Annotated in this window: 97 protein-coding genes, 2 tRNA genes, 2 rRNA genes and 2 pseudogenes (2 of these 103 cut by a window edge); 56 read left to right on the plus strand and 47 right to left on the minus strand. The window is 57.5% G+C overall.

The features are described from left to right. The 5 genes from I9H09_RS02410 to recD all read left to right on the plus strand — a co-directional run. Positions 1-2,533: ribosomal RNA gene (locus I9H09_RS02410) — 23S ribosomal RNA — on the plus strand; it begins 361 nt to the left of the window's first position. A 157-nt stretch (positions 2,534-2,690) separates the two neighbouring features. Beyond that, positions 2,691-2,806: ribosomal RNA gene (gene rrf, locus I9H09_RS02415) — 5S ribosomal RNA — on the plus strand. A gap of 195 nt (positions 2,807-3,001) precedes the next feature. Next, positions 3,002-6,478 (plus strand): exodeoxyribonuclease V subunit gamma, encoded by a 3,477-nt coding sequence (gene recC / locus I9H09_RS02420; protein ID WP_122346498.1) that lies wholly within the window; start codon positions 3,002-3,004, stop codon positions 6,476-6,478. Then, complete coding sequence (gene recB / locus I9H09_RS02425; RefSeq protein WP_236502498.1) at positions 6,475-10,167, plus strand: exodeoxyribonuclease V subunit beta; 3,693 nt, start codon at positions 6,475-6,477, stop codon at positions 10,165-10,167. Before recC ends, recB begins: the two co-directional genes overlap by 4 nt. After that, complete coding sequence (recD, locus tag I9H09_RS02430) at positions 10,164-12,254, plus strand: exodeoxyribonuclease V subunit alpha (RefSeq protein ID WP_122347880.1); 2,091 nt, start codon at positions 10,164-10,166, stop codon at positions 12,252-12,254. Before recB ends, recD begins: the two co-directional genes overlap by 4 nt. Positions 12,255-12,326: 72 nt before the next feature. Here recD and I9H09_RS02435 read toward each other — a convergent pair whose 3' ends face one another. The 5 genes from I9H09_RS02435 to I9H09_RS02455 all read right to left on the minus strand — a co-directional run bounded on the left by I9H09_RS02435 (position 12,327) and on the right by I9H09_RS02455 (position 20,941). Then, positions 12,327-13,220 carry a hypothetical protein gene (locus tag I9H09_RS02435; RefSeq protein ID WP_183142512.1) on the minus strand — a complete coding sequence of 298 codons (894 nt, stop codon included), beginning with the start codon at positions 13,218-13,220 and terminating at the stop codon, positions 12,327-12,329. A gap of 148 nt (positions 13,221-13,368) precedes the next feature. Next, a complete protein-coding gene (locus tag I9H09_RS02440) occupies positions 13,369-17,154 on the minus strand; it encodes a toxin VasX (protein WP_122347879.1) in 3,786 nt (1,261 codons plus the stop codon). Next, positions 17,151-17,708, minus strand: coding sequence for a DUF4123 domain-containing protein (locus I9H09_RS02445; RefSeq protein ID WP_122347878.1), 558 nt, complete (start codon positions 17,706-17,708; stop codon positions 17,151-17,153). The genes I9H09_RS02440 and I9H09_RS02445 overlap by 4 nt, the downstream gene beginning before the upstream one ends. Then, entirely contained in the window at positions 17,705-19,783 is a 2,079-nt protein-coding gene (locus I9H09_RS02450) for a type VI secretion system Vgr family protein (protein WP_122347881.1), read from the minus strand. The genes I9H09_RS02445 and I9H09_RS02450 overlap by 4 nt, the downstream gene beginning before the upstream one ends. Positions 19,784-19,993: 210 nt before the next feature. Then, the gene (locus I9H09_RS02455) at positions 19,994-20,941 is read right to left on the minus strand and encodes a LysR family transcriptional regulator (RefSeq protein ID WP_005895180.1); all 948 of its coding nucleotides are present in this window, start codon (positions 20,939-20,941) and stop codon (positions 19,994-19,996) included. Between the two features lie 157 nt (positions 20,942-21,098). Here I9H09_RS02455 and I9H09_RS02460 point away from each other — a divergent pair, with 157 nt between their 5' ends. The 3 genes from I9H09_RS02460 to ggt all read left to right on the plus strand — a co-directional run bounded on the left by I9H09_RS02460 (position 21,099) and on the right by ggt (position 25,481). Beyond that, positions 21,099-22,625: a CoA-acylating methylmalonate-semialdehyde dehydrogenase gene (locus tag I9H09_RS02460; RefSeq protein WP_122347877.1), complete on the plus strand. Its 1,527-nt coding sequence runs from the start codon at positions 21,099-21,101 to the stop codon at positions 22,623-22,625. A 34-nt stretch (positions 22,626-22,659) separates the two neighbouring features. Next, positions 22,660-23,547: a 3-hydroxyisobutyrate dehydrogenase gene (gene mmsB / locus I9H09_RS02465; RefSeq protein ID WP_122347876.1), complete on the plus strand. Its 888-nt coding sequence runs from the start codon at positions 22,660-22,662 to the stop codon at positions 23,545-23,547. 206 nt (positions 23,548-23,753) lie between these two features. Then, complete coding sequence (gene ggt, locus I9H09_RS02470) at positions 23,754-25,481, plus strand: gamma-glutamyltransferase (RefSeq protein ID WP_122347875.1); 1,728 nt, start codon at positions 23,754-23,756, stop codon at positions 25,479-25,481. 68 nt (positions 25,482-25,549) lie between these two features. Here the strand turns inward: ggt and phnE are convergent, their stop codons facing one another. The 4 genes from phnE to I9H09_RS02490 are packed head-to-tail and all read right to left on the minus strand — an operon-like array spanning position 25,550 to position 28,780. Beyond that, positions 25,550-26,317 carry a phosphonate ABC transporter, permease protein PhnE gene (phnE, locus tag I9H09_RS02475; protein ID WP_122312391.1) on the minus strand — a complete coding sequence of 256 codons (768 nt, stop codon included), beginning with the start codon at positions 26,315-26,317 and terminating at the stop codon, positions 25,550-25,552. Further along, the gene (locus I9H09_RS02480; RefSeq protein ID WP_122323606.1) at positions 26,314-27,141 is read right to left on the minus strand and encodes a PhnE/PtxC family ABC transporter permease; all 828 of its coding nucleotides are present in this window, start codon (positions 27,139-27,141) and stop codon (positions 26,314-26,316) included. Before I9H09_RS02480 ends, phnE begins: the two co-directional genes overlap by 4 nt. Further along, positions 27,135-27,932, minus strand: a complete 798-nt coding sequence (locus I9H09_RS02485; protein ID WP_024690554.1) for a phosphonate ABC transporter ATP-binding protein — start codon at positions 27,930-27,932, stop codon at positions 27,135-27,137. Before I9H09_RS02485 ends, I9H09_RS02480 begins: the two co-directional genes overlap by 7 nt. Then, positions 27,929-28,780, minus strand: a complete 852-nt coding sequence (locus I9H09_RS02490; protein ID WP_005895201.1) for a putative selenate ABC transporter substrate-binding protein — start codon at positions 28,778-28,780, stop codon at positions 27,929-27,931. Before I9H09_RS02490 ends, I9H09_RS02485 begins: the two co-directional genes overlap by 4 nt. 232 nt (positions 28,781-29,012) lie before the next feature. On the opposite strand from I9H09_RS02490, the gene selD reads away from it, so the two are divergent. From selD to I9H09_RS02505, 3 genes are read left to right on the plus strand one after another with little or no spacing between them, the layout of a single operon-like run. Further along, a complete protein-coding gene (gene selD / locus I9H09_RS02495) occupies positions 29,013-30,047 on the plus strand; it encodes a selenide, water dikinase SelD (RefSeq protein ID WP_122312393.1) in 1,035 nt (344 codons plus the stop codon). Further along, on the plus strand, positions 30,047-31,147 hold the full coding sequence (mnmH, locus tag I9H09_RS02500) for a tRNA 2-selenouridine(34) synthase MnmH (protein ID WP_005895208.1): 1,101 nt from the start codon (positions 30,047-30,049) through the stop codon (positions 31,145-31,147). Before selD ends, mnmH begins: the two co-directional genes overlap by 1 nt. A gap of 34 nt (positions 31,148-31,181) precedes the next feature. Beyond that, on the plus strand, positions 31,182-31,946 hold the full coding sequence (locus tag I9H09_RS02505) for a sulfite exporter TauE/SafE family protein (protein ID WP_024690553.1): 765 nt from the start codon (positions 31,182-31,184) through the stop codon (positions 31,944-31,946). A gap of 90 nt (positions 31,947-32,036) precedes the next feature. On the opposite strand, the gene I9H09_RS02510 is transcribed toward I9H09_RS02505, so the two are convergent. Next, positions 32,037-33,005, minus strand: coding sequence for a polyprenyl synthetase family protein (locus tag I9H09_RS02510; RefSeq protein ID WP_054997003.1), 969 nt, complete (start codon positions 33,003-33,005; stop codon positions 32,037-32,039). A gap of 240 nt (positions 33,006-33,245) precedes the next feature. Here I9H09_RS02510 and rplU point away from each other — a divergent pair, with 240 nt between their 5' ends. The 5 genes from rplU (at position 33,246) to I9H09_RS02535 (ending at position 37,010) form a co-directional block, all read left to right on the plus strand. Then, complete coding sequence (rplU, locus tag I9H09_RS02515) at positions 33,246-33,557, plus strand: 50S ribosomal protein L21 (protein WP_002551971.1); 312 nt, start codon at positions 33,246-33,248, stop codon at positions 33,555-33,557. Between the two features lie 32 nt (positions 33,558-33,589). Next, the gene (rpmA, locus tag I9H09_RS02520) at positions 33,590-33,865 is read left to right on the plus strand and encodes a 50S ribosomal protein L27 (RefSeq protein WP_002551972.1); all 276 of its coding nucleotides are present in this window, start codon (positions 33,590-33,592) and stop codon (positions 33,863-33,865) included. A gap of 216 nt (positions 33,866-34,081) precedes the next feature. Further along, positions 34,082-35,305: an Obg family GTPase CgtA gene (gene cgtA, locus I9H09_RS02525; protein WP_122323607.1), complete on the plus strand. Its 1,224-nt coding sequence runs from the start codon at positions 34,082-34,084 to the stop codon at positions 35,303-35,305. Positions 35,306-35,395: 90 nt separating this feature from the next. Beyond that, positions 35,396-36,514, plus strand: coding sequence for a glutamate 5-kinase (gene proB, locus I9H09_RS02530; protein WP_122347874.1), 1,119 nt, complete (start codon positions 35,396-35,398; stop codon positions 36,512-36,514). 25 nt (positions 36,515-36,539) lie between these two features. Further along, a complete protein-coding gene (locus I9H09_RS02535) occupies positions 36,540-37,010 on the plus strand; it encodes a CreA family protein (RefSeq protein WP_005895223.1) in 471 nt (156 codons plus the stop codon). Between the two features lie 293 nt (positions 37,011-37,303). Here the strand turns inward: I9H09_RS02535 and rpsT are convergent, their stop codons facing one another. Continuing rightward, on the minus strand, positions 37,304-37,582 hold the full coding sequence (rpsT, locus tag I9H09_RS02540) for a 30S ribosomal protein S20 (RefSeq protein ID WP_005895230.1): 279 nt from the start codon (positions 37,580-37,582) through the stop codon (positions 37,304-37,306). A gap of 249 nt (positions 37,583-37,831) precedes the next feature. Here rpsT and murJ point away from each other — a divergent pair, with 249 nt between their 5' ends. The 6 genes from murJ (at position 37,832) to ispH (ending at position 45,255) form a co-directional block, all read left to right on the plus strand. Beyond that, positions 37,832-39,370, plus strand: a complete 1,539-nt coding sequence (gene murJ, locus I9H09_RS02545) for a murein biosynthesis integral membrane protein MurJ (protein ID WP_024669798.1) — start codon at positions 37,832-37,834, stop codon at positions 39,368-39,370. Between the two features lie 132 nt (positions 39,371-39,502). Continuing rightward, complete coding sequence (ribF, locus tag I9H09_RS02550) at positions 39,503-40,453, plus strand: bifunctional riboflavin kinase/FAD synthetase (RefSeq protein WP_005895236.1); 951 nt, start codon at positions 39,503-39,505, stop codon at positions 40,451-40,453. Beyond that, the gene (ileS, locus tag I9H09_RS02555; RefSeq protein ID WP_122312095.1) at positions 40,450-43,281 is read left to right on the plus strand and encodes an isoleucine--tRNA ligase; all 2,832 of its coding nucleotides are present in this window, start codon (positions 40,450-40,452) and stop codon (positions 43,279-43,281) included. The genes ribF and ileS overlap by 4 nt, the downstream gene beginning before the upstream one ends. Further along, positions 43,274-43,780, plus strand: a complete 507-nt coding sequence (gene lspA / locus I9H09_RS02560; protein WP_005895243.1) for a signal peptidase II — start codon at positions 43,274-43,276, stop codon at positions 43,778-43,780. Before ileS ends, lspA begins: the two co-directional genes overlap by 8 nt. Beyond that, entirely contained in the window at positions 43,773-44,249 is a 477-nt protein-coding gene (locus I9H09_RS02565; RefSeq protein ID WP_005895247.1) for an FKBP-type peptidyl-prolyl cis-trans isomerase, read from the plus strand. The genes lspA and I9H09_RS02565 overlap by 8 nt, the downstream gene beginning before the upstream one ends. A gap of 58 nt (positions 44,250-44,307) precedes the next feature. Next, entirely contained in the window at positions 44,308-45,255 is a 948-nt protein-coding gene (ispH, locus tag I9H09_RS02570; protein WP_005895250.1) for a 4-hydroxy-3-methylbut-2-enyl diphosphate reductase, read from the plus strand. Between the two features lie 6 nt (positions 45,256-45,261). Here the strand turns inward: ispH and I9H09_RS02575 are convergent, their stop codons facing one another. Then, the gene (locus I9H09_RS02575) at positions 45,262-45,762 is read right to left on the minus strand and encodes a GspH/FimT family pseudopilin (protein ID WP_024669796.1); all 501 of its coding nucleotides are present in this window, start codon (positions 45,760-45,762) and stop codon (positions 45,262-45,264) included. Between the two features lie 132 nt (positions 45,763-45,894). Between I9H09_RS02575 and I9H09_RS02580 the strand changes: the two genes are divergently transcribed. From I9H09_RS02580 to thiO, 7 genes are read left to right on the plus strand one after another with little or no spacing between them, the layout of a single operon-like run. Continuing rightward, positions 45,895-46,377 (plus strand): GspH/FimT family pseudopilin, encoded by a 483-nt coding sequence (locus I9H09_RS02580; protein WP_005895253.1) that lies wholly within the window; start codon positions 45,895-45,897, stop codon positions 46,375-46,377. Continuing rightward, positions 46,367-46,879 (plus strand): type IV pilus modification protein PilV, encoded by a 513-nt coding sequence (gene pilV, locus I9H09_RS02585; protein ID WP_024669794.1) that lies wholly within the window; start codon positions 46,367-46,369, stop codon positions 46,877-46,879. Before I9H09_RS02580 ends, pilV begins: the two co-directional genes overlap by 11 nt. Continuing rightward, entirely contained in the window at positions 46,879-47,583 is a 705-nt protein-coding gene (locus I9H09_RS02590; RefSeq protein ID WP_005895258.1) for a PilW family protein, read from the plus strand. Before pilV ends, I9H09_RS02590 begins: the two co-directional genes overlap by 1 nt. Positions 47,584-47,594: 11 nt before the next feature. After that, positions 47,595-48,092, plus strand: a complete 498-nt coding sequence (locus tag I9H09_RS02595; RefSeq protein WP_122347872.1) for a pilus assembly PilX family protein — start codon at positions 47,595-47,597, stop codon at positions 48,090-48,092. Continuing rightward, on the plus strand, positions 48,079-51,288 hold the full coding sequence (locus I9H09_RS02600; RefSeq protein WP_005895262.1) for a pilus assembly protein: 3,210 nt from the start codon (positions 48,079-48,081) through the stop codon (positions 51,286-51,288). Before I9H09_RS02595 ends, I9H09_RS02600 begins: the two co-directional genes overlap by 14 nt. An 11-nt stretch (positions 51,289-51,299) precedes the next feature. Continuing rightward, a complete protein-coding gene (locus I9H09_RS02605) occupies positions 51,300-51,704 on the plus strand; it encodes a type IV pilin protein (protein ID WP_024669791.1) in 405 nt (134 codons plus the stop codon). A gap of 27 nt (positions 51,705-51,731) precedes the next feature. Next, the gene (thiO, locus tag I9H09_RS02610; protein WP_055002533.1) at positions 51,732-52,835 is read left to right on the plus strand and encodes a glycine oxidase ThiO; all 1,104 of its coding nucleotides are present in this window, start codon (positions 51,732-51,734) and stop codon (positions 52,833-52,835) included. 10 nt (positions 52,836-52,845) lie between these two features. Here the strand turns inward: thiO and I9H09_RS02615 are convergent, their stop codons facing one another. The 7 genes from I9H09_RS02615 to I9H09_RS02645 all read right to left on the minus strand — a co-directional run bounded on the left by I9H09_RS02615 (position 52,846) and on the right by I9H09_RS02645 (position 62,233). Continuing rightward, positions 52,846-55,935, minus strand: coding sequence for an efflux RND transporter permease subunit (locus I9H09_RS02615; protein WP_236502302.1), 3,090 nt, complete (start codon positions 55,933-55,935; stop codon positions 52,846-52,848). Further along, positions 55,932-57,047, minus strand: coding sequence for an efflux RND transporter periplasmic adaptor subunit (locus tag I9H09_RS02620; protein ID WP_122323612.1), 1,116 nt, complete (start codon positions 57,045-57,047; stop codon positions 55,932-55,934). Before I9H09_RS02620 ends, I9H09_RS02615 begins: the two co-directional genes overlap by 4 nt. Positions 57,048-57,128: 81 nt before the next feature. Next, on the minus strand, positions 57,129-57,746 hold the full coding sequence (locus tag I9H09_RS02625; RefSeq protein WP_122347870.1) for a TetR/AcrR family transcriptional regulator: 618 nt from the start codon (positions 57,744-57,746) through the stop codon (positions 57,129-57,131). Between the two features lie 161 nt (positions 57,747-57,907). Continuing rightward, a complete protein-coding gene (locus I9H09_RS02630) occupies positions 57,908-59,248 on the minus strand; it encodes a sigma-54-dependent transcriptional regulator (RefSeq protein WP_122347869.1) in 1,341 nt (446 codons plus the stop codon). A gap of 2 nt (positions 59,249-59,250) precedes the next feature. Beyond that, positions 59,251-60,843, minus strand: a complete 1,593-nt coding sequence (locus I9H09_RS02635; RefSeq protein ID WP_024669785.1) for a two-component system sensor histidine kinase NtrB — start codon at positions 60,841-60,843, stop codon at positions 59,251-59,253. Further along, a complete protein-coding gene (locus I9H09_RS02640; protein WP_054997897.1) occupies positions 60,833-61,072 on the minus strand; it encodes a PP0621 family protein in 240 nt (79 codons plus the stop codon). Before I9H09_RS02640 ends, I9H09_RS02635 begins: the two co-directional genes overlap by 11 nt. A gap of 138 nt (positions 61,073-61,210) precedes the next feature. Next, positions 61,211-62,233, minus strand: coding sequence for an outer membrane protein assembly factor BamD (locus I9H09_RS02645; RefSeq protein WP_005895284.1), 1,023 nt, complete (start codon positions 62,231-62,233; stop codon positions 61,211-61,213). Positions 62,234-62,382: 149 nt separating this feature from the next. Between I9H09_RS02645 and rluD the strand changes: the two genes are divergently transcribed. The 6 genes from rluD (at position 62,383) to I9H09_RS02675 (ending at position 67,647) form a co-directional block, all read left to right on the plus strand. Continuing rightward, positions 62,383-63,345 carry a 23S rRNA pseudouridine(1911/1915/1917) synthase RluD gene (rluD, locus tag I9H09_RS02650; protein WP_005895286.1) on the plus strand — a complete coding sequence of 321 codons (963 nt, stop codon included), beginning with the start codon at positions 62,383-62,385 and terminating at the stop codon, positions 63,343-63,345. Then, positions 63,342-64,070, plus strand: a complete 729-nt coding sequence (pgeF, locus tag I9H09_RS02655; protein ID WP_122323614.1) for a peptidoglycan editing factor PgeF — start codon at positions 63,342-63,344, stop codon at positions 64,068-64,070. The genes rluD and pgeF overlap by 4 nt, the downstream gene beginning before the upstream one ends. A 171-nt stretch (positions 64,071-64,241) precedes the next feature. Next, positions 64,242-66,806 carry an ATP-dependent chaperone ClpB gene (clpB, locus tag I9H09_RS02660; protein ID WP_054997892.1) on the plus strand — a complete coding sequence of 855 codons (2,565 nt, stop codon included), beginning with the start codon at positions 64,242-64,244 and terminating at the stop codon, positions 66,804-66,806. A gap of 296 nt (positions 66,807-67,102) precedes the next feature. After that, a tRNA-Asn gene (locus I9H09_RS02665) sits at positions 67,103-67,178 on the plus strand. Positions 67,179-67,207: 29 nt separating this feature from the next. Continuing rightward, positions 67,208-67,284 (plus strand) — tRNA-Pro (locus tag I9H09_RS02670). A 90-nt stretch (positions 67,285-67,374) separates the two neighbouring features. Further along, positions 67,375-67,647: a hypothetical protein gene (locus tag I9H09_RS02675; protein ID WP_223810539.1), complete on the plus strand. Its 273-nt coding sequence runs from the start codon at positions 67,375-67,377 to the stop codon at positions 67,645-67,647. A gap of 93 nt (positions 67,648-67,740) precedes the next feature. Here I9H09_RS02675 and I9H09_RS02680 read toward each other — a convergent pair whose 3' ends face one another. Both I9H09_RS02680 and I9H09_RS02685 read right to left on the minus strand, forming a co-directional pair. Beyond that, on the minus strand, positions 67,741-68,145 hold the full coding sequence (locus I9H09_RS02680) for a hypothetical protein (protein ID WP_223810536.1): 405 nt from the start codon (positions 68,143-68,145) through the stop codon (positions 67,741-67,743). A 243-nt stretch (positions 68,146-68,388) separates the two neighbouring features. Next, a complete protein-coding gene (locus tag I9H09_RS02685) occupies positions 68,389-68,883 on the minus strand; it encodes a hypothetical protein (protein ID WP_236502301.1) in 495 nt (164 codons plus the stop codon). Positions 68,884-69,889: 1,006 nt separating this feature from the next. Between I9H09_RS02685 and I9H09_RS02690 the strand changes: the two genes are divergently transcribed. After that, complete coding sequence (locus I9H09_RS02690; protein ID WP_183136696.1) at positions 69,890-70,378, plus strand: hypothetical protein; 489 nt, start codon at positions 69,890-69,892, stop codon at positions 70,376-70,378. A gap of 134 nt (positions 70,379-70,512) precedes the next feature. Here I9H09_RS02690 and I9H09_RS02695 read toward each other — a convergent pair whose 3' ends face one another. Beyond that, on the minus strand, positions 70,513-70,638 hold the full coding sequence (locus I9H09_RS02695; RefSeq protein WP_223810538.1) for a type IV pilus biogenesis protein PilM: 126 nt from the start codon (positions 70,636-70,638) through the stop codon (positions 70,513-70,515). A gap of 429 nt (positions 70,639-71,067) precedes the next feature. Between I9H09_RS02695 and I9H09_RS02700 the strand changes: the two genes are divergently transcribed. Further along, a complete protein-coding gene (locus tag I9H09_RS02700) occupies positions 71,068-72,378 on the plus strand; it encodes a hypothetical protein (protein ID WP_235662960.1) in 1,311 nt (436 codons plus the stop codon). Between the two features lie 83 nt (positions 72,379-72,461). Continuing rightward, positions 72,462-72,803 (plus strand): hypothetical protein, encoded by a 342-nt coding sequence (locus I9H09_RS02705; protein WP_122347379.1) that lies wholly within the window; start codon positions 72,462-72,464, stop codon positions 72,801-72,803. Between the two features lie 39 nt (positions 72,804-72,842). Here I9H09_RS02705 and I9H09_RS27040 read toward each other — a convergent pair whose 3' ends face one another. The 3 genes and pseudogenes from I9H09_RS27040 to I9H09_RS02715 all read right to left on the minus strand — a co-directional run bounded on the left by I9H09_RS27040 (position 72,843) and on the right by I9H09_RS02715 (position 75,617). Continuing rightward, positions 72,843-73,718, minus strand: a complete 876-nt coding sequence (locus I9H09_RS27040) for a methyl-accepting chemotaxis protein (protein WP_371903811.1) — start codon at positions 73,716-73,718, stop codon at positions 72,843-72,845. Beyond that, positions 73,704-74,477: pseudogene (locus tag I9H09_RS27045) on the minus strand (MCP four helix bundle domain-containing protein); the annotation flags it as partial. The gene I9H09_RS27040 and the pseudogene I9H09_RS27045, both read right to left, overlap by 15 nt. A gap of 333 nt (positions 74,478-74,810) precedes the next feature. Further along, a complete protein-coding gene (locus I9H09_RS02715) occupies positions 74,811-75,617 on the minus strand; it encodes a cytochrome c (protein WP_122347378.1) in 807 nt (268 codons plus the stop codon). Between the two features lie 211 nt (positions 75,618-75,828). On the opposite strand from I9H09_RS02715, the gene I9H09_RS02720 reads away from it, so the two are divergent. The 5 genes from I9H09_RS02720 to I9H09_RS02740 all read left to right on the plus strand — a co-directional run bounded on the left by I9H09_RS02720 (position 75,829) and on the right by I9H09_RS02740 (position 79,975). After that, positions 75,829-76,542, plus strand: a complete 714-nt coding sequence (locus tag I9H09_RS02720) for a methyltransferase (protein WP_122347377.1) — start codon at positions 75,829-75,831, stop codon at positions 76,540-76,542. Between the two features lie 410 nt (positions 76,543-76,952). Next, entirely contained in the window at positions 76,953-77,813 is an 861-nt protein-coding gene (locus tag I9H09_RS02725) for a GNAT family N-acetyltransferase (RefSeq protein WP_024670899.1), read from the plus strand. Positions 77,814-77,882: 69 nt separating this feature from the next. Beyond that, entirely contained in the window at positions 77,883-79,160 is a 1,278-nt protein-coding gene (locus I9H09_RS02730) for an NAD(P)/FAD-dependent oxidoreductase (RefSeq protein ID WP_005895594.1), read from the plus strand. 191 nt (positions 79,161-79,351) lie between these two features. Continuing rightward, positions 79,352-79,507: a hypothetical protein gene (locus tag I9H09_RS02735; protein WP_005895597.1), complete on the plus strand. Its 156-nt coding sequence runs from the start codon at positions 79,352-79,354 to the stop codon at positions 79,505-79,507. 90 nt (positions 79,508-79,597) lie between these two features. After that, a complete protein-coding gene (locus tag I9H09_RS02740; protein WP_024670900.1) occupies positions 79,598-79,975 on the plus strand; it encodes a hypothetical protein in 378 nt (125 codons plus the stop codon). Positions 79,976-80,086: 111 nt separating this feature from the next. On the opposite strand, the pseudogene I9H09_RS02745 reads toward I9H09_RS02740, so the two are convergent. The 3 genes and pseudogenes from I9H09_RS02745 to I9H09_RS02755 form a co-directional block, all read right to left on the minus strand. Beyond that, positions 80,087-80,242, minus strand: a pseudogene (locus tag I9H09_RS02745) (YetF domain-containing protein); the annotation flags it as partial. A 2-nt stretch (positions 80,243-80,244) separates the two neighbouring features. Continuing rightward, complete coding sequence (locus I9H09_RS02750) at positions 80,245-81,015, minus strand: OBAP family protein (RefSeq protein WP_053481615.1); 771 nt, start codon at positions 81,013-81,015, stop codon at positions 80,245-80,247. A 78-nt stretch (positions 81,016-81,093) separates the two neighbouring features. After that, positions 81,094-81,621 (minus strand): CinA family protein, encoded by a 528-nt coding sequence (locus tag I9H09_RS02755; RefSeq protein WP_024670902.1) that lies wholly within the window; start codon positions 81,619-81,621, stop codon positions 81,094-81,096. 339 nt (positions 81,622-81,960) lie between these two features. On the opposite strand from I9H09_RS02755, the gene I9H09_RS02760 reads away from it, so the two are divergent. The 5 genes from I9H09_RS02760 (at position 81,961) to I9H09_RS02780 (ending at position 90,516) form a co-directional block, all read left to right on the plus strand. Then, the gene (locus tag I9H09_RS02760; RefSeq protein ID WP_236502305.1) at positions 81,961-84,150 is read left to right on the plus strand and encodes an ATP-binding protein; all 2,190 of its coding nucleotides are present in this window, start codon (positions 81,961-81,963) and stop codon (positions 84,148-84,150) included. A 443-nt stretch (positions 84,151-84,593) separates the two neighbouring features. Then, the gene (locus tag I9H09_RS02765) at positions 84,594-86,750 is read left to right on the plus strand and encodes an NUDIX hydrolase (RefSeq protein ID WP_005895613.1); all 2,157 of its coding nucleotides are present in this window, start codon (positions 84,594-84,596) and stop codon (positions 86,748-86,750) included. A 635-nt stretch (positions 86,751-87,385) separates the two neighbouring features. Then, positions 87,386-88,153: a cellulase family glycosylhydrolase gene (locus tag I9H09_RS02770; protein WP_005895615.1), complete on the plus strand. Its 768-nt coding sequence runs from the start codon at positions 87,386-87,388 to the stop codon at positions 88,151-88,153. Positions 88,154-88,318: 165 nt separating this feature from the next. Then, positions 88,319-89,122, plus strand: a complete 804-nt coding sequence (ospF, locus tag I9H09_RS02775; protein ID WP_024670905.1) for a type III secretion system effector phosphothreonine lyase — start codon at positions 88,319-88,321, stop codon at positions 89,120-89,122. Between the two features lie 350 nt (positions 89,123-89,472). Further along, entirely contained in the window at positions 89,473-90,516 is a 1,044-nt protein-coding gene (locus I9H09_RS02780; RefSeq protein WP_236502300.1) for a hypothetical protein, read from the plus strand. Between the two features lie 33 nt (positions 90,517-90,549). On the opposite strand, the gene I9H09_RS02785 is transcribed toward I9H09_RS02780, so the two are convergent. The 17 genes from I9H09_RS02785 to pilB form a co-directional block, all read right to left on the minus strand. After that, positions 90,550-91,626 (minus strand): protein-glutamate methylesterase/protein-glutamine glutaminase, encoded by a 1,077-nt coding sequence (locus I9H09_RS02785; protein WP_005895623.1) that lies wholly within the window; start codon positions 91,624-91,626, stop codon positions 90,550-90,552. Further along, positions 91,589-92,122 (minus strand): chemoreceptor glutamine deamidase CheD, encoded by a 534-nt coding sequence (gene cheD / locus I9H09_RS02790; protein ID WP_005895625.1) that lies wholly within the window; start codon positions 92,120-92,122, stop codon positions 91,589-91,591. Before cheD ends, I9H09_RS02785 begins: the two co-directional genes overlap by 38 nt. After that, the gene (locus tag I9H09_RS02795; protein ID WP_005895627.1) at positions 92,119-92,928 is read right to left on the minus strand and encodes a CheR family methyltransferase; all 810 of its coding nucleotides are present in this window, start codon (positions 92,926-92,928) and stop codon (positions 92,119-92,121) included. The genes cheD and I9H09_RS02795 overlap by 4 nt, the downstream gene beginning before the upstream one ends. Before the next feature lie 9 nt (positions 92,929-92,937). Further along, positions 92,938-93,477, minus strand: a complete 540-nt coding sequence (locus tag I9H09_RS02800) for a chemotaxis protein CheW (RefSeq protein WP_005895629.1) — start codon at positions 93,475-93,477, stop codon at positions 92,938-92,940. 36 nt (positions 93,478-93,513) lie between these two features. Continuing rightward, a complete protein-coding gene (locus tag I9H09_RS02805) occupies positions 93,514-95,169 on the minus strand; it encodes a methyl-accepting chemotaxis protein (protein WP_024670907.1) in 1,656 nt (551 codons plus the stop codon). A 28-nt stretch (positions 95,170-95,197) separates the two neighbouring features. After that, positions 95,198-97,297 (minus strand): chemotaxis protein CheA, encoded by a 2,100-nt coding sequence (locus I9H09_RS02810; RefSeq protein WP_236502299.1) that lies wholly within the window; start codon positions 97,295-97,297, stop codon positions 95,198-95,200. A gap of 47 nt (positions 97,298-97,344) precedes the next feature. Further along, complete coding sequence (locus tag I9H09_RS02815) at positions 97,345-97,635, minus strand: STAS domain-containing protein (protein ID WP_024670909.1); 291 nt, start codon at positions 97,633-97,635, stop codon at positions 97,345-97,347. A 23-nt stretch (positions 97,636-97,658) separates the two neighbouring features. Then, complete coding sequence (locus I9H09_RS02820; protein ID WP_005895634.1) at positions 97,659-98,027, minus strand: response regulator; 369 nt, start codon at positions 98,025-98,027, stop codon at positions 97,659-97,661. Between the two features lie 9 nt (positions 98,028-98,036). Then, on the minus strand, positions 98,037-99,254 hold the full coding sequence (locus I9H09_RS02825; protein WP_428847128.1) for a methyl-accepting chemotaxis protein: 1,218 nt from the start codon (positions 99,252-99,254) through the stop codon (positions 98,037-98,039). A 340-nt stretch (positions 99,255-99,594) separates the two neighbouring features. Further along, the gene (locus tag I9H09_RS02830; RefSeq protein ID WP_236502298.1) at positions 99,595-100,893 is read right to left on the minus strand and encodes an NAD(P)/FAD-dependent oxidoreductase; all 1,299 of its coding nucleotides are present in this window, start codon (positions 100,891-100,893) and stop codon (positions 99,595-99,597) included. Between the two features lie 217 nt (positions 100,894-101,110). Next, positions 101,111-101,644 (minus strand): MOSC domain-containing protein, encoded by a 534-nt coding sequence (locus I9H09_RS02835; protein WP_005895644.1) that lies wholly within the window; start codon positions 101,642-101,644, stop codon positions 101,111-101,113. Then, complete coding sequence (locus I9H09_RS02840) at positions 101,641-102,270, minus strand: DUF1780 domain-containing protein (RefSeq protein WP_005895647.1); 630 nt, start codon at positions 102,268-102,270, stop codon at positions 101,641-101,643. The genes I9H09_RS02835 and I9H09_RS02840 overlap by 4 nt, the downstream gene beginning before the upstream one ends. Before the next feature lie 143 nt (positions 102,271-102,413). Further along, positions 102,414-102,623, minus strand: coding sequence for a DNA gyrase inhibitor YacG (yacG, locus tag I9H09_RS02845; protein WP_005895648.1), 210 nt, complete (start codon positions 102,621-102,623; stop codon positions 102,414-102,416). Beyond that, on the minus strand, positions 102,620-103,243 hold the full coding sequence (gene coaE, locus I9H09_RS02850) for a dephospho-CoA kinase (protein ID WP_005895649.1): 624 nt from the start codon (positions 103,241-103,243) through the stop codon (positions 102,620-102,622). Before coaE ends, yacG begins: the two co-directional genes overlap by 4 nt. Next, a complete protein-coding gene (locus I9H09_RS02855) occupies positions 103,240-104,112 on the minus strand; it encodes a prepilin peptidase (RefSeq protein ID WP_236502297.1) in 873 nt (290 codons plus the stop codon). Before I9H09_RS02855 ends, coaE begins: the two co-directional genes overlap by 4 nt. A gap of 1 nt (position 104,113) precedes the next feature. Continuing rightward, positions 104,114-105,331: a type II secretion system F family protein gene (locus I9H09_RS02860; protein ID WP_024669673.1), complete on the minus strand. Its 1,218-nt coding sequence runs from the start codon at positions 105,329-105,331 to the stop codon at positions 104,114-104,116. Between the two features lie 2 nt (positions 105,332-105,333). Continuing rightward, positions 105,334-107,028, minus strand: a complete 1,695-nt coding sequence (gene pilB / locus I9H09_RS02865) for a type IV-A pilus assembly ATPase PilB (RefSeq protein WP_024669672.1) — start codon at positions 107,026-107,028, stop codon at positions 105,334-105,336. A gap of 226 nt (positions 107,029-107,254) precedes the next feature. Here pilB and I9H09_RS02870 point away from each other — a divergent pair, with 226 nt between their 5' ends. Further along, a complete protein-coding gene (locus I9H09_RS02870; protein WP_024669671.1) occupies positions 107,255-107,689 on the plus strand; it encodes a pilin in 435 nt (144 codons plus the stop codon). Positions 107,690-107,989: 300 nt separating this feature from the next. On the opposite strand, the gene I9H09_RS02875 is transcribed toward I9H09_RS02870, so the two are convergent. After that, on the minus strand, positions 107,990-108,322 hold the full coding sequence (locus I9H09_RS02875; RefSeq protein WP_032618469.1) for a winged helix-turn-helix transcriptional regulator: 333 nt from the start codon (positions 108,320-108,322) through the stop codon (positions 107,990-107,992). A gap of 168 nt (positions 108,323-108,490) precedes the next feature. Here I9H09_RS02875 and gstA point away from each other — a divergent pair, with 168 nt between their 5' ends. Beyond that, a complete protein-coding gene (gene gstA, locus I9H09_RS02880) occupies positions 108,491-109,111 on the plus strand; it encodes a glutathione transferase GstA (RefSeq protein WP_024669669.1) in 621 nt (206 codons plus the stop codon). 98 nt (positions 109,112-109,209) lie between these two features. Here gstA and I9H09_RS02885 read toward each other — a convergent pair whose 3' ends face one another. Beyond that, positions 109,210-109,755 carry a DUF1523 family protein gene (locus tag I9H09_RS02885; protein ID WP_024669668.1) on the minus strand — a complete coding sequence of 182 codons (546 nt, stop codon included), beginning with the start codon at positions 109,753-109,755 and terminating at the stop codon, positions 109,210-109,212. A 119-nt stretch (positions 109,756-109,874) separates the two neighbouring features. Here I9H09_RS02885 and I9H09_RS02890 point away from each other — a divergent pair, with 119 nt between their 5' ends. The 6 genes from I9H09_RS02890 to I9H09_RS02915 all read left to right on the plus strand — a co-directional run. Further along, positions 109,875-110,873, plus strand: a complete 999-nt coding sequence (locus I9H09_RS02890) for an ATP-grasp domain-containing protein (RefSeq protein ID WP_024669667.1) — start codon at positions 109,875-109,877, stop codon at positions 110,871-110,873. Between the two features lie 54 nt (positions 110,874-110,927). Beyond that, positions 110,928-112,076 (plus strand): trypsin-like peptidase domain-containing protein, encoded by a 1,149-nt coding sequence (locus I9H09_RS02895; protein WP_024669666.1) that lies wholly within the window; start codon positions 110,928-110,930, stop codon positions 112,074-112,076. A 65-nt stretch (positions 112,077-112,141) separates the two neighbouring features. After that, positions 112,142-113,275 (plus strand): phosphoribosyltransferase domain-containing protein, encoded by a 1,134-nt coding sequence (locus I9H09_RS02900; RefSeq protein WP_024669665.1) that lies wholly within the window; start codon positions 112,142-112,144, stop codon positions 113,273-113,275. Continuing rightward, complete coding sequence (locus I9H09_RS02905) at positions 113,268-114,026, plus strand: HAD family hydrolase (protein WP_024669664.1); 759 nt, start codon at positions 113,268-113,270, stop codon at positions 114,024-114,026. Before I9H09_RS02900 ends, I9H09_RS02905 begins: the two co-directional genes overlap by 8 nt. Then, positions 114,019-115,119: a cysteine protease StiP family protein gene (locus tag I9H09_RS02910; protein WP_122364265.1), complete on the plus strand. Its 1,101-nt coding sequence runs from the start codon at positions 114,019-114,021 to the stop codon at positions 115,117-115,119. Before I9H09_RS02905 ends, I9H09_RS02910 begins: the two co-directional genes overlap by 8 nt. Next, on the plus strand, positions 115,119-115,343 hold the 5' end (the start) of the coding sequence (locus I9H09_RS02915) for an HpcH/HpaI aldolase/citrate lyase family protein (RefSeq protein WP_024669662.1). The gene runs 726 nt beyond the window's last position; only the first 225 of its 951 coding nucleotides appear in the window; the start codon lies at positions 115,119-115,121; its stop codon lies beyond the right edge, outside the window. The genes I9H09_RS02910 and I9H09_RS02915 overlap by 1 nt, the downstream gene beginning before the upstream one ends.

Raw genomic sequence — 115,343 nt, forward strand, 5'->3', positions numbered from 1 at the left:
AGTAGGACGGGGCACGAGAAACCTTGTCTGAATATGGGGGGACCATCCTCCAAGGCTAAATACTACTGACTGACCGATAGTGAACCAGTACCGTGAGGGAAAGGCGAAAAGAACCGCGGAGAGCGGAGTGAAATAGATCCTGAAACCGTATGCGTACAAGCAGTGGGAGCCCACATTGTTGGGTGACTGCGTACCTTTTGTATAATGGGTCAGCGACTTATTTTCAGTGGCGAGCTTAACCGAATAGGGGAGGCGTAGCGAAAGCGAGTCTTAATAGGGCGTCTAGTCGCTGGGAATAGACCCGAAACCGGGCGATCTATCCATGGGCAGGTTGAAGGTTGGGTAACACTAACTGGAGGACCGAACCGACTACCGTTGAAAAGTTAGCGGATGACCTGTGGATCGGAGTGAAAGGCTAATCAAGCTCGGAGATAGCTGGTTCTCCTCGAAAGCTATTTAGGTAGCGCCTCATGTATCACTGTAGGGGGTAGAGCACTGTTTCGGCTAGGGGGTCATCCCGACTTACCAAACCGATGCAAACTCCGAATACCTACAAGTGCCGAGCATGGGAGACACACGGCGGGTGCTAACGTCCGTCGTGAAAAGGGAAACAACCCAGACCGTCAGCTAAGGTCCCAAAGTCATGGTTAAGTGGGAAACGATGTGGGAAGGCTTAGACAGCTAGGAGGTTGGCTTAGAAGCAGCCACCCTTTAAAGAAAGCGTAATAGCTCACTAGTCGAGTCGGCCTGCGCGGAAGATGTAACGGGGCTCAAACCATGCACCGAAGCTACGGGTATCATCTTTTGATGATGCGGTAGAGGAGCGTTCTGTAAGCCTGTGAAGGTGAGTTGAGAAGCTTGCTGGAGGTATCAGAAGTGCGAATGCTGACATGAGTAACGACAATGGGTGTGAAAAACACCCACGCCGAAAGACCAAGGTTTCCTGCGCAACGTTAATCGACGCAGGGTTAGTCGGTCCCTAAGGCGAGGCTGAAAAGCGTAGTCGATGGAAAACAGGTTAATATTCCTGTACTTCTGGTTATTGCGATGGAGGGACGGAGAAGGCTAGGCCAGCCTGGCGTTGGTTGTCCAGGTTTAAGGTGGTAGGCTGAGATCTTAGGTAAATCCGGGATCTTAAGGCCGAGAGCTGATGACGAGTGTTCTTTTAGAACACGAAGTGGTTGATGCCATGCTTCCAAGAAAAGCTTCTAAGCATCAGGTAACCAGGAACCGTACCCCAAACCGACACAGGTGGTTGGGTAGAGAATACCAAGGCGCTTGAGAGAACTCGGGTGAAGGAACTAGGCAAAATGGCACCGTAACTTCGGGAGAAGGTGCGCCGGTGAGGGTGAAGCATTTACTGCGTAAGCCCACGCCGGTCGAAGATACCAGGCCGCTGCGACTGTTTATTAAAAACACAGCACTCTGCAAACACGAAAGTGGACGTATAGGGTGTGACGCCTGCCCGGTGCCGGAAGGTTAATTGATGGGGTTAGCGCAAGCGAAGCTCTTGATCGAAGCCCCGGTAAACGGCGGCCGTAACTATAACGGTCCTAAGGTAGCGAAATTCCTTGTCGGGTAAGTTCCGACCTGCACGAATGGCGTAACGATGGCGGCGCTGTCTCCACCCGAGACTCAGTGAAATTGAAATCGCTGTGAAGATGCAGTGTATCCGCGGCTAGACGGAAAGACCCCGTGAACCTTTACTATAGCTTTGCACTGGACTTTGAATTTGCTTGTGTAGGATAGGTGGGAGGCTTTGAAGCGTGGACGCCAGTTCGCGTGGAGCCAACCTTGAAATACCACCCTGGCAACTTTGAGGTTCTAACTCAGGTCCGTTATCCGGATCGAGGACAGTGTATGGTGGGTAGTTTGACTGGGGCGGTCTCCTCCTAAAGAGTAACGGAGGAGTACGAAGGTGCGCTCAGACCGGTCGGAAATCGGTCGTAGAGTATAAAGGCAAAAGCGCGCTTGACTGCGAGACAGACACGTCGAGCAGGTACGAAAGTAGGTCTTAGTGATCCGGTGGTTCTGTATGGAAGGGCCATCGCTCAACGGATAAAAGGTACTCCGGGGATAACAGGCTGATACCGCCCAAGAGTTCATATCGACGGCGGTGTTTGGCACCTCGATGTCGGCTCATCACATCCTGGGGCTGAAGCCGGTCCCAAGGGTATGGCTGTTCGCCATTTAAAGTGGTACGCGAGCTGGGTTTAGAACGTCGTGAGACAGTTCGGTCCCTATCTGCCGTGGACGTTTGAGATTTGAGAGGGGCTGCTCCTAGTACGAGAGGACCGGAGTGGACGAACCTCTGGTGTTCCGGTTGTCACGCCAGTGGCATTGCCGGGTAGCTATGTTCGGAAAAGATAACCGCTGAAAGCATCTAAGCGGGAAACTTGCCTCAAGATGAGATCTCACTGGAACCTTGAGTTCCCTGAAGGGCCGTCGAAGACTACGACGTTGATAGGTTGGGTGTGTAAGCGCTGTGAGGCGTTGAGCTAACCAATACTAATTGCCCGTGAGGCTTGACCATATAACACCCAAGCAATTTGCGTCGAATGACCAGATTGCGGTGACTGTGAAGATGACACGAACCGAAAGTTTGCGTCACAAGCGACACCTGAATAACTGACTGTCACATACCCGATTTGCTGAAGCGCGCCGTATGGCACGACTCGGTACCCGAATTTCTTGACGACCATAGAGCATTGGAACCACCTGATCCCATCCCGAACTCAGTAGTGAAACGATGTATCGCCGATGGTAGTGTGGGGTTTCCCCATGTGAGAGTAGGTCATCGTCAAGATTGAATTCCAGAAACCCTCATCGCTTATGCGTTGAGGGTTTTTGTTTTTATGGCGTTCGCCAAACTTCATCCCGTCGCTCAGGCAAGCCTGCCAATACCCGGTAGTCATCCGGATCAACATGCTTATAGCAATCCAGCGCGCTTGCCCTTATGGTTCGGCCTCAGGTTCCAATCGCACCCGCCAAGGAAGCAAGCATGTCCGTAACGACCTCTCTAAGCGCAGGTTTCATGGTGGTTCAAGGTAACCGCCCGGATGAACTGCGCAGTCTGGTCGTGTCCTGGATGCGTCGTTATCCCTTGGCGCCGCTTGAGAACGAGATTGCCCTGGTGCAGAGCAACGGCATCGCCCAGTGGCTCAAGCTCGCATTAGCTGAAGACGCTCAGGATGATGACAATGGCGGCTGCGGCATTGCTGCAGCCATAGATGTTCAGCTACCCGGCAGTTTCATGTGGACGCTGTACCGCACGGTGTTGGGCAGCGATGAAATCCCTTCGGCGTCTTTGCTCGACAAGACTCCGCTGACCTGGCGCCTGATGCGCCTGCTACCCGCACTTATCAATCAGCCGCACTTCGAACCGTTGCAGCGTTTTCTGACAGACGACACGGACCTGCGCAAGCGCTATCAATTGTCCGAGCGCCTTTCCGACCTGTTCGACCAATATCAGGTCTATCGCGCTGACTGGCTGAATGACTGGGCCGCTGGCCATCATCAGCTTCTTGACGCACGGGGGCAGTCCAGACCACTGACAGATGCCAACTGTTGGCAGGCCGAGTTATGGCGTGCCTTGCTGGATGATGTCGGAGCCGAGGGTATGTCGCAGAGCCGCGCTGGCGTGCATCAGCGCTTTATCGAACGCATCGGCAGCATGACCGAAGCGCCACCGGGCTTGCCGGCACGAGTCATCGTTTTCGGTATCTCCTCACTGCCGGCACAGGCGCTCGAAGCATTGGCAGGGCTGGCGAAGTTCAGCCAGGTGCTGCTCTGTGTACATAACCCTTGCCGCCATCACTGGACTGATATCGTTGCCGACAAGGACCTGCTGAGGCACCAGTACAAACGCCAGGCGCGCAAGACCGGCATGCCGATGATCCTTGATCCACAGGCGCTTCATCAACATGCGCATCCGCTGCTCGCCGCTTGGGGCAAGCAGGGCCGTGACTACATCAACCTGCTGGACAGCCATGACGATCCGCGCAGCTATCGTTCGTCCTTCAAGGACGAACGGATCGATTTGTTCAGTGATGCCGAACCCCTCAACTTGCTGAATCAGTTGCAGGACGACATTCTCGAGTTGCGCCCACTGGATGAGACGCGAGAAAAGTGGCCAGCGGTTAATCCTCTGGAAGACCGCTCTGTTCGCTTCCATATCGCCCACAGCGCTCAGCGTGAGGTGGAAGTGCTACACGATCAGCTCTTGGCGCGGTTCAGCAAAGACCCCAACCTGCGCCCTCGTGACGTAATCGTCATGGTTCCTGATATCGACAGCTATGCACCGCATATTCGCGCTGTCTTCGGCCAGATCGAACGGGACGATCGCCGCTTTATCCCGTTTACCCTCGCGGACCAAGGGCAACGTGGTCGTGAGCCGTTGCTGATTGCAGTCGAGCATCTGCTCAAGCTCCCCGATAGTCGTTTCCCTGTCAGTGAAATTCTCGACCTGCTGGATGTTCCTGCGCTGCGAGCGCGCTTCCGGATTCAGGAGCGCGATCTGCCAACCCTGCACCGCTGGATCGAGGGTGCAGGCATCCGCTGGGGGCTAAACGCAGAGCAGCGCGCCGGTCTGGGTTTGCCGAATGCTCTCGAGCAGAACAGCTGGCATTTCGGTTTGCGCCGCATGCTGCTGGGCTATGCCGTGGGGGCCGGTACTGCTTACGATGGCATTGAGCCCTACGATGAAATCGGTGGGCTGGATGCTGCATTGATCGGCCCTCTGGTGGCGCTGATCGATGCGCTTCAGGTCGCCCACACGCAACTGTCACTTCCAGCAACGCCTGACGAATGGGGCGCGCGTTTGCAGGCGCTGTTGCAGTTGTTTTTTCAGGCCGACAGCGAACATGACGACTACCTGCTGGCTCAGCTCGAAACGTTACGTGAAAACTGGCTGGAGACCTGCGCAACGGTAAAGCTTATTGAAGAGTTGCCGCTGACCGTGGTTCGCGAAGCCTGGCTGGCCGGCCTTGATCAAGGCCGTCTGTCCCAGCGTTTTCTCGCCGGTTCTGTGAACTTCTGTACCCTGATGCCCATGCGGGCCATCCCGTTCAAAGTGGTGTGCCTGCTGGGCATGAACGACGGTGATTATCCCCGCGCTCAGCCGCCACTGGATTTCGACCTGATGGGCAGTGATTACCGCCCTGGCGACCGTTCGCGGCGCGAAGATGACCGCTATCTGCTACTCGAAGCGCTGCTTTCGGCCAGGGATCAACTGTACGTCAGCTGGGTTGGCCGCAGCATCCGTGATAACAGCGAGCGTCCCGCTTCGGTGCTGATAGGCCAGTTGCGTGACCATCTTGCCAGCGGCTGGAAACTGGCTGGCGAAAGCGATGCCGAAAGTAGCCTGGACGACGGCGAGCGCTTGCTGAAAGCCCTGACGGTTCACCATCCGCTTCAGCCGTTCAGTGCCAGTTACTTCCATGCAGGCACGGGCTTTTTCAGCTTTGCCCGCGAATGGCGTCTGCTTCACGAGACCGATGCCCAAGCGCCTGTTCCCTTAGAGCTGCCGGCCCATGAACAGGAGGAGCCGCTGTCCATCGCGCAATTGCAGGACTTCCTGAGAAACCCGGTGAAGCACTTTTTCAGTCAGCGCCTGAAAATCTATTTTGAGGTCGCCGAAGCGCCGCTCGCTGATGAAGAGCCGTTCGTGCTGGATGCCCTGGAGCGCTATGGCCTCAGTGAAAGCCTGCTCAGTGCCGCTATGGTTTCCCCCGACAATATCGATGTCGCCCTCAAAACCCAGGCCCTGAAACTGCAAGCCAGCGGTTTGTTGCCTCTTGCCGGGTTCGGTACCAGCATGCAGGACGAGTTGATCGAGCCATTGCCGGACGTACTCAAGCGTTACCACGACCTGCTGACGCTGTGGCCCGAAACCCTGAGCAGTGCATTGCCGATCAGCTTCAGTCACAGCGGTGTGAGGATCGATGGCTGGCTTGGCGGATTACATCGCAACGGCAGCGGCGAGTTACTGCTGGTTACGGCGATCCCCAACAGCATCGGTTCGAAAAAGACCCGCAAATGGCATCGGTTGATTCGTCCGTGGGTGAATCATCTGGTGGCTTGCGCCTGTGAACTGCCGTTGAGCACTGCATTGGTGGCCAGCGATGAAACGCTAATGCTTGAGCCAATGGAAAGAACTGCAGCCGTCAGCACTCTCAATCACCTGTTGATGGCCTGGCTGCACGGCATGCAGCGACCACTGCCGGTAGCCGTCAAGACTGCATTCGCCTGGTTGGGCCAGCCTGCCGACAAAGCGGAAGCCGCAGCCCGCAAAGCGTATGAAGGCGACGGGCAAACCACCGATGGCGAGCGTCGCGAAAGCACCGCACTGGCTCGGCAGTTTCCGGATTTTGACGCTTTAATGGAAAGCGAAGAATTCGCTGGCTGGTGCGAAACGCTCTACAAACCGATTTACGATGCGCCCTGGCAGTCCTTGTCTGGCGGGGAGGGCGGCGCATGAACCAGCAATCGCTCCCTCTGGCGCTGCGTTTTCCGCTGCGCGGCAGTCAGTTGATCGAGGCCAGCGCCGGTACGGGCAAGACTTTCACCATATCCGCGTTGTACGTGCGTCTGGTGTTGGGGCACGGTTCAGAAGAGTCCGGCTTCGGCCGTGAATTGCTGCCGCCGCAGATACTCGTAGTGACCTTTACCGACGCTGCGACCAAGGAGCTGCGCGACCGGATTCGTACGCGGCTGGCCGACGCTGCGCGGTTTTTTCGGGACGAGATAGCAGCGCCGGATGGCCTCATCGCCGAGTTGCGCGAGCAGTTCGAGGTCGAGCAATGGCCAGCCTGTGCCAGCCGCCTGGACATCGCCGCGCAATGGATGGACGAAGCGGCCGTATCGACCATCCACAGCTGGTGTCAGCGCATGCTGCGCGAGCATGCTTTCGACAGCGGCAGCCTGTTCACTCAAACCCTCGAGACCGATCACAGCGACTTGCTCGGCGAGGTGCTGCGCGATTATTGGCGCCGGTTCTGCTACCCCATGAGCGGCGACGCGCTGGCCTGGGTACGGAAAAACTGGAGCGGTCCGGCGGCGCTGTTGCCTCGCGTGCGAGGCTTGTTTGGCCGGGACCGTAGCACTATTGGCCAAGAGCCTGCCGAGCTGATCGAGGCGTCTTTGCAGGAGCGTCGGGCAGCACTCGCGGCCCTTAAAGCCCCTTGGGCTGCATGGGCTGACGAACTGTACGCCCTCTGTCAGGACGCCGTGGCGCGCAAGGTGGTCGACGGTCGCAAGATGCAGGAACGCTTCTTCAAGCCCTGGTTTGAAAAGCTGTCCGCATGGGCCGCAGACGAAAGCCAGGAAGCGCTGGACCTCGGCACGGGCTTCACACGTTTGACGCCGGAGGGTATTGCCGAGGCCTGGAAAAGCGATCCGCCCTCGCACCCGGCGTTCCAGGCCATGGCCGAACTCAAGCCCGCGCTCGACGGCTTGCCCACACCGGATGCCGCCGTGTTGCAGCATGCTGCGCAGTGGGTCAGTGCCCGTTTTGAAGAAGAAAAGCGCCGTCGTGCCGAAATGGGCTTTGATGACATGCTGCTCAGGCTCGACGCCGCATTGCGCGGTGCAGGCGGCGAGCGACTGGCCACCTTGATTCGAGAACAGTTTCCTGTCGCACTGATCGATGAATTCCAAGACACCGACCCGGTGCAATACCGGATATTCGAAAGCATTTACCGCCTCGAAGACAACGATCAGCAAACCGGACTCTTTCTGATCGGCGACCCCAAGCAGGCGATCTATGCCTTTCGTGGCGCCGATATCTACACTTACCTGCGTGCCCGCCAAGCCACCAACGGGCGTTGGCACACGCTGGACACCAACTATCGCTCCAGTCACGCGATGGTCGAGTCGGTCAACCACGTCTTCACCCGCGCCGAGCAACGTGTGGAAGGTCGTGGCGCCTTTCTGTTTCGTGACGATAAGGGCAACCAGGTGCCGTTCTCCGACGCCTTGGCCCAAGGTCGCAAAGAGACGCTGCAAGTCGATGGCAGCCCGTTGACTGCATTGACCGTCTGGCATCTGGAAAGTGAGCAACCGGTGTCCGGCGTCGCCTATCGCCAGCAACTTGCAGCCAGTTGCGCCAGCGAGATCGTGCGCCTGCTCAATGCCGGTCAGCAGGGCAGTGCCGGTTTCGCTTCAGCTGACAAGACACTGCGTGGGCTGCGGCCTGCCGACATCGCGATTCTGGTCCGCGATGGCAAGGAAGCGCAGGCGGTGCGTCAGCAATTGACTGCGCGCGGCGTGCGCAGCGTCTACCTGTCGGACAAGGATTCGGTATTCGCTGCTCAGGAAGCTCATGATCTGCTGTCCTGGCTGAAGGCCTGCGCCGAACCGGATTCCGAACGCACGTTGCGTGCCGCACTGGCGTGTATCACGCTGGACCTGTCGCTGGCCGAGCTGGAGCGTCTGAATCAGGACGAACTGGCGTGGGAGCTGCGCGTCATGCAGTTCCGTGGTTATCGTGCCGTATGGCGCAGTCAGGGTGTGTTGCCGATGCTGCGCCGCCTGCTGCACGACTTCGCACTGCCACAGACATTGATGGCACGCACCGATGGCGAGCGAGTGCTCACCAACCTGCTGCACTTGTCCGAACTGCTGCAGCAGGCCGCCGCCGAGCTGGATGGCGAACAGGCATTGATTCGTCATCTTGGTGATCACCTGGCATTGTCCGGCCAGGCTGGAGAAGAGCAGATCCTGCGCTTGGAAAGCGACGAGCAACTGGTCAAGGTGGTGACAATCCACAAGTCCAAGGGGCTGCAGTATCCATTAGTGTTTCTGCCGTTTATCTGTTCGTCAAAACCCGTCGATGGCAGCCGCCTGCCGCTACAGTTTCACGACGCCGAGGGTCGCCCTCAGATCAGTCTGCAGCCCACTGAAGCGCTGATCCGACAAGCCGACGACGAGCGTCTGGCAGAAGACCTGCGCTTGCTGTATGTCGCGCTCACCCGCTCGGAATACGCTTGCTGGCTGGGCGTCGCTGACCTCAAGCGTGGCAATGCCAACAACTCGATGCTGCACCGTTCGGCGCTGGGTTATCTGCTGGGTGGTGGCACGCCGCTGTCCGATTCGCCTGACCTCAAGGTGTGGCTGCGTGACCTGGCAGAAGGCTGCGGCGCGATTGCCTTGCAGACAGTTCCCGAGCCCACCGACAACAGCTTCAGCGCGCCGCGCAACGACGCCTCGCTGGTCAAACTGCTGGTGCCTAAACGCCGTGCTGCCGAGAACTGGTGGATAGCTTCCTACAGTGCTCTGCGCATTGGCGATACGGTAACCGCTGGTGCCGACCAGTCGCCTGACAGCCCGCAGGCGCAGAAGCTCTTTGATGACGAGCGTCTCGACCCTGAGGCCCCTCGCGATATTCTGCTTGGCGGCGGCGATATCCATCGTTTCCCGCGTGGCCCCAACCCCGGCACCTTTCTGCACGGCCTACTGGAATGGGCGGGTAATGAAGGTTTTGCAAACACCGCGCACGCTCCAGATAAACTGGAAGATGCCGTTGCCCGTCGCTGTAATCGGCGCGGCTGGAAGGGCTGGATCGAGACCCTGCGCGACTGGTTACAGCAGACGCTGACCATGCCGTTGCGTCTTTCGCCCGATGCCTCTCCAGTCGCGCTGGGTGATCTGGATCAGCCTAATCAGTACCGCGTCGAGATGGAGTTCTGGTTCGCCAGCACCAACGTCAATGTGGCGCAAATGGACGCACTCGTGCGCCGCTTTACCCACGACAACGCGCCACGAGCGGCGACCGAAACCGTCTCGCTCAATGGTATGTTCAAAGGTTTTATCGACCTGACCTTCGAGCACGAAGGCCGCTATTACGTCGCCGACTACAAGTCCAACTGGCTGGGCAGCGATGATGACGCCTACACCGAGCTGGCGATGGAGGCTTCGATTCTCGACAATCGCTACGACCTGCAATACGTCCTCTACCTGCTGGCCCTGCATCGACAGCTCAAGGCACGAAGGGCCGACTACGATTACGATCAGCACATGGGCGGCGCGATTTATCTGTTTCTGCGCGGCAGTCGTGCAGCGTCTCAAGGTGCCTGGTTCACCCGCCCGCCACGCGAGCTGATCGAAAGCCTGGACTTGCTGTTTCAGGGCAAGCCGATACCGCATGATCTGCCGGGAGCATTGGCATGAACCGCTCGTTTGACGATCTGTTGCCTGCCACCCTGGACGACGCCGGCCTTGCCGAATTGAGTCCGCTGACTCGTGTGGATGACCTTCTGATGTTGCTGGAACGCTGGGTCGAACGCGGCTGGTTGCGCGCGCTGGACCGGGCGTTCGTCGCGTTCCTCAGTGAGCTTGATCCCCAGTCTGATCCGCTGGTTTTGGTCGCTGCGGCACTCACCAGCCATCAATTGGGCCACGGTCATGTCTGCCTTGATCTATACGAGACCCTGAAAGAGCCTGACTTTGCTCTCTCGCTGCCGCCTGAAGGTGATCAACAAAGCGGAACAATGCTGCCCTCGCAATTGCTCGCAGCGCTGGAGAGAGCGGCCTGGTGCCAGGCGCTCGCCCGCAGCTCGCTGGTGGCCGAGGCAGGGGACTCCAGCGCCGAGGGGCTGCAAAAGCCACTGGTGCTGGCGGAGCGGCGGCTATACCTGCGCCGTTACTGGACCTATGAACGGCGCATTGCTGCAGCCTTGCGCCAGCGTCTCGCGCAAGCCGACGCTCCTCCTGGCGATCTGCCGCAGCGTCTGAACGCATTGTTCAAGCCCGCCAGCCCTGCGTCGGACGCTGTCATCGACTGGCAGAAGCTTGCCTGTGCGCTGGCCACCCGTCGAGCGTTCAGCATCATCACGGGCGGTCCAGGCACTGGCAAGACGACTACCGTGGTGCGTTTGCTGGCGTTGCTTCAAGCTCCCGCCGTGCAGAGCGGCCAGCCATTACGCATTCGCCTGGCAGCACCTACCGGCAAGGCAGCCGCACGTCTGACCGAGTCCATCAGCCAGCAGGTCCAGAGCCTGGACGTCAGCGACGACGTGCGCCAGAAAATCCCCAGCGAAGTCACCACAGTTCACCGCCTCCTCGGCAGTCGCCCGGGCACCCGGCACTTCCGTCATCACGCAGGCAACCTGCTGCCGCTGGATGTATTGGTAGTCGACGAAGCGTCCATGATCGACCTGGAAATGATGGCCAACCTGCTTGACGCACTGCCGCCGCATGCCCGTATGGTACTGCTGGGCGACAAGGATCAGTTGGCTTCCGTCGAGGCAGGCGCCGTGCTGGGCGATTTGTGCCGCGACGCTGAAGAGGGCTTCTACAGCCCCGAAACCCAGGCCTGGCTGGAAGCCGTTGGCGGCGAAGACCTCAGCAAGGGCGCGCTGCGCCAAGGCGATGCACAGCAACATCCGTTGGCCCAGCAAGTGGTCATGTTGCGTCACTCGCGCCGGTTCGGGCAGGGCAGCGGCATTGGTCAACTGGCCCGGCTGGTCAACCAGCAGCAGGATCAACAGGCGAGGGCGTTGCTGTCGGCTGGCAGCCACGCCGACCTGTTCGCGCTGACGCTCAAAGGCGAGCAGGACCTCAAGTTCGAGCGTCTGGTGCTGGAAGGCCTTGGCAAGGGCGAGCAAGGTCCGCAGGGGTATCGGCATTACCTGAGCGTGCTGGCCGCCGAGCGCCCGGTCGATGGCGCTGAACTCGACGACGCGTGCTGGACCCGATGGGCGCGCTCGGTGCTGAACGCGTTCGACTCATTCCAGCTACTCTGCGCTGTCCGCAAAGGCCCTTGGGGCGTGGAAGGCCTGAACCAGCGCATCACTCATGCGCTGTTCAATGCCAGCCTTATCGAAAGCGAGCAGCAATGGTACGAAGGTCGGCCAGTGCTGATGACCCATAACGACTACGGCCTTGGCTTGATGAACGGCGACATCGGCATCACCTTGCGCTTGCCCGAGCGTGACGGCGAGGGCAAACAGGTACTGCGCGTCGCCTTCCCGCGCAATGACGGCAGCGGCGGCGTGCGCTTTGTCCTGCCGAGCCGCCTGAACGAAGTGGAAACCGTCTACGCCATGACCGTACACAAATCCCAAGGCTCGGAATTCGCTCACACTGCTCTGATCTTGCCCGAAGCGCTTAACCCGGTACTGACCAAGGAACTGATCTACACCGGCATCACCCGCGCCAAACACTGGTTCAGCCTGATCGAACCGCGCCAGGGTATCTTCGAAGAAGCCCTGCGCCGCAAAGTAAAACGCCTGAGCGGCTTGATGCTCGGGCTTTGAACCTGCCAGCGTGCATTGCCGACCCGCAGCGTTGCGCGCTATCAGGCTTCGCTGCAGACCAGAAGCCACAGGTCATGAGCTGTAATCCACATACCGCGCCATAAGGTTCGGGCGGCTAAAAGTGTCAATCGCGTACACCCGCTGCCACATGGCGTCGACCTCGGTTTTGAACGTGTCGTCATCCATGTCGATCCAGTAGCGAGGGTTGCGGCCGCGCTGCTGATCGTAGTCGGCAGTGACAGGGTCCAGGTGCCGGTACGGTTCGAACAGCGGAATGTCCGGAATCGGGCCGCTGATGTCCATGTAGTTCTGCAGGAAGTCCCAGAGTGCGCAGGGACGTTGTTGGAAGTCGTCAGCATTCATCAGCATATGAAAATTGATTTTGTGGTCTTCGTAGCGGTGCTGAAGCAGAAGCCCGTACGTAGGGCCGTGACGATTGCTGGTGGTAATCATATAGGCATCGAACTCATAAAACGGCGCGATGAATTTGTCGATTACACCTTCTTTTCGATGGCGTTTATAGTCGAAGATGGTGACCAGGCCGGTTCTGCGGTTGAGTTCCCACTCAGGGCCTTTTGGGGGGCGGAACCATATTCTGGGGAAGTGATTGATAATAATGTGGCCGATTAACCAGAGGAGTAACGGGCCGCCTAAATACAGTAGGTAAGCCCCTGAAAGTAAATCGACGGTCACTGCCTTCCATGGTCTATGGGATACCGATATCAGAGACAGGTGGGCTAATATTACGAAAGGGGAAAGCACGATAAATCCTCCTTTTCCAAGTTGTAATAGCATTAACCAGAACTGTGACCGTAGGGCAAGAGGCGAGAATCTGAATCTCTCATGGTCACGCTTGTTATGAATGTCAACTTCCTCAAAAATTGTCGGTGTATTGGTTCTGCTTCTATGCTTTTCTTTAGCGATTTCCTTCCAGAATCTCATGTTTTCGGGGGTGGATTCCTCCATGAGCTTCATTGACGTTGCCGGCTGGGTTGCCCCCCAAGGAAGGCGTCTCGAGCAAAAGGTGTAAACTCTTGTCCGCAAAGACGGTATTTGCTCCGGAATAGTGTCAGGCCGATAGGCTAGAGACCCGTAGTAGGACCGTCCATTCAAATCAACCATTGGAAAATATCTTATGAGTTTCTTCATCGGCCCAGAAGGGTTGGTTGGTTTTCTTGAAGTTGGGTGTTGCCCAGTCTTGACTGTATTGAGTCGGGTCTTTGACAGGCGGGCCAGGAAAGTAAAGTTTCTCTCCCCCGCGGCTCAGAATGAACTGGGCCCTCACGGCCCACTGGTAATGGTGTCTACTGCTGCCAGTGGGTGAAACCTGATTAACTGGTGTGGCAAAAAACAGTTCCAATGCGTCCAGTTGAAGACGCTGAGCTTGGGGCATTTCAGATCTGTCGGCAATTTCAATTCCTGCGCGATAAGGTACGCCTTGGTTATTCGCTTTTTCGGTAACGCGGCACAGCCTGCAGTCAGCTTGAATGCTTAGGCTGTCGAGACTGCCGATCAGTCCAGGCAACCGACTCTGCAAGCGAATAATTGTGTCCGCGCTACGTATGGCATGGGGTATCTGCGCGTGATAATCAAAGGTGGCATGCGGCTCATAGGCCGGATTTTTTTCTATTGAAATACTGATGCCGGCAAGCAGGCTTGTTAGCCGGTAAAAAGCCTGTGATGGATCCTGTAAATAACTGTCGATTGAATGGCTTTCACCGAACGGACCGTTCGCCAACCATGACTCCAGTAGCGTCGAACTCATTAATATGACCAAGCCTACGCCGACGCCGATCAGCAGTAATGCGGCCCAACCCAATACCGTGAGACCCAGAAGCGTTCCGGCCGCTCCGAACAAGGTTCCCAGCGAGCCTGCTAGCCCACCCAGAGATATCAGCAGATATCCGTACATGGCTTGGTCGTTCCATTGCCATGCGTGCCATGTGTCAATAGCATTTACGACAGAAAGAATTCCTCCGGAAAAGAAAATACCAATCATTCGACCAGTCACTTTCTCAGTTAACTTTTTGGCTAGAGCTTCACCAAAAAAAGTGGCGGCCTTTTTCGAGGAGATATTAAACAGCGTCTTTCTGGCAATAGAGAGTGATGACCGTTGGCCCGCTAGCTTGACGGCCAGAGCTTCGATAGCAATTGCCATGTCCAGATACGCACCTCCAATACCACCAATTGCTCTCGCGTCATTTTTTTCTCGAGCGGTTTGTTCCAGTGCCTCATATTCCGAACTCACATTCCAAACCTCCAGCATCAACACCGCCAGGCAAAACGGCGTCGACCCCAATACCTTGTAAGCCGCCTTGTTCCTCTCCGAATCCAGCCCCTCTATGGCCTCACTCAAGCCGCTCTTCGCCCGGATATGACCGCGTTGCGCCTCACCCACTGCGCCTGCTGCTTCACGAGCGGTTTTAAGTGTTCGGTTCATGTCGCCGACCACCTGCGCGGTCTTGTGTCCGCGAGGAATCACCAGGACCAGATTGTCGCCCTGAGTCAGCCGGGTAGAGGACGGCGGCGGTGGGGCGATATCGCCAAAGGGCGTTCCGTCAGCACGCAGGTATTCGCCATAACGTGTTTTGGGCAGTGACTCTCGACCGGGCAGGTCTTCCAGGCCGAATACATAGTGTTGCGCAGTGACCTTATTACGACGGGTCAGGAAGGCAGCAGCAAAATGCTCGGGCATCATGCTGCGCAGTTGTTGTACGCCCCGGCCTTGGCGTTTGACGTCGATCTTGTGGGTATTGGCACCGAGCCGCTCTTGTATCTTGGCCAGCCGATCGTTTGCCGAGGGGGCATTGGCATGGGTACTTTTTAAACCGCCTTTGGCAGACGCGAGTGCCTGGTTGGCTTTGGCGACGGCGTTCGCGGCGCCGTCCGAGGCGCTTTGCAGGTTTTCAAAGATCCCGATCAGCGCCGCCGTTGTGGCTTTGCCGTTGTTGATGAGAAAAAAGTTCTGCAGGTTGTCTCCCGCCAGCAGGTTGGCGAGGGTGGTGGCATCCAGCGTGACCTGAGTGACAGGGTCAGGCGCTGGCCGGGTCTCGAAACGAGCCAGTTCAGTGGCGCGAAAGCGGCCGTCGCCCATGTTCTTGTCATCGCTAAGCGGCACGACATAGGGCGCGCAAGCAGTCAGCAGATCGCATTCTGGCCAAAGCATAAGATGCAGAGGCGACGTGTCATCGCTGGCGATATGCTCCAGAAACTTCTGCCCCGGGCTCACGGCCTGATCCCAAAGACCAATACCTGTGACTGCATCCACCATATCGCCGCCGGGCGCCAGCGGATCGACAGTGGACGGCAGCAGCGCCAGGGTCGCCAGGGTCCGGCTCAACTCATACATTGCCGCCACGTAGTCGAAACCTTCCAGGCTCAAGTGATCAGCCAGCATTTGTTCCGTGGTGCTTTGTTTCAGACTGTCTATCAGTGCGTCCTGAGCGCTGAGCATGTGCCGCCAGACCACCGCGCGCTGAACCGTGGCCGTGCATTGGTTGATCATTTGCCTGCCAGGCTCATGCAGCTTGGCCATCGTCGTATGCAGCGGGTTTTCCTGGCCGCGAATATTGCGCGGCACCACCAGTTGTTGCACCAACAAAGCGCTGGCATGGTGCGGGTGGCGAATGGCGTGTCGGGCGCAAAGCGCAAACAGTTGCTGGCATGTATCGACACGTTGCCGCAGATGTCGCACTCGATAGCAGGCATCGTCCAGCAGCACCCCGCAGACCTGCCTTTGGCGAGCTTTCTCCAGCACATCGGCGACACTGGTCTGTGCTTCCCAGAGCACACCCGCATCAACGGGCTCTGCGTCGTCCTCGACCGGCAAGCTGGCCAGCAGCGCATCGGCCATCGCTGTCAGTTCCAGGTGCCTGACGTTCTGCACTGTGATGCCTCTGTCAGCTTGGGCGAGAAATGCCCTGGCTTGTCTGAAAGACTCGACCGGAAACTGCCCCGACAGATCGCACAGATACCGCGCTGGATGATCGAGCAGTCTTTCATAACCGGGCTGCCGGGCGCGTTGCGGTGCAGCCAGACTGACCGGAAACACGTTGTGCTGCAGATTCAGCCGGGTTGCTTTGATCGGGGCGAGAAGTGCCTGAGTGAAAGGGTCTTTGGCATCAAAGTCGGAAAACGCATCAAGCATCGCCTTGCCATCGGGCTTGCCCTTGTACAGGTCCGTGAAGTGTTTTTTTGACTGGCTCAGGTCAAGGTTTTTGCAGCGGGTGCTTCTTGATGCAGCGTCTTTTTCCAGACGTTCGAGGCGTGGCGCACTGAGCTGAACTTCCGAGAAACACAGCTGCACAGCCGTTGCTTGCCGGTTGTTCCAGAGCGCCGGCAGCCAGATGTCTTCAAGTGCCGCGCCGCGTGGCTTGCGCTCTCCGGGCAGGAAACCGTCTTGCCTCCGATAACGGGCTACATCGATGTCGTGATAAGTGCTGCCGGTTTCGCTGACTTGAATCTCCAGCTCGCGCCACAGTTTCTCCTGATAAAACACATACACATAACCCGCGCGAGCCAGTACCGGCGTGCCGAGGTCGTATACGGTTCGGGAGCCAGGCAGCGGCACAAACGGCAGCACCGGCACTATCTGGTTGAACTGCGCATCGGCCTGTCGTGGCGTGACCTGCGTTTTGTGCAACAAAGGCAGACGAATAGGCTCGCCATCGATGGTCGCAATCTGCAAGTGAAGGTGCGCGCCGTCGATGTGATCCCAGACTTCCAGGATGCAGCTGTAATGCACGTGATCCAGTTTTTCCGGTCTGGATTGATAAACACGATCATCTTTAGGGCTGATCAACAAAACCTGTTGCCGGTCTGAATGATCCCGGCCCGCGATCTGCACGATCAGCTTGTTCATTTCGCAACAAGGCCCTGCGCTCAGGCTGTCGGTGGTCATTGAGGAGATTCCCTGTTCTGAAGCCGTAAAGCGTCTTCCTGACGCAGGCTCAGGCCTGGCGTGACCAAGGGGTATGGCGGTTTCCAGCGAGACGCGTGCGGATTGTCGATGCTGATCCAGTGTTGATTGCCTTGCGCGATGTCCGCCCAGGTTCCGCCGTACCAGCGAAGTCGAGAAATGGGCCCCAGCCACTGAGTACTGGTTTGCGGTGTCTCGGCGGTAAAGAAATAGCTGGCCGTTACAGGGTGCGAATAGCGCAGAACGCCTCGACGGTTCCCTTCGAATCGGACCAACAGGATGTGTCTGAGGTGAGCGAGTACGACCTCGACCGGCGAAGCGCTTTCGATGATCAGGCCCGGCCAGTCGTCGGGGTTTTCAGAAACGGCTTTCAGTAACGGATGCTGTCCGTCGGCATCCATAAAAACGGGACTTGCCTGTCTGCTGGTGGCCAGCTCGGTCTCGTCAAAGAGCATGCAGGGCTCTGGGGCGGGCAGCAGTCGGTAAAGCTGTTCCAGTAGCGAATCAGTGCGTTCCAGTAGCACATAAAGGCTCATTGCCGACCTCCCGACTGCGATGCTTTCCGGCAGCCGCAATCGACAAGCGGGCAGTCTGCAGGCGTTCCGCCCTTGGGTTTTTGGCAGAGTTCGACGATCGGCCCTGACCCTCTCAGACGCTGCATCAGCAACAGCCCCGGCTTGCTGTCATCGATCGGTTTCACGAGCCCCGGCCGCAGGGGTGTTGCTTCGGTTCCAGCTGTCGGCTGGCCCCCGGAGTTGAGCTTTATTTGTGGCCCGTTCACGGTCACGCCACTGGGGGCGATCTTGATGAATGAGCCGCCCGCAGTGAAGGTGATTTCGAGACCGGCCTCAATCACCACCTTGTCGCCAGCCTTGATATGGATTTCTTCTCCAGCCTCTGCCAGTAACCCATCACCCGTTTTGATGTGCTGCGTGCCGCCCACGGTCAGGTGATCACTGGCTTTGACTTCAGTCAGCCGATCACCCTCAACGGTTCGATGCTCGGCTGCCTTGAACACGCTGTAACTGTTGGCTTCGACATGCTCGTGACGCTCATGACCAACGTGGATTTTCTGATCGTGTCTGATGTGCTGTTCCCAGTCCCGCTGGGCGTGAATGTAGATTTGTTCCTGATCGGCCTGGTCCTCGATGCGCAGCTCGTTCGAACCATTACCACCAGGGCTGCTCATGGTTTTGAACACACTGCGTGTCTGATGCGCGGGCAAGTCGTAGGGCGGGACGTGTTCGGCGTGGTACAGGCAGCCGCTGATCAGTGGGCGGTCGGGGTCGCCCTCGAGAAAGGTCACCAGCACTTCCATGCCGACTCGCGGGATGACCATCCCACCGTAGCGATTGCCAGCCCAACTGGACGACACTCGCAGCCAGCAGCTAGTGCGGTCATTAGCCTGACCTTCGCGATCCCAATGAAACTGCACCTTGACCCGGCCATGCCGGTCGCAGTGTATTTCCTGATCTTTCGGGCCAGTGACCACGGCGGTCTGGCTGCCGGGTATGCGCGGTTTCGGGTGCCGCAAGGGCGTTCGGTACGGGGCTTTCCACGGGGTCACCCGGAAAGTATTGCGATAGCCCTGGCGCAAATTGACGTCGTTTCGTATCGGGTGGGCATGCTCCTCAAGAACTTGCGGCTGACTGCCCTCATGGCGAACGTCCGTCAATAACCAGAGGTCATTCCATGCCTGGTCTGGATGCTCGCTCAACTGCACAAAATGCCCGCTGACCAAACGCGGTTGATCACTTTGACCTTCGCCCTGTCGGTAATCATGACGATGCCGCTCGAGGGCGCGTCTGGCGAGTTGCTCGCCCCGGTCGCGGTGCGCAAAACCGGCAGGGTAATCGTAATCTTCAAGCTCCGGACTGACGTCACCATGAGCAGAGCCTTGCATGGTCAGATGCGGCTTCTCGAAGTGATAGTCTCGGCGGGTGGTGCTGTCGGAGCGGGTTTCGAGGCGTAGCTTGAAGTCCCGGATTACCGGCTCTTTGCCTGCCAGCCCGTTGTCCTGCTTGTAGATCACTGGCTCAAGTTTCGGGAACACCGTCTGGTCATCGCCAAACACCAGATTGTGTGCCGTAAAGCTGTGCTCGAAGTGGTAGTGCAAGCCTTCTTCTTCGCACAGCCGCTGAATGAAGTGCAGATCAGATTCGTTGTATTGCACGCAGTATTCGCGCTCGGGGCAGTTCGTGCCGAGTTCGAACCTGTAGGTGTTGGCGAGCAGATGGTGATCTTCGAGCACCGTGGCGATAATCTGCGGCGCCGTCTGGTGCTGAAAAATACGCTGGTTGGTGCGATGGCCGAGACGGGCCAGACGCGGACGCAGCGTCATTGAATAATGGGTCAGGCGTGGACCTGAATCGCCTTGGGCAATACGATCAATCAGCCCATGAATGCCGCCGCCGTCAGGAGCAAATTGCAGAAAAGCCGGGAGGCCCAACAAGCTTTCCAGATCCAGCGACGTGCGCTCGCTGACCAGCTCCAGCGTGAAGCAGAAAGGCTGGCTGATGGCTTCATGGCCGGTGAATGCCAGAACCTGAAACCCATGTTTGGGGCCCTCGAGGCTCAGACTGAAGCATGGCTGGTTGGCAGAAGCGAACATCCGAATCTCTCCGAAGTAACGGGCAATCGCGCCCATCGAACGGAGGGAGTCATTACAAGAACAGTGCCACCCTGATTTTGTATATATAAATCAGTTGGTTGAGAATAATCTCTGAAAAAATACAGCAAAAATCTGCGCAGAAAATTGCGCGCTTTTACGGCGAGTTGCGCAGCATCAAACGCGTTTCTGAGTGGGCCAAGCGCTTGCGCATCAACCGATAAACCTTGCCGCCGCTGCCTTTCCCAATAAGAACCCCTTGTTCAACTCCGTCACCTCCCGAATGTAATCCCACAACAACGTGATCCGCTTCAGCTTCCTCAAATCCTCGCGGCAGTACATCCAGAACTGCCGGGTAACGTTCACTTCCTCCGCCAGCACCGGTAACAGTCGCGGGTCCTGAGCAGCCAGAAAGCACGGCAGGATCGCCAGTGCGCGGCCTTGCAGCGCAGCGGTGTACTGGGCGATGACACTGGTACTGCGCAGTTGCGCCTGAGCGTTGGGCAGCAGGTTGCTCAGGTAAAGCAGTTCCGAGCTGAATGCCAGGTCGTCGACGTAGCTGATGAAGAGATGCTCGGCCAGATCTGCCTTGCGCTGAATCGGCGGATGGCTGTCGAGGTAATCCTGGGTCGCGTACAGGCGCAAGCTGTAGTCGCAGAGTTTGCAGCACACGTACGGCCCGTGATCCGGGCGCTCAAGGGCGATGACAATATCAGCCTCGCGCTTGGACAGGCTGATGAAGTGTGGCAACGGCAGGATATCCAGCGAAATGCTGGGGTAGCTGTCGAGAAAGTGACTCAGTTGCGGGGTGATGAAGAAGCTGCCGAAGCCTTCGGTGCAGCCCACGCGAACGTGCCCGGACAACGCCACGCTAGAGCCGGAAACCTGCTCGCAGGCCATGTGCAACGTGCTTTCGATGGACTCGGCGTAGCCCAGCAAGCGCTGACCTTCGGCGGTCATGATGAAACCGTTATTGCGTGACTTTTCGAAGAGCAGCGTGCCAAGCGAGGTTTCCAGCGAGTTGATGCGTCGTGACACGGTGGTGTAGTCCACAGCCAGCCGACGGGCAGCGCTGCTGACTTTACGGGTGCGTGCCACTTCAAGGAAAAACTTCAGGTCATCCCAGTTCAACGATCCCAGGGAGGTGATGTTTTTATGCATGTTGACCCTGCTTTTATCTGCGTTCTTGTTAGAAGTTTGCACATCTATACTCCAAAGCGCGGCCCCTGACCAACTCAAAAACAAGACTGTCGGGAGACCATGACGGCCCCTGTAAAAAGGCTCCGGATGCATGGTTTGCTGAAGGAGAACGCTTCGGATGAATGCCTCATTAAGCGACACATCGACCACCGTTGCCCGTGTGAAACTGCTGATCAACGGTGCATGGATCGACTCGCAAAGCAGCGAATGGCAAGACGTCGTCAACCCGGCCACTCAGGAAGTTCTTGCCCAAGTGCCTTTTGCGACGCCCGACGAAGTTGATGCCGCGGTGGCCGCCGGGCAGGCCGCCTTTCGGAGTTGGCGTGACACGCCAATCGGGGCTCGCATGCGCATCATGCTCAGGTTGCAGGCGCTGATCCGCGAGCACTCCAAACGTATCGCCGCGGTACTGAGCGCCGAGCAGGGCAAGACGCTGGCGGACGCCGAGGGCGACATTTTTCGCGGCTTGGAGGTGGTCGAGCACGCGTGTTCGATCGGTACGCTGCAAATGGGCGAGTTCGCCGAAAACGTCGCCAGTGGCGTTGATACCTATACGCTGCGCCAACCCATCGGCGTATGCGCAGGTATTACCCCGTTCAACTTTCCAGCGATGATTCCACTGTGGATGTTTCCGATGGCGATTGCCTGCGGCAACACCTTTGTCCTCAAGCCCTCCGAGCAGGATCCGCTGTCGACCATGCTGCTGGTCGAACTTGCGGTCGAGGCGGGTGTGCCGGCTGGCGTGCTCAATGTGGTGCACGGCGGCAAGGATGTGGTGGACGCGATCTGTATGCACAAGGATATCAAGGCTGTTTCTTTCGTCGGTTCGACTGCCGTCGGCACTCACGTGTATGACTTGGCCGGGCGGCATGGCAAGCGTGTGCAGGCGATGATGGGCGCGAAGAATCATGCGGTCGTGCTCCCTGACGCCAATCGTGAGCAGACCCTGAATGCGTTGGTAGGGGCAGGTTTTGGTGCGGCCGGTCAGCGCTGCATGGCGACGTCCGTAGTGGTGCTGGTCGGTGCGTCGAAGCAATGGCTGCCGGAGCTCAAGGCGTTGGCGCAGAAACTCAAGGTCAATGCCGGTCACGAGCCAGGCACGGACGTTGGCCCGGTGATTTCCCGACGGGCGAAGCAACGCATTCTCGATCTGATCGACAGCGGCGTACGTGAAGGCGCCACGCTTGAGCTGGACGGTCGTGATGTGTCTGTGGCGGGCTATGAAGGCGGTAATTTCGTGGGGCCGACGCTGTTCTCGGGCGTTACCACCGACATGCAGATCTACACGCAGGAAATCTTTGGTCCGGTACTGGTGGTGCTGGAGGTCGACACGCTGGATGAGGCCATTGCGCTGGTCAACGCTAACCCGTTTGGCAACGGCACCGGGTTGTTCACGCAAAGTGGTGCAGCGGCGCGCAAGTTTCAGAGTGAGATCGACGTGGGGCAGGTAGGGATCAACATTCCGATCCCCGTGCCGGTGCCGTTCTTCAGCTTCACCGGCTCGCGAGGTTCCAGGCTGGGCGATCTGGGGCCTTATGGCAAACAGGTGGTGCAGTTCTACACTCAGACCAAGACCGTCACCAGCCGCTGGTTCGACGACAACAGCGTGAATGATGGCGTGAACACCACGATCAATCTGCGCTGAGCGCTGACTGCCGATAAGGCCAGGGAGAACAATAATGAACATTGCATTCATCGGTCTGGGCAACATGGGCGCTCCCATGGCCCGCAACCTCATCAACGCAGGTCACAGCCTGCAACTGTTCGACGTGAACACGGTTGTGCTGAGCGAGTTTGCCGGGCTGGGCGCCAAGGTCAGCGATTCCCCCAAACAGGCGGCTGAAGGCAGTGAGCTGGTTATTACCATGCTGCCCGCAGCTGCGCATGTGCGCAGCGTGTACCTGAATGACGACGGTGTGCTGAAGGGAATTTCGCCCGGCGTCCCGGCTGTTGATTGCAGCACCATTGATCCGCAGACCATCCGCGATATCGCTGGCATTGCTGCGCAGCAGGGCGTCATCCTGGGCGATGCACCTGTGTCAGGCGGAACCGGTGGCGCACAGGCCGGGACGTTGACGTTCATGGTCGGCGGCTCTGTGCAGCATTTTGCCACGCTCAAACCGGTGCTGGCGCTGATGGGCCGCAACATCGTGCATTGCGGCGACGTGGGCACCGGGCAGATCGCCAAGATCTGCAACAACATGCTCTTGGCGATTTCCATGATTGGTGTGTCCGAATCGATGGCGCTGGGCAATGCATTGGGCATCGACACCGAAGTGCTGGCCAGCATCATCAATACCTCGACGGGCCGCTGCTGGAGCTCCGAGGCTTACAACCCCTGGCCTGGCATCGTCGAAACCGCGCCAGCATCACGTGGTTATAGCGGCGGCTTTGGCGCCGAACTGATGCTCAAGGATCTGGGGCTGGCAACCGAAGCAGCACGTTCGGTGCAGCAACCGGTGGTTCTCGGCGCTGTGGCCCAACAGCTTTATCAGGCAATGAGCCTGCGCGGCGATGGCGGCAAGGATTTTTCGGCGATCATCGAGGGGTATCGTAGAAAATCGTGAGTGCCTCGATTGCAGGACGTAGATGTCAGCTTAATGTGTTTCCGGTTTTTGCATTAGGTAAACGCGAAAGAACCGGCTACTTTGGACGTCGTCATACCCGCACAGGGATGCCCGGTACGCTTTGATCAGAAGCACAGCGTCCCTTGCCCCAGGCCTGGCGCTGTACTCATCAAACGTCCCCGACTCAGAAAAAGAAGAGATCGACCATGAAGTTCGAACCCCTCGCCAGGTCGCTGATTGCGACAGCACTGATTGTCGCGTATTCCCCCACATTCGCGGCATCACAAGCCCCGGTTGCCGCTGAAAACGGCATGGTCGTGACCGCCCAGCATCTAGCTACTCACGTAGGTGTCGATGTGCTCAAGGCCGGTGGCAACGCCGTCGATGCCGCGGTTGCAGTCGGGTATGCGCTGGCGGTGGTCTATCCCGCGGCGGGTAACCTAGGTGGCGGCGGCTTCATGACCATCCAGCTGGCTGACGGACGCAAGACCTTCCTCGACTTCCGCGAAAAGGCCCCCCTTGCAGCGACAGCCAATATGTATCTGGACAAGGACGGCAAGATCATCCCTGACCTGAGCGTCAAAGGTCACCTGGCCGTCGGCGTACCAGGCACCGTGTCCGGCATGGAAATGGCCCTGAGCAAATACGGCACGCGCAAGCGCGAAGAAGTCATTGCTCCAGCGATAAAACTGGCTGAAGACGGCTTCGTACTGGGGCAGGGCGATGTGGACATGCTGTCCAGCGCCACCGATGTGTTCAAGGCGGACATGGCCGATTCCGGGTCGATCTTCCTCAACAAGGGCGAACCGATGCAGGTCGGTCAGAAGCTGGTGCAGAAGGACCTCGCCAAAACGCTCAAGGAAGTGTCCGAGAAGGGCAGTGACGGTTTCTATAAAGGCTGGGTCGCCAAGGCGCTGGTCGATTCGAGTCAGGCTGGCAAGGGCATCATCACCCAGGCCGACCTCGACCACTACAAGACCCGCGAGCTGGCACCGGTCGAGTGCGACTACCGTGGCTATCACGTCGTGTCGGCGCCGCCACCGAGTTCCGGCGGCGTAGTCATCTGCCAGATTCTCAACATCCTCGAAGGCTACCCGATGAAAGAGTTGGGCTTTCGCTCGGCGCAGGGGATGCATTATCAGATAGAAGCCATGCGCCATGCCTACGCTGACCGCAACAGCTATCTGGGCGACCCCGATTTCGTCAAGAACCCGCTTGAGCATCTGCTGGACGTCAAGTACGCGGCCAAGCTGCGCGCGGCTATCGACCCGCACAAAGCCGGTGACTCGAACAAGATCAAACCCGGTGTCGCGCCCCACGAAGGCAGCAACACCACCCATTATTCGATTGTCGACAAATGGGGCAACGCGGTATCGGTGACCTACACCCTGAACAACTGGTTCGGCGCGGGCGTCATGGCCAGTAAGACCGGTGTGATTCTCAACGACGAAATGGATGATTTCACTGTCAAGGTCGGCGTGCCCAACATGTATGGGCTGTTGCAGGGCGAAGCCAACGCCATCGCGCCGGGCAAGACGCCGCTGTCGTCGATGAGCCCGACCATCGTCACCAAGGATGGCAAGGCTGTCATGGTCGTCGGTACGCCGGGTGGCAGCCGCATCATTACCGCAACCCTGCTGACCATGCTCAATGTCATCGACTACGGCATGAATATTCAGGAAGCCGTGGACGCGCCGCGTTTCCACCAGCAATGGCAGCCTGAAGAAACCAATATCGATACCTTCGCGGTCAGCCCGGACACGCTGAAGATTCTCGAAAGCTGGGGCCAGAAATTCGCCGGTCCGCAACCACTCAACCACGTGGCAGCGATTCTGGTTGGCGCGCCTTCGCTGGGCGGCAAGCCGGTCGGCAACAATCGGTTCTACGGGGCCAATGACCCGCGACGCAACACCGGGTTGTCACTGGGTTACTGATTCATCTCGCCAAAAACGCCACGACCTTGGGTTTCAGGGGCGTGGCGTTTTTGTTTCTGCGGGTCTGTTCAGTTGCGCACCCAACGCTGCCGGCTCCAGCCGCTTAATGCATCGACGGCAAAGACCAGGATCAGCATGGCGAGAATCACCGAACTGGCCTGCGCCTCCTGGAACAGGCTGAGGCTGACGTAAAGCATCTGTCCCAGACCTCCTGCACCGACGAAGCCCAGCACGCTGGCCATGCGAATATTATTTTCCCAGCGGTACAGCGTGTAGGCCAGCAATTGCGGCCAGAGGTTGGGCAACGTTCCATAACCGAATGCCTGCCAGGCGCTGCCACCTTGCAGGCGAATCGCAGCGGCGGGTTCCGGTGAGGTATTTTCCAGCGCTTCGGCAAACAGGCGGCCGAGTACGCCGGTGGTGTGCAGGGCCAGTGCCAGCGTGCCCGCATTTGGGCCGAGCCCGGCAGCCAGCACCATCAGCACCGCCCAGACCAGCTCAGGGATGGCGCGCAGTGCATTGAGCAGCAAGCGGCTCAGGCTGCGCAGCGGCCAGCCCAGCCGACCGGCAGCGGGCAACGCCAACAGCAAACCGACAACAGCGGCCAGCAATGTACCCAGCGCCGACATGGCCAGTGTTTCCAAAGCGCCCTTGATGATTGCCTGCAAGTGCTCGCTGCTGAGGTCGGGGCTCATGAAGCGCAACGCATAACGGCCCATTTGCGTCAGGTTGTCATGACTGCCCAGCGTGAACAGGTCCAGACCGAGGTACAGGAACGACCCGATCACCGCTGCGAGTATCGCCAGTAGTAGCAGTACGTTGCCCGTGCGCTTCATGTGAACTGCCTGCGCAACAAGCGACTGAGCTGGTCGGCGAGCAGCACCAGCAGCAGGAAGGTCAACAGCATGCTTGCCACCTCGTCACCGGCAAACATGCGCATCGACAGGTCGATCTGTTGGCCGAGGCCGCCCGCGCCGACAAAGCCCATCACCACAGAAGCCCGAACCGCGCACTCCCAGCGGTACACGGTGTAAGAGGTCAGCTCAGCGGCTGCATTGGGCAGAATGCCGTAGGCCAGTGCGGCGAGCCTGCCGCTGCCCGACTGGAGCAGCGCGTGGGCCGGTCGCTGGTCCACGGATTCGAAAATCTCGGCGTAGACCTTACCCAGCATGCCTGCATAGGTAATGGCGATGGCCAATACACCGGCAGTGGGCCCCAGGCCGACTGCGCGCACGAACAGCAGCGCCCAGACGATTTCCGGCACGCTGCGCAAGAAGATCAACAGCCCGCGCACCGGCCAGCGCAGGCATTGGCCAAGCCAGCCGGGCCGCCCGCCGCGAGAGGCTGCCGACAGGGAAAGCGCCTTGCTGGCGAGCAGGCTGGCCGGCACCGCCAACAGCAGCGCGAGGGCGATGCCCGCTGTGGCGATAGCCAGGGTTTGCAGCGTGGCATCCAGCAGCAGGCCGAGGAATTCTGCAGAATGCGCCGGAGGCCAGAACCCGGCGAGAAAGTTGCCCATCGTCCGAGCGTTGTCGGCCTGCAGCAATACAAACGGGTTCAGTTCGGCCAGACGAATTCCCGGCCAGAGCAGTGCCACGGCCAGCAGCGTCAACAGCAGGCGTGGTAACGCCGCCGGGTCGCGCTGGTCCCGACTCAGCATCGCGGTGTCCAGGGCAGGTCGGTGGCGTCGGAGGTGGGTTCAGGGCGCAGTTGTTCATTGGCATATAGCGTGTCGAGATGCTGCCGTTCGACCTCGCTGGCCTTGAGGTCAAAATGGATGCGCCCATCGCGCACACCTATGATCCGCGCAAAGTGCGCCAGCGCCAGCTCTACCGCATGCAGGCTGGCGACCAGCGTGACGTTGTGCTCGAGGGCGTGCTGACACAACAACGCCAGCGTATGATCCGCCAGACGCGGGTCCATTGCCGAGACCGGCTCATCGGCCAGCAACAGTTCTGGCGCCTGATACAGGGCGCGAGCAATACCGACGCGCTGTAACTGACCACCGGATAACTGCTGGCAGCGCTCGAAGAGCTTGTCGGCCAGATCCAGCCTGGCAAGCACTGCGCGCGCGCCGGGTACATCCAGCGGATGCAGCAGGTTCAGCAGGCTTTTGCCCAGCCCCCATTGGCCCAGCTTGCCCGCCGACACCGCGGTTACCACACGTTGACGTGGGGGCAACGGCGGCGCCTGATGAATCAGGGCAATACGGCTGCGCAGGTGCTGGCGTTGTCTGCTGGAGAGTTGCCAGGGATTGGTCCCCAGCACCTCCAGTTGGCCGGCGCTGGGTGGCAGAGCGCTGGCCAACAGGTTTAGCAACGTCGTCTTGCCAGCGCCGGACGGGCCGATAATCGCCACCCGTTCACCACGCGCGACGCTCAGATCCAGATCGCGCAGCGCCCGCGTGCCGTTGCTGTGGCGCAACTCGATGGCGGACAGGCGCAGGGTCATTTCAGCAGGTCGGCAGCGCGTGCGGCTTCTTCGATGCCCTTGTAGTTCTCAGGCTTTGTCTCGATAAAGCGGCTAGCAGCCTGAAGGTCAAGAATTGCCTTCTGCTCAGGGTTGGCCGGGTCCAGGTCAAGGAATGCCTGTTTGATCTTCGCCGCCAGTGCCGGGTCGAGAGTGCCGCGCACGGTCCAGTTGTAGTCGAAGTAAGTCGGCGTGGTCGCGAAGACGTGAACCTTGTTGGTGTCGACCTTGCCGCTGGCAACCAGTTTGTCCCACACACTGGCATTCAGTACGCCTGCATCGACCTTGCCCGCCTGTACCCAGGCAGCGGTTGCGTCATGCGCGCCCGAGTAAGCGACGCGGCTGAAGAACGTCTCCGGCTTGATGTTTTCCTTGAGCATGAAATAACGCGGCATCAGGCTGCCCGACGTCGACGACACCGAGCCAAAGGCGAACGTCTTGCCCTTGAGGTCGGCGAGGGTCTTTACGTTCGGGTCGGAAGTGATGAATTTGCTGGTGAACTGGGCGTCCTGTTCACGCTGTACCAGCGGCAGAGCGTTACCCGTCTTGAGGTTGACCTGGACAAATGTGAAGCCACCCAGCCAGGCCATGTCGAGCCGATCAGTGGCAAGCGCTTCGACCACTGCCGGATAGTCCGCCACTGGCACGAACTCTACTTTCATGCCCAGACGCTGCTCCAGATAAGCGCCCAGCGGTTTGAACTTGCGCAGCAGTTCGGTAGGCGCTTCATCCGGAATGGCCGAAACACGCAGGGTGTCAGCCGCGTGACTGGTCAGCGCGGAGAAGGACAGGGCAAGGCCGGCGGCGAGCGCCAGGGTACGCTTGAGCATGGAAGTTCTCCGGTTCAATAGCGGAAAAAAGGGGAAAACGCCGCCTGAGTGAACAGGCAGCGTTTTGCAGGATTCGGCAACAGTGCGCGGGGATTATAAGAGGCATGGCGAGAAAGGCCAGTTTCACAGGCTGACTGTCGGCGGGGACAACCGGCGGGCGAAGCGGTTTGCGCTGAGGCCGGCACAGCCCCTAGACTCCGCAGCCTGTTTCCCCGTTACCGAGAGTGCCGCGATGAATGAGCCAATCCGCCTGACCCAGTACAGTCACGGAGCAGGGTGTGGCTGCAAGATTTCCCCCAAGGTGCTGGACGTTATCCTCGCCGGCAGCGGCGCTCAGAACCTGGACCCTAAATTGTGGGTAGGCAACACCTCTCGTGACGACGCAGCGGTCTATGCGCTAGACGACGAGCGTGGAGTGGTGTCGACCACCGACTTCTTCATGCCCATCGTCGATGATCCGTTCGATTTCGGCCGCATCGCAGCGACCAACGCGATCAGCGATATCTATGCGATGGGCGGCGACCCGCTGATGGCCATCGCGATTCTCGGCTGGCCGGTTAATCTGCTGCCGCCCGAGGTGGCCCGAGAGGTCATCCGGGGCGGTCGCGCAGTGTGCGACGCTGCCGGTATCCCGCTGGCTGGCGGTCACTCCATTGATGCGCCGGAACCGATCTTCGGCCTGGCCGTCACGGGTGTGGTGCAGAAAAAGCACATGAAACGCAACGACACTGCCCAGGCCGGTTGCACGCTGTACCTGACCAAGCCGCTGGGCATCGGCATTCTGACCACCGCCGAAAAGAAATCGAAACTGCGCGAAGAGGATGTCGGCCTGGCGCGCGACTGGATGTGTACCCTGAACAAACCGGGCAGTCGCTTCGGCAAGCTGGCCGGCGTGGCGGCGATGACCGATGTCACCGGCTTCGGTCTGCTCGGGCATCTGGTGGAAATGGCTGACGGCGCAGGGTTGACCGCTCGTCTTGATTTCGCTGCAGTACCGCGCCTGCCCGGTGTCGATCACTATATTGCCGAGGGCTGCGTGCCCGGCGGCACACTGCGCAATTTCGAAAGCTACGGCGACAAGATCGGTTCGCTGAGCGATGCCCAGCGCGACCTGTTATGCGACCCGCAGACCAGCGGCGGCCTGCTGGTCGCTGTCAGCCCGGAAGGCGAGGCGCAGTTTCTGACGGTGGCTGCCGAACTGGGCCTGCTGCTCACCCCGATCGGCACACTGCTGGAGCGACAGACCCACGCCGTCGAGGTGTTCTGATGGCCGACAACAGCAGCGACTACCGCACGCTTTTCCTCAACGATGTGCCGATGATGGATGCCCGCGCGCCCGTCGAGTTTTCCAAGGGTGCTTTTCCCGGTGTGATCAACCTGCCGCTGATGAACGACATCGAGCGCCAAAAGGTGGGCACCTGCTATAAGCAGCACGGCCAGGAGGCTGCCATTCAGCTCGGGCACCAGTTGGTCTGCGGGCAGGTCAAGGACGCGCGGGTCGAGGCCTGGGTCGCGTTCGCCAGAGCCAACCCCAATGGCTACCTGTACTGCTTTCGCGGTGGGCTGCGGTCGCAGACGGTGCAGCGCTGGCTGAAAGAGGCTGGCATCGAATACCCGCGCATCCTTGGCGGCTACAAGGCGATGCGCACCTTCCTGCTCGACACGCTGCACGAGGCCGTCACCGAATGTGGTCTGGTCGTACTCGGCGGCATGACAGGCACTGGCAAAACCGAGGTGCTGACGCAACTTTCAGACAGTCTGGACCTGGAAGGCATTGCCAACCACCGCGGCTCCAGCTTTGGCAAACGGGCCACCGGGCAGCCGGCGCAGATCGATTTCGAGAACCGGCTGGCCATCGACCTGCTTAAAAAACGTGCGGCCGGCATCGAACGATTCGTGGTGGAAGACGAGAGCCGTCTGGTCGGCAGTTGCAACGTGCCGCTGGAGTTGCACCAGGCCATGCAAAGCTGCCCGATGGTCTGGCTGGAAGACAGCTTCGACAACCGTGTCGAGCGCATTCTGGCTGATTATGTGGTTAACCTTTGCGCAGAGTTCATCAACGTCAAGGGCGAAGAGCTTGGTTTCGGGTTGTTTGCCGATCGCCTGTTGCAGAGCCTGAACAACATACACAAACGTCTGGGTGGCGAGCGCCATCAGCGTTTGCTGGCGTTCATGCAGTCCGCGCTGGAAGAACAGCAGCGTAGCGGCGCGGTCGAGCTGCATCGTGCCTGGATCGAAGGCCTGCTCGGCGAGTACTACGACCCCATGTACGCTTATCAGCGTGAGCACAAGGCCGCGCGGATCGAGTTCGCAGGCAATCAAATGGAAGTGTTGGCTTATCTGAGCGAGCGCGCCTCGCAGCCTTAGCCTGATGAGGCTTCACCAAGCGGACAGGGATGCCATGAGCGCAGTTTTCGATTTTTACCACACTCTCGGCTGGGGCCTTTCGGCACTGGTGATCGGCACTTTTCTGCTGGCGGGTACGGTCAAAGGCGTCATCGGCCTCGGCCTGCCCACCGTGGCAATGGGCTTGCTGGGCCTGGTCATGCTGCCGCCTCAGGCTGCGGCTTTGCTGATCATTCCGTCAGCGTTTACCAACGTCTGGCAACTAGCTACCGGCGGCAGCCTGCGACCACTGCTCAAACGCCTTTGGCCGATGCTGATCATGATATTCATTGGCACCTGCGTCGGTGCGTTCTGGCTGGGCATGAGTGGCAGTCATTCGATGACCAGGGCCTTGGGTGGAGCGCTTCTGCTTTATGCCTTGAGCGGCCTGTTCCTGCCGACGTTTCAGGTGGCAGCGAGGGCCGAGCGCTGGCTGGGGCCGTTGGGTGGCTTCATCACCGGCGTCATTGCATCGGCCACCGGAGTCTTCGTGATCCCCGTCGTGCCCTATCTACAGGCGCTGGGGCTTGAGCGTGATCAACTGGTGCAGGCCCTCGGGCTATCCTTTACCGTCTCGACTGCCGCATTGGCGGTCGGCTTGTCATGGAATGGCGCGCTGGGCGGTGCGGAGCTTGGCGCATCCCTGATCGCGCTGGCCCCTGCATTATTGGGCATGATGCTCGGCCAGTGGCTGCGACAACGGATCAGCGCGGCATTGTTCAAGCGGGTGTTCTTTATCGGCATGGGCCTGCTGGGGCTGCATCTGCTGATAAAAGGCTGATGAGCCTTATCGTGTGAGCGCTCGCTGACACGCAGATAATAAAAAGCCCGTCACGCTGGACGGGCTTCTCTACGTTGCTTTCAGTGTGTGTCAGTGCGTGCGGGCGACCGCAAATTCACTCAGCTCGACCAACGCATCGCGATACTCGCTCGGCGGCAAGGCGTCCAGGCAGGCGATGGCGCGGGCTGCATAGTCGCGGGCCAGTTGCGCGGTGTAGTCGAGCGCGCCGGCACTTTCCACGGCATTGCGGATGCTTTCGAGGTCTTCCAGGCCACCCTTCTGGATGGCCTGACGAACCAGAGCGGCTTGCTCGGGACTGCCTTCACGCATGGTGTAGATCAGCGGCAGGGTCGGCTTGCCTTCGGCCAGGTCGTCACCGACGTTCTTGCCCAGGGTTTCGGCATCGCCGCGGTAGTCGAGCAGGTCATCGACCAGCTGGAAGGCCACACCCAGATGATCGCCAAAGGTGCGCAGGGCTTCAGTCTGTGCTTCGGACGCCTTGCACAGGGCTGCGGCGCTGTGAGTCGAGGCTTCGAACAGCATGGCTGTCTTGCCGCGGATCACTTCCATGTAGGTTTCTTCGGTGGTGCTGGCGTCGCGGATCTTGGAGAGTTGCAGCACTTCGCCTTCGGCAATGATGCGGGTCGCCTTGGACAGAATCTTCATGACTTCCATCGAGCCCAGTTCAACCATCATTTCGAACGAGCGCGAATAAAGGAAGTCACCCACCAGCACGCTGGGTGCATTGCCCCACAAGGCGTTGGCAGTTGAACGGCCACGGCGCATGCCGGACATGTCGACGACGTCATCGTGCAGCAGGGTGGCGGTGTGAAGGAATTCAATGGTGGCGGCGAGCAGGCGAATATCGTCGCCCTCACGGCCCAGCGCCTTGCCGCACAGCAGTACCAGCAAAGGGCGCAAGCGTTTTCCGCCTGCCGACGTAATGTAGTCGCCGATTTTCGAGACCAGCGGTACGCGCGACGTCAGTTGCTTTTTGATGATAAGGTCAACGGCACTAAAGTCGTCCGCCACCGCGCGATAGAAGGCTTGGGGTTGCATCAGCGACACGTGCTCCGGATAGGTTGCGCCGCATGCTAGGTTGCGAGGTAGAGCGTGTCAAGGTATGACGACCCGCCTCTTGCAACCCGTCATTGCCTTGCGTACAATCGCGCACCCTAACTTTCCTGGGCAGCACCTGCCTTACGCAATTGCAAAAGGGCCGTTCCAGCCCCATGCAGCCATGCCAGCCGATACTCTTCTTATAAAGAGCTGGGTGAGCAGGATTTTCGGAGAAATACCATGTACGCAGTAATTGTTACCGGTGGCAAGCAGTACAAAGTCGCCCCAGGTGAATACCTGAAAATCGAAAAACTGGAAATCGCTACTGGCGAATCCGTTACGTTTGACCGCGTTCTGCTGGTCGGCAATGGCGACGACGTCAATATCGGTGCTCCCGTTGTTGCTGGCGCTACCGTTGTGGCTGAAGTGGTTTCGCAAGGTCGTCACGATAAGGTTCGTATCATCAAGTTCCGTCGTCGTAAGCACCACATGAAGCGTATGGGCCACCGCCAGTGGTACACCGAGATCAAAATTACAGGTATTCAGGCTTAATTCAGCCTAATCCTCAACTGGAGAATTGACTCATGGCTCACAAAAAAGCTGGTGGTAGTACCCGTAACGGGCGCGACTCAGAAGCCAAACGCCTTGGCGTGAAGATGTATGGCGGCCAGGCTATCATCCCTGGCAACATCATCGTGCGTCAGCGCGGCACCCAATTCCACGCTGGCTACGGCGTTGGCATGGGTAAAGATCACACCCTGTTCGCGAAAGTGGAAGGCGTGATCAAGTTTCAGGTTAAAGGCGCCTTCGGTCGCCGCTACGTGAGCATCGTTCCGAAGACTGAAGTCTCCGCAGCGTAATCACGCAGTAGCTTAAAAGCCCTGTCTTGCGACGGGGCTTTTTTGTTTGTAGAGGTAGAGAGGCAGGTGAGTCTCTTGCAAAACTGTTTGTGCGGGCTGTTGTGATGTTGACCTCTGGGGTCGCTGGTTTCTGATCGGTATCGCAACGCTCATTTTTGCAAGAGTCTTATGTAATTTATGTGGTTCTGCTCGTCCCTGTGGCGGGAGGCGTGCGTTATGAAATTTGTAGATGAAGTATCCATTCGAGTAAAAGCCGGCGACGGCGGCAACGGTTGCATGAGCTTCCGTCGCGAGAAATTCATTGAAAACGGTGGCCCGAACGGCGGTGATGGTGGTGATGGCGGTTCGGTCTACATGATCGCCGACGTCAACCTCAACACGCTGGTCGACTATCGCTATACCCGCCACTTCGATGCCGAGCGCGGCTCCAATGGCGGCAGCGCCGATTGCACGGGTCGCAAAGGTGAAGAGCTGGTGCTGCGTGTGCCGGTCGGCACCACCATCATCGACGCGACCACTCAGGAAATCATCGGTGATCTGACCAAGGACGGCCAGCGCCTGATGGTTGCCCAAGGCGGCTGGCACGGTCTGGGTAACACTCGCTTCAAATCCAGTACCAACCGCGCGCCGCGCCAGACCACGCCTGGCAAGCCGGGCGATCAGCGTGACCTCAAGCTGGAACTGAAAGTGCTGGCAGACGTGGGCCTGCTAGGTCTGCCGAATGCTGGCAAAAGTACCTTTATCCGCTCGGTATCGGCTGCCAAGCCTAAAGTCGCCGATTATCCGTTCACCACGCTGGTACCGAACCTGGGTGTGGTCAGCGTCGATCGCTGGAAGAGCTTTGTCGTTGCCGACATCCCTGGTTTGATCGAAGGTGCGTCCGACGGCGCTGGCCTGGGGATTCGCTTCCTCAAGCATCTGGCGCGTACCCGATTGTTGTTGCACCTCGTTGATATGGCTCCGCTGGATGAAACCAGCGCGCCGGACGCTGCTGAAGTCATCGTCAGCGAGCTGGAAAAATTCAGCCCGTCGCTGGCAGAGCGTGATCGCTGGCTGGTGCTGAACAAGTGCGACCAGATCCTTGAAGAAGAGCAGGAAGCACGCAAGCAGGAGATCGTGGATCGCCTGGAGTGGACTGGCCCTGTCTACGTGATCTCCGCGATCGCCAAAGAAGGCACCGAGCAACTGACTCGCGACATCATGCGTTACCTCGAAGAGCGCAGCCTGCGTATCGCCGAGGAGCCTGGCTATGCCGAAGAGCTGGCCGAGCTGGATCAGCGCATCGAAGAGGAAGCGCGCGCGCAGTTGCAGGCGCTGGACGATCAGCGTGCCCTGCGTCGCAGCGGCGTGAAGAGCGTGCATGACATCGGCGACGATGATTGGGACGAAGAAGATGTGGATGATGAAGACGGTCCGGAAATCATTTACGTCCGCGATTGATCGCTTGAAGTAAACTTGAACGCCGCTACGATTGTTAGCGGCGTTTTTGTATCTCGAATTTGAAAACTCTCTGGCTAAGGTTGGAAGACGATGCGCAGCAAAGTGACGGGCGCCCAGCGCTGGGTTGTGAAGATTGGCAGTGCCTTGCTGACGGCAGATGGCAAGGGCCTGGATCGCAACGCCATGGGTGTGTGGGTTGAGCAGATGGTGGCGCTGCATGAAGCAGGCGTCGAGCTGGTGCTGGTTTCTTCCGGGGCTGTGGCTGCCGGCATGAGCCGTCTCGGCTGGACTGCGCGACCCAGTGCGATGCACGAGCTTCAGGCTGCTGCGGCAATCGGTCAGATGGGGCTGGTGCAGGCGTGGGAGTCGAGCTTTGCCGAATATGGCCGGCACACTGCGCAAATCCTCTTGACCCACGACGACCTGTCGGATCGCAAGCGCTACCTGAATGCCCGTAGCACCTTACGTACGTTGGTCGAGCTTGGGGTTGTACCGGTCATCAACGAAAACGACACGGTGGTCACCGACGAAATCCGTTTTGGCGACAACGACACGCTGGCGGCGCTGGTTGCCAATCTGGTCGAGGCTGATCTGCTGGTCATCCTGACCGATCGCGACGGCATGTTCGACGCGGATCCTCGCAACAATCCGGATGCGCAGCTGATTTACGAGGCGCGCGCCGATGATCCTGCGCTGGATGCGGTGGCGGGCGGCACGGGAGGGGCGCTGGGGCGTGGCGGTATGCAGACCAAACTGCGCGCGGCGCGTCTGGCCGCACGGTCCGGAGCTCATACCGTCATCGTCGGCGGGCGTATCGAGCGCGTTCTGGCGCGGCTCAAGGGTGGTGAGCGGCTGGGGACATTGCTCTCTCCAGAGCGCGAAATGCTTGCGGCGCGCAAACAATGGCTGGCTGGCCATCTGCAGACTCGCGGCACGCTGGTGCTGGACGATGGCGCAGTTTCAGCGCTGGCCAAGGATCACAAAAGCTTGCTGCCGGTGGGCGTCAAGCTGGTGCAGGGCAGCTTCCGGCGTGGCGAGATGGTCGTGTGTGTCGCTCCGGACGGGCGTGAGATCGCTCGTGGCCTGAGCAACTACAGCGCTATCGAGGCGCAGAAGATTATCGGTCACTCATCCGAAGCAATTATACGTGAGCTGGGCTATATGGCCGAGCCGGAACTGATCCATCGGGATAATCTGATTCTCGTTTGATCAACGTTATTTAAAGGAAGATTCAATGCGCGTCATCAACGGTTTTCTGGCTGCTTTATTGTTTGTACCTGTGCTGGTCTCGGCCGAAGAGATCGGTCAGGTATCGACGGTGTTCAAAATGGTGGGGCCTAACGACCGGATCGTTGTCGAAGCGTTCGATGATCCCAAGGTCGACGGAGTGACCTGCTACCTGTCGCGCGCCAAGACGGGCGGGGTAAGGGGTGGGTTGGGTCTGGCCGAAGATCGCGCCGAAGCATCCATTGCCTGCCGTCAGGTGGGGCCTATCCGCTTCAAGGAAACCCTCAAGGACGGCGACGAGGTATTCAAGGAGCGTACCTCGCTGGTCTTCAAGACCATGCAGGTGGTGCGTTTCTTCGACAAGAAGCGTAACGCGCTGGTTTACCTGGTCTACAGCGACCGCGTCATCGAAGGCAGTCCGCAAAACGCTGTCACCGCGATCCCGATCCTGCCATGGACAGCCGCGCCCGCACCTTGAGCATTTAGCAAGGTCGGACGCAGAGCGTTCAGAGCGGCATGCCCACGCGGAGCATGGGCGCGATAGTTCTGGGCCGACTCACAGGCCTCACGTTCCAGTGTGGGTAAGATCATTCAGGGCTCTCGAGTCATGGGGCTCTTTCCTTACGCTCTGCGTGGGAATGCCTTTCGTGACGCTCTGCGTCACAAATCTCCGTCGCATTGCGCGCTCACCATTGCATTCGCCATTTGTGCAGCTTTCCTACAGGCAATAAAAAACCGACCCTGAGGTCGGTTTTTTAACAAGCGGATCGCTTAGGCTGCAGCAGCAAGGCTCAGAGCCTTGATGTGACCGTTCAAGCGACCTTTATGGCGAGCAGCTTTGTTCTTGTGGATGATGCCTTTATCGGCCATACGGTCGATAACCGGCACTGCCAGAACATAAGCAGCTTGCGCTTTTTCAGCGTCTTTTGCGTCGATGGCTTTAACTACATTCTTGATGTAGGTACGAACCATGGAACGCATGCTGGCGTTGTGGCTGCGACGCTTCTCAGCCTGTTTTGCACGTTTTTTGGCGGAAGGTGTGTTGGCCACCGTCGAGCTCCTCGAAAGACTTTGTGAAATAGCAAACAAAATAGGCCGCGAATCATGCCGATGAGTTGAAGTCTTGTCAAGGGCAGTTAAGGTGATCCGCTGAGTGGTTGCTACATTTGACCAGAGGATTTATTTCCGGCCTGTGACCTGTAAACTCGCGGCCTTGCTTCGGGCGTTTTTGCGGCGCGAAGTATCGCATAAACGGCTGGCTTAATCGCCCATCCTTTGCCAAGGCGCACAATTCTTTCAATGAACCTACTCAAGTCACTTGCCGCCGTCAGCTCTATCACCATGGTTTCCCGGGTTCTTGGCTTTGTCCGCGACACCATTATCGCGCGCACTTTCGGGGCGGGTATGGCGACGGATGCGTTTTTCATCGCCTTCAAACTGCCCAACCTGCTGCGCCGGATTTTCGCAGAGGGCGCCTTTTCCCAGGCGTTCGTGCCGATCCTGGCTGAATATAAAAGCCAGCAGGGTGAGGAGGCGACGCGTACGTTCGTCGCCTATGTGACCGGATTGCTGACGCTGGCGCTGGCATTGGTGACGCTGCTGGGGGTGATCTTTGCGCCCTGGGTCATCTGGGCCACGGCACCCGGCTTTGTCGATACGCCGGAAAAATTCGCGCTGACCTCCGATCTGCTGCGCGTGACCTTTCCTTATATATTGCTGATCTCCCTGTCATCGATGGCCGGCGCGATCCTCAATACCTGGAACCGCTTCTCGGTGCCTGCGTTCGTACCGACACTGCTCAACGTCAGCATGATTTTCTTTGCGCTGTTCCTGACGCCGTACTTCGACCCGCCGGTGATGGCGCTGGGTTGGGCGGTACTGGTCGGTGGTCTGCTGCAACTGCTTTATCAATTGCCGCACCTGAAAAAGATCGGCATGTTGGTGCTGCCACGACTGAACCTGCGCGACACCGGCGTCTGGCGAGTGATGAAACAGATGCTGCCTGCGATTCTTGGCGTATCGGTCAGTCAGATCTCACTGATCATCAACACGATATTTGCCTCGTTCCTCGTCGCAGGTTCCGTATCGTGGATGTACTACGCCGACCGTCTGATGGAATTGCCTTCCGGTGTGCTGGGCGTTGCGCTGGGTACGATCCTGCTGCCGATCTTGTCTAAAACCTACGCACAGCGTGATCGCCAGGAGTATTCACGGATTCTCGACTGGGGGCTGCGTCTGTGTTTCGTGCTGGTCCTGCCTTGCACGCTGGCGCTGGGGTTGCTCGCCGAGCCGCTGACCGTTTCGCTGTTTCAGTACGGCAAGTTCGATGCGCTGGACTCCGCCATGACCCAGCGCGCACTGGTCGCTTATTCGGTCGGGTTGCTGGGCATCATTCTGATCAAAGTGCTGGCTCCCGGCTTTTATGCTCAACAAAATATCCGCACCCCGGTGAAAATTGCGGTCTTCACCCTCATAGTCACTCAGTTGCTCAACCTCGCGTTCATCGTGCCGTTGCAGCACGCGGGTCTGGCCTTGGCTATCAGTGTGGGGGCGTGCATCAACGCCGGGCTGCTGTTCTGGCAATTGCGCAAGCAGGATTTGTTTCAGCCCCAGCCCGGCTGGACGAAGTTCTTGTTCAAGCTGGTGGTTGCTGTCGCCGTGATGTCGGCTGTCCTGCTGGGGTTGATGCACTGGATGCCGGCATGGGACGAAGGGCAGATGCTTGAGCGCTTTCTGCGTCTGGGGGCGCTGGTAGCGGCGGGTGTCGTGACTTATTTCGCGATGCTTCTGTTGCTGGGCTTTCGCTTGAAGGATTTCGCCCGCAAGGCGGTCATGTAGGCTGCATGACAGGGGTTGGCTGTCGGTTTTTTCCGTAACACATCAAGAACGTTGCCCCGCTCTTGGTGTGTTGCCTGTCGTCCACGGCCGTGTGTGGTTATAATCGGCCACTTTACGAGCAAGAAGTGCGTTATGCAGCTGGTTAGAGGCCTTCACAACCTGCGCCCCGAGCATCGGGGCTGCGTCGCCACGATTGGCAATTTCGACGGCGTTCACCGCGGCCACCAGGCTATCCTGGCGCGTCTGCGCGAACGTGCCGTCGAATTGGGGGTGCCCAGCTGCGTGGTGATTTTCGAGCCGCAGCCGCGTGAGTTTTTTGCGCCTGAGACGGCGCCGGCGCGCCTGGCCCGTCTACGAGACAAGCTCGAGTTGCTGAGTGCCGAAGGCGTTGACCGGGTTCTGTGCCTGTCCTTCAATCAGCGCCTGTGCAAACTCAGCGCGGCGAGTTTCGTTGAAACCGTGCTGATCGACGGTCTTGGTGTTCAGCACCTGGAAGTGGGTGACGACTTTCGTTTCGGTTTCGACCGGGTCGGTGACTTCGCCTTCCTGCAGCAGGCCGGCACGACGTATGGTTTTACCGTAGAAGCGGCGCAGACCGTTGAGATCGATGGCGTCCGGGTCAGCAGCACCAAGGTGCGTAAAGCCCTTGCTGTGGCGGACTTCGCACTTGCCGAGCGCATGCTCGGTCGCCCGTTCCAGATCACCGGACGGGTGTTGCATGGCCAGAAGCTGGCACGTCAGTTGGGTACGCCCACTGCCAACGTGCAGCTCAAGCGTCGTCGCGTGCCGTTGAGCGGGGTATACCTGGTCAGCATGGACATAGACGGCAAGTCCTGGCCGGGTGTCGCCAACATCGGCGTACGTCCGTCGGTGGCAGGTGATGGCAGTGCTCACCTTGAAGTGCATCTTCTGGATTTTGCCGGCGACCTGTATGGTCGGCGTTTGACGGTGGCTTTCCACCACAAGCTGCGTGATGAGCAGCGTTTTGCCTCACTGGAGGCGCTCAAGACGGCGATCAATGCGGACGTCGCTGCCGCCCGTGCCCATTGGCATGGCCAACCGCTAAACAAGAGCCTGAAATGACCGACTACAAATCCACGCTAAACCTTCCGGACACCGCCTTCCCTATGAAGGCCGGCCTGCCCCAGCGCGAGCCGCAAACTCTGCAGCGCTGGGACAGCATTGGCCTGTACCAGAAGCTGCGCGAGATTGGCAAGGATCGTCCCAAGTTCGTCCTGCACGACGGCCCTCCGTACGCCAACGGCAATATTCACATCGGTCATGCGGTCAACAAAATTCTCAAGGACATGATCCTGCGTTCCAAGACCCTGGCGGGCTTCGATGCCCCTTATGTGCCGGGCTGGGACTGTCACGGTCTGCCGATCGAACACAAGGTCGAAGTGACCCACGGCAAGAACCTCTCTGCCGATCGCACGCGCGAGCTGTGCCGTGCCTATGCCGCCGAGCAGATCGAAGGCCAGAAGTCCGAGTTCATCCGTCTGGGTGTGCTGGGCGACTGGAGCAATCCGTACCTGACCATGAACTTCGCCAACGAAGCCGGGGAAATCCGCGCGCTGGCTGAAATGGTCAAGGGCGGCTTCGTCTTCAAGGGCCTGAAGCCGGTCAACTGGTGCTTCGATTGCGGTTCGGCACTGGCCGAAGCCGAAGTCGAGTATCAGGACAAGAAGTCCTCGACCATCGACGTCGCGTTCCCGATTGCCGACGAGGCCAGACTGGCTGCAGCGTTCGGCTTGGCCGCGCTGGGCAAGCCTGCTTCCATCGTGATCTGGACCACCACGCCGTGGACCATTCCCGCCAACCAGGCGCTGAACGTCCACCCGGAGTTCGAGTACTCGCTGGTCGATGTTGGCGACAAGCTGCTGGTGCTGGCCTCCGAGCTGGTCGAAAGCTGTCTGGCCCGCTACAAACTGGAAGGCTCGGTCATCGCGACCACTACAGGTCAGGCGCTGGAACTGATCAACTTCCGTCACCCGTTCTACAACCGTTTGTCGCCAGTCTATCTGGCTGATTACGTAGAGCTGGGCGCGGGCACCGGTATTGTTCATTGCTCGCCTGCCTATGGCGTGGACGACTTCAATATCTGCAAGCAGTACGGCCTGAGCAACGACGACATCATCAGCCCGGTGCAGAGCAACGGTGTGTATGTCGAGTCGCTGGAGTTCTTCGGTGGCCAGTTCATCTTCAAGGCCAACCAGAACATCATCGACAAACTGGTTGAAGTCGGCAGCCTGATGGACACCGAAACCATCAGCCACAGCTACATGCACTGCTGGCGCCACAAGTCGCCATTGATCTACCGCGCCACCGCGCAGTGGTTCGTCGGCATGGACAAGCAGCCTGAAAGCGGCGACACGCTGCGCAAGCGTGCGGTCAAAGCCATTGAAGACACCCAGTTCGTGCCAGCCTGGGGCCAGGCGCGCCTGCACTCGATGATCGCCAACCGCCCTGACTGGTGCATCTCGCGTCAGCGCAACTGGGGTGTGCCGATTCCATTCTTTCTGCACAAAGAAAGCGGCGACCTGCACCCGCGTACCGTCGAGCTGATGGAAGAAGTGGCGCAGCGTGTCGAGAAAGAGGGAATCGAAGCCTGGTTCAAGCTGGACGCCAGCGAACTGTTGGGTGACGAGGCCGGTAAGTACGACAAGATCTCTGACACGCTGGACGTCTGGTTCGACTCTGGCACCACGCACTGGCACGTATTGCGCGGTTCACACCCGATGGGCCATGAAAGCGGTCCGCGTGCCGACCTGTACCTGGAAGGCTCAGACCAGCATCGCGGCTGGTTCCACTCGTCGCTGCTGACCGGTTGCATGCTGGACGACCACGCACCGTATCGCGAACTGCTGACCCACGGGTTTGTGGTCGACGAGAACGGCCGCAAGATGTCCAAGTCGCTGAACAACGTGGTCGCGCCGCAGAAGGTCAACGATTCACTGGGTGCGGACATCATGCGCCTATGGGTATCGGCCACTGATTACTCAGGCGAAATGGCGGTTTCCGACCAGATCCTGCAGCGCAGCGCCGACGCCTATCGGCGTATCCGCAACACTGCACGCTTCCTGCTTTCGAACCTGACCGGTTTCAACCCGGCCACCGACATCCTGCCCGCCGAGGAAATGCTCGCGCTGGACCGTTGGGCGGTGGACCGTACGCTGCTGCTGCAACGCGAACTGCAAGAGCATTACGGCGAATACCGGTTCTGGAACGTGTACTCGAAGATCCACAACTTCTGCGTGCAGGAGCTGGGTGGTTTCTATCTGGACATCATCAAGGATCGTCAATACACCACGGCTGCCGACAGCACTGCGCGGCGCTCCTGCCAGACCGCACTGTTCCACATCTCCGAGGCGCTGGTGCGCTGGATCGCGCCGATCCTGGCGTTCACCGCCGACGAGCTGTGGCAGTTCCTGCCGGGCGAGCGCAATGAATCGGTGATGCTTAATACCTGGTACGAAGGCCTGACCGAAATGCCTGCCGGGTTTGAAATGGACCGCGCCTACTGGGAGCGGATCATGGCGGTGAAAACCTCGGTCAACAAGGAAATGGAAAACTTGCGCGCTGCCAAGGCTATCGGTGGCAACCTGCAGGCCGAAGTGACCCTGTACGCAGAAGATTCGCTGGTTGCTGACCTGACGAAGCTGAGCAACGAGCTGCGTTTCGTGCTGATCACCTCGACGGCCAGTGTGGCCCCGTTCGCATCGGCTCCGGCTGATGCGGTGGTCACCGAGGTTGCAGGTCTGAAGCTGAAAGTGATCAAGTCCAGCCATGCCAAGTGTGCCCGTTGCTGGCATCACCGCGAGGATGTGGGTGTGAACCCCGAACATCCGGAAATCTGCGGCCGTTGTGTGGACAACATCAGCGGTGCAGGCGAGGTGCGTCACTATGCCTAATGCCTCGTTCGGCCGCCTGGCCTGGCTGTGGTTGAGCGTGCTGGTCCTGGTCATTGACCAGGCCAGCAAGTATTACTTCGAGAACGCGCTGACCCTGTATCAACAGATCATCGTGATTCCGGATTACTTCAGCTGGACCCTGGCCTACAACACAGGGGCTGCCTTCAGTTTTCTGGCGGATGGCGCCGGTTGGCAGCGCTGGTTGTTCGCCCTGATTGCGGTGGCGGTCAGTGCTGTGCTTGTGATCTGGCTCAAACGCCTGGGCCGCGATGACACATGGCTGGCTGTCGCGTTGGCGCTGGTGCTGGGTGGCGCGCTGGGTAATCTCTATGACCGCATTGTATTGGGTCATGTGATTGACTTCATTCTGGTCCACTGGCAGAACCGCTGGTACTTCCCTGCGTTCAACGTCGCCGACAGCGCAATCACTGTCGGTGCAATCATGCTGGCTCTGGACATGTTCAAGAGCAAGAAAACCGGAGAAACCGTCAATGGCTGAACAGACGTCGGCTCAAGGCTCGTCTGACGAGTTGCGTATCGGTCAGAACACGCAGGTCACGTTGCATTTTGCCCTGCGCCTGGAAAACGGCGACACCGTCGACAGCACCTTCGAAAAGGCTCCGGCCACGTTCAAGGTTGGCGACGGTAATCTGTTGCCCGGTTTTGAAATGGCGATTTTCGGTTTCAAAGCGGGCGACAGAAAGACCGTACAGATTCCACCAGAAAACGCCTTTGGTCAGCCCAACCCACAAAACGTACAGATCATGCCACGCTCGCAGTTTGCGGGCATGGAACTGTCCGAAGGGTTGCTGGTGATCTTCAATGACGCGGCCAACACCGAGTTGCCTGGCGTGGTGAAAGTATTCGATGACGAGCAGGTCACCATCGACTTCAACCACCCGCTGGCAGGCAAGACTCTGAGCTTTGAAGTGGAAATCTTCGAAGTAAAGGCGATTCTGGCTTCCTGACCTTCGCCGTCAAGCCCGGCTCAGGCCGGGCTGCCCCGTACCAACCATGAGGCACAGCATGCAAATCAAACTCGCCAACCCCCGCGGCTTTTGTGCCGGTGTGGACCGCGCGATCGAAATCGTCAATCGCGCTCTGGAAGTGTTTGGTCCGCCGATCTACGTGCGCCATGAAGTCGTTCACAACAAATTTGTCGTCGAAGACCTGCGCTCGCGCGGGGCTATCTTCGTCGAGGAACTGGACCAGGTGCCGGACGACGTGATCGTCATCTTCAGTGCCCACGGCGTATCCCAGGCCGTGCGTACCGAGGCGTCTGGCCGCGGTCTGAAAGTTTTCGATGCCACCTGCCCATTGGTGACCAAGGTCCACATCGAAGTCGCTCGCTACAGCCGGGATGGTCGTGAGTGCATTCTGATCGGCCACGCTGGCCACCCGGAAGTCGAAGGCACCATGGGCCAGTACGACGCTGCCAACGGTGGCGCGATCTATCTGGTCGAAGACGAGGCAGACGTCGCCAGCCTGCAGGTGCGTAACCCTGAATCGCTGGCGTTCGTGACCCAGACCACCTTGTCGATGGACGATACCAGCAGGGTCATCGACGCCTTGCGCCAGCGTTTCCCGGCCATTGGCGGGCCACGCAAGGACGATATCTGCTACGCCACACAAAACCGTCAGGATGCGGTCAAGCAACTGGCCGACGAATGCGACGTCGTGCTGGTAGTGGGCAGCCCGAACAGCTCCAACTCCAACCGCCTGCGCGAGCTCGCCGAGCGCATGGCCACCCCGGCGTACCTCATTGATGGGGCCGAGGACATGCAGCAGAGCTGGTTCGAAGGCGTCGAGCGTATCGGTATTACTGCCGGTGCGTCCGCGCCCGAAGTGCTGGTGCGTGGCGTGATTCAGCAACTGCAGGCCTGGGGCGCAACCGGTGCGGACGAGCTGGCCGGCCGCGAAGAGAACATCACGTTCTCGATGCCCAAGGAGCTGCGCGTCAAGTCGCTGCTCTAGGCCCCCTCAGCCACACAAGGCTGAAGCCTTCTTGTTATCCTCAAGTCTGACCCTGCCGGTGGCGGCGACTATCACACGATAGTTGCTGACCGGTTGGGCCCTGGCGCATACATGCAGCGTATCGTTGGTTCTGCCTCGCAAACCGCCCAAGCCGTTGAAACTCATCTGCCTGGCGCGCTTGCGGCTGCCTGCAACCCGACTTTTGCCGTCATTGGCACGTTCTACAAGCAACGTATCGTTTTCATCCGGACCTTTGCCATTCGGGTCGAGTATGATCCGCCAGCCATTGCTCCAGTCATCGTCAATGGCGTGAATCGTCACGATCTGATTGCGCGTTATCGCAGCGACCCTTGCCGAGCGAATGCCGCTGGCCAGTTCCTGCGCGGTTGCAAGCCCCCGACTGGAATCGATCAGTTCTTTGAAAGAAGGTGTTGCGATGTTGGCGAGAATGGCGACCAGTGCGACGACGATCAGTAATTCGATCAGTGTGAACCCTGCATGCCTCATGTGCTTTTCCTCCCTGGAAAACGCTGTTTCAGAACCTTGCGGGCGTTCGTCGTCACAAAACAACCGTACGTCCCGCTATGGATTTTCCTGCGGCGTTGCTGCCTTATAGTCATAACGTCTAGGAGACACTCAATGCGTCATATAGCCAAGGGATTCAGCCTCATCGAATTGTTAGTCACTGTGTCCCTGGTGGGTATCCTGGCGGCTATTGCTATCCCGAATTTCACCAGCTCCATCCAGAGCAACAAGGCCGACACCGAAATCAGCGATTTGCAGCGGGCGCTCAACTATGCGCGGCTCGAGGCGATAAACAGGGGAGTGACGGTGCGTATTGCACCGACCAGCGGGACGGCGTGGACTGGTGAATTGCAGGTGTATCTGAAATCTGACGTCGGCACGCCACCCACTGCACTTCGCAAGGTGCCAGCCATGAGTAGCGGCGGCACGCTGGTCACGGAAAATAACGTTGCAGCACTTGAATTCAACAACCTTGGCGGGCTTGCTGCGCCGGCGACAGCGCTGGCCATGACCTACACCCGGGGCAGCATTACCAAAACAATGAATATTTGTCTTACTGGCCGAATCGTCCTCGGTGGGACCTGCAATGCCCAATAGCGCCCTACATCGTCAGACCGGCATGACACTGATCGAGGTGCTGGTTTCGATATTGATCCTGGCCATCGGGCTATTGGGCGCGGCCGCCATTCAGCTCAATGCGCTCAAGTACACCGACAGCTCGACCATGAGCAGCCAGGCCAGCTTCATTGCCTACGACATGATGGACCGCATTCGCGCCAATGTTGATGGCAACGCGAGTGCCAACGGCTCGACCAATGTGTTGGCGACGTATAGTTTGCCGAGTCTGGCGGCGGCCCCGGTTGCGAACCCTAATAATGCGCGTGAGCAGGATCTGTCCGATTTCAGAGACAACATCATTACTTTTGCAGGCGCGAGCGGTACGGGCAGTATCGATGTCACCCAGGCACCTGAAGTCACCATCAACATTGGCTGGAGCGATACGCGAGCTGCAGGTGCAAGCAATCAGGCCATAGGAAGCACGACCGGCAGTCCGACTACCCAGAGCTTCAGCCTGAAGTCCCGGATCGGGGTCAACTAATGAGAAAGCTTTCCAGAGGGTTCGGGCTGGTCGAAATCATGGTGGCGCTGGTCATCGGCTTGGTGGTGAGCCTGGGGATCGTCCAGATATTCAGCGCCTCCCGAGCCACCTATCAGAGCCAGAACTCGGCCGCCCGGATGCAGGAAGATGCCCGGTTTATATTGAGCAAACTGATTCAGGAAATCAGGATGACCGGAATGAATGGTTGCCTGAGGCTCGACGGTTCTTTACCCGTCGCGCCTGCAATCAGCCCGCCGGCTGCGTTTAACAACCAGATACTCTGGGATAACGCGAACCGCAGGTTGACGCTGGTGACCGCTGATATCGGAAACACTGGCAGCGCGCCGACCTGGACGATCATCTCTGATTGCAAAACATCGACCCAGCTATATGTCGGCCCTCGAGCGCCGGCTGTCGGGGAGATCGCGTTTCCTGTGCGGCAACTGGTTTACACCCTCACCGGGACAGACCTGAGCATTCAGTCCACTACGACGGGAAGGCCGGAGCCGTTGCTGCAGAATGTCGTCGGGTTCGAGGTTTTCTTCGGTATGGTTGGTAACCCGATGTCCTACACCCAGACCATTACGCCAGCCAACGCTGGCGATATACGCAGCGTGCGCATCCGCTTGACATTATCGGACCCTGATCGACGGGTTCAGGATCAGCAGTACAACGTCGTCGCTTATCTGCGTAATCGCTTTTGAACGGGCCGAGCATGAACACTAAAAGGCGTTTCAATTACCCGGTTGCACTCCCTGTCAGGCAACGCGGGATGGTGCTGTTGGTCAGTCTGGTATTTCTGCTCCTGCTGACGCTACTGGGTATTTCATCCATGCAGAACGCTACTCTGCAGGAAAAGATGGCGGGCAGCGTCGCGGTTCGAAATATTTCGTTTCAGGCGGCCGAGGCGCAACTGCGCCTCGGCGAGTCGAAAATCAAGGCGGCTGACGTCCCAATTCCTGCCTGCACTCCAAATGCCTGCGCCCCACCTGTCGAGTCGACTACCGTGGTTAATCCGGGGGTGGGTGCTTCTGGCGTGAACTGGATCGGGACAAGCGTGGCCTTGTTCGGCATCCAGAATCTGGGCACAACAGCTACTCCCATAAGACGTCCTGCAAATTGCACAGGCTCGGTCACGATGTATCGGGTCACCGCCATTGCCATTCAAGGCACGTCGCGAACGGTGCTGGAGAGTATCTATGCGAATTGTTAAGGCGCTTCGTGGCGGTCTGAAATATATCTACGGTGCGCTGCTGGCGCTCTATCTGGCCAGCCCGGTTTATGCCTTCACGCCAGCACAAGTGCCCTTGTTGAGCTCCCCGGCAGTGCCGCCCAATCTGATGCTACTCGTGGACAACTCGGGCAGCATGTACAACATCATCTGGGCATCTGGGTTCGACCCGTTGCTGGATCGCCCGAATATCGATTACTTCTCGACGCAATGCATAAGTGGTCTGGTCACTGTGGTGTGCCCCTTCATAAGTACTATTTCTGGCGACGATACGCTGGCACTGGGGGACATCAACGCCCTCAGTATTATCGACCTGTCATTGATGTGCCCTTTCGGCGGGCGTCCAGTTTTTCGTAATGGCAACCAGTACTGCCTCAACCTGCCGGATCCCGCAGGGAATGGCCTAACTCGTTACACAGCTGACTACCTGTCGTACCTCATTGATCTGGTCAATCCTGGTTTCTTTGGTGTTCGCAATTACACCAATGGCGTCATCCCCAACGATTACCGCATGAACGTCGCAAAGAACGTAGCGACCAATCTGGTAACCAACAATACGTCGCTGAGGATCGGGCTTGCGACGTTCAATGATCCAAACAATTTCGATCTGGGGGCGGGAGGCAAGATAGCCAGGATCGTTACAGACCTGTCCCCTGTGACGGCGAATACCTACCAGCCCGTTGGTGTCACCCAGGCGCAGGCCACCGCAAACATCAACGCTCTGAAACAGGCTATTACCAACCTGAACCCGACAGCTAACACCCCTCTGGCGGAGACCTACTACGAAATCACACGATATTTTCGCGGGATGTCACCGTTCTATCAAAGTGGTTCGAACTACGTGAGTCCGATTCAGTACCGCTGCCAAAAAAACTACGGCGTAGTAGTGACTGATGGTTTGCCGACTTACGATCGAACCTTTCCCACCGATGATCCTGATGCTGCTCTGGACCGGACTCGCTCACTGCCCAATTGGGACCTGAACGCAGCCAATGACGGTGCCAACCGGTTTGGTGATAACGAGGGGGATACCCTCTATCTGGACGATCTGGCCAAGTTTGCCTACGACATTGATCTGCGCCGGGATGCCGTGACTTCCGGGGGGGACCTGACCGGCAAAAGCTGGGACGCCGCGGGTTTCGTTAAACAGAACATGAGTACGTATACCATCGGCTTCACTGCGTCTAACCAGATGCTGAGCGATGCCGCCAATGATACTCATGGACATGGCAGATACTTTCAGGCCAATGACAGCGCGGGGCTGACTTCAGCCTTGAATCTGGCGTTGAGCGACATCTATGCGAAAGTCGGCTCTGGCGCAGGGGGCGCGGCCAACTCGTCGACGCTTCAGACAGGTACCCAGTTCTACCAGACGCTTTATGATCCAACGGATTGGCATGGCACCGTCAGAGCCTTCAATCTGGATCAGATTACCGGGACTTTGAGTACGCCGGTATGGACTACGGATACGGCCATTGTCAGTGGCTCTACCCCGCCGGTGTTCGAGTCGTGGAGCACTCTTGCCACGCCGAAGAGGATTACCCTGGATTACGCGAACTTCAGCCCTGCTCAACAGGCAGCACTGAATGCAACGCTGCCAACCAATGTCACCGGTACAGAGCTTATTGCCTGGGCCAAGGGCACTGCCAATGCGAAGTTTCGAACACGCACTCGGCTGCTGGGCGATATTGTCAATTCTTCACTCGGTACTGCATTCCCGTTGCAAAAGACTGCCGCTGACCTGACGGGTGACACTACCTACACCGCGTATCTGGCCACCAAGGCAAGCAGCATGACCCCCAGCATTCTGGCCAACGCCAATGATGGCTTTTTCAATGTAATCAGCACCAGCGATGGTTCGAGACGATACGCCTATATGCCGTCTACGGCTTTAACGTCACTGGCGACCATCGCATCGACCACCTATGGGGCTGGCGTACACAAATTTACCGTAGATGGTCAGGTTGCGGTTTTCGATACACAACTTTCTGCGGGTTCCTCATGGCGCACCGTGGCTTACGGCGGTACCGGCGCGGGGGGCAAGGCATTCTTCGCCATCAAGTTATTCGAGGGTACAAGTAACACTGTCAGCGCGTTGTGGGAGGTCAAAGCGCCCGATACGTCCGACACCAACAATAAATTCAACAATCTTGGCTATACCTATGCGAAACCGGACGTTGCCCGGATGGCGGATGGCACCGGAATTGTGGTGGTCGGGAACGGTTATGGCAGCTTCACCGGCAGGGCGTCGCTTTATGTACTGAATGCCAATACGGGGGCATTCATCACCGAGATCCAGACCCCTGTTCTTAACAGTGAAACAGATAACGGTCTGTCGTCGGTCAAACTGCGCGTCAACGCTCAGAATGTGGTTCAGGCTGCATACGCCGGCGATTTGAAAGGGCGGTTGTGGAAGTTCGATATGACTGGGGCAGCCGCCACCAGTTGGAAAGTGGCTTTTGGCGGCGCGCCTATGTTTACCGCGCCACGTGGGGCCGCTCAGCCCATTACAGTCCAGCCATTTGTGCTGGATCACCCCCTCAACGGCAAGATCGTCTATTTCGGGACCGGCAAGTTCATTGAGGTTGCAGACAAGCAAACTACCGGACTTCAGGACTTCTATGCGATATGGGACGCTGATACCGGGGCGGGCAGCACTGTAGAGGCAAACCTGCAGGCGCAAGCAGTCAATGGCAGTGTCACCAGCAACGGCGCCACTTATTTCACGTCAACCAATAATGATGTCGATTGGTCTGTCAAAAAAGGCTGGTACATGCCGCTCTCGGCTGTGGCGCCGTATCTGGGTGAGCGAATCATCTATCCTGCGCAGACCAGTCGAGACCGGATTATTTTCTCGACCGCATCCGTAAACTCCGCTGACCCTTGTGAAAGCACAGGCACCGGGCGCGTATTTGAACTCAATGCTGCCACCGGCAGCATGCTCAACTATCAGGTGCTCGACACCAACGGCGATAACAGCATCAACAGTTCAGACCTGTATGCCGCCGGGATAGGGTACACGGGTATCCCTGTCGTCTCGGCGATCGTCTCGGGCACGGCAGACGGTAATGAAGTCAAGATCATCAACAATTCCACGGGTGACACGCCTGATCGTCTGAAAGAAAGAGGCGGCAGTGGCAACGTCTTCCAGCGCATCATGTGGCGACAAATTCAATAGGGAAACGAATCATGCGAGCGATATCCAGGGGCTTTACGTTGATCGAACTCATGATCGTCGTGGCAATTGTCGGTATTCTGGCCGCCATTGCGTATCCCAGTTACACCGAATACGTGAAGCGCACTCAGCGTTCGGCTATCGCCAGCCTGCTTTCAGAGCAGGTGCAAGCGCTGGAGCGTTACTATTCGAGAATCAGTCCGTCTACTTACATAGGCGCGGCCGTGAGTGGTGGTAACACGTATTACAAGATTGACTCGGTCCCAACGGCCACTGATTTCACCCTGACCGCCACACCTATCCCAGGCACGATGATGGCTGGCGACAAGTGCGGCAGTTTCGTGATTACCAATACCGGGGCGCGTACTAACCCTGGTTCCGCAGCTGGCGTAACGCCCAAGGACTGCTGGGGCCGCTAGAACCGTTTTCCTTGTCCCGAGACCAAGATGTCCAAGCAAAAAGTAGTCATTGTCGGTGGTGGAGTCATAGGTCTGCTGACCGCTTTCAACCTCGCCTCCGAGCAGATCAATGTCGTATTGCTTGATCGTTCGGCTGTCGGGCAAGAGTCTTCCTGGGCCGGTGGCGGGATTGTCTCGCCGCTTTACCCATGGCGCTACAGCCCGGCTGTTACCGCACTGGCGCACTGGTCGCAGGACTTCTATCCGCATCTCGGCGAGCGTTTGCTGGCACAGACCGGCATCGACCCCGAAGTTCACAAGACTGGCCTGTACTGGCTCGACCTTGATGACGAACAGGCTGCACTCGATTGGGCTGCGCGCGAGAACCGGCCATTGAGCAGTGTCGATATCTCGGCGGTGAATGATGCGGTGCCAGCGCTGGGGGAGGGCTACTCACGGGCGATCTACATGGCCGATGTAGCCAACGTGCGCAACCCGCGGCTGGTCAAGTCGCTCAAGGCCGCGCTGCTGGCGATGCCCAATGTCGAGATTCGCGAGCAATGCGAAGTCAGCGGTTTTGTGCGCGAAGGCAACAGGGTTTCAGGCGTTAGCACATTGGCGGGGACTGTTACCGGTGATCGGGTGATTCTCGCAGCGGGTGCCTGGAGCGGCAAACTGCTCAAGACCCTCGGTCTGGAGTTGCCGGTCGAACCGGTAAAAGGCCAGATGATCCTCTACAAGTGTGCATCGGACTTCCTGTCCAGCATGGTTTTGGCCAAAGGCCGCTACGCTATCCCGCGTCGTGACGGACATATCCTGATCGGCAGCACGCTGGAGCACGAAGGGTTCGACAAGACCACCACGCAGGCCGCGCTGGAAAGTCTCAAGGCCTCGGCCATCGAATTGCTTCCGGAGCTGGCCAATGCCCAACCGGTCTTCCAGTGGGCAGGCTTGCGTCCGGGCTCGCCCGAAGGCATCCCCTTCATTGGACCGCTGGCCGGCTTCGACGGGCTGTGGCTCAACTGCGGCCATTACCGCAACGGCCTGGTGCTGGCGCCTGCCTCGTGCCAGTTGCTCACCGACCTGTTGCTGGGCCGCAAGCCGATCATCGATCCTGCGCCTTACGTAGCGGCAGGCCGGCTGCTTGTCTGACTGACTGTATTCAGGCAGGTTGCCCCGCTATTGGCTGTTTGCTGCTGTCCGGCCTGATTCGGAACCAGATCGAATACATGGCTGGCAGGAACACCAGCGTCAGTACCGTACCGGCGAATGTGCCGCCGATCAGCGTGTAGGCGAGCGTGCCCCAGAACACTGAGTGAGTGAGCGGTATGAACGCCAGAATGGCCGCCAGCGCCGTCAGTATCACGGGGCGCGCACGTTGCACGGTCGCTTCGACCACCGCCTGAAATGGGTCGAGCCCTTCTTGTTCGTTGTGGTGAATCTGGCCAATCAGAATCAACGTGTTGCGCATCAGGATGCCGGACAGTGCGATCAGCCCGACCAGCGCGTTGATGCCGAATGGCTGCTGAAAAAGAAGCAGTGTCGGCACCACGCCGATCAGCCCAAGCGGGCTGGTCAGGAATACCATTACCATGGCCGATATCGAGCGCACCTGCAAAATGATGATGATCAGCGTGACCGCCAGCATGATGGGGAACAGCGGCAGCATTGCGGTCATCGCCTTGCCTGACTCCTCAATCGAACCTGCCTGCTCGATGCGGTAACCGCTGGGCAGCTTATCGATGATGGGCTGGAGTTGATGTGTGATTGCCGTCGACACGTCCGGTGGTTGCAGGCCGTCGGCGATATCACCTCGCACCGTGATGGTCGGCATGCGGTCGCGACGCCGCATCACCGGTTCCTCCATACGCACATCGACGCTACCCACCTGCGACAGCGGGATGCGTTGCCCGTTGGCGCCCGAAAGCGTGAAATCCATGATTTTCGCCGGATCAAGCCGCGTGTCGCCTGCCGAGCGAGCGACCACCTGGACGGTGCGAATGCCTTCGCGCACCTCTGTAACAGGCAGGCCTGTCAGAAGGAATTGCAGTTGCTGCGCGACCTGGCTGGAACTCAGCCCGATGGCCTGCAGGCGATCCTGTTGCAACGTAAAATGCAGTGTCGGGGTGCGAGTGCCCCAGTCCATGTTGACGGTGCGCATCATCGGGCTGGCAATCATGACCGCCTGCACCTGTGCTGCAATGCTGCGCAGGGTATCCGGATCATGGCCAGTCACACGGTAGGCCACAGGGAATGCCGAGTACGGGCCGAAGACCAATTGGGTGACGCGCACCTGCGCTTCCATTGCCAAGCCTTCGGAAATAGCCTGGCGCAATTTGTGTTTCAGTGCCTCGCGCTGCTCCTGGCTATTGGTTCGGACCACGATCTTGGCAAATGACGGGTCGGGTAATTCCGGGCCCATCGCCATGTAAAAACGCGGAGCTCCCTGGCCGATGTAGGCGGTCACGATAGCGGCCTCTGGCTGTTCGGCCAGCCAGTTTTCCACTTTTGTAACGGCGGCGCTGGTCTGGGCGATTGCAGTGCCATAAGGCATTTGCACTTCGACCAGCACTTCAGGGCGGTCGGACACCGGGAAGAACTGTTTCTTGACCAGCCCCATGCCCGCCACGGCCAGCACAAAGAGCCCGATGACCGAGCCGGCGACCAGCCACTTGCCTGCGATGACGCGTGCCAGAATGCGGCGGAACCGGTTATAGCGTGGTGTGTTGTAGAGCGTTTCATGCCCGCCTTCGACAGGCTTCACATCGGGCAATAGTTTGACGCCCAAGTATGGCGTGAAAAATACGGCGACCACCCACGAGGCAATCAGCGCGATGCCGACGATCCAGAACATATTGCTGGTGTATTCGCCAGCGGTGGAGCGCGCGAAACCGTTGGGCATGAAGCCGACAGCGGTTACCAGCGTGCCGGATAACATGGGGGCGGCGGTGTGGCTCCAGGCATAGGCCGAGGCGGCGATGCGGTCGTAACCTTCTTCCATCTTCACTACCATCATTTCGATGGCAATGATCGCGTCGTCGACCAGCAGCCCAAGCGCCAGGATCAGCGAGCCCAGCGTGATGCGGTCGAAATTCTTGCCGCTCATGGCCATGATCACAAAGACCATCGCCAGGGTCAGCGGTACTGCGGCAGCTACCACTACCCCCACGCGCCAGCCCATGCTGATGAAGCACACCAGCATGACGACTAGCAGCGCAACGAAGAACTTGATCATGAACTCATCGACTGCCGAGCTGATATTGACGGCCTGGTCCGTGACTTTATTCAGACTCATGCCCAGCGGCAGCTCGGCGTTGATCGCGCTTGTCTCGTGATCCAGCGCCTGGCCCAGGTCGAGACCGTTCCAGCCATCACGCATGACAATCCCCAGCAGCAATGCCGGCTCGCCGCCGTTGCGAATCATGAACGTTGCCGGATCTTCGTAGCCACGCTTGACCGTGGCAATGTCCGACAGCTTGAGCGTGCGGCCCTGTGCAACAACCGGCGTGTCGCGGATCTTCTGCAGCTCATCGAACGCACCGTCAAGCCGAATGAAAACCTGCGGCCCTCGGGTTTCGACCGACCCTGCTGCAGTCAGCGCATTCTGGTTATTCAGCGCAGTGAATACCTCTTGAGGGCTGATACCCAGTGTTGCCAGCCGTTCGTGAGAGAACTCGACATAAATTCGCTCGGGCTGCTCGCCGACGATATTGACCTTCTTCACGCCCGGCACATGCAGCAGGCGCTGGCGCATGGTTTCGGCTTCACGTACGAGCACGCGCTGCGGTTCGCCCTTGGCCTTGAGCGCGAACAGCGCAAAGGTAACGTCCGAGTACTCGTCATTGACCATTGGCCCGATGACCCCGGACGGAAGGGTCATGGCTTCATCGCTTATTTTCTTGCGCGCCTGATAAAACTCATCCGGTACTTGCGATGGCGGCGTACTGTCGAGCAGCGTCAGGGTGGTGAACGCCAGGCCGGGGCGTGTGTAGGTTTCCGAGCGGTCATACCAACGCAATTCCTGAAGGCGCTTTTCTATTTTTTCTGCCACCTGATCCTGCATCTCCAGGGCGGTCGCTCCGGGCCAGACGGATACCACGGTCATCACCTTGACCGTGAACGCCGGGTCTTCCGCGCGTCCCAGTTTGAAGAGGGCAATGATCCCCGCCAGTGAGATGAGGCAGATCAGGAACAAAGTGATCGAGCGTTCGCGTACAGCCAGCGCGGACAGATTGAAACGACCATTGCTCATGGTCGCGCCCCTTGGGTTTCGGCAATAGTCGGTTGGGCGATCACCCGCACAGCCTGTGCTTCATGCAGAAGATGCGCGCCAAGCGCGACTATTCGCGTACCGGGTGCGAGCTGCGTGCTGATTTGTGCCTGTTCGTCGTCCATCTGCCGAATCAATACCGGCGCCCAGTGCGCCTGTGCCGGCTCGCCTTGAATCACCCAGACACCCGGTCCCTTGCCTGCGTCGTGAAGGGCCCCGACAGGCACTTGCATCCATTCCTGTGCGGAGAGGTCTGCAGGGGGAATCTGCACGGTAATGGTGGTGCCAAGTGGCGCATTAGCCATTTCGCCTTCAAGCACATACCGCGCTTCAAAGGTGCGGGTCTGGCGGTCTGCAACATCCGAGAGCTGACGCAGCCGTGTCGCGGCATTGAGGCCCGGTCTGCCGAACAGAGTGGCTTGGGCGCTGGAATCAAGCGCTGGCCGGAGGTTTTCCGGAAGCTGGATAACCGCCTCACGAGGGCCAGCATGCGCTATGCGCGCCACAACCTGCCCGGCGCTTACGACCTGACCGGGCTCGGCAAGGGTTTCCATGACGATACCGTCGGCATCCGCCAGGAGGTCGGTGTAGCGAGTCGCATTGAAGGCGACCTCTGCCTGTGCCTCGGCAGCACTCAATCGGGCTTTGGCCGAGTCCGCCGCCACTTTGATCTGGTCGTAGTTCGAGGCCGATATGGCACCACTGCTGCGCAAGCTGCTGTAACGCTTCTCTTCGTCCGCCGTCTGCCTGGCCTGTGCTCGCGCTGCTGTCACTGCTTCGCGTTGTGCGAGTGCAGCCAGCTTCAGGTCGGCAGGGTCTATCCGCATCAGCGGTTGACCGGTTTTCACCGTCTGCCCGGTATCGACAAACCGCTCCAACACCTTGCCCGAGACGCGAAAACCAAGATCACTCTGCACTCGCGCTGCAACGGTTCCTGTGAAAGAGCGGGGCGTTGCGCCAGCCTTCTTGAGTACCGTGACCCGCACCAACGGCGACTCGCTGCGCGGGTCTGGTTGCGGTTTTTCGCTGCAAGCGGTCAGGGCAACTGGCAGGACACTGGCGAGAACAAGCAAAGCAAAGCGGTGCCGGAGCATGGAAATCTCAACGTGCAGGAATTGATGCCTGCACTTTGATTCTAGTGACTAAATTAGTCAATGGTCACAGTCGTTGTTTTTTCATGGCGACAGACTGCGCAGCACCAGGCTCGATAACTGGCCGGGGCCTTCTTCGGTGTGATCGAAGCCATGCTGCAGAAGCAGCGGATTGATATAGGGGCGCATCACGAGATAGATCGCCATGACGGTTTCATCGAGCGGTGTCTTGCGTTCGAAGTCGCCGCTTTGCCGTCCCTCCTGAAGAATGTTCTGAAGAATAGCCTTGAGGTGCTCCTCGTAAATCAACGTCGCCTGCCAACGCTCGGTCGCTGCCGATGTGGCGATCTCGTACAGCTTGCGATCCTGTGAAAACAGACGCAGGCTGGCGTCGACGACCGATTTGAACATGCGCCGGAGCTTTTCGGGTGGGCTGACGGCTTCGTTCACCGCTGCCCTGACCTCTGCCTCGATTACGCCCAGGCAGTTGGCACAGATCATTTCACCGATGGCCTGTTTGGACTCGAAGAACTTGTAGATATACGCCTTGGAAAAACCAATGGCCTTGGCAAGATCAGAGACGGTGGTCTTGCCGTAACCGTATTGGCTGAAATGCTCGGTGGCCGCGATCACGATCTGATCACGAATCTCATGATCCACCGGACCACGGCCTGCTGCTGTATTGCCGATGATTTTGTTCATGTGGCGGAGCTTACTGGCATTGGTGTAAGTGAACAATAAGTGACTGTATCGTGCGGTGGTCACGCTTTGCGCTGCCACGTCAGGACAAAAATTGGACGCAGAGCGCTCAGAGCAACGTGCCCACGCTGGAGCGATGGGCACGATATGCGTTCTCCCTTACCTCAATCCAGCCCCAGCTTCTTCAGTCGGTAACGCAGCGACCTGAAAGACAGGCTTAGCCTGTCCGCTGCTGCAGTGCGGTTCCAGCGGGTTTCTTCCAGGGCTTGCAGAATGAGTTTCCGCTCGATGCTTTCCAGGTAGTCTTCAAGGTTGTCGATGTCGGCCAGGCTCGGGCCATTTTGTTCCTGGGAGCTGGCGCATTCGGCCAGACGCAGGTCGCTGGCATGGATTTCAGCGTTTTCACACAAGGTATATGCGCGCTCCAGCATGTTCTCCAGTTCGCGCACGTTACCGGGGAATCGATAGCTTTTCAGCGTTTCCAGCGCCTGCGCGTGCAGGCGCGCAACTGGCTGAGCGCCGTTGCCAGCCAGTCGTCGCAAAACACTGGCTGCCAACTGGTCGATGTCCTCACGTCGCTCGCGCAATGAGGGCACGCGCAGCTCGATCACATTCAATCGGTAATACAGATCCTGACGAAACCTGCCTGCGGCGACCTCTACAGCCAGGTCTTTATGAGTGGCGCACAGGATGCGCACATCCACCACTTGCTCCTGCTGACCGCCGACGCTGCGGATGGCTTTTTCCTGAATCGCCCGCAGCAACTTTACCTGCATGGCCAACGGCAGGTCGGCGACCTCATCAAGAAACAACGTACCGTTATGGGCCGCCTGAAACAGGCCAGGTTTGTCTTCGTGGGCGCCGCTGAAGCTGCCTTTGCGATGACCGAAAAATTCGCTTTCCATCAGTTCTGAAGGAATGGCACCGCAGTTTACCGGGACGAAGGGTTTTTCGTTGCGCGGACCCTGTTCATGGATCAGTCGCGCGACCAGTTCCTTGCCGCTGCCCGATTCGCCACTGATGTAGATCGGTGCCTGACTGCGTGCCAGCTTGCCGATTTGCGTGCGCAGACTGCGCATCGGTGGCGACTCGCCCAACAGGCGGCTGTCGACACTGCGCACCGGTGGCGGGCTGGAAGGCAGGCTCAGGGCGCTGTTGACCAGCTCACGCAGTCGGTTGAGGTCGACAGGTTTGGTAACAAAATCAAAAGCTCCGGCCTTGAGCGCATGGATCGCCGTGTCGAGGTTGCCGTGAGCCGTGATCATTGCCACGGGCACCTGCGGGTAGCCTTGCTGGATATGCTGCACCAGTTCAAGGCCATTGCCGTCAGGCAGGCGCATGTCGGTCAGGCACATGTCGAACGGCTCACGCGCCAGCCATTCGTGCGCTTCGGCAACATTGCGAGCGCTGCGGGTATCGAGTTTCATGCGCCCCAGGGTGATCTCCAGGAGCTCACGAATATCCGGCTCATCGTCGACGATCAGAATCTTTTGCCGTTGGCTCATGCTCAACTCGTTTTGAACGGGTGGGCGAAGGTGATGCGCAAACAACTGCCACCGCTTTGTCGGGAGACGTATTCCAAATGCGCCCGATTGCTTTCGCATAACTCTCGGGAAAGGTATAGACCCAGGCCGGTGCCTTTGCTTTCAGTCGTGAAAAACGGTTCGAAAATCTTGCTCAGGTGCTGCTCACTGACGCCCGGACCATCATCCAGCACTTCCAGAACGGGCAGGGCGCTTTTCGGATCATGGTGCAGCCTCAGCCAGACCTGCGCGTACGCATGATTTTGGCGGCTGTAGCGTAGGCCGTTCTGCACCAGGTTAGTCATGACCTGAGTCAATTGCTCCGCGTCCATGCGGGTGGTCAGCACGCCGGGACCTGTTTCCACGTGGATAGTCTGATCGGGCGGGACAGAGGCGCGAAGGTCGCTGACAAATCTTTCAAGCCAGACGCTGAGGTCCAGCAGGTCCGGTTTCGCCTCGCGTCGTCGGGACAGTTGCAGTACGTTTTCAATCACCCGGTCAATGCGCTGCGACTGGTCGTGAATGATCTGCGCCAGGCGGCGATCCGGCGTGCTGAGCTCTTCCGATTCGTTGAGTAACTGCGCCGCATGGCTGACAGCCCCCAAGGGGTTGCGGATTTCATGGGCAATCCCGGCAGTCAGACGGCCCAGCGCTGCCAGTTTTAGCTGCTGTGCCTGGTGAGCAATCTGCGACAGGTCTTCGAGAAAGATCAGCGTCTGGCGCTGATCGCCACGATTGAGTGCGGCAAAACTCGGCTGCAGCTCCGGGCCGATCGCCGAGACGCTGATACTGCGTGGCACCATGATCGGATTGATCAGCCACTGCCGAAGGCGATCCACCAGCTGCGGCGAATAAGCGTCGATGACCTGACCGACCAGCCGCTCGTGGCCCAGCAGGGTCAGCGCGCCCTGATTGGCCAGCAGCACCTGGCGGCGGGCGTCCAGCACCAGAATGCCGGTGCGCATGCGTTGCAGGATGAGCGCGTTGAGTTCTTCAAGGCTGTCGACATCTGCGGCCCGTTGTTCGGCCAGCCCCTCGCTGACCTGCATGCGTGCCGTCAGCGCCTGCACCAGCAACGCAGCAGCAAAGCACAAAGCGCCCAAGGACCCCGCTTGCACGTAATCATTGGAAACCGAGGGTGTGCCGAAGCTGATATAGAACGTCAGGTAAATGATGCCGATGGCCGATATGGCAGCGATCAGCAGACCGATGCGACCGCGCAACAGCACGTTGCTGATGGCCACCGAAGCAATCAGCAGATTGCCGATACCACTGGAAGGGCCGCCCGCCGCATAGAACAGGCCTGAGAGCATGATTGCGTCGGTCATGGCCAGGCTGAACAGCTGAGCCTGGCGCGTAGGGCGTTCCAGTAGCACCACGACCAGAATGTTGAACACCAGATACAGCCAGCAACCTGCCCGGAACAGGTTCGGGTTTGCCAACTGTAGAAGCTCGGTCTCCATGCTTGTGGAAATGAGCAACACCAGGACGACGCCGATGGTCAGTCGATAAAGGTGATACAGCCGCAGAATCCGTTGCGCCTGTGGGCTGGCAAGGTAAGGCGTATCAGCGGTCACGTGCCGCAGGGCCTTGCAGCCGGTGTGCCTCGCTGCAATACCATTGCTGCCCCTGACTCAACGCGCGGTCTCGTGGGGAGTGAACGCCGCAGTGGGCGCAGCGGACCATCGGCGCTGCGTCGATTTCAGGTGACGCCGGGCGGGTCTTTGGTTTGGGGGGATTGATCAGGCGCTTGACGAACCAGATCACCGCGGCGATCAAAGCGACCCACATTAATAGGCGAATCATGATTACCCGCTTAGTGATTGACGATGGCGCAGTGTAGCCAAGCTGCAGGCGGGCGCACAGTGGCTGTCGTGGATAAATGTGATGCATAAAAAAAGAGGCTCGAAAGCCTCTTTTCAGGTGCGTCATGTTCGACAAGGATCAGTCGAACAGACCCAGGGTCATGTAGCTGAGCCAGGAGCGGCTCTTGGTGCCGTTTTCTTCGGCTTCCTTTTCAGCCTGCTCGTCCAGTTCTGCCTGATTTTCAGGCAGCAACTCTTTCGGGATCGAGTCCTTGGCATCCTGGTACTGCTTTTTCATGTCCTGGTCGGCACGAGTCTGGCCCGGTGGCAGCGGCGCGCTACCGTCAATCAGGCCCAGCGTCGCTTTCGACAGCCACGAGCGGTTATCGGCCTCGGCCTCACGCGGAGTGAACTTGCCGTCAGCCAGTTGCGGGTGGTTCGGGTAGTTGGTCTTCAGGACTTCAAGGCTGGTGGCAGCCAGGTCGTCCAGATGCAGACGCTGATAGGACTCGACCATCACTGCCAGGCCGTCGCCGACCGAAGGCGTTTCCTGGAAGTTTTCCACCACATAGCGACCGCGGTTGGCGGCAGCGACATAGGCCTGACGAGTCAGGTAATAGTCGGCTACGTGAATTTCATAGGACGCCAGCAGGTTGCGCAGGTAGATCATGCGTTGCTTGGCATCGGGCGCGTAGCGGCTGTTCGGAAAGCGGCTGGTGAGCTGGGCGAACTCGTTGAACGAGTCGCGTGCAGCACCCGGGTCACGCTTGGTCTGGTCCAGCGGCAGGAAGCGCGCCAACAGGCCCACGTCCTGGTCGAAGGAGGTCAGCCCCTTCATGTAGTACGCGTAGTCAACGTTCGGGTGCTGCGGATGCAGGCGGATAAAACGCTCGGCAGCGGATTTGGCTGCTTCGGGTTCACCGTTTTTGTAGTTCGAGTAAATGAGCTCGAGCTGGGCCTGATCAGCGTAGCGACCGAACGGATAGCGGGATTCCAGCGCCTTGAGCTTCTCCGTGGCACTGTTATAGCTATTGTTTCCCAGGTCGGCCTGCGCCTGCTGGTACAGCTCGACTTCGCTGAGGTTTTCGTCGATGACTTCCTTCGACGAACAGGCCGCAGTCAATGCGAGGATGGCGATCAGCAGCAGGTGTTTCACTTGCATGGCGGCTTGCGTCCCTATAACGGCCTGCTGTCTTGGGCGGGGCCGTCCTGTTATGATGAGCGCCCCGCGATACCGGCGGGACAAAAGACGCCGTATTTAACCACAAGCGCGCTGCCGAAACCAAAGGCTAGCCGCCACCTAGTCTGGTCATGTCCGAAAATATAGAACTTCGCGCAGAGGTGCCGTCCGAATTGGGCGGTCAACGCCTCGATCAAGTCGCCGCACAATTATTCGCTGAGCACTCGCGCTCGCGCCTTTCCGCCTGGATCAAGGACGGCCGCCTGACTGTGGACGGAGGCGTTCTGCGCCCTCGTGACATCGTGCATGGTGGCGCTGTTCTCGAGCTGATTGCCGAGCAGGAGGCCCAGGGTGAATGGGTCGCTCAGGACATCGAGCTCGACATTATCTATGAAGACGACCAGATCCTCGTCATCAACAAGCCTGCGGGCCTTGTGGTGCATCCGGCTGCCGGTCACGCTGACGGCACGCTGCTCAACGCCTTGCTGCACCACGTGCCGGACATCATCAATGTCCCGCGCGCCGGTATCGTGCATCGACTGGACAAGGACACCACCGGCTTGATGGTGGTCGCCAAGACCATTCAGGCGCAGACACAACTGGTCACTCAATTGCAGAGCCGCAGTGTCAGCCGTATCTACGAGTGCATCGTGATCGGCGTGGTCACCGCGGGTGGCAAGATCGATGCACCAATCGGTCGTCATGGCCAGCAGCGCCAGCGTATGGCAGTGATGGAAGGTGGCAAGCAGGCGGTCAGTCATTACCGCGTGCTGGAGCGTTTCCGTTCGCACACGCACGTGCGGGTCAAGCTTGAAACCGGCCGCACGCACCAGATCCGCGTCCACATGGCGCACATCAACTACCCGTTGGTCGGAGACCCAGCCTACGGCGGCCGTTTCCGTATTCCCCCGGCGGCCAGCCTGACGATGGTCGATTCACTCAAGACCTTCCCGCGTCAGGCGTTGCATGCGCGTTTTCTGGAGCTGGACCATCCAATAACCGGCAAGCGCATGAGCTGGGAATCGCCGTTGCCGGATGATTTCGTCTGGTTGCTGTCGCTGCTCAAGCAGGATCGCGAGGCCTTCATCGGGTGAATGACTGGCTGATACCTGACTGGCCTGTGCCAGCGCAGATCAAGTCGTGCGTCACCACCCGCTCGGGCGGGGCCAGCCTGGCTCCGTTCGACAGCTTCAACCTGGGCGATCATGTCGATGACAACCCAGCGGCCGTGGCGGACAATCGCCTGCGCCTGACCACCCATCTGAATGTTCGACCCGCCTGGTTGCGTCAGGTGCATGGCGTGAATGTCGTCCATGCCGATCCCTCCCGTGTTGACGAAGCCGATGCCAGCTGGACCAGCAGCCCCGGTGTGGCCTGCACTATAATGACTGCCGATTGCCTGCCAGCCCTGTTCTGTCGCCGCGACGGTACGCGCGTCGCGGCGGCGCATGCGGGCTGGCGCGGTCTGGCAGCGGGTGTGCTGGAAGCGACGGCGGATAGCCTGCAAAGCGATCCGCAAGACATTCTGGTCTGGCTGGGTCCCGCCATCGGTCAGCCTTCGTTCGAAGTAGGCCCTGAAGTGCGTGAAGCCTTTATCGGCAGTCACCCGCAGACCTCCGAGGCATTTGTCGCCAGTTCTAATCCGGATCGTTTCATGGCCGACATCTATACGCTCGCTCGGCTGCGATTGGCGGCCCACGGCATCTCTGCTGTTTATGGCGGCGGGCTGGATACGTTCACCGATCCACGTTTCTTTTCCTACCGCCGCGCTGCCCGTACAGGCCGCTTCGCTTCGCTAATCTGGATCGATAACGCCTGATTACAGGCTGTTTTACGCGGACCAGCTAGGCTTGCCTGATCATTCGTCTGATCTGCATCAACCCGCACCAGCTTGAAACACGCAGAATCGGCCGCATCTAACGGGCTATCAAGCAGGTTTTCTTCATAGGTGTGTTCATTGCTCCGGCCTGCATTAAAAGGAAGGTGACTAATGCGTATCGACAGATTGACCAGTAAATTACAGTTAGCGTTATCGGATTCCCAGTCTCTGGCCGTCGGCCTCGACCATCCCGCCATCGAGCCTGCGCATCTGATGCAGGCACTGTTGGAACAGCAGGGCGGTTCCATCAAGCCTCTGCTGCTGCAAGTCGGCTTTGATATCAACAGCCTGCGCAAGGAACTCAGCGCAGAACTGGACCGACTGCCAAAAATCCAGAACCCGACCGGCGACGTCAACATGTCGCAGGACCTCGCGCGGCTGCTCAACCAGGCTGACCGTCTGGCGCAGCAGAAAGGCGATCAGTTCATTTCCAGCGAGCTGGTGCTGCTCGCGGCAATGGACGAGAACAGCAAACTCGGCAAATTGTTGCTGGGGCAGGGCGTGAGCAAGAAAGCGCTGGAAAATGCCATCAACAACCTGCGCGGCGAGGGCGCGGTGAATGACCCGAACGTCGAAGAGTCACGTCAGGCGCTGGACAAATACACCGTCGACCTGACCAAGCGCGCCGAAGAAGGCAAGCTCGACCCGGTGATCGGTCGTGATGACGAAATTCGTCGCACCATTCAGGTCCTGCAACGCCGCACCAAGAACAACCCGGTACTGATCGGCGAGCCTGGCGTGGGTAAGACCGCCATCGCCGAAGGTCTGGCGCAACGCATCATCAACGGCGAAGTGCCGGATGGCCTGCGTGGCAAGCGTCTGCTGTCGCTGGACATGGGCTCGCTGATCGCCGGTGCCAAGTACCGTGGCGAGTTCGAAGAGCGCCTGAAGTCGCTGCTCAACGAGTTGTCCAAGCAGGAAGGCCAGATCATCCTCTTCATCGATGAGCTGCACACCATGGTCGGCGCCGGTAAAGGCGAAGGCTCGATGGACGCTGGCAACATGCTCAAGCCTGCGCTGGCGCGCGGTGAGCTGCACTGTGTCGGCGCCACTACGCTCAACGAGTACCGTCAATATATAGAGAAGGACGCCGCCCTCGAACGCCGTTTCCAGAAAGTGCTGGTGGACGAGCCGAGTGAAGAGGACACCATTGCTATCCTGCGTGGCCTGAAAGAGCGCTATGAAGTGCATCACAAGGTTGCGATTACCGACGGCGCGATCATTGCGGCGGCCAAACTGAGCCATCGCTATATCACTGATCGCCAGTTGCCGGACAAAGCCATCGACCTGATCGATGAAGCGGCCAGCCGCATTCGCATGGAGATCGACTCCAAGCCTGAGGTGCTCGACCGTCTGGAGCGTCGTCTGATTCAGCTCAAGGTTGAAGCTCAGGCGCTCAAGAAGGAAAAGGACGAGGCGGCAATCAAGCGTCTGGAAAAACTTCAGGGCGAAATCGAGCGGCTTGAACTGGAATACGCCGACCTCGAAGAGATCTGGACGTCCGAGAAAGCCGAAGTTACCGGCTCTGCGCAGATCCAGCAGAAAATCGAGCAGTCGCGTCAGGAACTGGAAGCCGCGCGTCGTCGTGGTGACCTGAACCGTATGGCCGAGCTGCAGTACGGCATCATTCCGGACCTGGAACGCAGCCTGCAAATGGTTGATCAGCACGGCAAGCCCGAAAACCAGTTGTTGCGCAGCAAGGTGACCGAGGAAGAGATTGCTGAAGTCGTCTCCAAGTGGACTGGCATTCCCGTGTCCAAGATGCTTGAAGGCGAGCGCGACAAACTGTTGCGCATGGAAACCCTGCTGCACAACCGGGTTATCGGCCAGGACGAAGCTGTGGTCGCCGTTGCCAACGCTGTGCGCCGTTCGCGTGCCGGGTTGTCTGACCCTAATCGCCCAAGCGGTTCGTTCATGTTCCTCGGCCCGACCGGTGTGGGTAAGACCGAACTGTGCAAGGCGCTGGCCGAATTCCTGTTCGACACCGAAGAGGCCATGGTGCGCATCGACATGTCTGAGTTCATGGAGAAACATTCCGTGGCTCGCCTGATCGGTGCACCGCCAGGCTATGTCGGCTATGAAGAGGGCGGTTACCTGACCGAAGCCGTGCGCCGCAAACCGTATTCGGTGATTCTGCTCGATGAGGTCGAGAAGGCGCACCCGGATGTGTTCAATATCCTGCTGCAAGTGTTGGAGGACGGACGCCTGACCGACAGCCACGGGCGCACAGTGGATTTCCGCAATACCGTGATCGTCATGACCTCCAACCTGGGCTCGGCGCAGATCCAGGAGCTGGTGGGCGACCGCGAGGCGCAACGCGCGGCGGTGATGGATGCCGTCAGCACCCACTTCCGTCCGGAGTTCGTCAACCGGATCGACGAAGTGGTGATCTTCGAGCCTCTGGCGCGTGATCAGATTGCCGGCATTACCGATATCCAGCTTGGCCGCCTGCGCAAGCGCCTGGCCGAGCGCGAACTGACAATGGTGCTGAGCCCCGAGGCGCTCGACAAGCTTATTGCCGTCGGCTACGACCCGGTCTATGGCGCACGTCCGCTGAAGCGCGCCATCCAGCGCTGGATCGAAAACCCGCTGGCGCAGCTGATCCTGTCGGGCGGCTTCGAGGCCGGTACCAGCATCACCGGCAAGGTGGTCGACGACGAGATTGTGTTCAGCTGATTCGCCCGTCGGCGTCTCTAGAGAAGGGCTCTCGGCATGAGGGCCCTTTTCAGGTCGGGGCAGCCAACCGTAAAATCGGGTCGGCAAGACGATCTGGAAAAAAATCGCAAATCATTGTCTTAAAAAGCAATTTATAGGGTTGACAGGTGTTTTTAAAATTGTAGAATAGCGCGCCTCAGAGACGTGAACGCAACGATACAAACGAAGCGCAAAGGTCGATGAGATTGAAATCAACGAGTTAACAGCACGCTGGTTTCAACGCTACAGGTGGTAAAGTTGAATCTGAAATTGATAGTTCCGCGATAGCTCAGTTGGTAGAGCAAGTGACTGTTAATCACTGGGTCCCTGGTTCGAGTCCAGGTCGTGGAGCCAGATTTCGCAAGGTTCAATGCAGTTTCAGTCGGGGTATAGCGCAGTCCGGTAGCGCGCCTGCTTTGGGAGCAGGATGTCAGGAGTTCGAATCCCCTTACCCCGACCATTTTCGCCCAGCTGTATCAGGGTTGAAGATCAGAGCTCAAAAACAGTTGTTTTGAGCTCAACAAAAAAGGCGTCCTTCGGGACGCCTTTTTTGTTGCTGTTCAACAGCCTGACCATCAACTGGCAGCGCGAGGTCCTGATGATGTTTCCACAGGCTCAGATCGCTATACAGACCTTTGATGTGAATGCTTCGTTTCAGTTGCGTCCTTTTGCGTCGCCAACGCCTGCGCTCGCTCTTGATAAAAATGATGCTGGCCTCTATACGCGAAGCGGACGTGAAACTCGCCAGGCGCGGAAAGGCCGTCAGGTTTTTCGAAGTAACGCGTCTGGGAAGCTGGCAGATACAGGTCCAGCGCACGGTTGATCAGCTTGTTGCGAGTGCGTGTCTGGATAACCAGACGCTCCAAGTCAAACTTTTCCAGATAATGCGCTATGCACAAACCTATGAGGCAAGCCCCTACGCCGCCTCCGGTTGTTTGTGCTTTCGGGCCTGGCCTACCGCTTGGCGCAAGGCTTTCCGGTAGGTGTGCAAGTGTGAGTAATTTTCCTGAGCGTCGTATCGATTGGTATTGCTGTAACCAATCAGCATGTCGTTCAGATACAGAGAGTAAATAACGGTTGATTGTCCGAGCGGTTCGCTGGAAGGCATGTTGCGCAGAAAGCGTTCACGAATTTGCTGTGCATCGCCCAAGCGTGCTGTATCCACACCTAATATTTCCAAGGAGGACGCCGGGCTGTCGGTCCAGTATTCGACAAATGCGTAGGCGTCTTGCGGACCCGCATCGCGCAAAGTCAATAACCCTGCACGCATCGGTAAGCTCGCGCGGATCAATGAGGTATCGGAGCTGATGTCGAGGTTCATTCGAAGGTTTCCAGAAAGATGTAAATGGACTGGGTAACGCAGGCGACCAGCTGTTCCAGTTGTTCGCTGGTTTCTTCGCCCATCGAGAAACGCAAGAAGGGATCTGTTGACTCCGCTATTGCCGCAGCCGCTGAAATACGGGTAACGCCAAACCCGAAGCTCAGCCTTTGGTGATCGATACGCCTGCGCTTCTGCAACTGTTAATGATGAGTTCGATCAAGCCCTCCAGGCAGTGCCGATTGTTCAAGCCCGGCTCACTGAAAGTGATGGCAACGACACTTCCACCATGTTTCCACTGGCGCTCGCGCCAGTCGCGCGGATAGGGGACCCTTGCCACGCGGGCTGCTTCCGGGTGTTTTGGAAAGACTTCGCGTAAAAGAAAGCTTTCCAGCGTCGAGTAGGCCGCTGACCGCTGGAGGTTAGCAGCGCTGTGCGCGCTCCACCGCCGAAGCCGATCGCACGCACCAGGTTCAGTTCAAGCTCGCGCAGGGCCACCGAACCATAGCGTTCATAGTTCACAGAGCTGGTTTGCAGGTCCGCAGGATCGAAAAACATGATCTCTGTGCTTTGATCGGTACTTGCACTGCACCAGTTCAAGGCTGAGCGGGCGAGTCCGAACTGTTGAATCAACAAGCGATATCGCTGCGCGACCCGACGCCCGTCCAGACCCGGGCTGCGGCAACTGCTGATCATTTTACGGGTGCTGTCCAGCGCATCGCCCATGAAACTTTCAATCATGGGGTCTACGGGTAACGACTCGCGCAGGGTAAAACGACAGGTGTTGCTGCAGGGTTGCTTGCAACTCGTTCAAGGCTTGTTCCACACGATCTACCAGTTGCATCCACATCGACAGAAGTGTGGCTTCGCTGGTTGGCACCGCACTGTAAGAGCTGGTCTTTTCGACGGTCCGAGATGTCTTGCCTGACGCTGACGCCGATAGCTCAATTGAGGCCGTATAGACAGAAGCTCCGGGGGGAAGCAAGTGCAGTGCATTATAAGCGCCGCGCAATTTGAAAGAGCCAGTCCGCTGCAGACACTCCAGCTTCGCCCACACCCTTCGGTTGTTAGAGCTGAGTCAAGGCAACTCGACAATGGGAGTTCTGACAATGTTGCGCGAAAGTGCAGGGTAGGCGTTTCGGATCTTCTGGTACACGTGTGCCAATAACTCGGAACCGGAGCTGTTAGTTATCGTCTGCATAAATTACAAAGGCCTCCTTGATAGGGGACGCGGCCGCAGGTATCGCCTGCCTGGCAGGCTTTACGTAGATGGGCGCTGTTGTATCGCTGCTGAGCGCACCCAATGGAATCAAGCCTATAGGTGGTCGACACTGAGCTTGGCGTTCCGGCGACAACGAATGATTGCGTTATAACTAACTAAGCCTATGCGTTCGAAAAGCGTAGTGATCCCGCTTTCTCATCCGACATCACATCTGTAACGTGGTGATAAATACGTTATCGCCAATGGCTGCCGCTTTTCGAGGACAGTGTGCGCTACCGAGAGGTAGCTCTGATGGTGTACTCGGTTTTCTTGATGCTACGCTATGGGAATAATGGGTAATTTGCAGTCCCAGGCTGCCTGGTTGGTAGATCTTGCAAATTCAGGAATCCTTTTGCAGGATGTGCATAGGGCCATAGTCATAACTGGTATGCAGTGCGCACATGAAATTGTAACATCGCCAACGTGGGTGAGAGTCTCAGTACGTTGACGTAACGTCCTTCATAAAATCAGGCGAGGAAAAGTGAATTGAAATTCATCACAATGGTAACCACAGCTCTGCTCCTGCTCATGAGCGGCGCTCACGCCGAGGGACTGACAACCTCGGTGGATGGTAAAGAACTGACCGTTAGCTTCGGTAAGCCCACCATCAAGCAAGTGCTGCATTACCGTAAAATGTACGACAAAAAACCTTTCCCTGATGCCGAGATCTATTACTACGACAACGGCACATACAAACTCATTTCGCAGGGCGAGAACCACTATGGCGTTTACTCCATACAGGGCAAGCCAGACGAAGAAACTTTCACCGTGCGTTTCATTTCTCTGCCGTCTAGCGACTGGGGGAATAAAACGGCCTTTCATCAGTTAACTTTCGTCCGTGGAGACAAGCAAAGCATATTCATCCAGAACGCCGTTGTTGATACCGGCGAAGCCCTTGCCGAGCAGAATGGCACTTACACCCAAGAAGAAAATACCGTAACGAATCCGGTGCACACCGACTGGAAAAATAAATAATCCTCAGGGAGTATTTAGTCGTGGAGGTTCTTCTCTATCTACCCGTTCGTAAAATGCTACCGCCCCTGCGGCTTGGTGGCAGGCGATAACCAGCGCGACCTATCACAGTGTCTTGATGGGTAGGCGACGGCTGCTCAATTTGAAACTGCCACAGGGAGCGTAACAACCACGCTCCCTGAGGCTGGTGTGATGAGACTACCGGAGGATCCTATGCCGATGGCTGGCGATCCCCCGGTCAACTCGATCATCGCTGAAACCAGGCCAGGCGTTCAGCAGCGTTGTTGTCGAGCGGCAGGCTTGTGCTTGCCACGATGTCTGGCGGAAGTGACGACCTTCTAATCCGCTCCTTCGCTGATCGGTCCGGCGATACTTTCGGCTTCGTTGAGCAGCGCCAACACCTGCCACAGGTACGCTGAATAAAAAGCCTAAAAGAGGCCCCGTCAGCGTGGTGCTCCCCCCCATCAATGCATTCGTCAGTTTTGAATCTGTCTTCGGAACTCACGAGCTCTTGTGACCACACATGAGGCCAAATTAATTCATTCGAGACAGTTCAGGGCCTGATCAACAATGCCCAACGCATCGCGCAATTGAGGTACGTGCCGGCCTGATGTGGGGAAGGTGCGCCTGAAACTCACGAAACGCCGCACTCGCCTCGACTTTATAACCTTTCACCTTTGTATGGAGAAATCATGCGCTCAACCCTATCGATCCCTGTTTCCAAAACATCAGTTTTCAACGACTATCAGCAGCCCGCAGCGGTGGTGTCGGCACCGACACCGACACCGACACCGACACCGTCGTCACCAATAGACAAAAAAACGGGTACTAGCTCGGTTGTTAATTCGGCACGCGACAAAGCGTTGCAATCGAAATTAAATAAACTTTTCCCCACGCTAAGGCGTTCCAATTCAACCTCCGCAGAAACCACACACAAGCTGGCGCCCGATGTACGCCGGTTCGACACCTTGCTGCATCCCACTGAAAATGCCAGCAATCTCAGCGCAGGAATTCTGATGCTGGCTCAAAACGACAAGCGTCAATGGCAGCGCGTGACGTGCTCACCCGGTTTACTTTTACAGAACATTGAAGTGCGACCTGAAAAAGGCCTGCTGAATCTGACCGGATCGGAAAAGTTTTGCAGCGGCGAACTGAGCCAAACAGAAAAACGCGATCTTCAGCGCGCCGTCACCAGTATCGTAATGACCTACAACCAGATAGCGGCGGAGCATGGGGAAACACCGATCAGCATTCATGAAAATCATTTGGAGGGCGATGGCAAGGTGTACGAGGATCGACGTATTCCACGCAAATCGAATGAAAAGGATTACGATTATTACCACACACTGGGCGTCAGTTATGCCGATAATGGAAAAATGCTGCCGCATTACCATCTTGAGTTTAATGGCACATTAAACAAACACAACGTCGGTATAATACTCGACAATCTGAAGCACTTGGGCAAGCAAGTAATAAAGAAAGACATTCTGACTGAAAAAGAAATTACCGCAGTTTTAGAAAAGCTCCCGGAACATAATGGCACACCCGGCTTCAATGCCGCGATGGTTAGAGAGCAGCGTCCACTGCTGCCCAACGAAATAACCGACCCAACAGCACGGGTGCAGCGCCGCGACGAGCTTGAGGGTGACTTCATTTCCTTATCAAGTCACAACACCGAATTGGCAGCTGATAAAGATCGCTTGTTCATTCGGAACGCGCATATGAATTCTTTCCGACCAGCCGAGCCTATATTCGAATGCTTTTCAGCAGGCCAGGTATCGGTCATCGACGACTTGCGGAAAATTGAGAAATATCTGCAGTCGGACAACTCCGAATCTTCTGGCCAGTTAGATTTCAATGAGCTTTTAGCGATCCACTTTAGCTTGAATAAAGCGCTGAAGGAATTGAACGGCGATGCGAGCAGCACTGTCGAGCAACGTCAGGAGTTGGCGGCCAGATTTGGCGCCGGTATCGAGAAGATCAAACAGTTGGTGACCTCATGATGGCAACACGCCCTAGCTGAATCCAACGATGATCGAAACAAGCGCAAGTATAGGGGGGCGGTGAACATTAAGCCTGGCATCCGATGGGCGAGCTGATTATCACCAGCGTCGGCGAGCGCCGACTAACAGCACTGAGGTTCCAGGAAACTGCCCGCAGTGCCGGCAGCGGCGAGTGGTTCGCCAATATCCGCAACCCAAGCAAGCGCCGGGCGCGCCAAGCAGATCTGCGCAGCTTTGCCGATGTCGAAGAGTTTCGCGCGGTGAGCCGGGCGCACGTTTTTAGCTTGGAGCGCCTAGATGGAGCGACGCGCTCTGTCGGAGCGAAGGCTTCCGATGATTGCATTTCGGCCGAATTCAGCGAGAAGCATATCCACTGCACACGGTACAGTTTGGCCTTTGTATCGCGCCTAAACCTGCCGCTGTAAGAGCTTCAGCCAGGATTAAAAAACTGTGGTAACAAAAAATCACACAAGTTTAAAATTCTTCAATAGAAGATCCAGCGAATTAGCGGTATTAGACAGGCCCTGACTGGCCATGTTAGTGATTTTAGAATTCTCCACGCCTTCGTTAGCCAACGTCCTGATTTTTTCAAGATTTTGCTCAATCTCTCGTGTCACGCTTGCTTGCTCTTCTGCCGCCCTGGCAATGACCTGGTTGCGATCACTGATTTTTTCAATAGCTAAACTTACTTTTTCTAATGATTTGCCGGCGCCCAAAGCGACTTCAAGTGTTGTGCTGGCATTACTAACACTTCTGTTGATGGCTCCAATGGCTTGATCTGTACCTAGGCTAATACTGCTTACCAAGCTTTCTATTTCGAGAGTCGATGCGCGCGTACGCGACGCAAGATTACGAACTTCATCAGCGACGACGGCGAATCCACGGCCCAGCTCGCCTGCTCGTGCTGCTTCAATAGCAGCATTCAATGCGAGCAGATTCGTTTGGTCGGCCACTGAGCGGATATCCACTAATATATTGTTGATGCCGGCTGCTTGATGGGCAAAATCATTCACTAAAACCGAGCTTTGTTGAACATCGCCTGTAAGTTCCTGGATGGCTTTAATGACATTGATAACAAGACGATTTCCTTCCAGGGTTGATTCGGCGGATGATTTCGACGCTTGCGCAGTGGTAACCGCATTAGTCGCCACCTCATCGACAGCAATGCTCATTTCATTGAACGCTGTGGCAACACGCTCGACTTGTTGATTCTCTTCATCGGCCGACTTGGCATGTGATTCAGCCAGAAGGCTTAAATCAGAAGCAGAAGCCGTAAGGTTCTTGGCGGTGTGGGTGATGATGCCCAATGTTTCAGAGAGTTTTCCTTGCATGACTTGCATGGACTTCTGAAGTAAAGAAAGTTCATCATCGCCTGAAACGTCGATAGGTTCCCTCAGGTCTCCTCGAGCAATGCGATCAGCAATGTCGACCGTGATCTTTAAAGGCCTCTGAATACTCCTCACTATAGTCCAGGCTAAGACGCCACCCAAGATAAATACAGCGATGACAAAAAAGACAGAAAGATTCACTATTTTTTTGTATTCTTGTTCGACGGATGAGTTTACCTTGACTGTTTTTTCTTCGATGTCTTCAGCCAATAGGTTCAGCTGTGAAAGAGCGGCATTGTGATTTTGATTAAGCTCATTATTAAGCAGTGATTTTAGTTTTTCGGTATCTCCCTGTTCTGACAGGGAAAGCAGTGCTGGAAACAAAACAGCGTATTCGTCCATTGCTTTTTTATAAGCGTCATAAGCTGTCTTTTGTTGTTCCCCGTGCACGAGACTTTCAAATTTATTTTGCTGTGTCTTGAGCTGATCATAACGCTGCTTCATCAAGCCGGTGATGCGATCCAACGTCGCCTGGTCACGGTTTGCCAATAGCCAGTAAGACAGCACTCTCAACCTAAGGGTGAGCTCCGTGAGTCGATTCATGGTCGTAGCCGTTGGTAGCATTTTTTGCCCTGTCTCAACTTGGGCAGCCCTCAGTTTCGATATTGACTGAAAGGAGAACACAGATAGAAACAGCACCATAAAACCTATCATTGCAAAGCTAAGATAGGCTCGGGTGCCTATTTTGAAATTTCTAATCATTGCCAGCATCCTGTTTTTTGTAAGGTTCTGTGAAAGCAACGTGTTAGGTTTTACGTTCAGTTTCAAGCGCTTTCAAGAGGATTAGATAATTTCACGACTCAATATAAATCAAGTTAAAACCTAAAAAGTCTCCTGGCAGATTGTTTTGATGTACAGGTGTTCATGTGTTGCTTTTAATGGGTTTGATTTTTCTGAGCGGCAAATCCAATGTATCGGCTCCAAGGAAAAATCTTTAGCACAACCACAACAAATTTATAAATTTTCGCTCAGCTGCATCAGCGTTGAGGATCAGGGCTCGAAAACAGTTGTTTTGTTGCAACGGGTAATAACGCACGCTATGGATCAAGGCTCTATCTTGCGTCCCGCCATATGCTGCAAATACGCCATCAGCCTCTGCAAGTCGGCATCCGGCAGTACCGTTTCCGAAAACCCCGGCATCTTCGCCTGTGGCCAATGACGCAAATCCTGAGGGTTGCGAATGTAGCGCTTGAGGAAGTCTATGCCCAGATACTCGGTCGGGTTATAGGGAATATTCAGATCGGGTCCTAACTGTGCATCACCTGCACCGTTCAAGCGGTGGCACGCCAGGCAGTTTCGTTGAAACAGTGCAAAGCCCTGATTGACCGGATCGTCAGGCTTGAGCGCTGGGTCCGGCAACATGGCGGGGAGGCGCTCGGCAACTGAAGCCATGCGTTTGATGCTGGCCACTTCGAATGGCCATTGCTCCGGGCTGATATTGCCTGCCTGCGGGTCCGTCCACACGATATAGAACGGCCCCGCGCTGGGTTTGCCAGGGGACAATGGCGGCCAAGGATGGGCAGGGTCCTCGATAGCCAGCCAGGCCCGTGCGCCTTTATCGTTGAGTAGCGGTGCGGCGGGCAGCTCTGCGGCAAACCCGTCCAGTGCCACGGCCTGCAGGTGATCCTGAGGCTTGGTTCCCTTCAGCAGCGCGGCCAGAGGCACGGCACGGTAGGTCATGTCCCTCTTGTAGGACACATCATCTTTAACGGTAATAGCTTGCAGCTGAGGATGGGTAAGCAATTCTTCGGTTTGCCAGATGCGGCTGCTCTCGCCCAATTGCAATTCCAGCTGGGCAGCGGACAGCGTCTTGCTCAGCAGCAGAGCACCGAGAAGAATAAGTGCTTTCAAAACGTGGCCCTCCCTATCGTGAACTGCGAGAAGTCTTTCACAGACACATGGATGCTGAATAGCGGGCTGGTCGCAGGTCGGTGGTTTTTCATGAATCCAAGCCAACGCGCGTAGTAAGGAGTCGGGAAGGGCTGAAGTCAGTTGAGCTATTGGAACCATAACGGATTCGCTACCACTCACCTTGGGTCACTACCGGCCAAGGGCGTTTTCAATGCACGAAGATGCAAATGAATCGACAGAAATCCATACCCGGGTTTTTCCGATGGAATGGATTGAGATCGGGCCCTGCACGTTTTCAAGCCACGCGCAGCACGTTGCCAATCTGACCAACCCGCAACCTGCTCCCTCAATAGGCGGAGTCGAGTTGTTTCTTCCGCCTAATGTGTACCATCCCGGGACCGGACTGTCCTCCAGCCTTTTGGTCGAAGCGCTGTCGAGCAAAAATCTGGGGAGAACCGTGTTGGACCTCGGGTGTGGCAGTGGTTATATAGGGATATCTCTCTATCGCCCTGGGATGGATCTGGTTCTGGCCGATATTTCAAAAGACTCAATTTTGAGCAGCACCGAAAACCTCCGCCGTATGGAGATACCGGGGAGGGTGCTAGAGAGCGATTTATTCTCAAATCTGAAAGGCCTGCGCTTCGACACGATTCTGTTTAATCCGCCTTTACTCGACAAAAAGATAGAACACGAAGCTGAAATCGCATTATGTGACCCTAATGGTGATTTGCTGACTCGTTTTCTCACTGAGGCGCCACAGCATTTGATTTCAACGGGGTGTATTTACTTTATTGCGTCCAACCTGATGAACCGTGAGGTGTTATTAAATGGATTAGTCGGTTATCGATACAACATTATCTCGTCTTCATTTTCCACTCAGTCGCAGGTCTCACGCTGGATAATCAGCGCCCGGCCAAAGCATTGAGCCACAGGCTGAGATAGGTGTGATCGTCACGTAACAGCCCCTTGTAAACGTCTGCACAGCGTAGGGGTGTTGCGATGGCGTCCTGAATCAAAAAACACGCAGGCAATTGTTTATCCCCTGATGTACCCAGCCATTCGACCCCTCTGCGCGTGCTGTCAGCGAGTCAACGCTGATGAGCGCCGAATCTTCTGCGAGAGGCCCACGCTTGGTGCAATACGCCAAGTCTGCTGAGGAACTTGGACAATACGGTTTTTTCTATCAGCCAAACGGCCCGTTCAACACCATCTGCTGATTTCCTGGTGTTGTAATAAAAGGGTGTTGCAGCAATCACAATGGCTACATCGTTGATATACCTGCCCGAGGCACTTTTGGTGAGCAATCCCGAAGGAACTGTATGTGGAGCACCCTCTATGGGCTCGTCTCCATGCGTGATACCGCTGTGCGCAGACCATTTACCGCAGGCGGTGGGGCTTTCAGACGCTTTGCGCTGGCCTTACCGAGAGGCGGAATGGCGCTTCGCCTTCGATCTTGGCGCTGGTCTTGCGGTGGAGGTGGAGGGGCAACTGCTTGCCACGGCGTTGTGGTGGCCACAAGGCGAAAACCATGCCTCGGTAGGTATGATCATTGTTTCCCCCTCGCTGCAGGGCCAGGGCATCGGGCGCGCTCTGATGGATCAACTGATGCAGCAGGCCGGCGAGCGAACGCTGATCCTCAATTCCACTCAGCAAGGCCTGGCACTGTACACGCGGCTCGGCTTCGTTGCGCATGGGAAGGTCAACCAGCACCAGGCAAAGCTTGAACATGTCGCTCACCTTGTTCCTGATTCGGTGAGCGTGCGTGTCATGCAGGCCGATGACGAGCAACCGCTGCAACAACTGGATCTGGCCGCCACAGGCCGGGATCGCAGTGTATTACTGAAAGCCTTGTTCGACCACGCCAGTACCTTGGTCATTGATCGCGGCGCGGGTGTTTCAGCTTACGGCTGTGTGCGCGAGTTCGGGCAGGGTGTGGTCATCGGTCCGGTAATCGCCAGGGGGCCTGCTGCTGCAGCGGATGCCAAGGCGCTGATCGCGGCACTGGCCAATACCCATCGCGGACAGCTCGTGCGTATCGACGTCACTGAAGACGCAGGCTTATCGGATTGGTTGACCGAGCAAGGTCTGCCCTGCGTCGACCATGCGATACCCATGGTCCGCCTGACGCCATTGCAGGTTTGCCCTGCTGAAACTGATGCGCGGCTGTTCGCCCTGTCCAACCAGTCGATTGGTTGACGCGTACGGCCAGCGAATTTGTGTAATGCGCGACCCGATGATTAACCCTGAAATAATGGACAGCCCCTGATGAAACTGATGCCCTACTGGCTGGATACCGCGCCTGCATTTGCAGCCGGTGAACGTGATGCGCCCAGTGGCGAGGTAGATGTGGCAATCGTCGGCGCCGGCTTTACCGGTCTGTCCGCCGCGATTGCGCTTGCCAAAAAAGGCGCGAGCGTGGCCGTGTTCGAAGCAGGCTTGGTCGGCAATGCGGCTTCCGGTCGCAATGGCGGGATGTGTAACAACGGCTTTGCTCAGGATTACTACGCACTGTCGACTGCCATCGGGCGTGAGCGCGCGAATATGTTGTACCGCGCCTTTGATGCCGGGGTAAGCAAAGTCGAATCCCTGATCGCGGAGGAGGGCATCGACTGCAATTTCAAGCGCGTCGGAAAGCTCAAGCTTGCGGCCAAACCTGAGCACTTTGACAAGCTGGCCCGGTCGCAGGCGCTCATGGAGCAGGAGTGTGACCCCGACACCTACATGTTGACGCGCGAGCAGTTGAGCAGCGAGATCGGTTCGGACCGGTATTTTGGCGGCCTGGTTTTCGGCAAAAGCGCCGGCATGCATGTTGGTCGCTACGGCCAGGGCCTTGCAGAGGCGGCTGCCCGACGCGGGGTGCGAATCTATGAAAATGCCCCGGTGCTTGGTCTTTCGCGTCAGACTGGCACAGTGCATCAAGTCAAGACGCCGCGTGGTGAAGTGCGTGCCAAACAAGTGCTGCTTGCGACCGGTACATCCTCGGTGGGCCCCTTGGCGTGGTTTCGCCGACGCATTGTGCCGGTGGGGGCGTTTATCATTGTCACAGAGCCCCTTTCAATAGAGGTGCTTGACCGTCTGTTACCACGCCGACGCATGACCACCGATACGAAAAACTTCGTCAATTACTTTCGGGTTACTCCCGACAATCGTTTGCTGTTCGGTGGTCGTGCGCGATTCGCTACATCCAACCCCGCCTCCGACATGAAAAGCGGGATCATCCTGCAGAAATCGCTGATCGAAGTATTTCCGGAATTGAGCAATACACGCATTGATTACTGTTGGGGTGGCATGGTCGATATGACCCGCGACCGCCTTCCTCGCGCCGGTGAGCATGATGGGTTGTTTTATTCAATGGGCTACAGCGGCCACGGCACGCATATGTCGACCTATATGGGCGCGATCATGGCCGAAGTTCTCGACGGCCGTTCCGACTTGAACCCATGGCGGGACTTTACTTGGCCAGCGATTCCTGGGCATTTCGGGAACCCCTGGTTTCTGCCATTGGTGGGTGCGTATTACCGGTTTCAAGATCTTCTACGATGAAATAGCTGCCGGGACGTGAGCACATCAAGTTCGCCATGCACACTGGGTATTTCATAATTCACTCTGGCAAACCCTGGGTAGAAATGCACTGAACGCCTTGGCACGACCTGACTCCAAATCTTGTCCCGGCGCTCAAAACCAACATATCGCGTCGATGGATATTTGAATCCTCTGCCAATCAAGGAATTCCCATGACCGATCCACGTAACGTCGCTCACGACAAAAAAGTCCAGCAAGAGAAAAAGAACCACGGTGAAGAAATTGCGCCAAATGCCGAGCACGCACCTCAGCCAGGCATGAAGCCTGCGCTCAAACACGATGATGAAGAGCAAGACGAGCAAGCTTGAGCCGGGCGCTAGCCTGACCTGATATTGCCGTGTGGCGGCGCTGACTCAAGTCGGCGGTCGCTGCATACCTTTTAAGAGGAGGTAAATGTCATGCCACGTGGAAGCAAGGACAAATACACCGAAGAACAGAAGCGTAAGGCTGAGCACATCGAGGAGTCTTACGAGCACAAAGGCGTACCCAAAGCTCAGGCTGAGGAACGTGCGTGGGCGACTGTCAACAAGCAGTCGGGAGGTGGCGAAAAACCAGGAGGGTCTGGTCGCAAAACGCCTCTGGCACGCAAGCAGAAAGCCGAGTCCGACTCCGCGAAACGCGCCGCTAAAACCCGACAGTGTCATTCACGAGAATCCTCTGCGTCATTGGAGACGCAAACCAAGGCGAGCCTGATGACGGAAGCCCGAAGTCGTAACCTGTCGGGACGGTCCAGCATGACCAAAGCCGAGTTGATCGAGGCGTTAAAGAAGAAGTAGCTTGCACACTAAATGTGCGTGCGTCTTGATTCGATGGCTTTCGATGACTAAAGCAATTTTTGATCTACTGGGTGTTAAAAAACACCCAGTCGTGTTCAGCAATGCGCGCTATCAAGTTGCAGGTATGATCGAGATAGCCCCATTTCTTTCAATGAACGCGTACTTGATATCTTTCATCTCGACGATCCCTTGAGTGGTTCGTGCAGCTTCCATGATGTCTGCTTCGGTGATGCGCACGTCTTTTATTATGCGCAGCAATGGTTTGCCTACTAATGAGAGTGGCCGCCTGTGGGGTCTTTTATCTGAAAGGCGTTGCCGTTACGCCAGGCGTCGGCACCTGCGTCTACCGCCGGTGTCGGAATATCTGCTCGAGACTTTTTCTCTTCTTCGCTGTTTACGCCGAATCTGGAATCTCTTTGCTGAACCAGCGCGGGCTTTATCTGCCCGTCAGAGGTGAATCCCATCATCAGTTGAGGCACGCCCAGAGGAAGAGTCTTGTCGAGGTCCGTATGCCACGTGTGCCAGGTTTTTCCGTAGGTATTCACGAGCTTCTCCATCAATGCATGCTCCGCCGGAGCAGGAATTCCCGGGGCGATGAGCTGACCTGATTTCACCTCATGCACATGGCTGTGCCACAAGGCCTTCTCGGCGGGCGGGAGCTGCGTGAACAATCGCTTGCTGATGATGTATTCGACGCCCATCAACTTTGCGTCCTTGACGTTACCGTCGTAGATGACGCACTGGATGACTTCTTCATTCACAATCGAACAATAGTGATGAGCTTCCATCTGTGAATGAAGACGACCGTTATAGAAATGGAAGCCGTCAAGGTATGCGTTCAACGCTTCAATGGGGGGGCGTGTCTGGAGAACATTCGCTCCGGCCTCAAGGACTTTTGTGGAGGCTGTTGCAGGCGCGCCGGGCGCATTAACATTGGAGCCGCTATTGTTGCCTGCGCACGCCACAATGGAGAATGCAGCGAAGACTGCGAGCGGTAGTCTGATTATTGTTCGTCTCGAGAAAGGGTGTGTGCTGTTCATCTCAACTCCTTGTAATGGCTCGCTTCAAGCAAACGTATGATCGATGATCAACCGGTCGACTGACTTCTGCGCAAGCTGTCACGCGTCGCAGAGGGGCGGGTGTTCATCAATTGAATTTTCCAGGCCCTTCAGCTTCAAGTGAACGTAAGGCAGCCTTTCCAATGCATGCAGTGCTGCCTCATGCTGCATGGTTTCTCTGTCGCCAGAGAAACGCTGTATTTCAGTGAATACGCAAGTGCGCCCTGCATGTACAAAGCCCCAGGCGAAACACACAGTACCTGCCGGAATGCCGTCTACGTCCTCGGTCCCGCACAGGCCGGTCGTTGCAATCGCTACATTGGCAGGGCTGTCCTGCAATGCGCCCTCTGCCATCTCTTGAGCAACCTCGACGCTGGTGAGATTGAAGCGCTCGATGGTTTCAGGCTTCACGCCCAAAAGGCGGTGCTTGGCCTCTGGCGAGTAAACAACGTAGCCGCAGTCGACCAACGAACCGCTGCCTGGAACCTCCGCCAAAAGAGCAACTATGCGACCTGCCGTACACGACTCGGCGGTGACCAGTAGCAAGTTGTGTTGCTGCAGATAACTGACGGTTTCACTCGCAGGCATGAGCGTGTTTTCTCACCTTTCAGGTTGTACGACTATTTCAGGTTGTACGACTATTTTTTAGGACAGATGAAAAACAGCTTCGTCTCGACTTTTTCAACAGGTATTGCGCGGCCACGACAGTCGAATTATTGAATCGATATCAACCAGGGCAGTCTAGAGTCATGCGCACCCGAATCACGACCAGGGTCTCAATGAGACGCATGGCACCCGTAACCGAATAGTTACCGGCCTCCAGGCTGTCAGGAAGTGGTATTGGCTGCTACGGATTGCATTGACCCAACGGTCTTTTCCAACGCTCTTCTTCCCACCCGCAACACGTTGACGTCGATGAGGAAAGCAATGCCCTATAGTGATGGAGTAGAGCACCTGACCAAGGCCGAACTCATGGCCGAGGTCTTACGCCTGCGCGCTGAAACTACAGGCAAGGAACAAAGCCTCCGACACACCAGCAAGGTCAAACTCGACCTGACAGAAACACCTGCCTCCGAAGTCACGTTGCGCCAAAGCCATGAGCTTTTTAGAACCATCCTCTACACAATCGAAGCCGCCTTCGCCATTGTCGAGGTGAAGTTTGACGAGCACGACAAGCCAGTGAATTATCGCTTCCTAGAGGCCAATCCTGCCTTCGAGCGGGAAGCCGGTGTCAATCTGCGTGGCAAGTGGGTGACAGAGTTTGCGCCTGACCTCGAGCCGTTCTGGTTTGAGATATACGGTCACGTCGCAAAAACCGGGGAGCCGAAAACGTTCGAGAATTACGCCAGAACATTCAACCGTTGGTTCGACGTGAGAGCCGTACAGGTGGGCAATCCTGACGACCGCCAGATTGCGATATTTTTCAGTGATGTGACTGAGCGGCGCAAAACTCAGGAGCGTTTGCGAGCCAGTGAAGCCCTGGCGCGTGAAAGTGTCGAGCGGGTGCAACTAGCACTTGCGGCCGGTGCCATTATCGGCACGTGGCACTGGGACCTTATCAGTGATGATTTCACCGTTGATGAGCCCTTTGCCGAGTCCTTTGGACTGGATCAGGCAATAGGTCGGCAAGGGCTGACACAAGCGCAGGTCCTGTCCACCGTACACCCTGATGACAGAGCGGGTATTACTGCAGCTATTGCACAAGTGATAGCGAGTGGCAGCGCCTACGTACATCAATATCGTGTTCGCCGCCCGGACGGTAATTACTATTGGATCGAGGCCAATGGCCGGGTTAACCGGGCTGAGGACGGAACGGCGCTTAGTTTGCCGGGTGTTCTGATAGACCTGGAAGAGCGCCGCGCCCTGGAAGCAGAGCGTGACAGGGCGATAGCAGATTTGCGTATGCTTAATGAAACACTGGAGCAGCGCGTTGCCGAGCGCACTGAAGAACTGATGCGATCCGAAGAGCAACTGCGGCAATCGCAGAAGATGGAGGCAGTGGGGCAGCTTACCGGGGGCCTGGCCCACGATTTCAATAATTTGTTAGCCGGCATCTTGGGCAGCCTTGAGCTTATGAACGCTCGTTTCGCACAAGGCAGGCTCACAAACATCGATAAGTATATGGCGGCGGCGCTTGGGGCGACAAAGCGCGCCGCAGCACTTACGCACCGCCTGCTGGCGTTTTCGCGCCGCCAGATTCTTGCGCCGACCGCGACTGACGTCAACGAACTCATCGGCGGCATGATTGATCTGCTCCAGCGTACGGTAGGTCCAAGTGTGCAGATCAAGACAGCCAAAGTCTCGGATCTATGGCTGGCATTGGTTGATCCTTCTCAACTGGAAAATGCCTTGTTGAATCTGTGCATCAATGCAAGTGACGCGATGCCTGACGGGGGCACTATTGTCATTGAGACGGCTAACCGTTCAATCGACGCGAAGGCCTCTTTACGCCAGGACATGCCTGAAGGAAATTATCTGTCGTTAAGTGTATCGGACACCGGAACGGGCATGCCTCCCGAGGTCATCGCCAAAGCGTTCGAACCTTTTTTTACCACCAAACCCATCGGTCAGGGTACAGGCCTGGGCTTATCCATGATTTACGGGTTTGCCAAACAATCAAACGGCCAGGTCCGCATTCACTCGGTTGTGGGAGCAGGGTCGACAGTAACCATCTACTTGCCCCAGCACCAGGGCGGCGTTTGCAATAGCGACTCCAGCTCCGCGCCAGTCGCTAACCCACGAGCGAAGGAAGGCGAAACAGTGTTGGTCGTCGAGGATGAGCCAACGGTACGTTTGTTGGTCACAGAGGTTTTGGAGGATCAAGGCTATATCGCTATTGAAGCAACTGACAGCGCGGGAGGGTTACGGATACTTCAGTCCAACGTGCGCCTGGATTTGCTTATAAGCGATGTGGGGTTGTCTGGCGGTATCAATGGGCGTCAGATGGCCGACGCAGGCCGTGTAACGCGGCCTGGTCTCAAAGTACTCTTCATTACCGGCTATGCGGAGGGCGCGTTGCTTAATGACGGCCAGCTTGAGGCCGGGATGTCAGTGCTGGCCAAGCCATTTGCGGCCAATGTGCTGATCGCCAGAGTCCAGCAAATGCTCGCTGAATGAAACGCGAGCTGATGGCGTTTTTTGCCGGTAGACCTGGCTGACAAGCGACACCATTACTTCCTGAAAGGGCAGCGCCGATTGGCTCATTGTTGATCACTGTCAGTGATACCGGATGATAAGTGAGACGTATTCTCATTATTTTCTGGAACCCACTGGTGCAGTGCGACACTCATCTACTCAATTTCCACTGGGTATAGATGATTAGTCTCTGCGGTGTATTACATCGATTGAATTATAAAGCCTGCTTATTGATGACCTTTGCACATTGGTGGCAATGAGCTGCTTATTCCCGTCTTCTTATTATCAGTTGGCTTTATTCAGGGTGTGGCTACGTGCCTTGCGCGTATCGGTTGCTGGCGATCTGGCCAGATGTAAGTAGATGCCCGCTGTTCCAGAGACAACGTTTCATCGCGTGCCCCAAGACGGATTTACAGGAACGCTTAATGATAAATCCCATAAAATATAATTTCAGTCATCCTGGGTTTTCCGCTGCGCAAAACCCACCTGCTCCAGCGCACCAGCCTATGCAGGGGCCGTCCGTCAGCAGCAATTGGGTGCCTAACTTTATCTCGCGCGGGCGAGGCAAAAGCGTCCCTCTGAGCCATTTCAACACGGCTGATGAGCATCACCTGGCTGACAGGCAACACGCCGTGTTGCAATCGATAGAGGGTAACAAGTTCATGCGGGTGCTGCAGAAGTACACTGCCGCTGAAACAACCAACACTGAATTTGCCTTTCTAAGGGATGCGATACCGCGCTATTCCATTGAATTAGCCAAACCATGCTGTCATAAAGTGCTTTACCGGGGCATATCTCTTGATAAGCGTTCTGCGCTGGACTTACTGAAACTTCCCCACGGCTATTACAGTCGTGAACTGGCACATGGCCTGGTGCATGGTATGCCGCTGGCAAACGGTGGTTACACTGGACGAGGCGTGGCCAGTGCCTCTACGGTTTCGGCGATTTCCAGGGGGTTCGCACTGCTCAATGCGGAGAAGAAGAATGAAATACAGGTTCTTTTTGTACTGAAAGCAATGGGGCCTGTGCCAGCGCTCCGACACAGCGGTGCCAAGGGTGTGACACTCAGTACAAGCCGATTGCCGTCATCGGTGGCGGGCAAGAGTGAACACGAAGTCATTCTGGATATCACCAACCGGTACGAAGTTACGCAGGCTTATCCGGAGGGTGATGGCATCACCGTTGAGATGACTGTTTTGGGACGCTCGAAAAGAGCTGTCGAACTCGCCGCACCCGAGACTGATAAATGGGAACAGCTTTCCCGGGCCAAGGGATCTAACCCGGGCGGTTTGTTCCGGGCGCCCAATGGCATCAAGTGGTATGTGAAGACCGGGCGCCTTACGAATAACTACACCGATAACTACATGGATCGTTTTCGCAACGAGCTGCTCGCTTCCAGGCTGTATATCGCTGCAGGCATTGACGTCCCCGAAATAAGACTCGCGCTCCGTGATGGCAAAACTGCGTTAATTTCCAGAGTGCTCGAAGGGAATCACAAAGGCGTTGTCGCTATGGCGAGAAGCGGCCAGTTGATGAAAGGGTTTGCCGTGGATGCCTGGTTGGCCAACTGGGATGTCGCGGGGCTTGATCTGGACAATATTCTGTTTACCCAAGATCACACGCCTGTGCGTATTGATCTGGGCGGCGCGATGATTTTCAGGGCAGGCGGAGAGCGCAAGGGAAGCCAGTTTAGCGCCACGCCTATGGAGCTGGTGACCATGCTGTCAAGGAAAGACAACACGTCAAGTCGTGTTTTTCAGTACATCGAGCGTGATCAGATCCGTGCTGGTATTACGGCGATAGAACAAATAGCCGACGTGCATATCAGAGAGCTCTGCTTGAACCACGGTCCTGGTAATAGCCTCGAACGCGCTGCGCTCGGAGAAATGTTGATCAGAAGGAAGAAGTGGCTTGTCAGTGTGAAGCAGGAACTTCCTCATATTCACCCCCGGAAGAATGAGCATGGCCAGGTAGTTACCGTTAAAACCCCCACGTCGCCCACGACGGCTAATACATGGAACACTCCAGACAGGACGGCGGTTTTCGTACCTCACCATTTTGCCAGTGGCAGCCTGAACAACATACCGTTCACCTCATGGCGGTGTCCCGAAACCCTTCCGGGTTGGCGCCAGATTACAACCCGCGCTGTGAAGTTCAGAGAGCCGGAATTTCAGAATCATGGCCATCTTCATCCCGCCAGTGGCGCAGTAATTTTCGAACCTGATGGCAGGATATGGGTCACCGAGCCGACTAATCATGTATTCGGCACTGCTCACTCGTTGCCCAAGGGAAAACAGGAAACCGGGCTGAACTTGAGGACTAATGCCGTCAAGGAAGTCTACGAAGAGACCGGTCTTAGGGTTGAACTTCACGGTTTCATTGGTGATTACGACAGAACAACATCACGTACCCGCTATTACCTTGCCAGGCGCATCGGTGGAACGCCATCGGATATGGGATTTGAATCCCAAAGTGTCAAGCTGGCAAGGCTTTCCGAGGCCAACAAATTGCTGTCCAGTGAACTGGACACCGCCATCTTGCTGGATGCAGCGAAGGTGTTCCAAAAGGCCTCTTTCCACTGAGCCTCAGCTGCTCGGACGCTGGTGAGCGGTATGGGTTTTTTGAAGCATTGCGAAAAACCGTTTCACCCCAGCGTGTTACGTCCACAGAAACGGAGTAATGAAATGACGATTAATACTCACGTAAGTAATAACGGTTCATCGTGGTCACCTCTCTCGCCAGGCAATCAGGCACCGGACCCGCAACATTCCGGAAAAACATCAGGCAATGCCGTTAACTTTCTCCCTCCAGAACATACAAACGGCTCGAGCAATGCCGTCAGTTGGGGAAGCGGCACGCCAAACGCTGCTATTGCAGGCCCTGGACGAGCAAGTGGCTCACAGGTCAAAGCGAGTTGGTAGAGGCGCTGAAGACGCTTATCTTTACGCTGCTCAAAAGTTTGATGGGCAACACTTCCGCAGGCCATCCATCTGCAAGCAACTCATCCGCAAGTGAGCCTTCTGCAAGCCAGCCTTCTGGATCGTCCGGGCCTGGAAGTAGTTCAGCTTCCCCAGACTGTGCAAACAGTTCGGCTGCAGACGCGAGCCCACCTGAACAGTCCGGTGAAACTTTTCCGCTCAACAACTCTGGCCTGGGTGCTCATGGTGGCGCTAATACTGTTCCGGACCGGATTGCCTCTCCCGAGGCAGCTCGAAAAATGGTCGAAGATGTGAAGAATGCCGGCGGGGGAACACTGCGCATGCAGATGACCCACGACCAGATCAATGACCCGGAGCAAATGGCCAAGCTCAAGGCGATGGTCGATGCTGGCGACAAACAGGGGGTCAAGGTTCAGTTCACGTTTCGTGACAACGCCAATGGCGGTGGCGGCAATGTCTTGACCGGTGAAAAACTCAAACAAGCCGCCGATGATGTCAAGAACGTCGTTTCCGCAGTTGGAAAGCACCCAAGTTTTGTACTCGACACGTTCAACGAAGGTGGCAAGAGCGCCACTCAGGGCTGGGCTGATATGCAAAGCACGTTGATCAAGTCTGCGCGTGACGCCGGTTACAAGGGCGACATTGTGGTAGAGGACAGCAATTGGGGCGGCGGTCTGACGGCAGGCGGGGAGAGCGGGCTGGTCAAATACGCCGATCAGTTGAAAGCCGCCAATGGCCGTGGCAACCCTGGCCTGATCGGCAGTATCCATGAATACGCCAGCGGTGCCGACGCGTCTTCGCGTCTTTCATCAGAGATAAAGGCGCTGACGGGTGCTGGCTTCAAGCCTCAAATAGGCGAAGTCGGCAACGCCAACTGGGCCGGGGGCAGTAACTTCGAAGAGCGCGACGGGGCCAATCAGGCTGTGAAAGACAACATGGACGCGCTAAAAGCCGCAGGCGCTGATGTCCTACCGTGGATGGACCAGTTCAGGGACGGCAAGATCAAACACGACGTCGGCTTTTCGAAAGGCGATCAATTCTCCTGACGTTGGGTATTTGTATTACGCCTGATCACGCCAATCAACTTAAGGTCGCTGGTTCTACGTGAACAGACAGCCATCAATCCATTCAGGCTGATGAATACAAAAGGGGGACGACGGCGTCGCCACCCCTGCATTTTGGTTCTCGATAGAAAGCAGGAAATCAATGTTATGCCCGTAAACAGCCTCATGCTGAGTTTGAAGCTGAACACCCAGCTGACTCCACCACCGGTAAGAAAAAATACAAACGCTGAACTGAATCGCATGAATAAGGGAGAGGTACTTGCACACACTCAAACCCGGTTCGCCTTGAATCACCGTGCCCCCACCTACGAGATCGTACAGCGAGCGCGGGGCGAGAATCATGGCGGCTGGACGGCGTTCAACAAATGCCGGATGACGGGCACCGACATGTTTATTCACATGGACCGCAGAGCGCCCAAGAGCAAGGGCGACTTTGCCGGTGACAAGTTTCACCTGAGTGTGGCGCCCGAGCACGTTGCGCGCGCATTTGATGCGATAGGCAAACTGTTACAAGCCGACGACAGCCCTGTCGACAAGTGGAAAGTGACCGACATGAGTGGCGTACATACAAACGCGCCGCCTGAACAAGCGCGCATCACGCAGGGCGCTCAATTTACGCTGTATGCCAAACCTGACCGTGCGGATAACACCTACAGCCCCGAATACATGGGGAAAATGAGGGGCTTGATCAGCAGCATCGAGCATGAGTTGCGAGCGGCCGGTATAGCGCAGAGCCGTAATCGCCCGGCCTCGGATGTTGCTCCCGGACACTGGGCGTATGCGTCTTATCGTAATGAACACAAAAGCGAGAGAGCGGGGTCATCCAGCCAAGCTAATGAACTTGAAACAGAACCGTTTTTTCAGTTGGTTTCATTTGCTGAGGTTGCTGCTTCGCCAGTGAATGCAAACGCCGGAAATCGCTCATTGCTGCCACCACCCTGGACCCGCTGAGCAGGCCTGGCTTGTGGATCGTCGCTGCATACAAACCAGCTCCCCTTACATCACATGGCTCACAACCCTTGACGGGTACTGTGCAGATTCTGTGATGACCGCTGGTGACACCTGCATGTGCTTACAAAGCACGTGTTGAAAATAGAAAACGCCGTCGCACAACGAGGCGTCTTACAAGGAAACACTTCATGCCAAACCCGGTATCTCAACATTCTGCCAATCATGCCTACCTCCACAATCAGTCTTCCGGTAGCCAGCGCCCTGCTTCACGTGCTCAGGCGGCCCCACACAGTGTTCAGCGTGCCAGGCCAGGAAACGCGACGGCGCTCGTCGGAGGACACCCCGTTGCCATGGCCGCGATTAACCGGACAGGGTTTGCGTCTGCGTTTGCAACTTCCCAGACCGTGCACACCACGATGATGGGTCAACAAGGCATATCGCCTGCTTTTGCTCAGCAAGTTTTAAATCAGAGCCAGCGATTGGCGCACGCGGCTGAGCATGAGAAACAGCATATTCTCAGCAGTCAGCTGAATAATTTCCCGACAGAAAGAAACGGAATTGCACACAACAGCCTGCAGCACTTTCGCCGCTATTCACCCGCGCAGGGCAAGCACATCGTTGATGCATTGCATACCTATCAGGCGGACTATGGCGATAACTACCTGATGAATATCAGCGCGATGGGTTATCGCTCCCTGAGGCATTACCTGCAATCCCTCGACCCTAAATATAACAACGAAGCCGAGGTCAATAAGTTTGTCCGTGATTTCGCTCGACATTATGAGGCGGGCGAACTGAACGCCAGTGAAGTTGAAATGCACAAGACTCACATCGAACATCAGCTGGCGCCGCAAGTCGCCCTTTTACAACAGTTTATTCACGCCGCTCCGCGTATTTCAGGCGTTTCCCTCTTGAAAGGGGCGACAGGGCATGACGATCTGTTCACCACCCAACTGGACGGCCGTTCAGCACTGGGCGCCTTGCTGGCGGGACAATCAATACGATTCAACGGCTTCCTCAGCACCACATCAGGCGCCGCAGCCGCTGTAGAGTTCTCCAGTGTGGACGATGGCAGAGAGTTGGGAAGGGCTCGGTACACGGTAGATTTTTCAAGCAGAGATGCGGCTTCCGAGGTGTTGCGCAGGCAGGCAATTGGAGAGCTGCGGCGTGGTAACTTCGATCCGGCATCGATTTTTTTCCGCTTCAAGGCCGACCGTGTTGCGGGTATCCACGTCGACGCAATTCAGGATGCTCATAACCCGCAGATGAGCATCAGCGGCGCGGGTGAGCAGGAAGTTCTGCTCAATCCGGGGCATTACTTTCAGCCCGAAAAGATTGTGATGCTTGAACAAGGTTTTGCAGTCACTGGCAGGCTCTCTTATGGCGGACGCTGAGGTTTCCTGAGCTGATCGGCAAGCGCGCTGACGTTACCGGTGCAAGATCACCTGATGAATCTCCTGCAGCGGAATAATCCGTTGCGCTGCATTCAGTTTGATCGCTTCCTTGGGCATGCCGAACACCACGCAACTGGCCTCATCCTGAGCCACGGTCGAGCTGCCTGCGTCGAGCATTTCCTTGAGCCCGCGTGCGCCGTCGTCGCCCATGCCGGTCATGATGATGCCGGTGGCGTTCTTGCCGGCGAACTTGGCCACAGAGCGAAACAGTACGTCCACGGAAGGACGGTGCCGGTTGACTAGCGGGCCGTCGATGACCTGAACGTGATAATAGGCGCCGCTGCGCGTGACCATCATGTGCTTGCCGCCGGGCGCAATCAGCGCCAGGCCCGGCAGGATGCGGTCATTGTTTCGGGCCTCGCGCACTTCGATCTGGCTAAGGCTGTTCAAGCGTTCGGCGAACGAGGCGGTGAACTTCTCCGGCATGTGCTGGACGATGACCATGCCGGGGCACACGCGGGGCAGGGCGGTCAATACCGCTTCCAGCGCCTGGGTGCCGCCGGTCGACGTACCGATCGCGACGATGCGCTCGGTGGTCTGCGCCATGGCATGGCCACTGGCGGCAGGCAGGATGGCGTCGGCGGTTAACTTGCTGGCGGGGTTCAGGACTGGTGCAGCGGCGCGCTTGCCAAGGTTTTTGACATTGGAATGTGCGGCCGCACGAATCGCCGAAATCAGCTCGGCAGCGGACTCGATCAGGAAGTTCTTCAGGCCGGTCGTGGGCTTGGTGATGATTTCCACCGCCCCTGCGGACAACGCCTGCAGCGACGTTTCCGCGCCTTTCTGGGTCAGCGACGAGCAGATCACCACCGGTGTCGGCCGCTCGCTCATGATCTTCTTGAGAAACGTGATGCCATCCATGCGCGGCATTTCCACGTCCAGCACGATGACGTCGGGCCATTCCTGGGCCAGCTTGCTCATGGCAAATATCGGGTCTGACGCCGCGCCCATTACATGAATGTCGGGGGTGTCGTTGAGGATGGCTACGAGTACCTGGCGAACGACAGCCGAATCATCGACCAGCAATACGCTGATTTTTTTGTTTGGCATCTTTTTCACTTACATCCATTGGTTGGTGCCTGACCCATACGTTTCCGTCCCACAGGTCGAAGATGATGTTGCGATGACCGGTGCTGCCGAGGTCCTGAGCGATCAGTTGCAGATGGTGCTGCTCGGCCAGCGCAAGCGCTGCGTGAATGTTCAGGTCTGCGACGTTATGCATGTGTTGCTCGAGACGTTGAGCAGGAAACATTTCACCGCCACCAAACAGCTTGATCTGATACTCCGCAGGCAGTGTGCCATTGGCCAGCGCGTGGCGGATTAGTATTTCCATTGCCTCGTCGGCGTATTTGCCGTCCAGCGGCTCGTGCTTGCGGATACGCCCCGGCAGCATGAAATGACACATGCCGCCAATACGCCGATGCGGATGCCAGAAGGTGATCGCCACGCAGGAACCCAGCAGCGTACGCAAGCGCACAGGCCGGGTCTCGAAGACCACGTCGCCGGGGGCCAGCACTGTTTCGCAGACGCCGACGGGGGTGTTCATGGTTTGCGGTAGATCGAAGGGGAGACCATTTTCAACACGTCATTCACACCGTTCAGGCTTTCCGAGTGGCTGATGATGAAATAGCCACCGGGTTTGAGGCGCGGTATCAATCGCGCCACGACTTTGCTCTTGGTCTCCTGATCAAAATAAATCATCACGTTGCGCAGGAAAATGACGTCGAACTCACCCAGATCCGGAAGGGTTTCATTTAGATTGACCTGCACGAAGCTGACCCGGCTGCGCAAAGACTTGTCGATCAGGAAGGTGCCTTCCTGGCGACCTGTGCCTTTCAGACAATATTTGAACAGCAAAGGTTGCGGAAGCGTCTCGGTACGCTCCATCGGGTAGTGGCCGCTGCGCGCTTTGATCAGCACCCGCGTGCTGATGTCCGAGCCGATGACCTCCCATGGCGAGGTGCCCAGTTGTTCGGCCAGTGTCATTGCCAGGCTGTAGGGCTCTTCGCCAGACGAGCTGGCAGCGCTCCATATCCGGAATACCTTGCCCGGCGAGACCTTCGGCAGTACATGCTGGCGCAGGAAATCAAAGTGCTTGGGCTCGCGAAAAAAGTAGGTTTCATTGGTGGTGAGCAAATCCAGCGCAATTTGCAGCTCGCCATTGCGCTGGTCGGTCATGATCAGCTTGAAGTACTCGCCGTAGCTGTCCAGCTCGTAGTGCTTGAGGCGTTTGAACAGGCGGCCAGCGACCAGTGCTTTTTTGGCCGACGTCAGTTTGATGCCCGCAGCGCGGTACAGCCAGGACTGGAACTGGCCGAACTCGCGATCACTGAGCGACGCTGTATCAACCATGCGCGGGCCTCAATGGGCGTCAAGGTCGGCAGCAGGTGTCTGACCCGCTGCTGCCAGGCTGGACATCTCGTCGATGGACAGCACCTTCTCGACTTCCAGCACGATCACGAACTTGCCATCGACCTTGGCCATGCCGCTGATGAAATCAGCACGAATCCGCGCGCCGAAATTGGGCGGCGGCTCGATCTGTGACGCAGGTATTTCCAGTACCGCCGAGACATTATCGACCAGCAAGCCGATGTCCTGCGGCTGACCGTCCTCGGTACTGGCTTCGATGATGATGACGCACGAGCGCCGGGTAATGTCCGAGTTCTGGCGCCCGAAACGCGCCGACAGATCAACCACCGGCACCACCGCGCCGCGCAGGTTGATCACGCCGCGCACGAACGCGGGCATCATCGGCACGACGGTCAGGCTGCCGTACTCGATGATTTCCTTGATGCCCAGAATGCCGATGGCGAACATCTCGCCACCCAGCATGAATGTCAGGTACTGCGCCTCTTCCTCGACCGCTGTTGCGGCCTGTCGAGTCGTGACCAATGAGCCCATGTCGTTCTCCCAGTGAATCGGTATCGAAGCCGTCGATCAGAAACGAGTGAATTCCGATTCGTCCGGCGAGCTGGCCATGCTGTGCGCAAAGGCCTTGCGCGGCGCTTGCTGCACGGGCCTTGGCGGCTGGCGGGTCGGGCTGCCGTGGCTGTCGATCTTGTTGCTGTGTGCTGCGGCTTTTGGCGACGCGTCGAGGGTGAAGAAGCTCATGGATTGCTGCAGTTGTTCGGCCTGGCTGCTCATTTCTTCTGCCGTGGCGGCCAGCTCTTCGCTACTCGATGCGTTCTGCTGGGTTACCTGATTGAGTTGCGTCATGGCCGTGTTGATTTGTGCGACGCCTGCCGCCTGCTCTTCGGAAGCGGCGCTGATTTCCTGCACCAGATCAGAAGTCTTGTTGATCGATGGCACCATCTCGTCCAGCAACTTGCCGGCCTTTTCGGCCATTTCCACGCTGCTGGAAGACAGCTCGCCAATCTCCTGAGCGGCAATCTGGCTTCGTTCTGCCAGCTTGCGCACCTCGGCAGCCACCACCGCGAAGCCTTTGCCATGCTCACCGGCGCGGGCCGCTTCGATAGCAGCGTTCAGTGCAAGGAGGTTGGTCTGGTAGGCAATGTCATCGATGATGCTGATGCGCTGGGCAATCTTCTTCATCGCGACCACGGTCTGCTGTACCGATTCGCCACCATCGGTGGCTTCTTTGGCAGCCTTGCTGGCCATGCCGTCGGTGACCTTGGCGTTCTCGGTGTTCTGGTTGATGCTGGCGCTCATCTGTTCGACCGAAGCGCTGGTCTCTTCGACGCTGGCTGCCTGTTCGCTGGTCGCTTGGCTCATCGACTGTGCCGTCGCGCTGACTTCTTCCGAGGCGCTGGCCAGGTTGTCGGCGGCGTTACGCACTTCGCCGATGATGTGCGACAGTTTGCCGACCATATTGCGCATGGCGTTTAGCACCATGCCGGTCTCGTCCTTGGAGCCGTGACCAATGTGTGCGTTGAGGTTGCCCTCGGCCAGTTGCTCGGCGGCAGTGGCTGCTTCCTTGAGTGGGCGCGAAATGATCCGCGCGATGAACAGCGCCAGGCCCAGACCGATCAGCAAGGCTGCAACCAGTACCACGATGATCGAAATACGTGAGGTTTCGTACAGGCTGGTGCCCTTGTTGCCAGCGATGGTCGCGCCAGCTTCATTCAGATCGACCATTTTTTGCAGCTGAGTGGTCACTTCATCAAAATGCGTCTTGGATTCGCCCTTGAGTAACGTGCGCGCCTGAGCCTCCAGGTTTTGGCGTGATTGATCGAACAGGTCGCCACTGACCTTCAGGTAGGCGGCCCATGACGCGCTCACGCTACTGAACAATTGACGATCTTCATCACTGACAATCAACTTGTCGTAAATGGCCAGTCGCGCTTCAAACTGCTTGCGTGCTTCTGCTGCCTCAAGCTCCATCTGGGCTTTTTCCGGGGCAGCGTCCGCCGCGATATGACGGTTTTCCTTTAGTCGGTAACTGGCTGCGAAGAATCGCATGCCCGCAGCCGCCCGCATGGACGGCATCCAGTTTTCCTTGATGTCCTGCGCGGCCTGGTTGACCTGGCCTAGCTGGATAATCGCAAAGACTCCCATCGCTGCGGTCAACGCCAGAACCACCAGAAAAGAGGTAATCAGCTTGGTGGATATCTTCAGATCGTAAAACCATTTCATCGGGTTACTCCTTGGAATTGCAAATCCGTCAGCGAGAAGCGGGCGAGAGCGAATGAGGGGACTGGGTGGCGCGGACGTCCATTTGTACGATCTGGTTGAGCAATGCCGGTACGTCGAGAATCAACGCCACCGCGCCGCTGCCCAGAATCGTCGAGCCGCTGATTCCGCGCAGAGCGCCAAACAGCTTGCCCAAGGGTTTGATCACGGTCTGGAATTCGCCGAGCAGGTCATCCACCACCAGCCCGGCCTTGTGTTCGGCGTAGCGCACTACCACCACGTTCTGGCGGCGTGCTGCGGGGCCTTCGTGGTTGAAGTGCTCGCGCAGGTAGACCAGCGGCAGCACCTCGCCACGCAGGTCCAGGTAGCCGTTGTCGCGGCTCGTCTGGCGATCCTGTTCATCCAGCTCGATGCATTCCTGAACCATGTCCAGCGGGATCACGTAAGTCGACTGGTCAATGCCGACCAGAAAACCGTTGATGATCGCCAGCGTCAGGGGCAGACGAATGCGCACGATGGTGCCTTGGCCGGGCTGGCTATCGAGGTCGACAGTGCCGCGCAGCAGGGTGATGTTGCGCTTGACCACGTCCATGCCGACGCCGCGCCCGGACAGGTTGGTGACGGCTTCGGCGGTAGAAAAACCAGGTTCGAAGATCAGGTTGTAGATTTCCTGATCGGTCAGGCTCGCACCGGCAGCCACCAGACCGCGCTGCTGGGCCTTGTCCAGAATGCGCTCGCGGTTGAGGCCGGCACCGTCATCGGCAATCTCGATGACGATACTGCCCGAGTCATGGTATGCGTTCAGACTCAAGTGGCCCTTGGCCGGTTTGCCAGCGGCGCGGCGGGCTTCGGCGCTTTCGATACCGTGGTCCATCGAGTTGCGCAGCAGGTGCATCAGCGGGTCGCCGATCTTCTCGACAACCGTCTTGTCCAGTTCGGTTTCTGCGCCGTTGATGATCAGGTCGATATCCTTGCCCAGTTCCTGACTGACATCGCGCACCACCCGACGAAATCGGTTGAAGGTGTCGCCGATCGGGATCATGCGCAGGTGCAGCGCGCCGTCGAGAATCTGCTCGACCAGCCCCGACACGGTCGAGCTGGCTTCCTGAAGCGGATCGTTGTCGCACGACTTGGCCAACAGGCTGGCGCCAGCGCTGGCAATCACCAGTTCGCCGACCAGGTTGATCAACTCGTCGAGCTTGTCGGCATTGACGCGCACATAACGTCCGTCCTTACTTTTCTGGTCGCCGCTCTGTGGGCGATCCACGACCGTCGCAATGCCAGGTTCTCGCGGCACCGCTCGCTGGTCGCCCAGCAGTTCGCCGCTTGCCACTACAGTGCTGCGCTCGTTCTGCGACACCAGTTCTGTGCCGACAGGCTCGGCATCTGCTTCGACTTGATCGATCAGGGTGATTTCCACGGCGCAGTCTTCACGCACGAAGTCGAATACTTCGTTGATTGCGGCGTGACCGGCAGCGGAGCGGAACTCGATCTCGAAACCCAGGTGACACGATTCCGGGTCCCACGATTCCACCGCTGGAATGCTGTCGGTGACGGTCGTGACCTTGACCATCTGCCCCAGCGTGTTGAGGTAACGCAGGAACGACAGCGGGTCCATGCCATTGCGAAACACATCCACGCCGAAGCGCAGAGATATATGCCATGACGCTTCGATTTCTTCGCCATCAGTGACGCCGGTTGCAGCAGCCTCGTCGGCAGCCTGGGCGGTGTCTGGTGCCTGATAGACCTGCAACGCCTGACGCAGCGCAGCTTCGCGCTCAAGAGCAGGCGGCTGAAGTTGCTCGCCCCTGCTGGCGACCACGTCGATCAGCTTGAGCATGTGATCGCCGGACTTGAGCAGCACTGCGATCAGCTGTGCATCCACTGAAACGCTGCCTTCGCGCAGACGATCCAGCACGTCCTCGACGATGTGGGTAAAACTCACGATCGGGGTCAGCCCGAACAATCCGGCCGAACCCTTGATGGTGTGTGCTGCACGAAAGACTGCGCCAATCGCGTCCACATCACCCGGTTCGCTTTCAAGTTGCAGGAGGGATTCCTCCATCGCCTGCAACAGCTCTCGCGCTTCGACGATAAACGTCTGCTGAGCCTGATCGAGGTTAATGCTCACATTGACTTCCTATGTCCAACTACTCGGCAATGCTGCCAATAGGTGCGCTACAGCACGACGCCCGGGTTGCATAACTCGAAGGTTTCCGTCACGGCCTTGCTCTGGCCGGTCAGGTGCAGCGCTGTGCCGTTTTTTTCGGCCTCGCGCTGAATGACCGCGAGCAATTGCAGTCCCGCGCCATCCATTTCGGTTACTTGCGACAGGTCGACGTCCAGTCTTGCGGCTGTGCCGACCTGCGGCAGTATTCGGGCGGCGAGTTCGGTGACGGTGTAGATCGTCAACTCGCCTTCGATCTGCACGCGGGCGGCGTCTTGGCTGGTCTCTGCAGATGTCGTCATGCTGACCTCCAGGGCCGTCGGTCTCAGGGCAGGATCAGCTTGGATACGGCGGCCAGCATTTGTGCTGGCTGAAATGGCTTCACCACCCAGGCTTTTGCACCGGCGGCCTGACCCTCGGCCTTTTTCGATTCCTGAGACTCGGTGGTCAGCATGATGATGGGGGTGAACTTGTAACTGGCCAGCTTCTTCACCTCTTTGACGAAGGTGATTCCATCCATGTTCGGCATGTTGACGTCGCTGATGATCAGGTGCACTTTCTGCCCTGTCAGCTTGCCCAGTGCATCCTTACCGTCGCTGGCTTCGATGACATCGTATCCGGCACTTTTCAGAGCAATGCCGACGACCTGCCGGACACTGCTTGAATCGTCGACCACCAATACACTCTTAGCCATGATCTACTCCTAGAAGAATGTGATTTCCTGCGAATTCTGCTGCGCAGCCGATTCGCCGCGGTGTGTACGGCGTTGTTCATCGGTTGCGTAGGTGGACTCCATGCGTGCCAGCCATTGTCGCGCGTCGATGGCAACGGCTTCGTCCGGGGACTGACTGGCCTGTAGCAGGTGCGCATAAAGAGAGTCGATGTTGTCGCGAACATGGGCCAGGATCTGGCTGACCCTGTCCTGAAACTGCAGGCTGACCAGCACTTCGGTCATCTCGTCGCGAATACCGTAGCTTTCCTGTTTCAGCAGGTCGGCGGATTCGGCCAGACGTCCGGTAATGCTCTGGAAGCGCTCCAGCACGTTCTGGATGCCTTGCTCGGAGGCTGTAACGGAATGGCTGTCCTGATCGGCACCGCTGGAGGCGGCTTGCACCAGTTGCGTAATGGCGTTGTTGATGATGTCGACCTTGGCCGACATCTGCTGGCCGGTTTCGCTGGACTTGCTGGACAGGCTGCGCACGGCGTCGGCCACTACCGCAAAACCGCGTCCCGCTTCGCCCGCGCGGGCGGCTTCGATGGCAGCGTTGAGGGCCAGCAGGTTGGTCTGCGCAGCAATGGCGGCCACGTCGGCGGCCATGGTGCGCAATTCGCCTGTGTAGGCAGTGAGGCCGCGAACCTGGGAAAGCGTCTGGTCACGACTGGCTTGTGTGGCCTTGAGCGAGTCGATCACCTGAGTCAGCTCGCTGTCGCTCTGCGACAGCGCTTTCAACGCGCCGTCGGCATTCTGTCCGTCCAGTTCGCCGGCTGCGTGCTGCGAAGCCTGCACCGTATCCTGCAAACGTTCGGAAATCCCCATGAACCGGGTGGTCAACGCGACGATGGCGGTTTCGGTCTGCTCGCGCGAGCTTTCGACCTGCTTGACCCAGATCGGCATCGCACCGAGCAGTACCTCATTAATCTGAGTACTGGCGGCCATCGCGGTGGTTTGAGCGTTGTGCGTGTGTTGGTGATCCAGCGCCTGAGCGACGGCCAGATTCACTTTGTCGGCCTGCGAGCGGGCTGCCCAGAAACCGGCACCGACACCCACCGCGATCAGCACAGCACTGGCGAAAAGATTGTCTGGCGCTGTGCCCGACTGGACGAACAGCCAGGCGATGGCGGGGATGACAGGAATCAACGGGAACCAGACGAAACGCGGATGGGCTTGTACTGGCGGGGTGCGGAGTTGATTCGACATCATGGGTTCGATCCTTGAACAGTGCTACTACGATTAACAACTGTAAGGTTATCTGCGTGATCGCGACGAACTTGATAGCCACGTCAACGCCTTCCGTCCGTTAGGCCATACGGAAAGCTATAACTGTTAAAAATAGCTGTTATTGCGAGGACGGCAAGTCAGCACGAGAATCGTGCCGGACGCTTGTAGTTCGTGGCGTGGCGGGGCAGGTGGGGCGAGGGTTGGATCGTAGCTCGCGTTTGGAGAGCTGACTCATCTCGTAACACTCTGCGCCGCCGCATGCAGCGCAGAGCCTGGTAAACAGCGTGCCAACCCCGACAGGCATTGGCACAGGTGCTACAGGTTAGTGCAGCTTCATCCGTGGCTCGGTGCCTTTGCCGATTTTGCTGCCCAGCATCAGCATCAGGGTGCGGAAGGCGCCATACAGCGCCATCTGGTGCATGCGATACAGCGACACGTAGAACATCCTCGCGAGCCAGCCTTCGAGCATTACGCTGCCCATCAAGTTACCCATCAGATTGCCGACCGCCGAAAAGCTCGACAGGGAAATCAACGAGCCGTAGTCCTTGTAGGTGTACTCCGGCAGTGTCTTGCCTTCGATCCGCAGACGCAGCGATTTGGCCAGCAAAGACGCCTGCTGATGAGCCGCTTGAGCGCGAGGCGGAACATTGCGGTCGGTGCCTTTTTGCGGGCAGGCCGCGCAGTCGCCGAAGGCAAAGATATTTTCGTCGCGGGTGGTCTGTAGCGTCGGCAGCACTTGCAACTGATTGATGCGGTTGCTCTCCAGCCCATCCAGCTCATGCAGGAAGGCCGGGGCACGGATACCCGCCGCCCAGACTTTCAAACTCGCAGGAATGACTTCCCCGGTCGCCGTGATCAAACCGTCTGCCGTCACCTCACTCACGGCAGCGTTTGTCAGCACTGTCACGCCCAGTTTTTCAAGCGTCTTGTGGACTGGCGCACCGATACGTTCAGGCAGTGCCGGCAACACTCGCGGACCGGCCTCTATCACCGTGATGCGCAGGTTTTCAGGCTTTATCTGGCACAGCCCGTAAGCCGCCAGCTCGTGCGCCGCGTTGTGCAGCTCTGCCGCCAGCTCTACGCCGGTAGCCCCAGCGCCAACGATGGCGACGGTGATTTCCCGGGTGCTGTCGGCCTGACCTGCGTGGGCGCGCAGGTAGTGGTTGAGCAGTTGCTGATGGAAGCGCTCGGCCTGCTTGCGACTGTCGAGAAACAGACAGTGCTCGGCAGCGCCTTTGGTGCCGAAATCATTGGTGGTGCTGCCGACTGCGATCACCAGCGAGTCATACTCCAGGCTGCGCGCCGGAACCAGCTCCACGCCCGTTTCATCCAGCGTGGCCGCCAGATGGATCTGACGGCTTGCACGGTCCAGCCCGGTCATGCGACCGAGCTGAAACTGAAAGTTGTTCCACTTGGCCTGCGCCACGTAATTCAGCTCGTCCTCATACGAGTTGAGCGAACCTGCAGCCACCTCGTGCAACAGTGGTTTCCAGATATGTGTCAGGTTGGCGTCCACCAGCGTGACAATTGCCGTGCCTTTTTTGCCCAGGGTTTTACCCAGACTGGTAGCCAGCTCCAGACCGCCAGCGCCTCCGCCAACGATAACAATACGGTGCGTCATAAGGATTACTCGGAAGGTTTAAGAAATTCGGGGGAAGCTCGATCTGCGCGAGCGTCAGGCAGCTCATAGCGTCAGATGGCTCGATAAAGCGGTTCATTACGGCAGTGCCTGTATCAGGAGCGAAATGCGCTCGACTGGCTGCCAAGTGGCCTGAAGGTACTCTTCGACACGCCTTTGCGGTGCGGGGTTCAGCAAGCTGATCACTTTATGCGTCGTCTTAGGCGTGCGGTCGCACAGGGGGCCAGGCATCGGTGATTTCCAGTGGCTCGACCTGCAAGGTGTCGTCCAGACGGATGATGCCGCTTTGTAACACTCGCGCAGTAATTCCGCCATGCCCACGCACCGCCTGAAAGGTGCCGTGGCCAAGGCGTTGCTCAAGCTTTGCGCACGGCTGGCACCAGCCAGTGGTTTCGAAAATGGCCTGGCCAACCCTGAAGCGCCGGTGCTTGAGGCTGAACAGATTGATGCCGCTGATCACCAGATTGCGGCGCAAGTCCTGCGGCACGATGGGGTTGTCGGCAGACCGGCTCAGCAAAGAACCGACCACAGCCAGGTGCTCCCACTGAATCAGTGTGACCTGCCGCGCATTGCGTGGGCCGGGCCGTGAGTGATCACCGGTCAGGCCAGCCTCGCGACGCGCTTCCACCGCATCCAGCTCAATCATCTCGGCACGCGACTCTGGACGCACACCGATCCAGCGCACGCGGCCTTGTTGAGGCACATCGGCCAGCAATTCCTGAAAAGGGCTCATAGACTGATTCCAACATCGAAAACGACACTGCGGCCCAAGTTGGTACGCAGAAAATCCGGGGCACCCGGATGCGCGAACAATACCCGGGCAAACGTCGGCCCCACCAGCGATAGCGAGCGCCAGCCCTGTCGCAGGTATTCGGTCGGCGGAGGAAAGTGACTGTTCAGATCGAGCACTTCACGCTTGAGACTGGCAAACGCAATGATATCCAGCTCACCCAGATCAATGCCGCGTTCGCGATAGTTGGTGGATTTCTTACGCAGGGTAGGGGCGAGTCGGTGCAACAGTTCGGAGGCAGGAATGCGTTTGGGCTTGGCTTCCCGGCGCACCAGTTGGCTCAGCGAAAACGCGCTTCGTCGTCGCTGCAACTCTTCGCGCCACTCGTCATTCAGGCGACGCCCCTCATCCAGCACGAAAAACACCTCGAAACGCCCGTCACGAAACAGCACGTCGGGCGGCTCCTGACTGGCAGGCGTGAAGTCCTCATTGCGATGAGCAATGTTCAGCCCCTGCAACAACCGCTGACAAACCCAACGCTCACGCTCCCACTTCCGCGCATTGGACAGAAAGGCATTGGCTTGTTCGGCCTGGATCGTCAACAGGCGCAGGTAGTCTGAGTCATCCATAGGGCCAAGCTTAGCGTTCAAGTTGCCCTGACTGGAAGAGCCAATGCAGAGGGGGAGGCTGGCAATTCGCTTTTTACGCTTGCGGCGTCCAGACGTGTCGCTGGAATACAGCCTTCGCGAGCTTAAATTCCCGCTTTTGAGCCTCAATGCCCCCTGTGTGGGGCCTCAAGGTCACCCGAAAACATCTCATCCTCGGCATCCGGGCTCACCGGAATTGCATGCTCTTCAGAAGCCCACGCCCCCAGATCAATCAGCTTGCAGCGCTCGGAACAAAACGGACGGCTTGGGCTGGCTGCGCTCCACTCCACTGAGGTGTCGCAGGTTGGGCATTGAACGGTCATTGGTTGGCTCATGATTGGCCTCCACGCAAAGTAAGGTAAAAGTGGTGCAGCCGCTCGACTTCGCTGACCAGCCAGTTGTGATCGCGGTCGTTGACCAGTATGTCATCGGCATGGCGCAGGCGGTCTTCACGCTGGATCTGCACCTTGAGAATGGCTTCGACCTGCTCCTGGCTGGAACCGTCACGCAGCATCGTGCGTTCTATCTGCAAGCGCTGTGGCGCATCGATAACCAGCAGACGCTTCACCATCCGGGATTGCCCGGACTCGATCAGCAGTGGCGAAACCAGAATGGCGTACGGCGATTTGGCCTTGGCCAGATGACTGACGATTTCCTGATTGATCAGCGGGTGTAGCAGCGCTTCCAGCCAGCGTCGCTGCTCCGCGTTTTCGAAGATCAGCTTGCGCAGTGCGCCGCGATCCAGCTCGCCGCTGGCCTGCAATACGCCGTTGCCGAAATGTGTGGCTATCTGCTCAAGCGCAGGCCGCCCAGGCTCGACTACCCAGCGGGCGGCGTGGTCGGCATCCACGGTGTCAATGCCGAGGTTGATAAAGCACTGTGCCGCTGCACTTTTACCGCTACCAATGCCGCCAGTCAGGCCGAGAATCCAGGGTTTTTGATCAGGGTGGGTCATCTGAAACCGGCAAACTGCATGTAAGAGTCGGTTATTTGACCACCCCAGAGCAAAGCGATCCACCCCGCAATGGCAAGATAAGGACCAAAGGGGATCGGCGTACCGCTTTCGACCCTGCGCACGCGCATCATGATCACCCCAAGCACTGCGCCCACCAGCGACGACAGCAGCACGGTCAGCGGCAGAATCTGCCAACCGCCCCACGCGCCAAGCATGGCCAGCAGTTTGAAATCGCCATAACCCATGCCTTCCTTGCCGGTCACCAGCTTGAACAGCCAAAACACCGACCACAGCGCCAGATATCCCGCCACAGCACCCCAGAGCGCATCATTTAGCGATGTGAACAGCCCAAAGGCGTTAACAATCAGGCCCAACCACAACAATGGCAGCACCAGAGAATCAGGCAACAGCTGATGATCGGCATCGATCAGACTCATCGCCAGCAATCCCCAGCTCAACACCAACATGGCTGCAGCCTGCCAGCCAAAGCCAAAATGCCAGGCGACATAGGCCGACAAAACTGCGCAGGTCAGCTCGACCAACGGGTAGCGTTTGCTGATCGGCGCTTTGCATTGCGAGCATTTGCCACGCAGCAACAGGTAGCTGAGGGTCGGCAGGTTTTCCCACGGGCGTATCTTGTGCGCGCAGTGCGGGCAGCTGGAACGGGGTCGGTTCAGGTTGAAAACGGGCTGGTCGGGCTCTGCGGGCAAACCGAGCATTTCACGGGATTGTGCTTTCCAGTCGCGCTCCATCATTTTTGGCAAGCGGTAGACGACTACGTTCAGGAAGCTTCCTATGATCAAGCCGAGAATGCAGCAGGTGGTGACGAAGGCCAAGGGGGAGCTGGCCAGGAGGTCGAGGAGGGGCATGTCAGACGACGCTTCCGAGTTTGAATATGGGCAGGTACATAGCGATGACTAAGCCGCCGACGATAACGCCCAGTACAGCCATGATCATTGGTTCCATTAGACTGGTTAGGCTATCAACCATGTTGTCGACTTCATCCTCGTAGTAGCTAGCGACCTTGTCCAGCATTGCGTCCAAGGCGCCGGATTCCTCACCAATGGCTGTCATCTGGATCGCTAAACTTGGGAATACACCTGTAGAGCGCATCGAGAAATTCAATTGCATGCCTGTAGAGACATCCTGCTTTACTTTGTGGACTGCATTTCGGAACACCACATTCCCAGTTGCCCCAGCAACCGAGTCCAGTGCCTCGACCAAGGGAACACCGGCAGCGAAAGTCGTTGCAAGTGTGCGCGCATAGCGGGCTACTGATGATTTGAAAATTAGCGGGCCTATGATCGGCATTTTTAACAAAAACCTGTCCAAACCGTCGCGGAATTTCTGAGACTGTTTGTAGGCCCGCTTGAACAGAAAAAAACCTCCAAAGAGCAAGCCGATAATAGCTAGCCACCATTGCTGCACAAATTCTGAAAGAGCGATGACCATCAAGGTGAATAGAGGTAAATCCGCGCCGAAGCTTGAAAATACTGTCTGGAATTGCGGTACTACCTTAATCAGCAAGATGCCTGACACTATAACTGCCACCACCAGAACAGCGGTAGGATATGTCATTGCTTTCTTGATCTTGGCCTTGAGCTTTTCGGTTTTTTCCTTGTACGTTGCAACCCTGTCCAGAAGACTTTCCAATGCGCCTGCCTGCTCACCTGCATCGACAAGGTTGCAGAACAGCTCATCAAAATATTCAGGCTTTTGTCTCAAGGCAGTAGCAAAGCTGTTACCCGCTGAGACTTCCTGCTTTAACGATACCACCAGTGTTCGCATATTGGGATTTTCTGCACCTTCACTAATTATGTCGAACGATTGGAGTAAAGGTACTCCGGCTTTCATCATGGTGGCCATCTGCCGGGAGAAGAAAGCTATATCCAGCGGCTTGATTTTCTTGCCTTTTCCAAATATCGAAATTGATTTCTTGCGTACTTTGGTCGGATTGACGCCCTGCTTGCGCAGTTGGGCTTTTATCAGAGCTGGATTGTGACCGCTCAACTCTCCACTGAGTTTTCCGCCTTTTTTATCCAGGCCTTCCCAGCTATAAATACTGACTTTGACTGCCTTGCTGGCCATGCTTAATCCTTGGTCACACGGTTGACTTCTTCTAGGCTGGTGATGCCTTGCATAGACTTTGAAAGACCTGAGGTACGCAGATCATTGAAGCCGTCCTTGCGCATCTGCCTGGAAATCTCGAGCGAGTTACCTTCTTCCATGATGATCCGTTCTAGCTCTGGCGTCTTTTTGACCACCTCGTAAATACCGACCCTTCCTCTATAACCGCCATTGCAATGCTCACAACCCACAGGGCCGTAGATTTTGAACGTGCCAATTTTCGCTTCTGGAAACCCTTCTCTAATCAGCGTTTCACGAGGAATATCGAGCTCTTTCTTGCAGTGGCTGCACAACTTGCGCGCAAGCCGTTGCGCAATAATCAGGTTGATTGCTGTAGCAATGTTGAATGCTGCGACACCCATGTGATGCAGTCGGGTCAAGGTTTCTGCCGCGCTGTTGGTGTGAAGCGTAGACAGCACCATATGCCCGGTTTGGGAGGCCTTGATGGCTATTTCCGCTGTTTCCAGGTCGCGAATCTCACCAACCATGATTACGTCGGGATCTTGACGCAGAAAGGCGCGCAATGCCTGAGAAAAGTCCAGCCCCTGACGCGGGTTGACGTTGACCTGATTGATGCCTTCAAGGTTGATCTCTACCGGGTCTTCAGCGGTGGAAATGTTGATGTCCACAGTATTGAGGATATTCAGCCCGGTATACAGGGAAACAGTCTTGCCAGAACCCGTAGGGCCGGTCACAAGAATCATGCCTTGTGGCTGCTTTAGCGCCTCCAGATACAGTGCCTTTTGCTCTGGTTCATAGCCCAGAGCGTCAATGCCCATCTGCGCACTGGTCGGATCAAGAATACGCATCACGATTTTCTCGCCCCACAGTGTGGGCAAGGTATTCATACGAAAATCAATCGCTTTGGTTTTGGACACCCGCAACTTGACCCGGCCGTCCTGTGGTTTGCGCCGTTCCGAAATGTCGAGGCTGGCCATGACTTTCAGGCGTGCAGCAATACGGTTTGCCAGATGAATCGGCGGCCTGGCAACCTCATGCAAAATGCCATCGGTACGCAAGCGCACGCGAAAGATCTTTTCGTAGGGCTCGAAGTGCAGGTCTGATGAGCCGATGCGGATAGCGTCCATGAGCATTTTATTGACGAAGCGCACTACTGGAGCGTCATCGGCGTCGCTTTGGTCAGCAAGCGATGTCTCTTTGCCTTCTGCGTGATCAATGTCCACTCCAAGGTCAACATCCTCCATCTCTCCGAGGCCACTGCCAGTATCGAAAAATTTTTCGATTGCATCGCTAAGCTTGTCGTCGGCGACCAATATCGCCTCAGTGTTCAGACCTGTACTGAACTGGATATCAGTGACTGCTTGATGGTTTGTGGGGTCAGATATACCAATAAAAAGCTTGTTGCCTCGCCGCCAAAGGGGGAGAGCATGGTGCTGCCGGACCAGTTTTTCACTGACCAAGCCTTTGGGCTGACTCTCCTTGTCCAGATTTGCAAGGTCTAAAAACGGAATGCCGAACTGGTCAGACGCCATCTCTGCAAGCGTCAGACTTTTGACCAGTTTGTTCTGAACTAAATAGCTAACCAGCGAAAGCTTGTCGCGGCGTGCTTGCAGGTAAGCTTGCTGAGCCGTTTTTTCGTCGAGAAGCTCGGCCAGAACCAGTTGTTTGGCCAAACCAGTGAGGACAACATCAGTCATAAAGCCACCAGACACAGACAATATGAGGTTTATAGCGCAGTAGGACGTCGCTGCCAATGGGAGTGAGGGATGTGACGAAAATTGTCAGTTTCTGCGAATTTCTGAGGAGGTGTGGGCGCGCGTCAAATCATCCGAAGCGGATAAACGCTGCTGGTAGAATTTTGGCACGAGGTATGCTTGTACCTTTTTAGGGCACTACATAACTGACGCCTCGGAGAACTACGCTATGAATACACAAAAAGGTTTTACGTTAATTGAGCTTATGATCGTGGTCGCAATCATCGGCATTTTGGCTGCCATTGCTATTCCTCAATATCAGGATTATGTCACCCGAGCACGCTGGGCTGAAAACAATACAATCATTGCGCCAGTCAAGGCAGCAATAGGCGAGTGCTTGCAAGTCAGTAACAGTGTGATTGGTAGCTGCGATACAGTCGCTAAACTCACCGCTACTACGGGTTATGCTGCCGTGCCTGCGGCAAGTAATAATCTGAGTTCGGTTACAATTACTGCAAACACTGCTGCGATCGTCGTGACAGGCACGACAACAGTTGGAGGCTGTGTTGTTACGTGGACGCCTAGTGTGGCAGACGCAAATAAAATAACTTGGGCTGGTGTTACATCTGGTACAAGTTGCACTAAATCCAAGACTGGTATCTAACTTAGTATTGATGCCATGCTAGCAGGTCGCTAGGCAATATAATTTGAAATAACCCCATCGCAGTTGATGGGGTTTTTCAGTTGGTGCTTACCTTAGAGTTTAAGTTGTAACGCAATTTTGCAGTTTGGTTTAGTCTCATGACATGCGTTGTGCGGAGCTCGATGCAAGAAAAGCAGAGGTTTCTGGTTGCACACCTGACGTGGGAGGTTTTGCCCCAGCTTTTCGTAGCCGTCATAGTTATTCCTGCGTATTATTAATCCCAGTCATTGTTTCAAGTTCAATCTAACAACTCCATTCCAACTATTCCATCCCCCGCTCTAACCTCAACCGATACCCAATCTTCGCAATCGCCGGCAGCAACTCCAACCCCAACTCCGAAAGACTGTATTCCGCAGAAGGCGACGAAGTCGCCAGCACCGTCCGAACCACCACACCTTTCTCTTCCATCTCTTTAATCCTTACCGACAGCATCTTTGCCGAAATGCCGGGGATGTCGACGCGTAGTTCGCCGAATCGCCGGGGCCCACCACTCAAACTACACGGCAGGTTTGGAGTCCAGACGCCGCCCAGCAGCCACATGCACGCCGCCACGGCGCATTCGGGGACGGGATGGTTGACTTTGCTTTTGCGCATTTTAATGACATTGGCGGGGCGTTCCTTTGTCGGATCGCGAGTTTCCAGGGCGTAACCAGGTTACAGAGCGGTAACCGAAGAATGAGAATAAACTTAAGTTACCAGCTATATAAAAGTTATCCGGGTGCTAGGATCGGGTCATTCTCAACCACCGGAAGAATCGTCCCTATGAAGCTTTATTACTCACCCGGATCCTGCTCGCTTGCCGCCCATATCGTGTTGCACGAAGCGGGTGTCGCTCACGAGTTGGTCAAGGTCAATCTGCGGCAGCACACGCTTGAGTCCGGCGAGGACTATTACGCGATCAACCCGAAAGGGGCTGTTCCTGCGCTGGGGTTGGATGGCGGTGCTGTTCTGACTGAAGGCGCTGCCGTGCTGCAATATCTGGGCGACCACTTCGTGCCTGCGCTGGTGCCCGCCAACGGCACGCTTGCGCGTGCAAGGTTGCAGGAAATACTCAATTACCTGGCCGCTGAATATCACAAGGCCTGGACACCGCTTTTCTATCTGGTAAAGGGAGCCGATGCCACCGACGCCCAGCGTCCGGTCATCGCCAAACAAACCTACCTGAATGGCCTGCTGGCGGATGGTCGTGATTACCTGCTGGGTAATGACTTCAGCGTTGCCGACACTTACCTGTTCGCGGTAACTCGCTGGTCTGTCAATTTTGGCATTTCGCTTGAAGCGCTGCCTGCTTTGCAAGCATTTATGGCCCGGGTCGAAGCGCGTCCGTCCGTCAAGGCGGTACTGAAAGCGGAAGGTTTGCCCGAACTGTTCAGCAAGGCCTGATCCCGCTAAAAACCCAGGCTAGACTCACCTGTTGAAACGACGACGCCCCCGGCGGATGTGCTCCGCCGGGGGCGTTGTCGTGTGATTATCGCCAATCGTTACCTAGGCGTCCCATCAACCCGCACCCGCCCCTTGAACCTCCTTCTAACCCCAACAACCACCATCACCACCAGCAACCCCACCACCACAAAAAACACCGTGTTGAAAACCGGAAACGGCTGATCACGACTCGTCACGGCCTCGATCTCGGTCACGTTGGGGAACATCGACAGGATCGTTATCCGCCAGCCGTAATAGCGAATCAGCGCCAGTTGCTGGGCATCACGCGAATAGCCTTGGGCTTTGGCCTGGATGTCGGCGGAGTCGAATTTGAAGTACCACGGGAAGCTCCAGGCGGTGTCTTCGTTGCGGTAGACCACGACTTTTTTGGTGTCCGGGTCTTCGGTGTTGATGAAGTACACGTCGCGGGTTGGGCCGTCTGCCGGGTTTTCGGCGTTGACCACGCCGTCGGCGTCCATTCTTTTGACTTCCACGCCGGTGATCATCACGACATCATGGCGCGGCAGGACGTAATAGAGGCTTAATGCGCCGATCCCCAGTGCAACGAATACCACAAGCCAAATCGACCTTTTAAGCCACTTCATACCAGCGTCCTCTGTTTAAAATTGCGTGACTTTGCCCTAATCCGAACATTTCGAAGCAAAACAGTTATTACAAAATTCGACAAGGCCGTTTGAGGCGGCGCAGTCATCCGGAGATTGACATGATTTGGTTCCTTGAAGGGCAGGCCAGCCAGCGCGACGTCATTATTGGCGCGCGCGATGCCCTGCCTGCGTCGGTGCGCATTATCGCCTCTCATCGTCAGCAGCGCTCTGAAATTACCGGGCAGGCCGATGTGGCGCTGCAAGAGCCACTCGACAACGAAGAACGGATCGACTGGGTGCTGGAAAACGCTCGTGCAATGGGTGTCAGCGTCATCATTGCCGGTCGGGTGGGCGGCGTGTATGAAGCGCAGCGCTCGCGTTTTGTTGCTGAAGGGTTGGACCTTGTCACGGGCGGAACGTCCCTGCAGACTTTCATGAATGTCGATGACAAGAGCCGCTTCACGGCAGCGGCCGAGGCGGCGGGGCTGGCTTGCATTCCGGCGCTCACGGCTCGTAATGCCGATGAGTTGCAGGCGGCGTATGAGGCGTTGTCGATTGCTGGCGAAGTCTGCGTCAAGCCGGTGGTCGGGATCTACGGGCAGGGCTTCTGGCGCTTCAAGGCCGACGTCGATGGATTTCGCTGTTTCGCCAACCCCGATGCGCGCGAGACCACCTTTAAAGCGTACCTTGACGCCTATCGCCAGTCCGAGGACCTTCCGGCAATGCTGCTGATGCCGTACATGCCGGGCAGTGAGGTTTCGGTGGACATGGTGTGCGAGGGCGGCAAGGCAGTTGCCTTCGTCGGACGACGCAAGGTAGGTCTGAACCAGACCTTCGAGCGGGACAGCGAAGCCGTGCAACTGGCGGTGCGCGCGGCCGAGCATTTTGCCTGTGACGGGTTGATCAATGTGCAGACCCGTGACGACGCTGATGGCAAGCCGCGCTTGCTGGAGATCAACCCGCGCTACTCGGGCGGGATCGGTTATACGCGGGAAACCGGGGTCAACCTTCCGGGGATTTTCGCAACACGGCGTCTTGGATTGAAAGAACCGGAAACACATTGGCTTGAAGATATCCGCGTCAAGCCCATCACAGTCGCTGTACGGGCTGCGGTTTGATCGTGATAATAGATTTTTGCTATCACTAATCGCTCTTATCATGGAGGATCGGGCATGAAGCTTTTGGCGCCAGGAGCAAACACTGCTTTAGCAAACGCTCACTGCACCTGGAACCTGGAGAGCGGCACATCTTCGGTTTTCGGTGAATACGCAGCGGTCGCCTTGTTGGCGGTCAACGAGAAACGCCAATCGATGGGCGAGCCTGCGCTGCTGCATCAGGAGCAGAGCTGGATGGAGTGGAGCGGCGGCCCTCAGGATGTCGGCTGTACGCTCAGGCTCGACAGGCTTCCGGCGGGCAGCGATCGAGTGCTGCTGATGGTCTATGTATATGCCGCGATGGGGCCGGTGCGCGACTTCGCCAGCCTGTACCTCAAGGTAGATGCCGATATCGAGCATCGCCTGGACCTGCGTGACAACGGCGAAGCGGCGATCATCATCGGCGAGTTCTACAAGCGTAACGATCAGTGGAAGTTTCGGGCGCTGAGTGAAGGCTCTGCGTACGGGCTGTCAGCGTTCGGGCGCAAGATCGGCCTGGAAGTGGATGATCGCCATCCGCGCCGCCCGTCCGGTGGGTCGGGCGGCTCGGCGGGTGGTCCTCGGCATGATTCCGCAACCGGCACGGCATTTGTGGTCGGGCCGGCACATGTCATGACTTGTGCGCATGTCATCGAAGACATGGGCGTGTTTTACATTTCTTCGCTGCAGGGCCGCTACAAGGCTGAGCCCGTGGTGATCGACCGCCGCAACGACATTGCCTTGTTGAGGGTGCAAGGCGCGCCGCTGTTGTCTCCGGTTACATTCCGGGACGGGCAGGGCTGTGAGCCGGGTGATACGGTGGCGGTGCTGGGTTATCCGCTGGCGTCGATTTCCGGTGGTGGCTTGCAAGTGACGCAAGGCGGAATCTCCGGTCTGTTCGGTCTGCATAACGACGCCAGCCTGTTCCAGTTTACGGCGCCCATTCAGCCGGGCTCCAGCGGCAGTCCGTTGTTCGACAACGGTGGCGCGGTCATCGGGATGGTCACGTCCACAGTCCCCGACGGGCAAAACATGAATTTCGCGGTGAAATCCGCACTGCTTCTGTCCTTTCTGCAGGCCTGCCGCATCGATGCGCCGCATGCCCGCCCGGAAAGGTCTTACACCACTACAGAAATCTCACGCACCGCACAGTCATCGTTATGGCTCCTTGAAGCCTCTCGCCAATGAAGTCGGTGTTGCCGCCCGCGTGGCTGGCGTCTGGGGCTGCGGCCCCGTTACTCAGGAATTTATCGATGGACAGCAGCGTAGCTATTTCCACCCCTACAAGGCTTCGTGCTGATCTGCTTCGTGGTCGCCTCGATGTGAGCGTCAGCGCGTCCAGCATTGCCCCGGATTCGTTGTTCGGTTTTGCTGAACGGCGCAACCCTAAGCGCGCGTTTCTGTTCGTGTCGCGTGTTTTGGGGCGTCACATACCGGCGCGTCCGAGTGTGATGCTCAAAAGCTTTCAGGACCTTGCCCACAAGATCCCGGCAGACCTGCCAGGTCCGGTGCTGGTGATCGGCATGGCGGAAACAGCTGTCGGTCTTGGTGCTGGCGTACATCGCGCATACAGCGAAACCCGCTCCGATGCGTTGTATCTGGTCAGCACGCGCCATCCGACCGGCACCGAGCTTTTTGCCCGTTTCGAGGAAGAGCACAGCCATGCCAGCGCACACCTGATTCACCTGCCAACCGACCCGGCAATGCGCGAAATGATGCTCACTGCGCGTTCGTTGGTGCTGGTCGATGACGAGGCTTCCACGGGCAAGACCTTCATCAATCTTCACCAGTCGCTGGTCGAAGCGGGGTTGAGCAAGATCGAGCGGGTGGTGACCTGTGTGCTCACCGACTGGTCGGCAGGCGCGGTCAGCACGTCGATGGGGGCCTTGGCCGAACAGGTTTCACTGTTGCAGGGCTCTTATTCTTTTGATGAGGACATCAGCGCGCCACTGCCCGACATGCCGGAAGTCGGCACCGTCGCTATGGGCGACTGGCCTCTGGTGACTGCCAATGACTGGGGACGAATGGGCGTGCTGTCGGTCGCCGATACGCTGGCGCCGGGGCTTACCGTCAGCAAGTGTGAGCGTGTGCTGGTGGTCGGTACCAGCGAGTTCGTCTGGCGTCCGTTTCTGCTTGCCGAGCGCCTGGAAAAGGCCGGGGCAGATGTGCATTTCAGCTCAACCAGCCGTTCACCGATCGCACTGGGCCATGCCATTGATCACGCGCTGTCGTTCTCCGACAACTACGGTCTGGGCATCCCCAACTTTCTTTACAACGTGCGACCGGGTCAGTTTGACCGGGTGCTGCTCTGCACCGAAACGCCGAGGCAGGCCGTGCCTGCCGAGCTGATCGAGGCGCTGAACGCCGAGGTGATTTGCGATGAGTAACGACCGCCCGCTGATCTTCGTCGATCTGGACGACACACTGTTCCAGACCGCCCGCAAAACACCGGCTGACATCGAGAAGCATGTCGCAACGCTGGATGTCAGCGGTAACGCCAATGGCTACATGACCAATGTGCAGAAATCGTTCGCCCACTGGTTGCTGGCCCACTCCGATGTGGTGCCGGTGACTGCGCGCAGTGTCGAGGCGTATAGCCGGGTGAAATTGCCGTTCGCCGCCGGCGCTATCTGTTCGCACGGCGGTGTCATGCTCGACGTCATGGGACGACTGGATCACGACTGGAACGAGCAGATGAAACAGACCTTGGCGGCCTATCAGTCGCGCCTGCATGAGCTGTCTGCCACGACGCTGGCGATTGGGCAGGAACTGGGGTTTTCACTGCGCGGGTGGGTGGTCGAAGAGGCGCAGCTGTTCCATTACGTTGTCACCAAGCACAACGAGAGCGATGACAGCATCCTCGTGAAAGTGCTCGCCGAAGTGCAGGCCCGAGGCTTGCTCGATGGCATGCACATCCATGGCAACGGCAACAATCTGGCATTTCTGCCCGAGGGCCTGGCCAAGCGTTACGCCGTTCAGGAATGGCTGCGCCGCGACCGGGCGGTCAACGGCGAACGCCCGGTGCTGGGTTTTGGCGACAGCATTACCGATCTGGGTTTCATGGACGAGTGCGACTGGTGGGCGACGCCTGCTCGCAGCCAGCTGGCGAAAATGTTTGTCGGAGCCGCACATGAGTGATCCCGTTCACGGGCTTGATACCGTCGGCAGCGGCAGTTACCAGCGCGATGACGTGCATTTTCTGTTGCGCAGCGTCGAGATGCAGACCACCAGTGTCGAGGAGAAAGAGCGCCTCATTCAGACACGGCAAAAGCACTATTCGGAAATGATCAGCGAAGAATCCGCCCCTGGCGCCGCTCATCAGTCTCTGTATGAGCAGGCGCTCAGCCAGAACGGCGAACGCATGGCCGATGATGTTCAGGCGCTGGCGCAGGCTCTCGATCGGTACTGCAGCGGGCCTGAAATCATTCTGGTGTCATTCGTGCGCGCCGGGCTGCCGCTCGGGGTGCTGCTGCGTCGCGCGCTGATCGGGCTTGGCCGTGAAGCGCATCATTACGGCATCAGCATCGTGCGTGACCGTGGCATCGATAAAGTGGCGCTGGAAGCCATTGTCGAGGCCCACGGCGCGCAGAACATCGTGTTTGTTGACGGCTGGACCGGCAAAGGTGCGATCTCCGGCGAAATACGGCGCAGTCTGGCCGGAGACTCGCGTTTTCCAGAAGACCCGCGCCTGGTGGTATTGGCAGACCCTTGTGGCTGTGCCTGGCTGGCGGCGTCCGCAGAAGACTGGGTGATCCCGTCGGGCATCCTAGGCGCAACGGTGTCCGGGCTGGTGTCACGCTCCATCTGGCCGTCAGACGGCGGGCTGCACGGTTGTGTGGTCTATGGGCATTTGCAGGGCCATGACGTTACCCGTTCATTTATTGAACAGATCGAGAGCCTGCGTCGTCGAAAGGGTTCGACGCTGACGCTGACGCTGGCCCCCTGGACGCCGTCGCAACGTACCGGGCTCGGGGCTGCTGCATCACAGGTGATAGCCAGTCTGGCCGAACGCTTCGGGATCAGTAACCTCAATCGCGTCAAACCAGGCATCGCCGAAGCCACCCGCGCGGTCATGCGCCGGGTGCCGGACCACGTTCTGGTTCGCAACCTGGCAGACAGTGATGTGCAACTGCTGTTGCACCTGACCGGCAAAACGGGAATTGCGGTCGAGGAAGTCGGTGATGTCTTGGGGCCTTACCGGGCAGTGACCATTATTCGGAGTCTCAGCTAATGGCCTTATTCTCGCCTTACGCGCTGGGGGCAACGCTGTACATGCCTGCTACCCGCGACGACATTATCGACGTGGTCTTCGGCGAAAAGATTCCCGAACTGCGCTCGCTGGTGGTCTGTCTCGAAGATGCGGTCGCGCTGATAGATGTCGAGACAGCGCTGCTCAACCTTCGCCAGGTGCTGACCCGCATCCAGGATCGTGGCGGCCGTCCTGCCAAGGGCCCG

The organism is Pseudomonas tremae (genome assembly GCF_023278125.1).
GTDB classification, from domain to species: Bacteria; Pseudomonadota; Gammaproteobacteria; order Pseudomonadales; family Pseudomonadaceae; genus Aquipseudomonas; species Aquipseudomonas tremae.

Excerpts from the sequence above, each read along its gene's own strand:
- I9H09_RS02875 (WP_032618469.1), bottom strand. The coding sequence starts at position 108,322 with ATGCGCAAAAGCAAAGTCAACCATCCCGTCCCCGAATGCGCCGTGGCG.
- I9H09_RS02450 (WP_122347881.1), bottom strand. The coding sequence starts at position 19,783 with ATGTTCGCTTCTGCCAACCAGCCATGCTTCAGTCTGAGCCTCGAGGGC.
- mnmH (WP_005895208.1), top strand. The coding sequence starts at position 30,047 with ATGGCCGACAACAGCAGCGACTACCGCACGCTTTTCCTCAACGATGTG.
- I9H09_RS02535 (WP_005895223.1), top strand. The coding sequence starts at position 36,540 with ATGCGCGTCATCAACGGTTTTCTGGCTGCTTTATTGTTTGTACCTGTG.
- I9H09_RS02720 (WP_122347377.1), top strand. The coding sequence starts at position 75,829 with ATGCACGAAGATGCAAATGAATCGACAGAAATCCATACCCGGGTTTTT.
- I9H09_RS02615 (WP_236502302.1), bottom strand. The coding sequence starts at position 55,935 with ATGAGCAATGGTCGTTTCAATCTGTCCGCGCTGGCTGTACGCGAACGC.
- ospF (WP_024670905.1), top strand. The coding sequence starts at position 88,319 with ATGCCCGTAAACAGCCTCATGCTGAGTTTGAAGCTGAACACCCAGCTG.
- I9H09_RS02830 (WP_236502298.1), bottom strand. The coding sequence starts at position 100,893 with ATGACGCACCGTATTGTTATCGTTGGCGGAGGCGCTGGCGGTCTGGAG.
- pilV (WP_024669794.1), top strand. The coding sequence starts at position 46,367 with ATGCCCAATAGCGCCCTACATCGTCAGACCGGCATGACACTGATCGAG.
- gstA (WP_024669669.1), top strand. The coding sequence starts at position 108,491 with ATGAAGCTTTATTACTCACCCGGATCCTGCTCGCTTGCCGCCCATATC.
- ggt (WP_122347875.1), top strand. The coding sequence starts at position 23,754 with ATGAAGTTCGAACCCCTCGCCAGGTCGCTGATTGCGACAGCACTGATT.
- selD (WP_122312393.1), top strand. The coding sequence starts at position 29,013 with ATGAATGAGCCAATCCGCCTGACCCAGTACAGTCACGGAGCAGGGTGT.
- I9H09_RS02785 (WP_005895623.1), bottom strand. The coding sequence starts at position 91,626 with ATGCCAAACAAAAAAATCAGCGTATTGCTGGTCGATGATTCGGCTGTC.
- I9H09_RS02505 (WP_024690553.1), top strand. The coding sequence starts at position 31,182 with ATGAGCGCAGTTTTCGATTTTTACCACACTCTCGGCTGGGGCCTTTCG.
- I9H09_RS02750 (WP_053481615.1), bottom strand. The coding sequence starts at position 81,015 with ATGAACAGCACACACCCTTTCTCGAGACGAACAATAATCAGACTACCG.
- recC (WP_122346498.1), top strand. The coding sequence starts at position 3,002 with ATGTCCGTAACGACCTCTCTAAGCGCAGGTTTCATGGTGGTTCAAGGT.
- I9H09_RS02855 (WP_236502297.1), bottom strand. The coding sequence starts at position 104,112 with ATGCCCCTCCTCGACCTCCTGGCCAGCTCCCCCTTGGCCTTCGTCACC.
- I9H09_RS02755 (WP_024670902.1), bottom strand. The coding sequence starts at position 81,621 with ATGCCTGCGAGTGAAACCGTCAGTTATCTGCAGCAACACAACTTGCTA.
- I9H09_RS02725 (WP_024670899.1), top strand. The coding sequence starts at position 76,953 with ATGGGCTCGTCTCCATGCGTGATACCGCTGTGCGCAGACCATTTACCG.
- coaE (WP_005895649.1), bottom strand. The coding sequence starts at position 103,243 with ATGACCCACCCTGATCAAAAACCCTGGATTCTCGGCCTGACTGGCGGC.
- I9H09_RS02820 (WP_005895634.1), bottom strand. The coding sequence starts at position 98,027 with ATGGCTAAGAGTGTATTGGTGGTCGACGATTCAAGCAGTGTCCGGCAG.
- I9H09_RS02740 (WP_024670900.1), top strand. The coding sequence starts at position 79,598 with ATGCCACGTGGAAGCAAGGACAAATACACCGAAGAACAGAAGCGTAAG.
- I9H09_RS02590 (WP_005895258.1), top strand. The coding sequence starts at position 46,879 with ATGAGAAAGCTTTCCAGAGGGTTCGGGCTGGTCGAAATCATGGTGGCG.
- yacG (WP_005895648.1), bottom strand. The coding sequence starts at position 102,623 with ATGAGCCAACCAATGACCGTTCAATGCCCAACCTGCGACACCTCAGTG.
- proB (WP_122347874.1), top strand. The coding sequence starts at position 35,396 with ATGCGCAGCAAAGTGACGGGCGCCCAGCGCTGGGTTGTGAAGATTGGC.
- I9H09_RS02735 (WP_005895597.1), top strand. The coding sequence starts at position 79,352 with ATGACCGATCCACGTAACGTCGCTCACGACAAAAAAGTCCAGCAAGAG.
- cheD (WP_005895625.1), bottom strand. The coding sequence starts at position 92,122 with ATGAACACCCCCGTCGGCGTCTGCGAAACAGTGCTGGCCCCCGGCGAC.
- clpB (WP_054997892.1), top strand. The coding sequence starts at position 64,242 with ATGCGTATCGACAGATTGACCAGTAAATTACAGTTAGCGTTATCGGAT.
- mmsB (WP_122347876.1), top strand. The coding sequence starts at position 22,660 with ATGAACATTGCATTCATCGGTCTGGGCAACATGGGCGCTCCCATGGCC.
- recB (WP_236502498.1), top strand. The coding sequence starts at position 6,475 with ATGAACCAGCAATCGCTCCCTCTGGCGCTGCGTTTTCCGCTGCGCGGC.
- I9H09_RS02595 (WP_122347872.1), top strand. The coding sequence starts at position 47,595 with ATGAACACTAAAAGGCGTTTCAATTACCCGGTTGCACTCCCTGTCAGG.
- I9H09_RS02805 (WP_024670907.1), bottom strand. The coding sequence starts at position 95,169 with ATGAAATGGTTTTACGATCTGAAGATATCCACCAAGCTGATTACCTCT.
- I9H09_RS02760 (WP_236502305.1), top strand. The coding sequence starts at position 81,961 with ATGCCCTATAGTGATGGAGTAGAGCACCTGACCAAGGCCGAACTCATG.
- I9H09_RS02900 (WP_024669665.1), top strand. The coding sequence starts at position 112,142 with ATGGACAGCAGCGTAGCTATTTCCACCCCTACAAGGCTTCGTGCTGAT.
- I9H09_RS02445 (WP_122347878.1), bottom strand. The coding sequence starts at position 17,708 with ATGAGCCTTTATGTGCTACTGGAACGCACTGATTCGCTACTGGAACAG.
- I9H09_RS02685 (WP_236502301.1), bottom strand. The coding sequence starts at position 68,883 with ATGATTGAAAGTTTCATGGGCGATGCGCTGGACAGCACCCGTAAAATG.
- I9H09_RS02480 (WP_122323606.1), bottom strand. The coding sequence starts at position 27,141 with ATGCTGAGTCGGGACCAGCGCGACCCGGCGGCGTTACCACGCCTGCTG.
- I9H09_RS02905 (WP_024669664.1), top strand. The coding sequence starts at position 113,268 with ATGAGTAACGACCGCCCGCTGATCTTCGTCGATCTGGACGACACACTG.
- I9H09_RS02680 (WP_223810536.1), bottom strand. The coding sequence starts at position 68,145 with ATGAACCTCGACATCAGCTCCGATACCTCATTGATCCGCGCGAGCTTA.
- ileS (WP_122312095.1), top strand. The coding sequence starts at position 40,450 with ATGACCGACTACAAATCCACGCTAAACCTTCCGGACACCGCCTTCCCT.
- cgtA (WP_122323607.1), top strand. The coding sequence starts at position 34,082 with ATGAAATTTGTAGATGAAGTATCCATTCGAGTAAAAGCCGGCGACGGC.
- I9H09_RS02440 (WP_122347879.1), bottom strand. The coding sequence starts at position 17,154 with ATGACCACCGACAGCCTGAGCGCAGGGCCTTGTTGCGAAATGAACAAG.
- phnE (WP_122312391.1), bottom strand. The coding sequence starts at position 26,317 with ATGAAGCGCACGGGCAACGTACTGCTACTACTGGCGATACTCGCAGCG.
- I9H09_RS02640 (WP_054997897.1), bottom strand. The coding sequence starts at position 61,072 with ATGATTCGCCTATTAATGTGGGTCGCTTTGATCGCCGCGGTGATCTGG.
- I9H09_RS02815 (WP_024670909.1), bottom strand. The coding sequence starts at position 97,635 with ATGACGACATCTGCAGAGACCAGCCAAGACGCCGCCCGCGTGCAGATC.
- I9H09_RS02840 (WP_005895647.1), bottom strand. The coding sequence starts at position 102,270 with ATGGATGACTCAGACTACCTGCGCCTGTTGACGATCCAGGCCGAACAA.
- I9H09_RS02870 (WP_024669671.1), top strand. The coding sequence starts at position 107,255 with ATGAATACACAAAAAGGTTTTACGTTAATTGAGCTTATGATCGTGGTC.
- rpmA (WP_002551972.1), top strand. The coding sequence starts at position 33,590 with ATGGCTCACAAAAAAGCTGGTGGTAGTACCCGTAACGGGCGCGACTCA.
- I9H09_RS02435 (WP_183142512.1), bottom strand. The coding sequence starts at position 13,220 with ATGGAGGAATCCACCCCCGAAAACATGAGATTCTGGAAGGAAATCGCT.
- I9H09_RS02485 (WP_024690554.1), bottom strand. The coding sequence starts at position 27,932 with ATGACCCTGCGCCTGTCCGCCATCGAGTTGCGCCACAGCAACGGCACG.
- I9H09_RS02895 (WP_024669666.1), top strand. The coding sequence starts at position 110,928 with ATGAAGCTTTTGGCGCCAGGAGCAAACACTGCTTTAGCAAACGCTCAC.
- recD (WP_122347880.1), top strand. The coding sequence starts at position 10,164 with ATGAACCGCTCGTTTGACGATCTGTTGCCTGCCACCCTGGACGACGCC.
- I9H09_RS02730 (WP_005895594.1), top strand. The coding sequence starts at position 77,883 with ATGAAACTGATGCCCTACTGGCTGGATACCGCGCCTGCATTTGCAGCC.
- I9H09_RS02630 (WP_122347869.1), bottom strand. The coding sequence starts at position 59,248 with ATGAGCCAACGGCAAAAGATTCTGATCGTCGACGATGAGCCGGATATT.
- I9H09_RS02835 (WP_005895644.1), bottom strand. The coding sequence starts at position 101,644 with ATGAGCCCTTTTCAGGAATTGCTGGCCGATGTGCCTCAACAAGGCCGC.
- pilB (WP_024669672.1), bottom strand. The coding sequence starts at position 107,028 with ATGACTGATGTTGTCCTCACTGGTTTGGCCAAACAACTGGTTCTGGCC.
- rplU (WP_002551971.1), top strand. The coding sequence starts at position 33,246 with ATGTACGCAGTAATTGTTACCGGTGGCAAGCAGTACAAAGTCGCCCCA.
- I9H09_RS02770 (WP_005895615.1), top strand. The coding sequence starts at position 87,386 with ATGGTCGAAGATGTGAAGAATGCCGGCGGGGGAACACTGCGCATGCAG.
- I9H09_RS02460 (WP_122347877.1), top strand. The coding sequence starts at position 21,099 with ATGAATGCCTCATTAAGCGACACATCGACCACCGTTGCCCGTGTGAAA.
- lspA (WP_005895243.1), top strand. The coding sequence starts at position 43,274 with ATGCCTAATGCCTCGTTCGGCCGCCTGGCCTGGCTGTGGTTGAGCGTG.
- rluD (WP_005895286.1), top strand. The coding sequence starts at position 62,383 with ATGTCCGAAAATATAGAACTTCGCGCAGAGGTGCCGTCCGAATTGGGC.
- I9H09_RS02825 (WP_428847128.1), bottom strand. The coding sequence starts at position 99,254 with ATGATGTCGAATCAACTCCGCACCCCGCCAGTACAAGCCCATCCGCGT.
- I9H09_RS02890 (WP_024669667.1), top strand. The coding sequence starts at position 109,875 with ATGATTTGGTTCCTTGAAGGGCAGGCCAGCCAGCGCGACGTCATTATT.
- I9H09_RS02620 (WP_122323612.1), bottom strand. The coding sequence starts at position 57,047 with ATGCTCCGGCACCGCTTTGCTTTGCTTGTTCTCGCCAGTGTCCTGCCA.
- I9H09_RS02510 (WP_054997003.1), bottom strand. The coding sequence starts at position 33,005 with ATGCAACCCCAAGCCTTCTATCGCGCGGTGGCGGACGACTTTAGTGCC.
- I9H09_RS02605 (WP_024669791.1), top strand. The coding sequence starts at position 51,300 with ATGCGAGCGATATCCAGGGGCTTTACGTTGATCGAACTCATGATCGTC.
- thiO (WP_055002533.1), top strand. The coding sequence starts at position 51,732 with ATGTCCAAGCAAAAAGTAGTCATTGTCGGTGGTGGAGTCATAGGTCTG.
- I9H09_RS02600 (WP_005895262.1), top strand. The coding sequence starts at position 48,079 with ATGCGAATTGTTAAGGCGCTTCGTGGCGGTCTGAAATATATCTACGGT.
- I9H09_RS27040 (WP_371903811.1), bottom strand. The coding sequence starts at position 73,718 with ATGCAAGTCATGCAAGGAAAACTCTCTGAAACATTGGGCATCATCACC.
- I9H09_RS02765 (WP_005895613.1), top strand. The coding sequence starts at position 84,594 with ATGATAAATCCCATAAAATATAATTTCAGTCATCCTGGGTTTTCCGCT.
- I9H09_RS02860 (WP_024669673.1), bottom strand. The coding sequence starts at position 105,331 with ATGGCCAGCAAGGCAGTCAAAGTCAGTATTTATAGCTGGGAAGGCCTG.
- I9H09_RS02565 (WP_005895247.1), top strand. The coding sequence starts at position 43,773 with ATGGCTGAACAGACGTCGGCTCAAGGCTCGTCTGACGAGTTGCGTATC.
- I9H09_RS02625 (WP_122347870.1), bottom strand. The coding sequence starts at position 57,746 with ATGAACAAAATCATCGGCAATACAGCAGCAGGCCGTGGTCCGGTGGAT.
- I9H09_RS02490 (WP_005895201.1), bottom strand. The coding sequence starts at position 28,780 with ATGCTCAAGCGTACCCTGGCGCTCGCCGCCGGCCTTGCCCTGTCCTTC.
- I9H09_RS02645 (WP_005895284.1), bottom strand. The coding sequence starts at position 62,233 with ATGCAAGTGAAACACCTGCTGCTGATCGCCATCCTCGCATTGACTGCG.
- murJ (WP_024669798.1), top strand. The coding sequence starts at position 37,832 with ATGAACCTACTCAAGTCACTTGCCGCCGTCAGCTCTATCACCATGGTT.
- I9H09_RS02885 (WP_024669668.1), bottom strand. The coding sequence starts at position 109,755 with ATGAAGTGGCTTAAAAGGTCGATTTGGCTTGTGGTATTCGTTGCACTG.
- I9H09_RS02700 (WP_235662960.1), top strand. The coding sequence starts at position 71,068 with ATGCGCTCAACCCTATCGATCCCTGTTTCCAAAACATCAGTTTTCAAC.
- ribF (WP_005895236.1), top strand. The coding sequence starts at position 39,503 with ATGCAGCTGGTTAGAGGCCTTCACAACCTGCGCCCCGAGCATCGGGGC.
- I9H09_RS02575 (WP_024669796.1), bottom strand. The coding sequence starts at position 45,762 with ATGAGGCATGCAGGGTTCACACTGATCGAATTACTGATCGTCGTCGCA.
- I9H09_RS02780 (WP_236502300.1), top strand. The coding sequence starts at position 89,473 with ATGGCCGCGATTAACCGGACAGGGTTTGCGTCTGCGTTTGCAACTTCC.
- I9H09_RS02800 (WP_005895629.1), bottom strand. The coding sequence starts at position 93,477 with ATGGGCTCATTGGTCACGACTCGACAGGCCGCAACAGCGGTCGAGGAA.
- I9H09_RS02795 (WP_005895627.1), bottom strand. The coding sequence starts at position 92,928 with ATGGTTGATACAGCGTCGCTCAGTGATCGCGAGTTCGGCCAGTTCCAG.
- I9H09_RS02455 (WP_005895180.1), bottom strand. The coding sequence starts at position 20,941 with ATGCATAAAAACATCACCTCCCTGGGATCGTTGAACTGGGATGACCTG.
- ispH (WP_005895250.1), top strand. The coding sequence starts at position 44,308 with ATGCAAATCAAACTCGCCAACCCCCGCGGCTTTTGTGCCGGTGTGGAC.
- I9H09_RS02910 (WP_122364265.1), top strand. The coding sequence starts at position 114,019 with ATGAGTGATCCCGTTCACGGGCTTGATACCGTCGGCAGCGGCAGTTAC.
- I9H09_RS02580 (WP_005895253.1), top strand. The coding sequence starts at position 45,895 with ATGCGTCATATAGCCAAGGGATTCAGCCTCATCGAATTGTTAGTCACT.
- I9H09_RS02705 (WP_122347379.1), top strand. The coding sequence starts at position 72,462 with ATGGGCGAGCTGATTATCACCAGCGTCGGCGAGCGCCGACTAACAGCA.